Raw genomic sequence first — 107,667 nt, 5'->3', positions numbered from 1 at the left:
GTCGGTGGTGATGGCCCTCTTCAACATCGACAAGCTCTGGCGATTGTTCAGGGGCCGGGTGCCCGACCAGGAGCTGATCCAGATCATGGAATCCGAAGAACAGGTGCTCGACGCCGCCGCACACGGGAAGGTGGCGCAATGACCGTCACGATCTTCATCGTCTCCCTGCTCGGCGCCATGGCACTGGGCATTCCGATCTCGTATTCGTTGCTGGTGTGCGGTGTCTCGCTGATGGGCTGGCTGGCCTACACCGGCGGGCTGCCGGCCTTCGACAGCCAGATCATTGCGCAGCGCTTCGTCGATGGCGCCGACAACTTCCCGCTGCTCGCGGTGCCGTTCTTCCTGCTGGCCGGCGAGTTCATGAACGCGGGCGGGCTCAGCCGGCGCATCGTGAACCTGGCGATGGCCTGGGTCGGCCACTACCGCGGCGGCATGGGCTATGTGGCGGTGCTGGCCGCGATCATCATGGCCTCGCTGTCGGGTTCGGCCGTGGCCGACACGGCCGCGCTGGCCGCGCTCCTCATCCCGATGATGAAGGCCGCCGGCTACCAGATGAACCGCTCGGCCGGCCTCATTGCCGCGGGCGGCATCATCGCGCCGGTGATCCCGCCATCGATCGGGCTCATCGTGTTCGGCGTGGCGGGCAACGTGTCGATCACCAAGCTGTTCCTCGCGGGCATCGTGCCCGGCATCCTGATGGGGCTCGCAGTGGGCGTGGCCTGGTGGATCGTGGCCCGGAAGGACAACGTGAAGTCCTCGCCGCGCGTGCCCTGGGGCGAGCGGCTGAAGGTCACGGCGCAGGGCAGCCTGGCGCTGGCGCTGCCGATCATCATCATCGGTGGCATGAAGTTCGGTGTCTTCACGCCGACCGAAGCCGCCGTGGTCGCGGCCGTCTATTCGCTCGTGGTGGGCCTCTTCATCTATGGCGAACTCAAGGTCAAGGACCTGTACCGCCTCACGCTCGCGGCGGGCAAGACCACCGCGGTCGTGATGTTCCTCGTGGCCGCCGCGATGGTGAGCGCCTGGCTCATCACGGTGGCCAACATCCCGACCGAGGTGGTGTCGCTGCTGGAGCCTTTCCTGGACAACAAGACGCTGCTGATGTTCGTGATGATGGTGCTGATCGTCATCGTGGGCACCGCGCTCGACTTCACGCCCACCGTGCTCATCCTCACGCCGGTGCTGATGCCGGTGGTGCTCAAGGCCGGCATCGACCCGGTGTACTTCGGCGTGCTGTTCATCATGAACAACGCCATCGGCCTGATCACGCCGCCGGTGGGCACGGTGCTCAACGTGGTGAGCGGCGTGGCGCGCATCTCGATGGACGATGCCTTCAAGGGCGTGATGCCCTTCTTCATCGCCCATCTGGTGGTGCTGTTCACGCTGGTGTTCTTCCCGCAGCTCGTGACCGTGCCGCTCCAGTGGTGGATGGGGCGCTAGTTCTTCGTTTTTCCTGTCAGTCAGTTCGTTCAACCAACCCCTCGAATCGAAGGAGACAAGCATGTTGTTTCGCAGAACCCTGATGACCGCCGCCCTCGTGGCCGGCGGCCTGCTGGCGTCGACCGGCGCCCTCGCGCAATTTGCCGAACGCACGATCAAGTTCACCAACGGCGTGAACGAAGACCACCCCGTGGGCGTGGGCGTGAAGAAGATGCAGGAAGTGCTGGCGGCCAAGACCGGCGGCAAGATGAAGATCACGGCCTTCTGGGGTGGCGCCGCGGGCGGCGACCTGCCGGCCACGCAGGCGCTGCGCGCCGGCACGCAGGAAATGGTGTGCACCTCGAGCTCGCCGCTGGTGGGCATCGTGAAGGAACTCGGCGCCTTCGACCTGCCGTTCCTGTTCGCCAACGAGAAGGAGGCCGACGCGGTGCTCGACGGCCCCGCGGGCGAGTACTTCAACAAGAAGCTCGAAGCCGCCGGTCTCGTGAACCTGGCCTACTGGGAGAACGGCTTCCGCAACCTCACCAACAGCAAGAAGCCCGTGGCCAAGGCCGAGGATTTCGAAGGCGTGAAGCTGCGCGTGATGCAGAACAACATCTTCCTCGATTCGTTCAAGACCCTGGGTGCCAACGCCGTGCCCATGGCCTTCGGCGAGGTGTTCACCGCACTCGAGACCCGCACCATCGACGGCCAGGAGAACCCCTTCGTGACCATCGAGACCTCCAAGTTCAGCGAGGTCCAGAAGTACCTGAGCGTGACGCGCCACGCCTACACGCCCTTCCTCATCCTCTACAGCAAGAAGCTCTGGGACCAGCTCAACCCGCAGGAGCAGGCGGTGCTGCGCGAGGCCGCGAAGGAAGGCCAGAAGGTCCAGCGCGAAGCCAACCGGGCGCTCAACGAGAAGTCGCTCGCCAGCCTGCGCAAGACCATGACGGTGAACGAAGTCTCGGCGGCCGAACAGAAGCGCATGCTGGAGAAGGTCAAGCCCGTGTACGACAAGAACGTGCCCAACATCGGCACGGAAGCCGTGGGCGTGGTCACCGACGCGCTGAAGAAGGCGCGCGGGGGCTGACCGAGGTTTTCGGCCATGCGCTGAATGTGTGCAAGAGCCGCGCGGCACCCGCCGCCGCGGCTTTTTCTTTTTGCGGAATCCTTGTCATGAAAATCACGCAGCTCGAAACCATCCGCCTGGGCGAGTTTCCCAACATCCTGTGGGTGCGCCTGCACACCGACGAGGGCCTGGTCGGCCTCGGCGAGACCTTCATGGGCGCCGAAGCGGTCGAGGCCTACCTGCACGAGTGGGCGGCGCTGAAGCTGCTCGGCACCGACCCGCTGCAGATCGAGGCGCGCAACCGCGACATCACGGGCTACCTCGGCTGGCGTGGGTCGGGCGTGGAAACGCGCGGCAACTCGGCCGTCGACATCGCCCTGTGGGACCTGTTCGGCAAGGCCGCCAACATGCCGGTGCACACGGCGCTGGGCGGCAAGAGCCGCGACGCCATCCGCATCTACAACACCTGCGCGGGCTACCAGTACATCCGCAGCGCCACCAACCAGACCAGCTCGAACTGGGGCTTGGCCAACAACAACGGGCCGTACGAAGACCTGCAGGGCTTCCTGCACCATGCCGACGAGCTGGCCGAGTCGCTGCTGTCCGAAGGCATCACGGCCATGAAGATCTGGCCCTTCGACCCGGCGGCGGAGAAGAGCTACGGGCAGTACATCAGCAACGCCGATCTCGACACCGCGCTCGAGCCCTTCCGCAAGATCCGCCAGGCGGTGGGCGGCAAGATGGACATCATGGTCGAGTTCCACAGCCTGTGGCGGCTGCCGATGGCGCAGAAGATCGCGCGCGCGCTGCAGGAGTTCGACACCTTCTGGCACGAAGACGCCATCCGCATGGACAGCCTCGACCTGCTCAAGCAGTACGCCAAGGACTGCCAGGCGCTCGTCTGCGCCAGCGAGACGCTGAGCTACAAGTGGGGCTTCAAGGACTACCTGCAGACCGGCGTGGCCGGCGTCGCGATGCTCGACCTGAGCTGGTGCGGCGGCCTCACCGAGGCGCGCAAGATCGCCGCCATGGCCGACGCCTGGCAGCTGCCCGTGGCGCCGCACGATTGCACGGGGCCCGTGGTCTGGGCCGCTTCCACGCACCTGAGCCTGCACGCGCCCAACGCGCTCATCCAGGAGAGCGTGCGCGCCTTCTTCACCGGCTGGTACAAGGAGCTCGTCACCGAGTTGCCGAAGGTCGAGAACGGGATGATCAGCCTCAACGACAAGCCCGGCCTCGGCCTGGAGCTGCTGCCCGACCTGCACAAGCGCGCCGACGCGATCGTGCGGGTGTCGAAGGCGGCGTAGCGCCGTTCGTCAGCGGTTGTCGTCGGTGCGCAGCCGCAGCAGGGCGCGCACGAAGCCGTGGTCCGAGCGCGAGCGGTCGCGGCCTTCGTGCAGGTGGTCGTTGAAGTAGTCGACGCGGCGCACGTCGCCCAGGCTGTGGCGGCTGCTGGCGACGAACTCTTCGCTCACGAGGATCTGGTCGAGCACGTCCGGAAAGCCCTGGTGGATGTGCGAATAGGCCACGTCCTTCTTCAGCGCCGACTCGCCCTGCATCTCGTAGGCGTTGAACAGCGCCACGTCGCGCGCGGCCTTGTCGTAGGCCACTTCGGAGGTGGCGGCCACCAGCTGCGTGGTCACGCTGTGCGGGTTGTCGTTGAAGTCGCCCATCACCACCAGCGGCACGTTGGTGCCCTGCAGCAGGTCGATCACGATGCAGCGCAGGGCCGCGGCCTCGGCGCCGCGCATCAGCAGCGAGCGCAGCGAGGCCATGGCGCCGATCTTGCGGTCGTCGCGGTCTTCGAGGTGGTTGCCTTGCGCGTCCTGCAGGAACTTGGGGCGCTTGGACTTCAGGTGCACCGTCAGCACATGCACCTGCTGGCCGTGCTTCATGCGCACGGTGGCCAGCAGGGGCGGGCGCTCGAAGCGCGTGTGCGGGCCGATGCCCGGCACCTCGACGCCGAAGCCCGCGGGAAAGTCGACGAAGGACTGCACGCTGTCCACCTGCAGACGCGTGACGATGCCGACGCGCGGCGTGCCCTGTGCGCCCGGCCGCCCGGGCGTGCCCGGCGGGCTGCCGGGCGGCGGCGAGTTCTCGGCGCCCGGCACCGAGACGAAGTCGTAGCGCAGGCCGCTGCGCCCGATGGCGGCCTTCAGCGCAGCCTCATCCCACACCTCCTGCACCGCGAGCACGTCGGCATTGAGTGCGTGGATGCGCTCGCCGATCCAGTCGATCTTGCGTTCGTATTCGCGCTCGTTGTAGGCGTCCTGGTTCTCGTAGTACACGCGGTTGGGGTTCGCGAGGTTGAGCAGGTTGCAGGTCGCGACGAAGAGCGTGGCGTAGTTGGGCGGGATGTATGGCATGGAAACGCGATTGTGTCCCGGGTTAGGATTTCAAGCTGAGGTGCGCCCGCCATGTCGTCCATGTCATTCGATGGCGAGGCCGGCCGCAAGAAACAACAACGAAACCGGGGAGCCGCCCAGCGCGGAATGCATGAAGCTCATCCATATCACCACCTGCGCCGTGGCGGCGCTGCTCGTTGCGGGCTGCGCGTCCAGGAGCCATCCGTCGATGTCCTTCGGCGGCAGCCTTGTCGAACACAGCCTGCTGCGCGTCGAGGACCATGTGTCCTTTGCCCTGGAAGATGGGCCCGAGACGCGCAACTTCACTGTCGCGTGCAATGCGCCCCAGGCGTGGTTGCTCTACTCCGATCTGCGCACCGGCCGCAGCTATCCGGTGACCGGCCGGCGGTATGGCGTGCGCAAGGAACTGGACGAGCGCCAGGCATTGGCCCTGAAAGCGCAGCCGGCGGTCGAACGCGCATGCCGCGCGACCCCGCCCGATTGGCGCGAGGTGCAACGCCGCGCAGACGGCACATTCACGCTCATCGACATCGCAAGCGTCGAGACCTCCGAGGGCGCCTTGCTCTTCTGGGGCGCGTTCGACTATCCGCGCATGGACTTCGACCTGCCTTACCGGGCACCCTTTGGGCAGAAGCGCGAGCGCTTCAGGCTCGCGTGCCCATCGCAATCCTATGCCCAGGTGAGCGGATTCGACATCGACGAGCGCGGCCGTGTCACGGACGGCCGGGTTGAAGGCGACAGGGCGAAGTCGTACACGGTCGGCGGCGACACGAATGCGGATTACAAGGCGCTCTTCAAAGCGGCCTGCAGCGGTGCTTCGGCAGGGCAGGCGTTGCCTGCCTTCACTTCTCGCGCCAAGGCGCTGCCTGATCCCGCAGGCCTGACGCCGCCGAGCCCGGCGGTGATGAAGGCTGTTTCCCAGCTGGGGCTTCCACCGGCGCCCAAGCGCCTGAAGCGCGTCGTGCTCGAAGGCACATGGACCCGCGACGGGAAGACGACGCCGACCCGCAATGAGCTCCAGATTGCGCCGGACGCGACAGCTTCCATGTTCCGAACCCGGACGAAGACCGGCACAGGCCCCGCGGACGGCACGCGGTCGCAGACCGCTTCATTCCTGGGCCTGGTCGACTTGAGCAGCTTCGTCAACTTTCTTCCTGGCTCCGACACGATCAGCCAGGCCATGACCGATCTCACGTTGACGGGCGACTGGCAACGCATGGCCGTGGGCTCGGAGTTGCGCTATGAGACGAAGAAACTGAGCTTGTTCAGCATGATCGGCGGAGTGACCTACGACTACACGACGGTCTGCAAGGTCGTCGGCGTGGGCGCGGCTGCCGAGCTTCATCCTGCCCTGAGTGGCGACGCCAGGCGCCTGGAGTGCCGCATGCAGCCCGATTCGCTCGAACGGACCGACACCTACGTCTATCTGACCGACTACGGCTACGCCCTGCAGCTTTGGGAGGCCGCAGCCAAGCCGCCTTCAGAAGGCATCAAGAAGATCACTGCAGTCGAACAGTGAACGCAGCCGCGGCGCATCGGCGCACGCTGCTGCACGGCCTTGGTCTGGCCGTGGCCTGCGCAGGCGCGCTGGTTCCCGTGGCCCGGATGCAGGCGGCGCCGCCGCGCTGACGGCTGCTCCTGCGGGAGCTCAAAAGAAAAGGGCACCGAGGTGCCCTTTTTCAGTTTCCGGGTGGCGTGCCACCCGCGGTGTCTTGTCAGCGACCGAACGAACGGCCACCGCCGCCGCCGGAGCGGCCACCACCGCCACCGCCGTAGCCACCACCGCCACCACCCGAGCGGCCACCGCCACCCGACCGGTTGCCGCCGTAGCCGCCACCGCCACCCGGACGGCCGCCGCGACCGCGACCACCCATGTGGTCGACGCTCGTGCGCAACGGATCCGGCTGGCCGGCACCGCCGCCTGCCACGGCTTCGGCGCGCAGGTGCGCGACCTGGTTGGCCTGCGTCGGGCTGTGGCTGTTGCCGTGATGGCGCGGCTGGCGCTCTTCGTGCGGTGCGTGGTGATGCGGCTGCTGCGGCGCGCGCGGCTGGCCTTGCTGCGGGCCGCGGCCCTGTGCGGGACGGGCTGCGCCCTGGCCGCGCGGGCCCTGGCCCTGGCCTTGGCCGCCACCGTTGGCATTGCGGCCTTGACCGCCGCCGCCTTGGCCGCCACCACGGCGTTGACCGCCGCCATTGCCGCCGCCACCACCGCCGTTGCCGCCACCCTGGCCGGCTTTGTTCTCGCGGATGCGCGACATCATTTCGGTGCGGGCGGCCTTGGCGGCTGCCTGCATGACTTCGCGGCTCGGCGGACGGCCGGCGCCGCCCCAGATCGTCTGGCGACCCATGGCGATCGGCTCGGCGCGTTCGCCTTCTTCAGGACCGAAGCCCTCGACCTTCTGCACCGGGATCGTCTGCTTCGTGAAGCGTTCAATTTCCTGCATGAAGCCTTCTTCGTCCAGGCACACGAAGCTCACGGCCTCGCCGCTCGAACCGGCGCGGCCGGTGCGGCCGATGCGGTGCACGTAGTCTTCGCTGACGTTCGGGATCTCGTAGTTCACGACGTGCGGCAGCTCGTCGATGTCGATGCCGCGGGCAGCGATGTCGGTGGCCACCAGGGCGCGGATGTCGCCGCTCTTGAAGCCGGCCAGCGCCTGCGTGCGGGCGCTCTGGCTCTTGTTGCCGTGCAGCGCCATCGCCTCGATGCCGTTCTTGGTGAGGAACTCGGCCACGCTGTTGGCGCCGAACTTGGTGCGCGTGAACACGAGCACCTGGCTCCACTTGTTCTCGTTGATGATGTGCGCGAGCAGCGCCTTCTTCTTGCCGCGGCCCACGGGGTGGATCACCTGCGTGATGCGCTGCACCGTGGTGTTGCGCGGCGTGACCTGGATGCTCTGCGGGTTCTTGAGCAGCGAGCCGGCGAGGTCGCGGATCTCGTCGCTGAAGGTGGCCGAGAACAGCAGGCTCTGCTTTTCCTTGGGCACCAGGGCCAGGATCTTCTTCACGTCGTGGATGAAGCCCATGTCCAGCATGCGGTCGGCTTCGTCTAGGATCAGCATCTGGACCTGGCTCAGGTCGAGCATGCCCTGCTGTTGCAGGTCGAGCAGGCGGCCGGGGGTGGCCACGAGGATGTCGACGCCCTTCTTGAGCTTGCTGATCTGCGGGTTCATGCCCACGCCGCCGAAGATCACGGTGGAGTCGAGCTGCAGGTACTTGCCGTAGGTGCGCACCGACTCTTCGACCTGGGCCGCGAGTTCACGCGTGGGGGTCAGCACGAGGGCACGGATGCCGATGCCGCCGAACTTGTTGGTGGCGCTGCGGCTCATGGTGAGCTTGTGCAGCATCGGCAGGGTGAAGGCCGCGGTCTTGCCGGTGCCGGTCTGGGCGCCGCCCAGCAGGTCGTGGCCGTCGAGGACCACGGGAATGGCTTGCGCCTGGATGGGGGTGGGGGTGTCGTAGCCGTGCTCGTGCACAGCCTTCAAGATGGCGGGAGCCAGCTTCAGTTCGTCAAAATTCATTGTGGAAACAACAAGCGCCATACACGGCGCAGTGGCATCGGCCCGCCAGGCGTCGTTTTGGGGTGACGCCGAGCCAGTCAAGGCAGATGAAGGTCAGGGGTGGGAGCCGGAAGACCCGCGGTGATTTGGGGTTTTCTTCGTCCCCGGCAGAGAGCCGGTTTGCGGGCAACTGGACCCGGCAACGAGGACTATTGTCGCATGAGTCGATAATCATGGGTTCGCCGCGCCCGGATCACTGTCCGGACGACCGTGCTTTTACGCAAATCCCAAGCTACCCAAGGTAATCATTCACAGATGGCTCAATACGTCTATTCGATGAACCGCGTCAGCAAGACCGTGCCGCCCAAGCGGCAGCTCTTGAAGGACATTTCGCTCTCTTTCTTCCCCGGCGCCAAGATCGGCGTGCTCGGCCTGAACGGCTCGGGCAAGTCCACGCTGCTCAAGATCATGGCGGGTGTGGACAAGGAATTCGAGGGCGAGGCCCTGCCCATGCCGGGGATGACGATCGGCTACCTGGAGCAGGAACCCAAGCTCAACGCCGAGCACACGGTGCGCGAATCGGTCGAGGAGTCCATGGGCGCGGTGTTCGCGGCCAAGGCCCGCCTCGAAGAGGTCTACATCGCCTACGGTGCCGAAGATGCCGACTTCGACGCGCTGGCGGCCGAGCAGGCCCAGCTCGAAGCCATCATCGCCACCGCCGGCACCGACTCCGAGCACCAGCTCGAAATTGCCGCCGACGCGCTGCGCCTGCCGCCGTGGGACGCCAAGATCGGCCTGCTTTCGGGTGGTGAAAAGCGCCGCGTGGCGCTGTGCCGCCTGCTGCTGAGCAAGCCCGACATGCTGCTGCTCGACGAACCGACCAACCACCTGGACGCCGAATCGGTCGAGTGGCTCGAAGTGTTCCTGCAGCGCTTCACGGGCACCGTGGTGGCCATCACCCACGATCGCTACTTCCTGGACAACGCCGCCGAGTGGATCCTGGAAATGGACCGCGGTCGCGGCATTCCCTGGAAGGGCAACTACAGCACCTGGCTCGAGCAGAAGGGCGAACGCCTGGCGCAGGAGCAAAAGAGCGAAGAAGCCCACGCCAAGGCCCTGAAGAAGGAACTCGAGTGGTCGCGCCAGAACCCGAAGGCACGCCAGGCCAAGAGCAAGTCGCGCCTGGCCCGCTTCGAAGAGCTGAGCGACATGGAATACCAGAAGCGCAACGAAACGCAGGAAATCTTCATTCCTGTGGCGGAGCGGCTGGGCCAGCAGGTGTTCGAATTCCACGGCGTCAGCAAGTCCTTCGGCGACCGCATGCTGATCGACAACCTGAGCTTCACCGTGCCGCCGGGCGCGATCGTCGGCATCATCGGCCCGAACGGCGCCGGCAAGTCGACGCTCTTCAAGCTGCTCGCGGGCAAGGAAAAGCCGGACACGGGCGAGGTCGTCATCGGCCAGACCGTGAAGATGGCCTTCGTCGACCAGCACCGCGACGAGCTGGCGTCCGACAAGACCGTGTGGGAAGACATCTCCAACGGCCTGGACATCATCAACGTCGGCAAGTTCCAGATGGCCAGCCGCGCGTACGCGGGCCGCTTCAACTTCAACGGTGCCGACCAGCAGAAGAAGGTCGGCACGCTGTCGGGCGGTGAACGCGGCCGTCTGCACCTGGCCAAGACGCTGATCGCGGGCGGCAACGTGCTGCTGCTGGACGAACCGTCGAACGACCTGGACGTGGAAACCCTGCGCGCGCTGGAAGACGCGCTGCTCGAGTTCGCCGGCACCGTGATGGTCATCAGCCACGACCGCTGGTTCCTCGACCGCATCGCCACTCACATCCTGGCGGCCGAAGGCGACAGCCAGTGGACCTTCTTCGATGGCAACTACCAGGAGTACGAAGCCGACAAGAAGAAGCGCCTGGGCGAAGAAGGCGCCAAGCCCAAGCGCATGCGCTACAAGGCACTCAAGTAAGACGAGACGCAGGCGGCTTCGGCCGCTTCGACGACCAGAGCGCGCGGTTCCGCAAGGGGCCGCGCGCTTTGTCGTTCAGGGGGCGTCGTGGCCGACGAGGTCGGCGTCGAGCCAGCCGCGCAGGCTGTTGACGAAGGCGAGGGCCTCGACGCGCGGCAGGTCGTCCACGCGCACGACCGCTTCGGCCAGTTGCCCATCGCGCAGCCGGCGCGCGCGCCCGATGCCGTCGAGCAGCCCGCAATGCAGTGGCGGCGTGACCCAGAGGCCATCGAGCTGCAGCGCGATGTTGCCGCGCGTGCATTCGGTGATCTCACCATCGCGGTTCCACAGCAGCGTGTCGAACACGCCGGGCTCGGTGGGCGCGAAGGCTTCGTAGTGCGCGCGGCGCGTGGTCTTGAAGCGCGAGAACTCGCTGTCGGCCTCGTCGAAGGCGCGCGCGGCCAGTTGCACGCGCACGCGCGGTGGCGGGGCGTCCATGGCGAAGGCTTCGGCGCGCGGTTGGCCTTGTGCGTCGAGCAGCAGGCGCACGCGCCATGTGCCTGCGGCATGCGTGGTGCGTAGTTGGTCCAGGCAGGCCGTCAGGTGTGCTTCGTGCCACGGATAGCCGAAGTGCGCCGCCGCGTTGCGCATGCGGGCGAGGTGCGCGGGCGCATCGCGCAGCATGCCATCGGTCAGCGCCAGGGTTTCGAGCAGCTCGAAGGAGGTCATGGTTGCGAAGATACCGCTGCGTTGAGGAAAGCACGCTTGTGCCGCCATTCGTCCCACTCCGCATCCGCTTGCGCATCGGCCGTGATGCCGCTGCCGATGCCGCAGCGCGCGGCGCCGTCGCGCAGCGTGACGGTGCGGATCGGCACGTTGAAGGTCGCGTGCCCGCCGGGCCGCACCACGCCCACGGCGCCGCAGTACACGCCGCGCGCGTCGGGCTCCAGCGCGCGGATCATGCGCATGGCGCTCACCTTCGGCGCGCCCGTGATGGAACCGCAGGGGAACAGCGCTGCGAACAGGTCGGCCAGCGTCGTGCCTTCGCGCAGGCGGGCTTCCACGTCGGAGGTCATCTGCCACACGGTGGGCAGCGCCTCGGTGTGGAAGAGGCGCGGCACGCGCACCGAGAAGGGCTGGGCCACGCGCGAGAGGTCGTTGCGGATCAGGTCCACGATCATCACGTTTTCGGCGCGTTCCTTGGGCACGGTGCGCAGCCGCAGTGCGTGGGCCGCGTCCTCGGCGGGCGTGGCGCCGCGCGGGGCGGTGCCCTTCATGGGGCGCACGAGGATGCGGTCGCCGTCGCGGTCGAAGAACAGCTCGGGCGACACCGACAGCACCTGCTCGTCGCCGGTGTCGATGAAGGCGCCGTAGCCGTTGGGCTGTGCCTGGCGCAGCGCGTGGAACCAGGCCTGCGCGTCGCCGTCGAAGGCTGCGCGCAGCGGCGCCGTGTAGTTGAGCTGGTACAGCACGCCGTCGGCGATGGCGCGGTGGATCGTGGCCATGTGGCGGTCGAAGGCCTCGCGCGACAGGTCGGCCGTCCACGCGACGGGAGCGACAGCGGGCACCGGCGCGTCCGGCCATGGCAGCACTTCGTCATGCACGCCGAACCAGGCCAGCGGCCCGTCGGGCGCGTGCACCTCGAATGCCGCATCGAACGCCGCGGCGGCCTCGTAGCGCAGGTGGCCGACGCACCAGCGGCCTTCGCGGGCCAGCGCCTCGACGGCCTCCAGCACAGGGCGCACCTCGTGCGGCGCATGGGCGACGAGCACGCGCACCGGTGCGCCGAAGGCGGCGCGCAGCCGGGTCGCCCCGTCGGTGCGCGGGTCGGCGAAATCGATCAGCGTGGACAGCAAGCGCGCGCCCGGGCCTTTTTGTCAGGTGGCCGCGCGGACCGGCGCAGCGGCGGCTGCCCCCGCCGATCCCGCGAGTGCCCGCTTGCGCACCGCGTAGATGTTGTTGCGCAGCGCGTAGAGCTCGTCGGCGTACGACAGCGGCACGGCCACCTTGTTGACCACGCGGTCGAGGTCGTCGAGTTCTTCCAGCAGCTTGTCGCGCTCGGCCTGGCTCTGGCGCCCGTCCACCTTGGCCTCGATGTCGCGCAGCCGCGCGTACCAGCGGAACACGCGGCGGCGCACGCGGAACTGGTACAGCGGCGGGATCACGCGGCTCAGCGGCAGCATCAGCACCAGCACGCCGCCCAGCACCAGCCACATGCGCTCGACCAGGTTGCTGGCCCAGAACGGCAGGTAGCGCTGCCAGAAGGGCGGCGTGCCGTTGATCGCGCGGTCGCCCTCGGGGCTCACGGGCAGTTCGCTGGTGCGGGTGTTGGGGAAATCGCGCGCGCGATTGAACCAGCCGGCGTCGCTGTGCACGGTCTGCGCGGCCTGCGCGAACAGCTGGCGCAGGGCCGGGTGGGTCTCGTCGCGCGACAGCAGCGAGGTGGTGGCGGCCAGCAGCGACACGTCGTGCAGCGGCAGGTCTTTCGAGAGGTCGACCACGCCGCGCGGCAGCGACACGGCCGAGAGGAACGGAAAGCGCCGCGTGTAGGCCTCGGCCTGGCCGAAGTCCATGAGCTGGATGTCGCCGGCGCGCAGCAGCCGCTGTACCTGCGGCGACTGCGGTGCCGAGAACAGCACGATGGCGTCGAGCAGCCCGGCCTGCAGCGCCTCGGCGGCAGCGGCCTGCTCGAGGTTCGACAGCAGCAGGTCGTCGGGCCCGAGCCGGTTGGCCTTGAGCAGCCGCTCCATGATCTCGGGCAGCCCGCTGCCGGGCAGGTCGACGTTCACGCGCAGGCCGCGCAGCTGCGTGAGCGATGTGAGGGTGCCGGTCTTGCGGTCGATCTTCTGCGCGGTGTCGGTGCGGTAGAAGAGCCAGATCGGCTCGAAGAACAGCGCGCCCAGCGAGCGCAGGCCGGCCTCTTCGTCGGCCACCGGGTCGGCGCTGCCGCCGCGCACGAAGGCCACGTCGGCGCCGCCGGTGCGCAGCAGCTGCAGGTTCTCGGTCGAGCCCGAGGTGGCCTTGAGCTCGACGGTGATGCCGCTGTGTTTCAAGGCGTCGGCGTAGCGCTTGCCGAACTGCGCATAGGCGCTGCCCGTGGGGCCGGTGGCCAGCGTCACGTGCTTGGGCGGTTGCGGCTGCAGCCACCAGTAGGCCGCAATCAGCAGGCCGATGACGATGAACACGATCGGGCCGGCCGAGGCGATCAGGTCGCGGATCGACAGCAGGATCAGCTTCAGGGTGCGGGGAAACGCCATGGGGTGCCTCGTCGTGCAGTGCGCGGGTCAGCCGCGCGGTGCGGCCAGGTCGGCGGCGCAGGGAATGTGCAGCTCGCCCACGGTCATCGCGCGTGCGGCGCGCACCGCGCGCACGGTGGCGATGGCGGTGGCTTCGGCGGCCATGGTGCTCAGCACGGTCATGCCGGGCGCATCGCCTTCGAGCGGCACGCGGCCGGTGGCCAGCGCGAACAGCGTGTCGCCGTCGCTCATTGTGTGCACCGGGTTGATGGCGCGCGCCAGGCCGTCGTGCGCCACCATGGCCAGGCGGTTGGCCTGCACCTTGGTCAGCACCGCGTCGGTGGCGATCACGCCGATGGTGGTGTTGGTGCCCGCCAGCAGCGGCTTGGGCAGCTCGCCGCGCAGCAGCGCGCGGCGCGTGTCGAGCAGGGCGGCGCCGTCCTCGGTGCGCGCGCCGGCCACGGGCAGGGCAGTGTCGGGGTCGATCACGTCGCCCAGCGAATTGACCGCGATGAGTGCGCCCACGGTCACGCCGCCGACGGTGACCGAGGCGGTGCCGATGCCGCCCTTCATCGCGCGGTGCACGTCGAACAGCTTGCCCACCAGCGCGCCGGTGCCCGCGCCCACGTTGCCTTCGGCGGGCGCGTCGGTCGAGGCGGCTTCGCAGGCGGCGTAGCCCGCGGCCGCGTCGGGGCGGATGCGCGCGTCGCCCATCGGCAGGTCGAACAGCACGGCGGCCGGCACGATGGGCAGGGTGCCGAAGCGCACGTCCATGCCGACGCCGCGCTCTTCGAGCCAGCGCATCGCGCCCTCGGCGGCGGCCAGGCCCCAGGCGCTGCCGCCGGCGAGCATGACGGCGTGCACTTCCTGCACGAGGTTGCCGGGCGAGAGCAGGTCGGTCTCGCGCGTGCCGGGCGCGGCGCCGCGCACATCGACACCGGCCACGGCGCCGTCGCGCGCAATGATCACGGTGCAGCCGGTGGGGCGGCGGGTGTCGGAGAAATGGCCGACTTCGATGCCGGCGACGTCGGTGATGGCACCGGCGCGAGAAGAGGGGGAAGAAGACGCAGCGGACATGGCGGCCGATTATGGGACCGCGACCTTTACGATCCCCACAATGACAGTTGCAAGAAGTTTCTCCCCCGAGGGCGGCAGCCGCCACGTGGTGGTGATCGGTGCGGGCGCGGTGGGCTGCGCCACCGCCATCGAGGCCCTGCGCGCGGGCTTGCGCGTGACGCTGGTGGAGCCCGGCGAGCCGGGTGGCCCGCAGGCCACGAGCTACGGCAACGCCGGCTGGCTGTCATCGCACTCCGTGGTGCCGCCCGCGCTGCCGGGGGCCTGGCGCAAGGTGCCGGGCTGGCTGGCCGACCCGCTCGGGCCGCTGGCGTTGCGCTGGCGCCACCTGCCGCGCGCGCTGCCGTGGCTGTTGCGCTACCTGGCCTCGGGCTGGACCGAGGCGCGCGTGCAGCGCACCGCCGACGCATTGCGCACGCTGCTGGCCGATGCGCCCGCGCTGCATGCGCAACTGGCCGCCGAGGCCGGCGTGCCGCAGCTCATCGAGCGGCGCGGGCTGCTGCATGCCTACCGTTCGCACGCCGAGTTCGACGGCGATGCGCTGGGCTGGCGCGTGCGCCGGCGCGTGGGTGTCCAGTGGGAAGAATGGCCGGCGGACGAACTGCACCGCCGCGAGCCCGATCTGGCCGCGCGCTACACGCTCGGCATCTTCGTGCCCGAAGCCGGCCACTGCCGCAACCCGGGCGCCTACGTGGCGGCCCTGGCGCACCATGCGCTCGCTGCGGGCGCCGAACGCGTCGCCGCGCGGGCCACCGGCTTTCGCATCGAGGGCGGCCGGCTGCGCGCCGTGCGCACGGAGGCCGGCGAGATCGCCTGCGACGGCGCCGCCATCTGCGCCGGCGCGCGCTCGGGCCCGCTGGCCGCCGCGGCCGGCTCGGCGGTGCCGCTGGAGTCCGAGCGCGGCTACCACGTGGTGCTCGAAGGCGCCACGGCCGGCCCGCGCACGCCGACCATGGTGGCCGACGGCAAACTCATCGCGCACTGGATGGACGGCGGCCTGCGCGCGGCGGGCCAGGTGGAGATCGCGGGCCTCGAAGCGGCGCCCGACTGGCGCCGCGCCGAGATCCTGCACGCGCATCTGCAATCGATGTTTCCGTCGCTGGCGCCGCCCGCGCCCGATGCGCCTTCGGTGGCGCACTGGCTCGGACACCGCCCGAGCCTGCCCGACGGACTGCCGTGCATCGGCCCGTCGGCGGCCAGCGCCGACATCGTGCTGGCCTTCGGGCATGGCCACGTCGGCCTGTGCGGCTCGGCGCGAACAGGGCGGCTGGCGGCGCAGCTGCTGGCGGGCGTTGCGCCGGAGATACCGCTGGCGCCCTTCGATCCGGGGCGGTTCAGGTCCTGAGGTTCAGTTCGCCGGCGTGATCGACAGCACGGTGAGTGCGCCGTCGACCTTGTCGACGGTGAACTTCACCTTGTCGCCGGCCTTCACCTTGGCGAGCAGCGCCGGGTCGCTCACGCGGAACACCATGGTCATGCCGGTCATCTCGAGGTTCGGGATGTCGCCGTGGCGCAGGGTGATCTTCTTGGCGTCGGTGTCGACCTTGCGGACTTCGCCGTCGACCTGGGGCAGTGCGGCCTGCGCGAACGCCGCGGCGGCGAGCACGAGGGTGGAGAGGGCGGTGAGGACTTTTTTCATGGTCGGGGTTCCTTCCTTGTTTGGATGGGATGAAGGGTAAGAGGGGGGTCAGCGGTAGCTCTGGAAGACACGCGTGCTGCCGTCGGCCAGCACCAGCAGCACGTCGTAGGCGTCGCGCTGGTTGCCGTAGGCCGGGCCGTCCATGCCGGGCGAGCCGATGGGCATGCCGGGCACGGCCAGGCCGATGGCCTTGGGCTTTTCCTTCAGCAGGCGCTGCATCTCGCGCGCCGGCACGTGGCCCTCGATGGCGTAGCCGCCGACGCGGCCGGTGTGGCACGAACCCAGCTTGGCCGGAATGCCGAGCCGCTCGCGCGCCGGGCCGTTGCCCTCGTCGTGCACGCGCGTGGCAAAGCCGTTCTTGTTGAGGTGCTTGACCCAGTCCTGGCAGCAGCCGCAGTTCGGGTCTTTCCAGATCTCGACCATCGGTGCGGCGGCCTGCGCGGCGAGCGGCAGGGACGCGGTGGCGGCGGCGAGTTTCAGGAGGGTTCGTCGTTGCATGGTGGGGTTCCTTTCAGTGGGTCATCGTGCGGGCGCGGCAGCGGCCCGCACGCGCACGCGGCCGGCCATGCCGAGCTCGTAGTGGTCCTTCACGAGGCAGGCGAAGTCGAAGTCGCCGGCGCGGTTGAAGGTCCAGATCAGTTCGCCGGTCTTGCCCGGCTGCACATGCGCCATCCAGGGCTCGTCGTGTTCCATGCCGGGGTGCTTCTTCATCATGGCGGCGTGGTCCTCGATGACGGCGGCGGTGCCCAGCACCAGCTCGTGCAGGTCCTTGCCGCGGTTCTTCAGCCGCAGGCGGATGGTGTCGCCTTCGCGCACCTCCAAGACCGAGGGCGTGAAGGTCATGTCGTCCGCCATCGCGATGTCGATGGTGCGCTTCACGGCGCTGGCCTTGCCGGCGATGCCCCAGGCTTTCTGCTCGGGCGCGAGCGTGGCGGTGCCGGCCTTGGGTACGTGGCTTTCGTGGGCTGTGGCGAACGTGGTGACGGCAGCCAGTGCGATGCCGGCGACGAGGGGTGAGAAACGGGTGTTCATGAATGGAATCTCAAAAAGTTGGATCGATGCGATCAATGGTTGTGGGCCCCATGGCCCGAGGGCTTGCGCACGGTGGCGCTGCCGCTGTCGGGGCTCGCGGGCGCGGCGCCCGTCTTGCGCGGCGCCACCGGCGCACCGCTGGCCGACACCTCGCGCGCGACCGTGCCGGCCGGGTGCTTGAACCAGCCCGGGTCGCGGTAGTCGCCCGGCTTCTGGTCGCGCCGCACCTTGAGCAGCGTGAACATGCCGCCCATCTCGGCCGAGCCGAAGGGGCCGGTGCCGGTCATCATGGGCATCGTGTTGTCGGGAATGGGCATTTCCATCTCGCCCATGTCGGCCATGCCCTTGTCGCCCATCACCATGTAGTCGGGCACGAGCTTCTTGATCTTCTCGGCCACGCCCTTGTGGTCCACGCCGATCATGGTCGGCACGTCGTGACCCATCGGGCCCATCGTGTGGTGCGCCTTGTGGCAGTGCAGCGCCCAGTCGCCTTCTTCGTCGGCGATGAACTCCATCTGCCGCATCTGGCCCACCGCCACGTCCACCGACACCTCGGGCCAGCGCGCGGTGCGCGGCACGGGGCCGCCGTCGGTGCCCGTGACCTCGAACTCGTGGCCGTGGATGTGGATCGGGTGGTTGGTCATCGTGAGGTTGCCCGCGCGGATGCGCACGCGGTCGCCTTTGCGCACGTTGAGCGTGTCGATGGCCGGGAACACGCGGCTGTTGAAGCTCCAGATGTTGAAGTCGGTCATGGTGTTGACCTTGGGCGTGGCGCTGCCGGGCTCCACGTCGAAGCTGCCGAGCAGGAAGCAGAAGTCGCGGTCGACCTTCTCGATCAGCGGATGCTCCGCCTTCGGGTGCGTGACCCAGAAGCCCATCATCCCCATCGCCATCTGCACCATCTCGTCGGCGTGCGGGTGGTACATGAAGGTGCCGGGGCGGCGCGCCGTGAACTCGTAGACGAAGGTCTTGCCCGGCGGGATGTGCGGCTGCGTGATGCCGCCCACGCCGTCCATGCCGTTGGGCAGGCGCTGGCCGTGCCAGTGCACGGTGGTGTGCTCGGGCAGCTTGTTGGTCACGAAGATGCGCACGCGGTCGCCCTCAACCACCTCGATGGTCGGGCCGGGCGACTGGCCGTTGTAGCCCCACATGTTGACCTTGAAGCCGGGCGCCATCTCGCGCACGACGGGTTCGGCGACGAGGTGGAATTCCTTGACGCCGGCGTTCATGCGCCAGGGCAGCGTCCAGCCGTTGAGCGTGACGACGGGGTTGTAGGGGCGGCCGTTGGGCGGCACGAGCGGCGGCGCGGTGGCGGTCGATGCCTGCGTCACCGGCTCGGGCAGCGCGGCCATGCTCACGCGGCTCACGGTGGTGGCGGCCACGGCCGTGGCGGCGCCCGCAAAGAAGTTGCGACGGTTCATGTCAGTGGCCTCCCGCCGCAGGTTCGTTGGTGGCCGCGGTCTGCAGGGCCGTCATGCCGCCGGGCGAGCTGCCCGTGAGCACCAGTTGAAGGTCGGTGTCGGCCAGCCAGAAATCGCGCTGGGCCTCCATGCCGGCGTTCACGGCGAGCATGCTGGCGCGTGTTTCGCCGAGCAGCTCCCACACGCTGGCGAGCATGCCGTTGTAGCGCAGCACCATCTCCTCGTTCACCTGCTTGCGCAGCGGCAGCACCTCGTCGCGGTAGCGGCGCGCCAGGGCGTAGGCGGTGTTCCAGCCCTGCCAGGCTTCGCGCGCCTCGCTCGCGGCGAGCACGCCCACGTCGCGCACGCGCGCGGCCGACTGCAGGTACTGCGCCTCGGCGCGGCCGCTGCGGGCCTGGCCCCAGTCGAAGATCGGAATCGGCAGTTCGAGCTCGAAGCCGCGCGTGGTCGATTTCGAGCGATCGGCATCGTTCTCGAACGTGGTGTTGCGCACCACGCCCAGTTCCATCGCATTGATCATGCGGGTGGCGTGCGTGAGGCCGAGCGAGCCGGCCACGGCCGTGTTCTGCGCCTGCGCCGAGCGCACGTCGAGCCGGTCGCGCAGCGCCAGGGCCTGCACGTCGCCGAGCTCGGGCGCGGCCTTCGGCAGCGGCGGCAGGCGGTCGGGCAGGGTGTAGCCGGTGCGCGTGCCGCTCAGGCCCAGCAGGCGCGTGAGCTGTTCGCGGCTCGCCACGGCCGCCTGCTCGGCGCGTGCGAGCTGTGCGGACGCGTCGGCCAGCAGCAGCTGTTCGCGCGTGCGCTGCAGCGCGCTCCAGTTGCCGACTTTGGCCATGCGGTGCGCCAGTTCGGCGCCGGCCTCGGTGGCGTCCTTCGCGTCGCGCAGGTAGCTCACGCTCTGCTGCGCGGCCACCGCGCGCACCCAGGCACGGCGGGTGTCGGCGGCCAGCAGCAGCACGCTTTGCGCGGCCTGCAGCTTGGCGGCTTCGTGCCGCTGGCCGGCCCAGCGCGCCTGCCACGGCAGCGTGAGCAGGCCCACCACGTTGAAAGTCAGCATGCGCTCGAACTCGCGTTCGCTGCCCTGCGCCAGGCGGCTGAAAGACAGCACCGGGTTCGGCAGGCTCGCGGCCTGCACGCGGTCGGCGTCGCTCAGTTGCAGCGTGGCAAAGGCGTCCTGCACGCGCGGGCTGTTGACGAGCGCGATGCGCACGGCGGCTTCGGCGTCCAGCGGCTTGGCCAGCAGCGCGTCGACGCTTTGCTGCGAGGCGTCGTCCGGCTTGCGCTGGGCCGCGGCGCCCGCCATGAGCGGGTTGCCGTCGACCAGCGCCTGCACGTCGCCGGCGCCGCCGTCGGGCGACAGGCTGGCGCAGCCGGCGAGCACCAGCGCAGCGGTCAGCGCGGTGGCGGTTCTGAGGAATGAAAAGTGACTTTTTCGCCCGAGGGGCGGGCTATCTGTTCGATAGCAGTGGATGCCGGCATACGGCCGGCGAGCAAGGGAATTCACGAGCGATCTCCATGGGCAATACGGCGAACGCTGCGAGCCGGCAAAGGCTCACTGCGGACGGACTACGGGCAGGAAGATCAGGAAATGGGCGGCTTGAAGCCCAGGACGGGCTCGGCGCTGGCAAAGCGGGCCGCGTGTGCGGCCGGCGGCGCCTGGGGCGCCGCATGCGGGGTGTCGACCAGCGGCATGCCGCCGAGCGCCACCGTGTGGCAGACCTGGCAGGCGACGCAGGTGCCGCAGTTCGCGTGGTCGGTGCCGTGGGACTGCTGCGAATCGCCGCTGGTGCCGTGCATGGCCGCCATGTCATGGCCGGTGTCGGCCTCCATGGCGGCTTCATGGCAGTGCGTTTCGGCGATGCCGTTTGCCGCGGCCACCACCGCCTCGGCGGCGGGCAGCGAATGCCGCACCATCTCGAGCGCCATGGCGTCGCCGAGCCAGCCGCGGATGGGCAGCAGGGCGATCATGAGGGCGAGCAGCAGGGTGCGCATGGTTGGGCGCGATGATAAACCGGGGCGGGGCGCCGGCGCCTCAAGACACCAGTTGGCCGCGGGCCTTGTCGACCCACACCTGCAGGTTGTCGAGCAGGTCCTTCTGGCTGAACGAGCAGCTTTCCTCGCTGAAGAGCGCGCTCGATTCGAGGCGGTCCAGCAGGTTCAACAGCACCTCGCCGTAGCGCGGCGGCAGGACGGCGAGCAGCTCGGTGCTGGCGCGCGCGGCCGTGGAGAGCGTGGTGACGGAGCCGCCGCCGCCTTGCAGCGCGGCGATGCCCGAGGCGATGGTGTCGAGTTGCGTCACGGTGCTCATGAGGCGGCCTTCGCTGGTGGTGGCAGTGCCAGTCCGCGCTCGCGCATCAGGTCGCGCAACACGTCGGGGTAGTCGGTGATCAGGCCATCGGCGCCCGCGTCCATGAGCCGCACCATGTCGGCGCGCTGGTTCACGGTCCAGGGCACGACCTTCATGCCGAGCTTCTGCGCCTCGCGGATCGCGGGGGCGCCCAGGTCGGCGTGCGCCGGCGACCAGATCACCGGGCCGGTCGAGGCACCGGCCGCGGCCTTCACCAGTTGCGGCACCGAGGCGAAGCTGGCGGCGGCCAGGCCGGCGGTCCAGCGGCTGTCCTTCAGCGTGCGGGGCGTGGTGAGGTAGGCGCGCGACAGCTGCGGCGCGAGCTGGCCGACCAGCGCGAGCGTGCGCCAGTCGAAGCTCTGGATGGTCACGCGGTCGGCCATCTTCGCCTTGTCGATCTCGGCCAGCAGCGCGCGCACCATGGGCTCGGGCGCGGCGGTTTCGTCGGGCTTGGTCGGGTCGATCTTGGTCTCGATGTTGAAGTGCACCCGCGCGGCATCGGCGCCGCGCGCCTGCACCTGCGCGAACAGCGCGGCCAGCGTGGGAATGCGTTCGCCGTCGCGCGGCTGCTGCAGCGCGAACTGCTTGCCGTAGTTGCTCTCGGGGTTGAGACGGCCCACGTCGTAGGTCTGCAACTGCGCCAGCGTGAGCGAGCGCACGGAAGGGGCGGGCTTGGCCGTGAGCCAGGCGCCGCGCGCGTCGCGCGTGTGGTCGGCGTTGAGCGCCGTGTCGTGCGACACCACCACCACGCCGTCGGCCGTGAGCCCGATGTCGAGTTCGAGCGTGGTCACGCCCAGGTCCATCGCGTTGGAGAACGCGGCCAGCGTGTTCTCGGGCGCCAGGCCGCGTCCGCCGCGGTGGGCCTGCAGGTCGAAGTGCGGCTTCACGGTGGGGGCGATGGCGGCGCAGCCGGCGCCGAGCAGGGCGGCGGCGATCAGGAGGAAGGCGGTGCGTTGTTTCATTTGAGTTGCACTTTGATGCCGTTGTCTTGCACCGTGATGTCGCCGACCTCGTAGGTCTTGCGCCCGACCGTGAGCTCGTCGGCCGTGAAGCTGCGCAGGATCTGGCCCTGCAGCAGTTCCTGCGCGACCACCGCGCCGACCTTCTGCAGGCGCTCGGCGTCGCGGCCCTCCACGCCTTGCAGCTCGAGCCGCTCGGCCTTGGGCTGATCGAGCCGCAGGGCGCGTGCCGCCGCGTCGTAGCGCAGCGCGCTGCTCACCGACACCACGCCCTGCACCGGCGAGGCCGCCAGCAGCGGGCTGGCGATGGTCAGCGTGGCCGTGATGGCCGCCCGGTTGGCGCGCCCGTCCAGGCCCAGCTGCGGGTCGCGCAGCCCGACCATGAAGATCTCGGCATAGCGCTCGGCCACCGGAAAGCGCTTGGCGATCTGCGACTGCAGCTCCTCGCGCGTGGCGGTGTATTCGTTGGTGAAGAAGTTGAAGCCGGCCAGCGCCGCGAACGGCGCGGGCAGGGCGGCGGCGCCCAGCAGTGCGCGCAGCACCCGACGGCGGAAATGAGAGGGCGGGATTCGGTCGGTCATGGAGCTTGCGAGCTTGCCACAGGCGACGATGTTCCCGCCAGCGGCGCAAGAGCGCGCTGGCGTGTCGGAGGTTCAGCCGTTCACGCGCAGTTCGTAACGCGCAAAGGTCCCGCCGCGCAGGTCGATGCAGCTGTGCAGCGCGAAGCCGAAGCCTTCGTACAGCGTGCGCAGCGCGGTGCGGTCGGCCACGCAGTCCAGCCGCAACCAGGGGCGCCCGAGCGCGCGGGCGTGGTCGCGTGCATGGCCCAGCAGCGCGCGCGACACGCCCCGGCCGGCCCAGGCGCGGCGCACGGCCAGCTTGTGCACGAACAGCGCGCTGCCGGGCGCGATCTCGGGCCAGAACGACGGGTCTTCCAGATCGAGGCGCATCACGCCGGCCCAGTCGCCGTTCTCCTTCGCCACCACGTAGCGGCCGGCGTCGGTGTCGCGCTGGATGCGTTCGAGGCCGGTGTCGGCGGCGCTCCAGAGCGGGCGTCCGCCCTCGGCGAGCCATTGCGCGGCTTCGGCCAACACGGCCGCGACGGCGGGCGCTTCGGTGGAAAGGGCGGGTTCGATGTGCATCGGCGCGCAGCTTACCGGTGTCAGGTGTGGCGGATCACGTGGAAGCCTTCCTCGGCCGTGGGCGGCACGAAGTGGCGGGTGATCAGGTCGAACTGCGCGTCGGAGGTCTCGAAGGGGTGTTCGCCCGCCGCGTTGCGCGCCCGCAGCCGCGCCTTGCAGATGTCGTCCGGCACGTCGAGAAAGTGCAGCTGGTGCGCCGCGCCGGCCTGCTCGAAGAGGCCGCGCGCCCAGGCGCGGTGGCTCACGGTGTTGGCCGGAAAGTCGAGCACCACCGACACGCCGGCGCCCAGCAGCGCACAGACATGGTCGCCCATCGCCTGCTTGAGCCGGCCCGCGGCGCGCACGTAGTCGGGCAGTGCGTGGATTTCACCGGGGTAGAGCGCGGCCAGCCAGATGTCCTCGCTGATGCACACGGTGGCGGGCGCCTGCGCCAGGCGCCGGGTCAGCGTGGATTTTCCGGCGCCGATCTTGCCGCAGACCATGTGCAGCACGGGCGATGGGGATGGTGTCGATGTCATTCGGTCTCCTGCGGGTGGGGAAAACCTCGGGAGACGGACAAGAAAAACCCGCCTCCTGGGGCGGGTTGCATGGCGTGGTTTCGAACCGTGCGCTAGCTCACCCGCTCTCGCGAGAGCGGGCGAATGATCGATGCGGTGCGAAGGCGGGCCATGGAGGTCAAGGGTAACCCGGCCCGGGGCGTGCGGGGAAGCGGCGGCGATCACGCCTTTGCCAACTGCACCCCATTGACCGGGCAACGGCGTGAACCAGGAACCACGGTTTGAAATGCACCGGAAATTCCTGTTGGGCAGATTGCGTGCATTCGTGAATCCAATTCGATATTTTTGTTATCTATGTAATTATTTGTATTTATTCCATTTTCTATATTCTGCGTCGATGTAATTATTAAGAACTAATTTGAATTTCTTATTGAGGGCTTTCAAAAAATACGTGCTAAAGAAGCGAGCCGATTTTTTCAAGGACGAAAGCCACGGAAATCGGTGGGCCGTGAGGCTCCCTGGCCGCACTTTGGAGCGCCTCATGGACGAATTTCTGATCGCCGTCGACGCCGAAGACCGCCCCCTGCACGCGGTCGAGAAGATAAGCGCCCACCGCGAGGGCGTCCTGCACCGGGCGTTCTCGATCTTCCTGTTCGACACGCAGGGACAGGTGCTGCTGCAGCAGCGCGCGCTGGGCAAGTACCACTCGCCCGGCCTGTGGAGCAACAGCTGCTGCGGGCATCCGCGCCCCGGCGAGGCAACGGGCGCAGCCGCCGTGCGGCGGCTGCACGAAGAGCTGGGCCTGCGGTGCGCGCTGCAGCCGGTGACGGCCTTTCTCTACCGGGAGGCGGTGTCCGCGGAGCTGGTCGAGCACGAGTACGACCACGTGTTCGTCGGCATCGCGCGCGACCTGCCGCAACCCGACCCCAGCGAGGTGCGCGCATGGCGATGGCTGGCCTTGCCCGACCTGCACCGCGAGCTCGCGCGCGCCCCGGCGCACTTCACCATCTGGCTGCACCGGATCGCCGAGCGCTTCGGGCCGGAAGGCCTGGGGTCCTGGCGGGAACGCGCGTTGGCGGCGGGGTGAGGCTCGCTTCGCCACGGGCTCGCAAGGCCCACCGGTTGCCGTGGTTTTTTCGTCCCATTGCATGTAATTCCAAAGTTCTATATAAGAAAATTTCTCTTCAACGAGAACATTTATTGCACTAAATTGTCAATTCGCTCTCGGCGATGCCTTACAAGCCTGAGGGTCGGGTAATTCAAGGATTTGATGAGAAGGAATCACCTCTGTTGAATTGATTGAATCCGTGCTTTTTTGTCCGTGGTCATGGGAATTCACGCAATTAGAGTTCCCCGTTGCGTGGCCCTTTTTTGCCATTCGATGCGATTGAATTGCTTTGAAAGAAGGCAGACATGAAGCAGAAGAGCGAACAGGCCGAGGTGTCCCTGTGCCCGTCCACGACAGCCCCCGGCTGAGAGGTGACCGTGGTGTTGCGCATCACCTTCCGGCAGTTGGAGGCCTTTCACTGGGCCGCGCTGGGCTCCGTCAACGCGGCGGCCCGCCACCTCTTCGTCAGTCAGCCGGCCATCACGGCCCGCGTGAGGGAACTCGAAGGCATCCTCGGGCACGCACTGTTCGCGCGCAGCCAGCAGGGCGTGCAGTTGACCGCGGCCGGCTGCGAACTGTTCCAGCAAGTGCAGGTCGTGTTGCAGGCCGGTGAAGAGGTCGAGCGGCGCGGCGGGCGGCCGCTGCCGCCGCAGGCCGCCGGCCTGCTGTGCGGCATCGACGAATCGCAGCAGCGCCTGTAGCCCGCCAGGGCCGGGTCAGTCGTGCAGCGACGAGAGGAACTGCTTGAGCTCCGGCGTCTGCGGCGCACCGAACAGTTCTGCCGGTGGGCCCATCTCGTGCACGCGGCCCTGGTGCATGAAGATCACGCGGTCGCTGACCTTGCGCGCAAAGCTCATCTCGTGCGTGACCATCAACAGCGTCATGCCTTCGTCGGCCAGCGACTCCACCACGCGCAGCACCTCGCCCACCAGCTCGGGGTCGAGGGCCGAGGTGATCTCGTCGCACAGCAGCACGGCCGGCTCCATCGCGAGCGCGCGGGCGATGGCCACGCGCTGCTGCTGGCCGCCCGACAGCTGCTCGGGCATCGCATCGAACTTCTCGGCCAGGCCCACGCGTTCGAGCAGCTTGCGCGCCTGCGAAGCGGCCTCCGCCTGCGATCTCTTCTTCACCAGCGTGGGCGCCAGCATCACGTTCTTGCCCACCGTGAGGTGCGGGAACAGGTTGAAGCCCTGGAAGATCATGCCCACGCGCTGGCGCAGCGTGCGCATGGCCATCGCGCTCTCATGCAGGAGCGGCTTGCCGTCGACCGTGAGCGCACCTTCCTGGAACACCTCGAGCCCGTTGATGCAGCGCAGCAGCGTGCTCTTGCCCGAGCCGCTCTTGCCGATGATGGCGATCACCTCGCCGCGCTTCACGTCCAGGTCGATGCCCTTGAGCACCTCGTTCGTGCCGTAGGACTTGCGCAGCGCCGTGATGCGCACGATGGGCGCCGCGAACGGTGCGGCTTCGGGTTGTGGTGTTGGTTCAAGCACGGCGGCCATGGGTCTTCCTCTCGAGGGTCTTGGCGTACAGGCTCACGGGGAAGCACAGCACGAAGTAAAGCAGGGCCACGCAGCTGAACACCACGAAGGGCTGGAAGGTGGCGTTCGAAATCATGCTGCCGGCCTTGGTGAGTTCGACGAACCCGATCACCGACGCCAGCGCCGTGCCCTTGATCACCTGCACCAGGAAACCGACCGTGGGTGCGATGGCGATCTTCACGGCCTGCGGCAGGATCACGTGGCGCATCTGCTCGCCGAAGCTCAGCGCCAGGCTGCCCGAGGCCTCCCACTGGCCTTTCGGAATCGAGGCCACGCAGCCGCGCCAGATCTCGGTGAGAAAGGCGCTGGTGTACAGCGTGAGCGCCACGCTCGCGGCGGTCCACGCCGACACGTCGATGCCGAACAGCGCGATGCCGAAGTAGGCGAGAAACAGCTGCATCAGCAGCGGCGTGCCCTGGAACAGCTGCACGTACAGGCCCACGGCCCGCTGCGCCGCCTTGCCGCCGCGCAGCCGAGCGAACAGCAGCAGCCCGCCCACGAGCCCGCCGCCGACGAAGGCGATGAGCGAGAGCACGACGGTCCAGCGCAGCGCCATCAGCAGGTTGCGCAGGATGTCCCACAGAGAAAAATCGACCATGGTGCAAGGGCCTCGCGTTCAGCGGCCGAAGAAGAAGCGCGGCCCCGCCCACTGGAGCAGGCGGCGCAGCGCCACGGCCAGCGCCAGGTAGATGAGCGTGGCGACGATGAAGGATTCGAAGGCGCGGAAGTTGCGGCTCTGGATCAGGTTGGCCGCATAGCTCAGCTCCTCGGTCGAGATCTGCCCGCACACCGCCGAGCCCAGCATCACGATGACGATCTGGCTCACCATCGCGGGCCACACCTTCTTGAGCGCCGGCGGCAGCACCACGCGCAGGAACACCTGCGCCTTGCTGAGCGCCAGGCTCACGGCGGCCTCGATCTGCCCCTTGGGCGTGGCCTCGATGCCGGCGCGGATGATCTCGGTGGAGTACGCGCCCAGGTTCATCACCATCGCGATCACCGACGCCACCTCGGGCGAAAGCTTCACGCCCGCGGCCGGCAGCCCGAAGAAGATGAAGAACAGCTGCACGATGAAGGGCGTGTTGCGGATCAGCTCCACGTACGCACCCACGAGCGCGCGCAGCCACGCCGGCCCGCCCGAGCGGGCCCACGCGCACAGCGTGCCCACGGCCAGCCCGAGCACGGTGCCCACGGCCGTGAGGCCCAGCGTCCATGCCACGCCGCGCAGCAGCAGCGGCCACTCGGCGAGCACCGCGCCGAAGTCGAATTCAATGCCCATGGCCGCGCCCTTCGATCAAACCGGCAGGTCGCCGGCGGCCTTGCCGAGCCACTTCTTGGACATCGCGTCGAGCGTGCCGTCCTTCTTGGCGGCGGCAATGATCTCGTTGACCCGGGTCTTCAATGCGGTTTCGCCCTTGGCGATGCCGATGAAGCAGGGGCTGTCTTTCAGCAGCAGCTTGTACTCGGCACTCACCTTCGGATTCTTCGCGAGCATGTCGCCGGCCACCGCCGCGCTGGTGGCGAGGGTCTGCGTCTGGCCGGCCACGAAGGCGGCGATCGTCGCGTTGTTGTCCTCGAAGCGGCGGTAGTCGACGTTTGGCGGCGCCACCTTGTTCAGTTCCTGGTCTTCCATGGCGCCACGCGTCACGGCGACGGTCTTGCCGGCCATGTCGGCGAAGCTGGTGAGCTTCATGCTCTTGGCCGCATACACGGCCTGGAAGAAGGGCGCATAGGCCGCGCTGAAGTCGATCACCTTCTCGCGCTCGACGTTCTTGCCGAGCGTGGAGATCACGAGGTCGGCCTTGCGCGTCTGCAGGTAGGGGATGCGGTTGGCGCTGGTCACCGGCACCAGCTCGACCTTCACGCCGAGCTTGGCGGCGACGAGCTGCGCCATCTCGACGTCCAGGCCCTGCGGCTGCATGTTGCGGTCGACCGAGCCGTACGGCGGGTAGTCGGTGGGCACGGCGATCTTGATGGTCTTGGCCTTGAGCACGTTGTCGAGTGCGTTCTGCGCCTGGGCGGCGCCGGTGGCGGCCAGCAGGGCGACGCTGGCCAGCGCGAGAGCGAGGCGGCGGGTGGCGAAAGAGGTCATAGCAGGGCTCCTAGGTAGGTCGATGAATCGGTGGTGGCGTCGTCGGCGGGCGCGGCCTTGCGGCGGCGCTTCGGCGTGGGGGTGTTGTTCAGCGGTGCCAGCGCATCGCGCAGTTGCGCGAGCGGGTCGGCGGGCGCCTGCACGCGCAGCGCCGACTGCACCGTGCCGATGTGTTCGGCCATCAGCGCCTCGGCGGCGGCGTGGTCGCCGCGCTCCAGCGCTGCGACGATCTGCACGTGGTCTTCGCACGACTGCACGGCGTCGTGCGTGCTCTGGTAGAGCATGGCGATCAGCGTGGTGCGCGCGGTGAAGTCGCGCAGCGTGTCGGCCAGCAGCGTGTTGCCCAGGCATTCGGCCAGGCACACATGGAAGTCGCCCAGGAGGAAGCTGCGGTGGCCGACGTCGCTCTCTTTCAGTGCGGCTTTTTCACGTTGCAGGTGCGCCTTCAATTGGCGCAGGGCGGCCTTGTCGATCTTGTCTGTGCTGCGGATGAGACCGAGCTCGATCACGCGCCGCGCCTCGAAGGCTTCGCGCGCCTCGTCCTGCGAGGGCTCGATGACGAACCAGCCGCGCCGCGCGCTCACCGTGACGATGCCGCGCGCGGCCAGCCGCGTGAGCGCCTCGCGCACGATGGTGCGGCTGCAATCGAACAGCATCGCCAGCGGCTGCTCGCCCAGGCGCGCGCCGGGCGCGAGCTTCTGCGCCATCACCGCTTCGACGATGCGTGCACTGATTTCGGATGCGGAGATGGCCATAGGCCTGCATATCAGCAGCTTCCGTGCCAACTGGTATGCAAGCCGTGTGCACCGAAATGGGCCGGCCGGGGTGCGCCGGCGGTGCGCGCTACCGTTTGCCGAGCGCGCTGCGGGGCAGGGCCAGCAGCATGAGCAGCGCCGACAGCACCAGCGCGCCGCTCAGCACATACAGGCTGGCCGTGAAGCCGCCCGTGAGCGTCTTGAGCGCGCCCACCATCATCGGCGCCACCAGCCCCGCGCTGCCGCCGATGGTGCTGATGAGCGCAATGCCCGCCGCCGCGGCGCTCTTGGACATGAAGCTGCCGGGAATCGCCCACAGCACGGTGAAGGCGCTCGAGATGCCCATCGACGCCAGCGCCAGGCACAGCACGGCGGCCACGGGGCTGTGCATGAAGAGCGTGGTCAGCGCCAGCCCGGCCGCGCCCGCGAGCGCGCCCAGCGCGAAGTGCCAGCGGCGCTCCTGGTGCCGGTCGGAGTGGCGCCCCACGACGATGTTGGCCGCGATGCCGGCCACGGCGGGAATCACCGAATAGAAGCCGATCTGCAGCACGCTGAGCCCCATCGACTTCAGGATCGTCGGTTGCCAGAACGACAGCGCATAGATGCCCAGGATGATCAGGAAGGACATGAAGCCGATCAGCCACACGCGTCCGTCGCGCATCGCCGCGCCGAAGGTGTGGCGCCCGGCGGCGCCGTGCGCGGCCTGGTCCTCGGCCAGCAGGTGGGCCACGCGCTGCTTCTCGGCCGCCGAAAGCCACTGCGCCTGCGCCGGGCTGTTCGACAGCGTGCGAAAGGCGATCACGCCCAGCAGCACGCTCGGCAGCCCTTCGAGCAGGAACAACCACTGCCAGCCGCGCAGCGCGAGCACGCCGTCCAGGTAGGTCATCGTGAGCCCGGCGATCGGCCCCGCGACGATGGGCGCCGCGCCGAAGGCCATGAAGAAGAGCGCGGTGGCCTGCGCGCGGCGGCGCGAGGGGAACCACAGCGTCAGGTAGAACAGCACGCCCGGCGCAAAGCCGGCCTCGAACACGCCGATGAGAAAGCGCAGCACGTAGAACTGCGTGGGCGTGGTGGCGAACATCATCGCCGCCGAGGCCAGGCCCCACAGGCCCATGATGCGCAGCAGCGTGGCGCGCACGCCGATCTTCGCGAGCATCAGGTTGCTCGGGATCTCGAACACCGCATAGCCCAGAAAGAAGATGCCCGCGCCCAGGCCGAACACCGCGTCGCTGAAGCCCAGCTGGTCTTTCATCTGCAGCTGCGCGTAGCCGACGTTGGTGCGGTCCAGGTAGTTCAGCACGTAGCAGGCGCACAGCAGCGGCATCAGCCGCCAGGTGATCTTGCGAAAGAGCGCGGCGTCGTCGCGCGCATCGGCCGAAGCCGGTGCGTGCGCGCCAGCGGCGGCATCGAGGGTGGCGGTGTTCATCGGTGTGTCTCCTTTTCTTGTTGGCCGTGGTGCGTGGGCCGGCGGGTCAGGCCCGCACGAGCGCGCCGAAGCTGGTTTCGCCCCACAGGTGGCTCGTGGGCGCGCCGGGAAACAGCCAGTGCGGCGAGCACTCGGCCGACGGCACGACGTTGCTGAACCCATGCAGCGCCGAGGTGCCCGCGAGCGTCTTCTCGAGCACCATCGACAGGTACTGGTCGTTGCTGCTTTCCTGCGTGTTGCCGTTGAGGATCACCTCGGCGCCCGTGGCCTGCGCATAGCGGCGGATGCCGTTGTGGCGCGACTGCAGCGGCGCCCAGCTGTCGGCCGACACGCCGTTCTCGCTGCTCACGCGCAGGCCGTCGCCCGTGCGGTACACCAGCGAGTGGTTGCCTTCGGTGTGCCCGGGCGTGTGCACCAGCGCGACGCCGGGCCCGAGCTGCAGGCTGCCATCGAAGGCGACGATGCGCTCGGCCGGCACCCCGTCCAGGCCGTGCGGGCAGTACCACTCGGCCTGCACCGGCAGCAGGCCCTGCACGTTCGCGAGCTCCTGGCGGTGCACCAGCAGCGTCGCGTTTGGCAGCAGGCCCGGCGCACCCGCGTTGCCGAGCCAGCGGCGCACGTCCTGCGTGTGCAGGTGGTCGTAGGTGATGTGGTCGATCTGTTCGGGCGCCACGCCGCAGCCGGCGAGCGCCTGCAGCACGGTCTGGTAGACCGGCGCGATGGCCTTGTGCAGGAACTTGGGCGTCTGGTCGCTCAGGCGCTTGAAGTAGGGCGTCTCGTTGCCGGCTTCGAAGTCGGCCGGCGTGAAGAGCAGCGTGCGCAGCCGGCCTTCGAAGTCGTCGTACTGGACGAGCACGGTGCGCGCCAGCAGATGCACCATGTGCGGCTTGAGCAGCTGCTGCGAGTACACGCCGGTGAAGGCGAACCACGCGGGGTACGGAATGCGCAGCAGGTTGAAGCTGCGCGCGAAGTGCACGGGCGGTGCGTCGAGCAGCCGCTCGCGCAGGGCTTCGGCACCATGGCGGATGGCGCGCAGGCGGTCTTGCGGCAGGGCGGCGTGGCGCGTGCCGTCGAGCTCGGTGATCTGCGCGAAGCCGGTGGGGTCGGGGTCTCGGGTCATGGGGTCTCCTGTGTCTGGATGCGTGGGCTGCCTGGTTCGTCGCTCAGTACATCGAGCGCCCTCCGGAGATATCGAACACCGCCCCGGTGCTGAACGAGCACTCGTCCGACGCCAGCCATGCCGCCATCGCCGCCACCTCGTCGACGTCGACAAAGCGCCCCATCGGCACGCGCGAGAGCAGGGCGGTGCGCAGCTGTTCGCGGTGCTCGGCGGGCACGTCCGCGAAGACGGCGGTGTCGGCTGCCGACGGCGTGATGCAGTTCACCAGCACGCCCGACGAGGCCAGCTCCTTGCCGAGCGACTTGGTCAGCGCGATGAGCCCGGCCTTCGAGGCCGAGTAGGCAGCGTTGAAGCCGTTGCCTTCCTTGCCCGCGACCGAGGCGATGTTGACGATGCGCCCGCGCCGCTGCGCCAGCATCAGCGGCGCGAGGGCGCGGCAGCACAGCCAGGCGCCCGTGAGGTTGATGTCGAGCACGTGACGCCATTGCGCAGGCGTGTGCTCCCATGCGGGCACCGTCGGCCCCAGCACGCCCGCGTTGTTGACGAGGATGTCGATGCGGCCGAAGCGCTCCTGCGACTGCGCAGCCGCGCGGGCGATCTGGTCTTCGTCGCGCACGTCGACCAACGATGTGACCACGGTGCCCAGCGGCGCCAGTTGCGCCGCCGCCTCCGCCAGCGTCGCGGCCTCGACGTCCCACAGCGCGACGCTTGCGCCGTTCGCGAGGCAGCGCCGCGCGATGGCCAGGCCGATGCCGCGCGCGCCGCCGGTCACGATCGCATGGCGCCCTTCGAGTGGCCGGGCGAGCGTGCCGGTCATGCCGTGGCGGCCTCGGCCCGCGGGGCGGTTTGGCCGAGCAGCCCGGCGACCAGCCCGCCCACCATCTCCGGGGGCACGCCCACGAGCAACTGGCGCAGCATCGTCAGCGTGTCGAAGTACACGCGCTCGCACACCAGCCGGTCGCCCTCGAAGATGAAGAAGGCGTTCATGCGGCAGCGAAAGCTGTTGCCCGTCGGCGGCAGGCCCTTGAGCAGGCCGCGGTGCGTGCCGAGCAGCCAGAACTCCACGATCACCGAATCGTCGGCATGGCGCAGCTGGATGATCTCGTGGCGCTGGTCGGGGAAGGCGCGGCGCGTGTCGGTGTAGTACTGGCGCACGTCGGCGATGCCGTCGTGCACCTCGCCGCTGGGAATCAGCTCGTAGTGCGGATGCGGGAAGGTGCCGAGCACCGCGTCGAAGTCCTGGCGGGTCTCGTCGGCGAAATGGTCGAGCACGAGGCGCTCGCGGCGGGCTTGCAGGTCGGTCAGTGTGGTCATCGGGGTGTGCTCCATGCGACAGGGGTGACAGGGGACATCGGGTTGCCGCGAATGCGTCGACCCGGGTGGCCTGCGTACTATCGACAGCCCCTCGACGCCAGACTGTCCGGTGTTGGCAATCGAGGCCCCGGACAAACCCGCGATGCCACGCTCTTCCCCTTCTTCCAGCCCCGCCGGGCCGGACGCACAGCCTTCGCCCGTGCACAACAGCGACATGCGGCTGGCCGACGACGTGCAGCAGCGCCTGCTCGCGGTGGCGCACCGGCGCACGCTGGTGCGCGGCGAATCGCTGTTCCACAAGGGCTCGTCGCCCGATGCGCTGTTCGGCGTGGTCAGCGGCTCGTTGCGCGTGAGCGTGGTCGCGCCGGGCGGGCGCGAGGCGGTGATCGCGATGCTCGAGCCGGGCCACTGGTTCGGCGAGGTCTCGCTGCTGGTGGGGCGCGAGCGCGTCTACGACACCTGCGCCGTCGACACCACCGAGATGGCCGTGGTCGCGGCGGCCGACTTCCACCGGCTGGTGGCCGACCATCCCGACGTGCACATGGCCTTCACCCGGCTCGTGTGCCTGCGGCTGCGCCAGGCGCTGGCCTGGATCGACGACGTGATCCTGATGCCGCTGCCCGTGCGGTTGGCGCACCGGCTGCTCACGCTGGACGCGCGCGCGGTCGCGCCGACCGAGGAAGGGGGCGGCACGCTGCTGGGCGTGTCGCAGGAAGACCTGTCGTTCATGCTCGGCGTGTCGCGCCAGAGCGTGAACCGCCAGCTCAAGCTGTGGGAGGAAGACGGCACGCTGCGCGTGCGCTACCGCAGCATCGAGCTGCTCGACCGCGCGCAGCTGGAGCGGCACGCGGCCACGCCGCGCTGAGCGCCGTCGGGGTTCAGTCCATCCGCGCGCCCGAGGCTTTCACCGCCTTGTCCCAGCGCGGCGTTTCCGTCGCGAGGAAGCGTGCGAAGTCTTCGCTGCCCAGGTAGGCCGGGTCCGCGCCCTGGCTCACCATGCGCTCGCGCACCTCGGGGCTGGTCAGCACCTGCCTGAACGCATCGCTGAGCTTGGCGACCACGTCCTTGGGCGTGTCCTTCGGCGCCAGGAAGCCGTAGAAGCCCACCACCTCGAAGCCCTTGACGCCCGACTCGATGACGGTCGGCACGTCGGGCAGCGCGGGGTTGCGCTCGCGGCTGGTCACGGCCAGCGCGCGCACCTTGCCCTGCTTGTGATAGTTGGCGGCCTGCGGAATCGATTCGGCCATGAACTGCACCTGCCCGCCCATCAGGTCGGTGAAGGCCGGCGCGCTGCCGCGGTAGGGGATGTGCACCATGAAGAGGCCGGTCGCGGTCTTGAACATCTCGGGCACGAGGTGGCTGATGCCGCCGTTGCCCGCCGAGCCGTAGTTGACCTGGCCCGGCCGCGCCTTGGCGTAGTCGATGAACTGCTTGAGGTTCTGCACCGGCAGCTTGGGCGTGACCAGCAGCGCCAGCGGCTGCATCGCGGTGCGCGCGATCGGCACGAAGTCGCGCTGCGTGTTGTAGGGCAGCTTGCTGTAGAGCGCGCCGTTGATCACCGCCACCCCGGTGTTGGCCAGCACCAGCGTGTAGCCGTCGGCCGGGCTCTTGGCGACGAAGTCGGCACCGACCGAGCCGCCCGCGCCGGGCTTGTAGTCGACGATCAGCGGCTGGCCGAGCACGGCCTGCAGCTTGTCGGTCAACAGGCGCGCGTGCTGGTCGAGCGGGCCGCCGGCCGGAAAGCCGATGACGACCTTGATCGGCTTGTCGGGGTAGGCGGCCAGGGCCGCCGTGGTGCCTAACGCGCCAAATGCGCCGAACGCGCCGAGGGCGAAAGAAAGGACCGCCGATGCGGTCCGGGTGGGCTTGCTCATGATCCGTCTCCTTTTTTGTGGAGACGATCATAAGCAGCGCGGTCAGCTGGCCAGCGTGGCCTTCAGCGTGATTTCGGGCACGCTCGCCAGCGCCTTCGACAGCGGGCAGCCGGCCTTCGCGGCGGCCGCGATTTCCTGGAACTTCGCTTCGTCGAGGTTCGGCACGGCTGCGTCCAGTTCGAGCTGGATGCGGTCGATCTTGAAGCCGGCGCCGTCCTTGGCCAGGCGCACGGCGGCCTTGGTGTCGATGCGCGTCGCGGTCAGGCCTGCCGCTTCCAGCGCGAAGGCAAAGGCCATCGTCAGGCAGGCCGCATGGGCCGCGCCGACGATTTCCTCGGGGTTGGTGCCGCGCCGGTCGTCTTCGAAGCGGCTGGCGAAGCCGTAGGGGTAGTCTTTCAGGGCGCCGGTTTCGGTGCTGACCAGGCCCTTGCCGGTCTTGCCGGCGCCTTCCCAGTGAACGCTTGCGTGCTTGTCTGCTGCCATGGACATTCCTTCAGTCAGGGTGGAGGGTGGATCGGAGGGAGAACCGCAGGTATCGCTCCGAAATCCGCGCCTGTCTGTAGTCGCAGAGCGCATCGCATCGGGGGCCGACGTCAGCCGCCGTGCACGCCCCAGGTGCTGCGCTTGAGCTGGCCCCGGACCTCGCCGCCCGGCCAGGCCTGCGTCGACACGCTGACATACCAGAGGCCGGCCATCAGGTCGGCCATCTGGGCGGACGTCAGCCGGCTCGTGCCGGTCCGCTCGTAGCCGGCGCCGGTGCCGTCGTTGCGCGGCTCCCCCTCGCTGGGCAGCGGCAGCTGGATCGCCAGCGGGCCATTGCTGCCCGTGGCGGCGGGGCCGTAGAAGCCGACGATCGTCGCCGGGCCGCTCAGGCGTGCGGCGTTCACGCGCCATTCGAACACCCCGGTGGCCAGCGTCAGCGTGCCGGCCGCCGAGCCGCCGGCCTTGCCCTTGTGCGGCGGGACCACGTCCTCGGTCCCGAGCCAGCAGTCGGCCACGAACCAGGTCGGCGGTTCCTTGGACGGCTGCTCCGTCGCCGGGGCCGACATGCCGAACCGCGGGACCCGCGAGCAACCCGCCGCGGCCAGGGCGGCCAGTGCGGCACCGAAGAGGGCGATGCGTCGGCGCAAGGTGGGGCGGGCGGGATCGGGCATGGCAGACAGGTACGGGTGAAGCGGAGCCCGCACGATAGCCGATGCGCTGTGCCTACCCGACGTACGAAGAATGGGCGTCGCCAAGGTGACGCCCCGGGGGCTTCCCCGATGGGAGCGGCGGCCGGTGCGGCTTAGGCTGGCGCATTGCGCCTTTTCGCACCGCTTTCCTTCCCCTCTCCTTCCTCCTTCGCCTGTTCACAGACCATGCAACCACGCCCGCATTACAAGTTCTGGCCCAAGCGCCTCCCGCATTCGATCACCGTCCCCGCGACCTCGCTGTGGCACAACCTGGCCACCTCGGCGGCGCGCTACCCCGACAAGGCCGCGCTGGTCTTCTTCGGCCGCGTGCTGAGCTACCGCGACGTGGCCGACCAGGTCGAGCGGCTGGCCGGCACGCTGCATGCGCTGGGCGTGCAGCGCGGCGACCGCGTGGTGCTGAACATGCAGAACTGCCCGCAGCTGGTGATCGCGCATTTCGCCATCCTGCGCGCCAACGCCGTCGTGGTGCCGGTCAACCCGATGAACCGGGCCGAAGAGCTCAAGCACTACATCACCGACCCCGACGCCAAGGTGGCGATCACCACCGGCGACCTCGCGGCCGAGCTGGCCAAGGCCAGCGACGCACTGCCGCCCGAGCAGCGCCTGTCGCACCTCATCGTGAGCCAGTTCACCGACGCCTTCGATGCGAACGTGACCGGCGACGACGCCCCCGCGCCGGCCTGGGCCGACTGGCTCGGCACGCGCCACCCGCTGCCCGCGCTGGCCGACGGCCAGGTCATGGCGTGGACCGACGCGCTCGCGGCCGGCCACCCCGCACCTGCACACGTGGTGGGCGCCAACGACATGGCGCTGCTGCCCTACACCAGCGGTACCACCGGCCTGCCCAAGGGCTGCGTGCACCACCATTCGAGCCTCATGCACAACGCGATGGCCGGCCAGCTCTGGGGCCAGGCGACGTCGGAGGCGGTGGTGCTGGCCGTGGTGCCGATGTTCCACATCACGGGCGTGGTGAGCATGATGCACACCTCGATCCTCGCGGCGGCCACGCTGGTCATCATGCCGCGCTGGGACCGCGACGTGGCGGGCCGGCTCATCTCGCGCTGGAAGGTCACGAGCTGGACCAACATCCCGACCATGGTCATCGACCTCATGGCCAGCCCCAACTTCGCGAGCTACGACCTCACGAGCATGACCCACATCGGCGGCGGCGGCGCCGCCATGCCGCAGGCCGTGGCGCAGCGCCTGCTCGAGCAGTACGGCCTGAAGTACCAGGAAGGCTACGGCCTCACCGAGACCGCCGCGCCCTCGCACACCAACCCCTCGGACCACCCCAAGCAGCAGTGCCTGGGCATTCCGTTCATGAGCACCGACGCGCGCGTGGTCGACCCCGACACGCTGCAGGAGATGCCCATCGGCGAATCGGGCGAGATCATCATCCACGGCCCCGAGGTGTTCCAGGGCTACTGGAAGCGTCCCGACGCCACGAAGTCCGCCTTCGTCGAGTTCGAGGGCAAGCGCTTCTTCCGCTCGGGCGACATGGGCCGCATGGACGAGGAGGGCTACTTCTTCATCACCGACCGCCTCAAACGCATGATCAACGCGAGCGGCTTCAAGGTGTGGCCGGCCGAGGTCGAGCTGCTGATGTTCCGCCACCCCGCGATCCAGGAGGCCTGCGTCATCTCGACCAAGGACGACTACCGCGGCGAATCGGTCAAGGCCGTGGTGGTGCTGCGCGCCACGCACAAGGACACGACCGAGCAGCAGATCATCGACTGGTGCCGCGAGAACATGGCGGTCTACAAGATTCCGCGCAAGGTGGCGTTCGTCGATGCGCTGCCCAAGAGCGGCAGTGGCAAGGTGATGTGGCGCCTGCTGCAGGAGAAGGAAGGCACGGCGGCCTGATTGCCGCCTGCGCCGCTGCGGGCTACAGCTGGCGCGCGTAGCGCCCCGGCGCCTGGCCCACATGGCGGCTGAACGCCGTGCTGAAGGTGCTGGCCGAGCTGTAGCCGACGCGCGCGGCCACCTCCGCCGGCGCGCAGCCGCCGCGGCGCAGCAGGTCCTTGGCGAGCGCCATGCGCCACGCCAGCAGGTACTCCATCGGCGGCAGGCCCACGGCGCGCGAGAAGCGCTCGAAGAAGGCCGAGCGCGAGAGCGCGGCCTTGCCGGCGAGTTCTTCCACCGTCCATGAGCGCGCGGGGTCCGCGTGCATGTGCCGCACGGCGGCGGCCAGCCGGCTGTCCGCCAGCGCGCGCAGCAGCCCCGGCGGCGCGCCTTCGCCGGGCGCCGAGCGCAGCGCCTCGATCAGCAGTACCTCGACCAGCCGCCCGAGCACGAGGTCGCGCCCCGGCCGCTGCGCCAAGGACTCTTCGCGCACGAGCTGCACCAGCAGCGACAGCCGCGCGACGCCGCGCATGTGCAGCACCGAAGGCAGCAGTGACACCATCAGGGCCGCGTCGGGCGAATCGAAGGCGAAATAGCCGCCGAGCATGCGCACCTCGGGCGGGCCGTTCCGGTCGCCGTGGCGGACTTCGTTGTGTGCGTCCTCGCGCGCCGCCTGTTCATGCGGGTCGAGGAACACCGGCGGCGCCGGCGTGAGTCCCGACAGCGTGAAGCCGGGCGTGGCCGGCATGAGCAGGAAGTCGCCGGCGGCCAGCGCCAGCGGCGGCTGCCCATCGACTGCCAGGATGCAGTCACCCTCGAGCATCGTGCAGAAGCTGGGCTGGCCAAAGGCCGTGTAGCGCACGGCCCAGGCGCCGGCGCCCGCGATCACCTTGGAATACACGGCGCGCGGGCGAAGCAGCGCGATGACCTCGGCCAGGGGATCGGCCATGGCTGGACTCCTGCAAAAGAAATGGCGACGTTCGATGGTAGCAAGTCCGGTCTCTCGTCCCTATCGTTGGGGCTCTTCATCACCCACCACCAAGGAACCCCATTGAAAACCGCACTGATCACCGGCTGCTCGTCCGGCTACGGCCTGGCCACCGCGCGCCACTTCCACGCCCAGGGCTGGCGCGTCGTCGCCACCATGCGCACGCCGCGCGACGACCTCTTTCCCGACGCGCCGAACCTGCGCGTGCTGCCGCTCGACGTGACGCAGCCCGACAGCATCGCCGCCGCCATCGAGAACGCGGGCCCGATCGACGTGCTCGTGAACAACGCCGGCGTCGGTCTCTTCGGCGCCTTCGAGGCCACGCCCATGGCCACCGTGCGCGAGGTGTTCGAGACCAACACCTTCGGCATGATGGCCATGGCGCAGGCCGTGCTGCCGCAGTTCCGCGCGCGGCGCTCGGGGGTGCTGGTCAACGTCACCTCGACCGTCACGCTCGCGCCGATGCCGCTGGTGGCCGCGTACACCGCGAGCAAGACGGCGATCGAGGGCTTCACCGCCTCGCTCGCCTTCGAGCTGGCGGCGTTCGACGTGCGCGTGAAGCTCGTCGAGCCGGGTTACGGGCCCGGCACGCGGTTCACCGAGAACGGGGCGCAGCGCATGCAGGGCCTGATCCCGCCGGACTACGCGCCGCTGGCGCAGGGCGTCTTCGCGGCGCTGGGCAACCCCACGGCCGTGACCGCGGCCGCCGACGTGGCCGAGGCCGTCTGGCGCGCCGCGAACGACTCGGATGCGACGCTGCGCTATCCGGCGGGCGCGGACGCGGTGGCGCTCGCGGCGGCCCGGCCGGCCTGAGCCACGCTGTCCGCAATGCGGACAGGACGAGCAGGGCGGCACTGCGGCCTTTTTGCTTAAAATGAGAATAATTCTTATTTGTAGGCGGAGCCCCCGCCGCCGTGCCGCCCGCCATGTCCGCTGCCGAAGCCGCCTTCCAGCAAGTCCACACCCTCTACAGCGACCACCACGGCTGGCTGCAGTCGTGGCTGCGCAAGAAGCTCGGCAATTCGTGTGACGCGGCCGACCTGGCGCAGGACACCTTCGCGCGGCTGCTGACGGCGCGCAACCCCGAGGTCATCGTGCAGCCACGCGCCTACCTCACGAGCGTGGCCAAGAACATCCTCGTGAACTGGTACCAGCGCCAGGCGCTGGAGCGGGCCTACCTCGAGGCGCTGGCCGTGATGCCCGAGCCCGAGGCGCCGTCGCCCGAGCAGCGGCTGGTGATCCTGCAGACGCTGCACGAGATCGACGCGATGCTCGACGCCCTCAAGCCGCTCGCGCGCCGGGCCTTCCTGCTGTCGCAGCTGGACGGCATGAAGTACGAGGACATCGCGCGCGAGCTGGGCGTGTCGCTCGTCACGGTCAAGCGCTACATGCAGCAGGGCTTCCGGGGGTGCCTGGCGGTGATGGAATGAGCGCCATGAATTTCGAAACGTCGGCACTCGCCCCGCGCGTGCTCGACGAAGCCGCCGAATGGCTGATGCGGTTGCACGACAGCGCCGTCACCGACGAAGACCGCCGCGCCTGCGAGCGCTGGCGCCAGAGCGATCCCGACCACGCACGCGCCTGGGCGCGCGCCGAGCAGCTGATGAACAAGCTCGGCGGCCTGCCGCCGGCGCTGGCGATGTCGTCGCTCGCGCGGCCCGCGCGCGGCAATGCGAACAACCGCCGCGCCACCCTCGGCCGGCTGGCCGCGCTGCTGGCGGCCGTGCCCGCCGGCTGGCTCGGCTGGCAGGTGGTTGAGACGGCCGGTGAGCGCGGCTGGATGGCCGGGCACCGCACCGCCACCGGCGAGCGCCGCGAGCTGCGGCTGGCCGACGGCAGCCGCCTCACGCTCAACACCGCCAGCGCGGTCGATGTGCACTTCGACGGCACGCAGCGCCTCATCGTGCTGCATGCGGGTGAGATCTTCATCGCCACCGCGCCCGACCCCGCCGCCGCGCACCGCCCGTTCCGCGTGGCCAGCGCCGGCGGCACGCTGGAGGCCCTGGGCACGCGCTTCAGCGTGCGCAAGGAAGCGGGCGGCGCCACCCACATCGCCGTGCTCGAAGGCGCGGTGCGCATCACGCCCGAGCGCGCCGCCGCGCGCGTGCTGCCGGCGGGGCAGCAGGCCCGCTTCACCGCCGACGGCATCGACGACTTCCGTCCGGCGGACGCCTCGGTGCTGGCCTGGACGCAGGGCATGCTGCTCGCCGACGGCATGCGGCTGGCCGACTTCGCCGCCGAGCTGTCGCGCTACCGCCCCGGCCTGCTGCAGTGCGACGCGGCGGTGGCCGAGCTGCGTGTCTCGGGCGCCTTTCCGCTGGCCGACACCGACGGCGTGCTGCGCATGCTGGTGTCGACGTATCCGGTGGACGCGGCCACGCGCCTGCGCGGCTACTGGGTCACGCTGGTGCCGCGTGCGGCATCTGAAGAAGGCGCGGCGGGCGCTTCGAAAAATATTTCGATCCGGGGGTGAGACTTTTTTTCGTTTCGGCTGGCAAAGAGGGTGAAGAACCCACCGTTGCCCAACCGAAAGGCCCGTCTCCATGTCTGCACCCCGCCCGTCCGCCTTGCGCCCGTTCGCAGAGCGCCGCCTGAACACCGTCCTTCGCCATGCCCTGGTGGCGCTTGCCCTCGGCGGCCTGGCCGGCGCGGGAGGGCCGGCCTTCGCGCAGGCCTCGTCGTCCTCGCTCGACGCCGCCGCGTCCCGCGCCTACGACATTCCCTCCGGCCCGCTGGGCCGCACGCTCGCCACCTTCGCGGCGGGCAACGGCATCGCGCTGTCGTTCGACCCCGCGCTGACGCAGGGGCGCAGCAGCCCCGCGGTGGCGGGCCGCTACACCGCGCGCGAAGCCATCGAGCGCCTGCTTGCGGGCAGCGGCCTGCAGGTGGTGGCGCGCACCGACGGCAGCTACACGCTGAACCGCCGCGAGGCCGGCACGCCCGCCGCTGGGGCCGGCGGCATCGACACGCTCACGCCCGTCACCGTCACGGCCGAGGCCGACCGGAGCGGCACCACCGAAGGCACCGGCGCCTACACCACGCGCACCACGGCGGCGGCCACCGGGCTCGCGCTCTCGCCGCGCGAGACGCCGCAGTCGGTCACCGTCATCACGCGCCAGCAGATCGAGGACCAGAACCTGCTGTCGCTCGGCCAGGCCATGCAGAGCGTGCCCGGCGTGTTCTCGGTGAGCTCCGACAGCGACCGCACCGACCTGTACGCGCGCGGCTTCTACATCGACAACTACCAGTACGACGGCGTGCCGACCACGGTCACCACCGATTTCTTCGGCGCTTCCACCAACGACCCGGTGCTGTACGACCGCATCGAGGTCGTGCGCGGCTCGACGGGGCTGCTCACCGGCGCGGGCAACCCTTCGGCCTCGGTGAACCTGGTGCGCAAGCACGCCGACAGCAAGGTGTTCTCCGGCAACGCGTCGCTCGCGCTGGGTTCGTGGAACCTGCGCCGCGGCACGGTCGACCTGCAGACGCCGGTGACGAAAGACGGCCGCGTGCGCGCCCGCCTCATCGGCATGACGGAAGACCGTGATTCCTTCATCGACATGTACCACGGCCGCAAGCATGTGCTGTACGGCGTGGTCGATGCCGACCTCACGCCCAGCACCACGCTGAGCGTGGGCATCGAGTCGCAGGCCACGCGGCCCACCTCGTCGACCTGGGGCGGGCTGCCGCTGACCTTCAGCGACGGCACAGCCACGCGCTGGGACCGCTCCAAGACCGTCGGCACGCCGTGGACCCACTGGGACACGACCACCACCACCGCCTTCGCGAACCTCACGCACCAGTTCGACAACGGCTGGAAGCTCAAGGCCAACGGCTCGCACCGGCAGAGCAAGCAGAACGCCAAGCTGCTGTACCTGTACGGCGACCTCGACCGCCTCACCGGCACCGGCCTGGGCTCGCTGCCCGGCTACTTCGAGCACCAGTTCCGCCAGAACAGCCTCGACCTGCAGGCCACCGGCCCGTTCACGTTGCTGGGGCGCACGCACGAACTCGTGGTGGGCGTCAGCAACAGCCAGTCGCGCTACGTGGAGGCGAGCCATCCGCGCACCAGCCCGCTGCCCGACACCGGCAACTTCTACGACTGGAACGCCGCGTCGTACCCCGAGCCGGGCTGGGACCCGCTGAAGGTCTCGGCCATCACCAAGACGCGCCAGACCGGCACCTACGGTGCCGCGCGCCTGTCGCTGGCGGATTCGCTCAAGCTCATCGTGGGCGGGCGCCAGAACAGCTGGCGCTCCACGCGCCTGACCGCCGACGCCCCGGCCACGCGCAAGCACGAGGTGTTCACGCCCTACGCGGGCCTGGTGTACGACCTGAGCGAGAACTACTCGGTGTACGCGAGCTACACCGACATCTTCCAGCCGCAGAACTACCGCGACGCCAGCGGTTCGTACCTCGACCCGGTGACCGGCAAGAGCTACGAGATCGGTCTCAAGGGCGAGCACCTGAACGGCAAGCTCAACACCTCCATCGCCGTCTTTCGCGCCGAGCAGGAGAACGTGGCGCAGCGCGACGGCACGAAGCTCGTGCCCAACTCGAGCGAGGGCGCCTACTACGGCGCACGCGGCGTGACCAGCAAGGGCATCGAGCTGCAGGTGTCGGGCGAACTGGCCCCGGGCTGGCAGCTGAACGCGGGCATCGCGCGCACGCTGGGCCGCGAAGGCAACGGCAACCGCATCAACACCGCCATGCCGACCACGCAGGCCACGCTGTTCACCACCTACCGGCTGCCCGGCGCGTGGCACCGGCTCACGCTGGGCGGCGGCGTCAACTGGCAGAACCGCACCTCCTACGCGTACAGCGTGGGCGATGTCGACCTGCGCTACCAGCAGGGCTCGCGCGCGGTCGTGAGCCTGATGGCGCGCTACGCCTTCACGCCCAAGCTGGCGCTGCAGCTGAACATCGAGAACCTCTTCGACAAGAAGTACTACAGCAACATCGACGGGCAGGCCTACTTCGGCACGCCGCGCAATGCGGTGGCGACGCTGAGCTACGCGTTCTGACCGGGAAAGAGCGGGGGGCATGACCCTTTTTTCGTTCTCGTTTGTCATGTAGGGGAGGGGCGCATGTCCGCGCCCCGTTTTCCGGTCCCCGATGAACACCCGCACCTCCTCCTTTTCTCCCGCCCTGCGGCTGCTGTCCCGCGTCGCGGCCGCCGTGCTCGGCGGCTACGCGCTGGCCTCGGCCGCCGCCGTCTTCCTGGCCGCCGTGCTGCCGGCCGGCCCCGCCGAGGCCGCGCTCGGGGGCATGCAGTTCAGCTTCGCGGTCTACACCGTCGCCGTGATCTGGGCCTTTGCGCCCGTGTCGCTGCCGCGCGCCTGGGCCGGCCTGCTGCTGCCGGCCGTGGTGCTGGCCGGGCTCGGCCTGGCCTTGCGCGGCGCGGGAGGCGGGGCATGAGCACGAAGACAACCAAGGCGCCGTCGCAGGGCGGCTTCCGCCAGGCCCAGGCCTGGCTGCACACCTGGTGCGGCCTGTGGTTCTCGTGGCTGCTGTTCGCGGTGTTCCTCACCGGCACGCTGGCCGTGTTCGACGAGCCCATCACCCACTGGATGACGCCGGAGCACCACGCCGAGGAAGCCGCCGCTGCAGCCAGGAAAGAGAAGGGCGAGCCCACGGCCGACCGCGCGCAGCGCCTGGCCTGGGGCATGGCCTACATGGCCGAGCACCACCCGGGCGCCTCGATGTGGGAACTGTGGCCTTCGGATGCGCAAGGCGGCGGCGAGCTGCGCGTGTTCTGGTTCGACGCCAACCGCCAGTACGCGGGCGTTGCGCTCGACCCCGCCACCGGCAAGCCGCTGAAGGAAGACGGCGGCCACGCGGCGCGCGCCACGCTCGGCGGCCACCACTTCGTCGACTTCCACTACGAGCTGCACGCCGGCACCGTCGGCCTGTGGATCGTCGGCATCGCCGCGATGGCGATGCTGGTGGCGCTGGTGTCGGGCGTCATCACGCACAAGCGCATCTTCAAGGACTTCTTCACCTTCCGGCCCAAGAAAGGCCAGCGCAGCTGGCTCGACGCGCACAACGCCGTGGCGGTGCTGACCTTGCCCTTCCAGTTCATGATCGCCTACACCGGCCTCGTGATCTCGGGCACCAGCTTCATGCCGGCCCCCAAGGTCTTGCACTACGGCACGGGCCCGCAGGCGCAGGTGCGCTTCGTCTCCGAGCTGGGCGACAGCGACAAGCCCGCCGCCACCGGCCGCGCGATGCCCGTGCCCGTGCTCGAACCGTTCGCGGCACGCGGCCAGGAACGCATGGGCCAGCCGGTGCGCGCGGTCGTCATCGATCATCCGGGCGACGCGGCTGCGCGCATCGGCGTGTACGGATGGAACGGCGACGACGAATCCGCGCGCCGGCTCAGCGCCACCACCGGCATGGTGCAGTTCGCGGCCGCCAGCGGCGAGGTGCAGCGCGTGCGCCTGCCGGGCGCCGCGGACGGAGGGGCCGCCATGCTCGCGCAGTCGGCCATGGGCGGGCTGCACATGGTCACCTTCGGCGGCTGGCCGATGAAGTGGCTCTACTTCCTGTGCGGGCTCGCGGGCACCGCGATGATGGGTTCGGGCGCCGTGCTGTTCATCGTCAAGCGCCGCCAGAGGCACCTGGGCGAGTTCGGTGGCGCGACGGCGCGGGTCTACCGGCTGGTCGAAGCGCTGAACGTCGCGGCCATCGCCGGCCTGGCGATCGCCTGCGTGGGCTACCTGTGGGCCAACCGGCTGGTGCCGGTCGGCATCGGGCACCGCGCGGACCGCGAACTGCAGGTCTTCTTCGCGCTGTGGGCGCTGGCGCTGGTGCATGCCTTCGTGCGCTCGCCGGCGCGCGCGTGGCGCGAGCAGCTAGGTGCGCTGGCCGCGCTGTGCCTGCTGCTGCCGGTACTCAATTTCGTGACCACGGGTGATCACCTGCTGGCTCAGCTACTGCGCAGTGATTGGGAAAGCCTCGGCGTCGAACTGGGTGTTGTGGCCTTCGGGCTTGCGGCGCTGGGCGCGCTGCGTCATCTGCTGCGGAAGGCGGTGCGATGACGACGGCATGGGCGTCGTTGCTTGGCCTTGCGCTGGCGTATGCGGGCATGGCGTGCCTGAGCTTTGCCATGGACCGGCACCACGAGCAGCTGACGCGCGGACGCGAAGTGCCCGCGCGCCGGCGCAGGGGCTTGCGCGTGATCGGCATGGTGCTGCTGGCCGCGGCCATCGTGCCCTGCGTGATGGCGTGGGGCCCCACGGTCGGGACGGTCGCGTGGCTGGGCCTCCTGTCGGCCGGTGCGTTGCCGGTGGCCTTGCTGTTGCCGTACCGCCCGCGCGCCGTGGCGTGGGGCGCCGGTGCCGCCGCCGTGGCCGGTGGTGCGGGGCTGGTGCCGGTGCTGGCGGCGCTGCTGCGCTGAGGTCAGTCCACCTTGATGGCTGCGGCCTTGACCACCTGCTGCGCCTTCGCGGTCTCGTCGGCGATGAACTTGTTGAACTGCACGGAGGGCATGGTGAAGGGCTCGGCGCCGAGCTTCTCCAGCCGTTCCTTCAGCTCGGGCGAGACCATGATCTTCGCGACCTCGGCCTGCAGCCGCTCCACCACGGGCTGCGGCGTTTTTGCAGGCGCGAACAGGCCGACCCAGAACAGGTAGGCCGAGCCCGGCACGCTGGCCTCCACGGTGGTGGGTGCGTCGGGCAAGGCGGACGAGCGACCGGCGGTGCCCACGGCCAGCGCCTTGAGCTTGCCGCTCTTGATCAGCGGCAGCGCCGACACCATCGGCGCGAAGAACCAGTCGACGCGTCCGGCCATCACCTCGGTCATGGCTTCGGGCGTGCCGCGAAAGGGCACGTGCTGCGCATCGACGCCGGCCGCGAGGCGGAACACCTCGGCGTTCATGTGCGTGGCCGAGCCGTTGCCCGCGGAGCCGTAGTTCAGCCCGCCGGGCTTGGCCTTCGCCTTGGCCACGAGGTCTTTCACGTCGGTGAAGTGCGAAGGCGCGGTCACCAGCACGTTGGGCAGGCTGGCCATCGGCGTCACGCCCGTGAAGTCCTTCAGCGTGTCGTACGACAGGCCCTTGTAGATCCACGGGTTCACGAGGTGGCCGGCCGAATGCACCAGCAGCGTGTAGCCGTCGGCCGGCGCCTTGGCGGCGATGGCCGCGCCCAGCGTGCCGCCCGCGCCGGGGCGGTTGTCGACGATCACGCTGGTGCCCAGCGCAGGCCCCAGCTTCTCGGCGACCAGGCGCGCGACGATGTCGGTGCCGCTGCCCGCCGTGAAGGGCACGACCAGCTTGATGGGCTGCGTGCCCGGCCACGCGCCTTGTGCGTGCGCGCCGCCGAGCGTGCAGGCCGCGAGTGCCGCGGCGACCGTGAGTGCCTGTCGGCGGCTCCAGGGGAATGTCTTCTTCATGCGTCTTGTCTCCGTTGATTGGTTGGTGCGAGCGATGAATGACTGACTGGGAAAGGAGCGCGTCAGGCGGGCGGTGCGTTCGCCATCACCAGCGCCACCAGCACCGGGCGGTTGCCGCGGTTCTCGAGCTGGCGCTTCTCGCCGGGCGCGAAGCGGCAGCTGTCGTAGGGCAGCAGCACGTCTTCCTGGTGCGCGCCGTCGAGTTCGCCGACGACGTGCAGCTCGCCCTCGAGCACGAGGTAGAGTTTTTCCATCGGCGAGCCGTCCAGCCCGGTGCGGCCGCCGGGCAGGATCTGGCTCATGCCCATCCACATCTGCGTCGAGGGGCCGGCCTCCTTGCCCTGCAGGCGCAGGCAGCGCATGTCGAAGTGGTTGGGCGCCTCGTAGTGCGGCGCCTCGCTGAAACGGGTCACATGCATCGTGGGTGTCCTCGGGTGTCAGGGGCGCAGCACGACGCGGTCGGTGCTGCCCGACAGCACCAGCCGGTAGGCGTCGATCGCCTCGTCGAGCGCGAAGTGGCGTGCCACGGGAAAGGGTTTCAGCGTGCCGCGCTCGAAGCCTTCGCGCATCGCGTCGAGCTGCGCGGTGGAGGCCACGCAGTCCATCGCCAGCGAGTCGATGCCCACGTAGGTGTGCATGCCGCGGTAGAACGCGAAGATGTCGAAGGGCACCGCGCGGTCGTGCGTGGCGATGAAGATCTGCGTGGCGCCCTTGGCCATCGCCTTGTTGGCGGCCTCGAAGTAGGCGCTGCCCACGGTGTTGTAGACGATGTGCGCGCCGCGTCCGTCGGTGAGCTCGCGCACCTGCGCGCCCACGTCGGCGTGGTGGCGTGCATCGACCACGTCGACCGGCGCGCTCGCGAACCCTGCGAAGGGCCCCGGGCCGCGCTGCACCGCGATCACGCGCGCGCCGGCCTGCGCGGCCAGCTGCACCGCCGCCTGCCCGACCTTGCCGTTGGCGCCCAGCACCAGCACCGTCTGGCCCGTCTGCGGCATGCCGCAGCGCCGGAAGCCCTCGTAGGCCGTGACGAAGGGCACGCCCACCGCGCCGGCCTCGTCCATCGAGATGCCCTGGGGCTTGGCGCGCAGGGCCGCTTCGGGCAGCACGAGGTAGCGTGCATGCGAGCCGTCTCGCGTGATGCCGACATCGCCGCCCGAGCCGTAGACCTCGCGGCCGATCCATTCCGAAGGGCCGCTCACGACGGTGCCCGCGAAGTCGCGCCCCGGCGTGCGCGGCCAGGCGGCCTGCGGCATGAGGCCCAGCGCGGCCTTCACGTCGCTCGGGTTCACGGCGGCGGCGGCCACGCGCACCACGGCATGGCCGGGCGGCGCCACGGGTTCGGGCTGCGGCGCGGCCTCCAGGTGCAGCGCCTCGAGGTTGGCGGCCTTGCCGTTCACGCGCAGGGCGCGCGGTTCATGAAGGATGGCGCTCATCGTGCAGCTCCCTGAACGGCGCGGGTGTCGGCCAGCCCCAGCATCGCGCGGGCCTCGCGCGGGTTGGCGACCTCGCCGCCCAGGCTGCGCAGGATGTCGCGCGCCTTCGCCACGAGCTGCGCGTTGCTCTGGGCCAGCACGCCCTTCTCGAGGTAGATGTTGTCTTCCATGCCCACGCGCACGTGGCCGCCCAGCAGCCACGACTGCGCGACGATCGGGAACTCCGTGCGGCCGATGCCGAAGGCGCTCCAGAAGGCGCCGCGCGGCAGCAGGTTGCGCGCATAGAGCAGCGTCTCCGGCGTGGGCGCGAAGCCGTACTTCACGCCGAGCACGAAGGTCCACATGGCGGGCCCGTCGAGCGTGCCGTCGGCGATGAGGTCCAGCGCCAGGTGGATGTCGCCCGAGTCGAAGATCTCCAGCTCGGGCTTCACGCCGGCCTCGCGCATCACCTTCGCCATGCGGCGCACGTTCTTCGGCGTGTTGATCACCACGTCGGGGCCGGAGTTCATGGTGTTGAGGTCGAGCGAGCACACGTCGGGCCGGATCAGCGCGATGTGTTCCACGCGCTTTTCGGGCGGCAGCAGCGTTGTGCCGGGCGCGGCGATCTTCGGATCGTCCTCGCTGGGAATGAAGCGCCCGCCCGGCCCGGTCGTGAGGTTCACGATCAGCTCGCGGTTCTCGCGGCGGATGCGATCGACCACCTCGCGGTACAGCTCGATCTCCATCGAAGGCTTGCCCGTCTCCGGGTGGCGCACGTGGATGTGCACCTGCGCCGCGCCGGCTTCGGCGGCGGCCAGGCATTCGTCGGCAATCTGCACCGGCGTGATCGGCAGGTGCGGCGTCTGCTCGGGCTTCACGAGGTTGCCCGTGACGGCGCAGGTGATGAGCGTCTTCGCGTTGTTCACAGGTGGCGCCCTCCGTCGACCACGATGCGCGTGCCGGTGACGAAGCGCAGCGTGGTGGCCAGCGCCTCGACGGTGGCGGCCACGTCGTCGGGCTTGCCGATGCGCCCCAGCGGCGTGGTGCTGGCCATCTTGTCGGCGAACTCGGCGCCGCGCCCGGGTACGAAGCCCGACTCGACCGCGCCCGGCGACACCGACACCACGCGCACCGCCGGCGCCAGCGCCTTGGCGAGCGCGTCGCCCACCACGTCGAGCCCGGCCTTGGCCGCGACGTACGCGAGGTTGCTGCCCACGCCCGTGAAGCCGGCGATGGACGAGATGTTGACCACCAGCCCGTCGCCGGTCGCCTTGAGCATCGGCGCGAAGGCGCGGATGGTGGCGAACACGCCGCGGAAGTTGGCGCGCAGCAGGTCGTCGATGAGGTCGTCGGTCAGCGCGTCGAGGTCGCCGGCCGGCACGGGCTGCGTGTGGCCCGCGCTGTTGACCAGGATGTCGCAGCGCCCGTGCGCGGCCTTCACCTCGGCGGCGGCGGCCTGCAGGCTCGGCGTGTCGACGATGTCGGCGCGGATCGCGCCGTGGCGCTGGCCGCTGTCCGAGGGCAGGGCGGCGGCGCGCGCGGCGGCGTTGTCGTCGCCACCGCGGTGCAGCAGCACGCAGGTGGCGCCCAGCGCGGCCAGCCGCGTGGCCGTGGCGTAGCCGATGGCGCCGAGGCCGCCGGTGATGACGGCGATCTTGCCGTGGAGTCGGGATTGGGGATCGAAGCTCATGGGATGAAGGGAAGTTGCGGAATCAGGGGATCGGTGGGCGGGGGAACTTCATCTCGCCGGGTTCGAGCTGGAAGTCGTACTGCAGCGTGGCGCTACCGCCGTCGGGCGCGAGCGCGAAGCGGCCGATGAGCTGGCGCGTCACGCCGAAGGTCGGGTCGCTCTCCAGGTTCTCGTCGTCGTCGGCGAACACCTGCGTGACCAGCACCTTGTGGCCCGGCTTGCTCAGCATGAAGTGCAGGTGCGCGGGCCGGTTCGGGTGGCGCTGCTGCGCGCGCAGCAGCACGCCGCAGGGCCCGTCGGTGGGCACGGGGTAGCCGGCAGGGCGCACGCTGCGGAAATGAAAGCGGCCCTCGGCATCGGTGGTGAAGCGCCCGCGCAGGTTCATGTCGTCCTGTTCCGGGTCCTGGTTCTCGTAGAGCCCGACCGGCGAGGCCTGCCACACGTCGACCGTGACATCGGCCATCGGCTGTCCGCTCACGTCGCGCACCGTGCCCGTCACCTCCAGCGGCGTGCCGGGCGTGCCCGAGCGCGCGATGCTCTCGCCCGCCGCGCAGGCCGGCGAGTTGGCGCGCCAGAAGGGGCCCAGCAGGGCGGCCGGCGATTCGCCGTGCGGGTCCTGGTTGTTCTGCAGCGCCACCACGGTGGACACGCCCAGGATGTCGGCCGCCAGCACCACCTCGTTCTTGGTCTCGCCCGTGGCGTGGCCGATGGCGACGATGAATTCGAGCGCCTGCTCGAACTCTTCCTCGGTCAGCTTCACCTCCTGGACGAAGGCATGCAGGTGGCGCGTGAGCGCGTCCATCAGGGTGCGCAGGCGCGGGTCGGGGGTGCGTTGCATGGCGTCGAGCGCAAAGCCGAGCACCGAATCGGGGGAGGTAGCGATGTTCATCTGCAATCCTTGCAATCGTTTGCATGATCTTAAGGCAGATTCCCAAAAAGTAAAATGGCGGGTATCCGGGACGCCAGAATGGGAATTCGCCGACCATGGCGCACCGGATGACCAACAATCGTTTGCACCAATGAGCACCCATCCCCCTTCCAGCCCCGTCACCATCCGCGACGTCGCCCGTGCCGCCGGGGTGCATGTGTCGACCGTGTCGCGCGCGCTCAGCCCCGAGAAGCGCTCGCTGATCAGCGACGAGGTGCTGCGCGTGGTCGAGGAGGCCGCGCAGCGCCTGGGCTACCGGCCCAACCGCGCGGCCTCGGCGCTGCGCACAGGCCGCACCCACACCATCGGCGTGCTGGTGCCCGACATCACGAACGCGGTGTTCCCGCCGATCCTGCAGGGCATCGAGGCCAGCGCGGCCGCGCGCGGCTACTTCGTGTTCGTCACCAACGTGGTCGATCCGGCGCTCGCGCGGCCGGTGCTCGAGCGCATGCTGGCGCAGCGCGTGGACGGCGTGATCCTGGCCACCGCCACGCGCGACGACCCGCTGGTCGACTTCGTCGCCAAGGCCGGCATGACCGCGGTGCTGGTCAACCGCGCCGACGAGACCGGCCGCCTGCCCGCCGTGGTGAGCGACGACCGGCTGGCGATGAAGCTCGCGGTCGACCACCTCGTGGGCCTGGGCCACAAGCGCATCGCGCACCTGGCGGGGCCGCAGACCATCCCCACCGGCGTGGGCCGTCTGCTGGGCGTGGAGCAGGCGCTGCGCGACCACCGCATGAAGCCGGCCCGCATCGTCGAGTGCGCGAGCTACAGCCGCGAGGCGGGCGCGGCCGCGATGAAGCAGATGCTCGCGGCCGGCGCCGCGCCGCAGGCCGTGGTCTGCTGCAACGACCTCGTGGCGCTGGGCGCCTACGACGCACTGCGCGAGGCCGGCCTGCGCGTGCCGAAAGACATCTCCATCACCGGCCACAACGACATGCCGCTGGTCGACATGGTCGATCCGCCACTCACCACCATCCGGCTGCCGCACCGCGAACTCGGCTGGCGCGCGGCCGAGATGCTGTTCGAGGAGATCGACGGGCAGGCGCTCTCGGCCTCCACCGTGGTGCTGCGCCCGGAGCTGGTGGTGCGCAAGTCGACGGCCGTGCCGGCTGCGCGCTGAAGCGAAGACGAAAACAAATGCATCCGAAGGGCGGCGCGCACACTTCGCACCGAGAATCGTCGGCCATTCCCGGCCCCGTGTTCCGCTTCCTTTTCGCATGCGCTTTCGTCCCGTCTTCCTGCTTCTTTCCCTCGGCCTTTCCCTCCCGCTGCTGACCCACGCCGCGTCGCCGCGCACCTGCCTCGTCGTGGGCGTGAGCGACGGCGACACGCTCACCGCGCGCTGCGGTCGCAGCGGCGCCTACGAGCAGGTCAAGGTGCGCATCGCTGCCATCGACGCGCCCGAGAAAGCGCAGCCCTACGGCCAGCGCAGCCGCCAGGCGCTGAGCCGCCTGTGCTACGCCGAGAAGGCCGTCATCACCGAGCGCGACACCGACCGCTACGGCCGCACCGTGGCCGACGTGCGCTGCAACGGCGAAGACGCCGGCCGCCGCATGGTGGCCGAGGGCTGGGCCTGGGTGTACGACTACCACGGCATCGCGAAGAAGCGCGGCGGCGACCTGTTCCGGCTCGAGGCCGCGGCGCGCGCGCAGCACCTGGGCCTGTGGGCCGACACGGCGCCCACGCCGCCGTGGGACTGGCGGCGCGAACGGCGGGAGCAGCCACGCAACAGCAACAGCAACAGCAATCACGGTGGCTCGCAGCCCTGGGGCGACGTGCGCTTCGAACCCCTGTCATGACGGCTTCATGGGCGCGCGGGAGCATCGCAGGCTCCCACGATTCCCACGGACCTTCAGGACATGGCCAAAGACTTCGCGCGCATGGAGGACTCGAACCCCTCCGGCAATCCCACCATCCACGACGTGTCCGATCCGCAGCGGCGGGTCTTCGTGCGCGGCGGCCTGGCGGCGGCCGTGGCGGGCCTGTTCGGGCCGTTGGCCGGCTGTGCCAGCACGGGCAGCGGCAGTAGCAGCAACGCCGTGAGCGGCCTGGGCCGCGCCATCGGTTTCAAGAGCGTGCCCATGGCGGCGGTCGACCAGGTCGTCGTGCCCGAGGGCTACCGCACGCAGGTGCTGTACCGCTGGGGCGACCCCACCGGCATCGCGGGCCGCATGCCCGCCTTCAAGACCGACGCTTCCGACTCCGCCGACGACCAGGCGCTGCAGGCCGGCATGCACCACGACGGCATGGCCTTCTTCCCGCTCGATGGATCGAACCGCGGCCTGCTGGTGCTGAACCACGAGTACGTGGACGACGGCCTGCTGCACACCGACGGCATGAAGACCTGGAGCGCCGCGAAGGTGCGCAAGTCGATGCACGCGCACGGCGTGTCGGTGATCGAGCTGCAGCGCGACGGCGCGGCCTGGCAGCAGGTGCTGCCCTCGCGTTTCGCGCGCCGCATCACCGCGCTCACGCCGATGACGCTCACCGGCCCCGCGGCCGGCCACCCGATGCTGCGCACCGCGGGCGACCCCTCGGGCACGCAGGTGCTCGGCACCTTCAACAACTGCGCCAACGGCCAGACGCCGTGGGGCACCTACCTGACCTGCGAAGAAAACTTCGCCGACTACTTCGAGGGCACCGCCACGCCCGACGCGCACCAGAAGCGCTGGGGCCTCAAGAAGGGCAACGGCGCCAAGTACCGCTGGCACGAGCACGAAGAACGCTTCGATGTGGCCAAGCATCCGAACGAATCGAACCGCTACGGCTGGGTGGTCGAGATCGATCCGCAAGACCCGACTTCCACGCCGCGCAAGCGCACCGCGCTGGGCCGCGCCGCGCACGAAGGCGCCGCCGTGGCACTCACCGACGACGGCCGCGCCGTGGTCTACATGGGCGAGGACTCGCGCTTCGAATACATCTACAAGTTCGTGAGCCGCGACAAGGTCCGCCCCGGCGGCGCCGCCGCCAACCGCGACCTGCTCGACCACGGCACGCTGTACGTGGGCCGCTTCGACGTCGACGGCACGGGCGAATGGCTGCCGCTGGAGCAGGGCAAGGGCGGGCTCGTGGCCGGCAAGGGCTTCGCCACGCAGGGCGACGTGCTCATCAAGTCGCGCCAGGCCAGCGACATGCTCGGCGCCACGAAGATGGACCGCCCCGAGTGGACCACCGTCGATCCGCTGACGAAGGAGGTCTACTGCACGCTCACCAACAACAGCAACCGCGGCGCGCCGGGCCAGCCCTTCATGGACGCGGCCAACCCGCGCTCCAACAACACGATGGGCCAGATCATCCGCTGGAAGGAAAGCGGCGACCTCGACGCCACGAAGTTCGCGTGGAACCACCTCGTGCTCGCGGGCGACCCGAAGCAGACGCGCTACGAGGCGCAGGGCAACGTCAAGGGCGACGCCTTCGGCAGCCCCGACGGCCTGATGGTCGATGCGCGCGGCGTGCTGTGGATCCAGACCGACGTGTCGACCTCCACGCTCGGCAAGGGCGACTACACGAACCTGCCCAACAACCAGATGCTGGCCTGCGACCCGACGAAGGGCGAGATCCGCCGCTTCCTGCTCGGCCCGGCCGGCTGCGAGATCACCGGCCTCACGGCCACGCCCGATCTGCGCACGCTGTTCATCAACATCCAGCACCCGGGCGAGCCGGCCAACGAGCGCAGCGACCCCGAGCGCCCGCTCGCCGTGTCGAAGTGGCCCGACGGCGCGGGCCGGCCGCGCTCGGCGACCGTGGTCATCACGAAGATCGACGGCGGGGTGATCGGCAGCTGACGCAGCCAAGAGGGCGCCTCGCGAGGCGCGCTCGGGGCTTCAGCAGTGGCCCGAGTACCAGCAGCGCATCTCGGGCATGAGCAGGCCCCAGACGAAGCTGATCGCGCACACGACCAGCATCAGCAGCGCGAACATGCGCAGGCCCTCGGCGCCCCAGCGCGGCGCGAAGATGCTCACGAGAAAGCCCGAGAGAAAAGTGCCTTCGAGCCAGGCCGCGCCGCCCCAGCGCAGGATCCAGAGCCAGAACAGCGCATCGAGCGCATGAAAGACGACCCACCAGAGCAACGTCATCGCGCGGCGTGGGACGTGCTTACGACTCGCTGCGGCCCTGCACGTCGGCCACCACGCGCGCGTTGCGCTGGAAGCTCCAGTAGGCGCTGGCCCAGTCCCACATCACGACGACGCGGTTGCGGAAACCGATCAGGAAGTACGCGTGCGCGAACAACCAGAACAGCCACGCGGGCCGGCCGCTGAAGCGCAGCGGGCCGAAGGGCGTGCCCAGGTCGACCACGGCCGAGTTGCGCCCGATGGTGGCCAGGTTGCCGTAGTCGGCGTAGCGGAACGACACCGTGGGCTGGCCCGCCAGGCGGCGCAGGATGTTCGCCGCCGCCGCGCGGCCGGCCTGCTTGGCGCCGGGCGACACGCCGGGCACCGGCTTGGGCGGCTTGCCGGGCGCGTGGCTCATGGCGGCGGCCAGGTCGCCCACCACGCTGATCTCGGGGTGGCCCGCCAGGCTCAGGTCGGGCTCGACCTTGATGCGGCCTGCGCGGTCGCACTCGACGCCCGTGGCATTGCCGAGCAGCCGGCCCAGCGGCGAGGCCGCGACACCGGCTGCCCACACCACGCAGCTGCTGGGAATGCGGTAGCTCTGCAGCGGCGCGCCGTCGGGACCGCCGCCGGTCTGCACTTCGAGGCCGGCATTGTCGATGGCGGTGACGCGCGCGTTCAGCCGCACCTCCACGCCGAGCCGTTCCAGTTGTTCGAGCGCCTTCTGGCTCAGGCTCTCGGGCATGGCCTGCAGCACGCGCGGGCCGCCCTCGACCAGCAGCACCTGCGCGCTGCCGGGGTCGATGCGGCGGAACTCGCCCGCGAGCGTGTGCTTGGCGATCTCGGCCAGCGTGCCGGCCATCTCGACGCCGGTCGGCCCGGCGCCGATCACCACGAAGGTGAGCAGCGCGCGGCGGCGCTCGGGGTCGGCGGTGGTCTCGGCCGTCTCGAAGGACATCAGCACGCGGCGGCGGATCTCGAAGGCGTCGGCCAGCGTCTTCAGGCCCGGCGCGGCGGGCGCCCACTCGTCGTGCCCGAAATAGCTGTGCGTGGCGCCGGCCGCCACGATCAGGTGGTCGTAGGCCACCTGGCTGCCATCGGCCAGCTGCACCGTGCGCGCGGCCGGGTCGATGCCCGTCACCTCGGCCAGCAGTGTGGTCACGTTGGCCTGCTTGCGGAACAGGGCGCGCACCGGCGCCGCGATCGACGGCGCCGCGAGCCCGGCGGTCGCCACCTGGTAGAGCAGGGGCTGGAACAGGTGGTGGTTGGTCTTGTCGATCACCGTCACATCGACGTCGGCCCGCTGCAGCTTGCGCGCTGCCTCGAGTCCGCCGAAACCGCAGCCGATGATGACAACGTGGGGCCTGGCCGAAGGAGAGGGGGTTTGCATCGCCCGGATCATACGCAGCGGGCCGGGGCGTTCCGGGGCCGCTTGCGCGCAGGACGGGCTCCCGCGGCGGCGCGGCGGCGGCGTCTTGTCCTACGTGCTTTTGTCGCCGGTATGGGCTAAAACTTCCGGCTCACCCGACTGGAGACACCATGACGTTTTCCCGGCCGATCGCCCCCGTGGCGAGCGCCTTGCGCGAGCAATTCCGCACGGTGCGCGCCGCCAGCGTGGCGCTGGCCGCGCCGCTGTCCGCCGAGGACCAGTGCATCCAGTCGATGCCCGACGCCAGCCCGACCAAGTGGCACCTGGCGCACACGACGTGGTTCTTCGAGACCGTGCTGCTGCAGCCGCATGCGGCGGGGTACCAACCCTTCGATGCGCGGTTTCATTACCTCTTCAACTCCTACTACGAGGCGCTCGGGCCGCGCCACCCGCGGCCGCAGCGCGGCCTGCTCACGCGGCCGTCGCTCGACGAAGTGCATGCCTACCGTCGCCATGTCGACGAGGCGGTGCTCGCGCTGCTGGCGGCGCCGGAGGCGCTCGACTGGGCGGCCATCGAGGCGATCGTCGCGCTCGGGCTGAACCACGAGCAGCAGCACCAGGAGCTGCTGCTCACCGACATCCTGCATGCGCTGTCGTGCAACCCGCTGCTGCCGGCGTACAAGCCTGCGAGCGGCCCCGCGCGGCGGCTGGCTGCCGTGCCGGCCGAGGTGCGCTGGCTGGAACAGCCGGGCGGCACGGTCGAGGTCGGGCATGCGGGCGAGGGCTTCTGCTTCGACAACGAGACGCCGCGCCACGCCGCCTTGCTGCGCCCCTATGCCATCGCCGACCGGCTGGTGAACTGCGGCGACTACGCGCAGTTCATCGCCGACGGCGGCTACCGGCGGCCCGAGCTGTGGCTGTCCGACGGCTGGGCCACGGTGCAGGCCCAGGGCTGGCGCCACCCCGCCTACTGGCTCGAGGCCGACGACCCGCGCATCGCCACCCTCGGCGCCGGCGGCGGCCCTGCCGCGCCCGGCGGCTGGCAGGTGTTCGGCCTGCACGGCGTGCGGCCGATGGAGGCCGACGCGCCCGTGTCCCAGCTGAGCTTCTACGAGGCCGCCGCGTACGCCGAATGGGCCGGCGCGCGGCTGCCCACCGAGTTCGAATGGGAGGCCGCCTTCGACGCGCCCGGCATCGCGCAGATGAGTGGCCACGTCTGGCAGTGGACGCGTTCTTCGTACGACCCGTACCCGGGCTTTCGGCCGCTGCCCGGCATCGCGGCCGAATACAACGGCAAGTTCATGGTGGGCCAGCTGGTGCTGCGCGGCGGCAGCGTGGCCACGCCGGCCGGCCACACGCGGCCGAGCTACCGCAATTTCTTTCCGCCGGCGGCACGCTGGCAGTTCTCGGGGCTGCGGCTCGCGAAAGACCTTTGACCGACACCTCGATGGAGCCGAGCACCATGCGCAATCCGACCGCCCCGTTCGCCCTCGCCAGCCACCTGCAGCGACAGGAAGCAGCGACCCCGCCCGACACCGCCCCGTGGTCCGAGTTCGGCCGTGCCATGCAGGCCGGCCTGGCGCGCACGCCGCGCCACATCTCGCCCAAGTTCTTCTACGACGTGGCCGGCTCGCAGCTGTTCGACCGCATCTGCGAACTGCCCGAGTACTACCCCACGCGCACCGAACTGGGCATCCTGGGCGCCTGCGCCGGCGAGATCGCCGCGCAGATCGGGCCGAACGCCGAGATCGTCGAGTTCGGCGCGGGCTCGCTCACCAAGGTGCGGCTGCTGCTCGATGCGCTCGAATCGCCCAAGCGCTATCTGCCGATCGACATCTCGGGCGAGCACCTCGAAGCCGCGGCAGCGCGCCTGAAGGCCGACTACCCGGCGCTCGCGGTGCAGCCCATCGCGGCCGACTACACCATGCCGCTCGTGCTGCCCGCGCCCATGGCCGGGGCGGGGCGGCGCGTGGGCTTCTTTCCGGGCTCGACCATCGGCAACTTCGAGCCCGACGAGGCGCTGGCGTTCCTGCAGCTCGCGGCGCGCATGCTGCGCGGCGGCGGCCTGCTGATCGGCGTCGACCTGGTGAAAGACCCCGACCGGCTGCACGCGGCCTACAACGACGCGCAAGGCGTGACGGCGGCGTTCAATCTCAACCTGCTGCGGCGTGCGAACGCGGAGCTGTCGGCCGACTTCGACCTCGACGGCTTCTCGCACGCGGCCTTCTACAACGCACCGATGCGCCGCATCGAGATGCACCTCGTGAGCCGGCGCGCGCAGAGCGTGCAGCTGCGCGGCGAGCGCTTCTCGTTCGAGGAAGGCGAGACCCTGCACACCGAGTACTCGCACAAGTTCACCGTCGAAGGCCTGCAGGCCCTGGCGGTGCGCGCGGGCTTCCGCGTCGGGGCGGTGTGGACCGACCCCGAGCGGTTGTTCAGCGTGCACTGGCTGCTGAGCTGACGCGCTAGCTGTCCAGCCCCGCCAGGCACACGTACTTCACCTCGAGGAAGTCGTCGAGCCCGTACTTCGAGCCCTCGCGCCCCAGCCCCGACTGCTTGACGCCGCCGAACGGCGCCTCGGCCGTCGACACCAAGCCTGTGTTCACGCCCACGATGCCCGATTCGAGCGCCTCGGCCACGCGCATGATGCGGCCGATGTCGCGGCTGTAGAAGTACGCGGCCAGGCCGAACTCGGTGTCGTTGGCCGCGGCGATGGCCTCGGCCTCGGTGTCGAACGCGAAGATCGGCGCCAGCGGGCCGAAGGTTTCCTCGCGCGCGAACAGCATGTCGGGCGTGGCGCCGCCGATCACGGTCGGCTCGTAGAACAGGCCGCCCAGCGCATGGCGCTTGCCGCCCGCGAGTACCTTGCCGCCCTTGGCGACGGCGTCGGCCACGTGCTCCTCGATCTTCTCGACCGCCTTGGCGTCGATCAGCGGGCCCTGGTTGACGCCGGCCTCGGTGCCGTTGCCGACCTTCAGCGCGTTGACCTTGGCCACCAGCTTCTGCGTGAAGGCCTCGAGCACGCCGCGCTGCACGTAGAGGCGGTTCGCGCACACGCAGGTCTGGCCGGTGTTGCGGTACTTGGACACCATCGCGCCTTCGACGGCCGCATCGACATCGGCATCGTCGAACACGATGAAGGGCGCGTTGCCGCCGAGTTCGAGCGACAGCTTCTTGATGGTGTCGGCCGACTGCTTCATGAGCGTGCGGCCCACCTCGGTCGAACCCGTGAAGGTGAGCTTGCGCACGATGGGGCTGCGCGTCATCTCGCCGCCGATCTGGCTGGCCGAGCCGGTGAGCACCGACAGCAGGCCCTTGGGCACGCCCGCGCGTTCGGCCAGCACCGCAAAGGCCAGCGCCGAGAACGGCGTCTGCGTGGCCGGCTTCACGACCATGGCGCAACCGGCCGCGAGCGCGGGCCCGGCCTTGCGCGTGAGCATGGCGGTGGGGAAGTTCCAGGGCGTGATGGCGGCGGTGACGCCCACGGGCTGCTTGAGCGCCAGGATGCGGCGGTCGGCCTGCGGCGCGGGAATGGTGTCGCCGTACACGCGGCGCGCTTCTTCGGCGAACCACTCGATGAACGAGGCGGCATAGGCGATCTCGCCGCGGCTTTCGGCCAGGGGCTTGCCCTGCTCGGTGGTCATGATGAGCGCGAGGTCGTCCACGTTCGCCAGCATCAGGTCGTTGAGCTTGCGCAGGATGGCCGAGCGTTCCTTGGCGGGCACCTTGGCCCAGGCCTTCTGGGCCTTCTCGGCGGCGGCGATGGCGCGCACGGTTTCCTCGGTGCCGCACATGGGCACGGTGCCGATGTGCTCGCCGGTGGCGGGGTTGGTGACGGCGACGGTGGTGCCGTTGTCGGCATTCACCCAGGCGCCGGCGATGCAGGCCTGCTGGCGCAGCAGGGTCGGGTCTTGGAGTTTCAGTGGCATGGGTGGTTTGTCTCAGGCTTGCAATGCGGCGGCGAGGATGTCGAGGCCTTCGCCGAGCACCGCGTCTTCGATGGTCAGGGGGAACAGGAAGCGGACCACATTGGCGTGCACGCCGCAAGTCAGCAGCAGCAAACCCGCGTCGCGTGCTCGGGTTTGCACCTGCTTCGTGAACTCGGGGTCGGGCGCGCCGTCGGCGCCCGCGAACTCGACCGCCACCATCGCGCCCAGGCCGCGCACGTCCGCGATCTGCGGTACCTTGGCGCGCAGCCCTTCGAGGCGTGCCTTGAGCCGGTCGCCCAGTATTTGCGCGCGCTCGCACAGGCGTTCGTCCTCGATCACGTCGAGCACCGCATGCGCCGCCGCAATGGCCAGTGCGTTGGCGGCGTAGGTACCGCCGAGCCCGCCGGGGGCGGGCGCGTCCATGATCTCGGCGCGCCCGCACACGGCCGACAGCGGCGTGCCGCCGGCCAGGCTCTTGGCCATGGTCATGAGGTCGGGCACCACGTCGTAGTGATCCATGGCAAACCATTTGCCGGTGCGCGCGAAGCCGGTCTGGATCTCGTCGGCGATCAGCAGGATGCCGTGGCGGTCGCAGATCTCGCGCAGCGCGCGCATGAAGGCGGGCGGCGCGGCGTAGAAACCGCCTTCGCCCTGCACCGGCTCCAGGATGATCGCGGCCACCTGCTCGGGCTCGATGTCGGCCTTGAACAGCTTGTCGATGGCGCGCAGCGAATCGTCCACCGACACGCCGTGCAGCGCGATCGGCGCGGGCACGTGGAAGATGCTGCCGGGAAAGGGCCCGAAGCCGGTCTTGTACGGCACCACCTTGCCCGTGAGCGCCATGCCCATGAAGGTGCGGCCGTGAAAACCACCGCCCAGCGCGATCACGCCGGGCCGGCGCGTGGCGGCGCGCGCGATCTTGATGGCGTTCTCGACCGCCTCGGCGCCGGTCGTGAAGAAGGCGGTCTTCTTGGCGTGGGTGCCTGGCGTGAGGCGGTTCAGGCGCTCGGCCAGCGACACCACGCTCTCGTACGGCACCACCTGGTAGGCCGTGTGGGTGAAGCGATCAAGCTGCGTGCGGATCGCCTCCACCACGCGCGGATGCCGGTGGCCGGTGTTGAGCACCGCGATGCCCGAGCCGAAGTCGATGTAGCGCCGGCCTTCGACGTCCCACAGCTCGGCGTTGAGCGCGCGCTCTGCATAGATGGGAAAGCCGATGCCGACGCCGCGCGGCGTGGCGGCGATGCGGCGCGCGTCGATGGCGGCGTTGGTCTTGGATGTCATGAGATTCCTTCGTTGCTTGTGTTGGTTGGAGGCTCAGTGGCTGCCCGGCGCCACCATGCGATGGCGGATCTGGTCGGCGACCACGGCCACGATCAGCAGGGCGCCCAGCACCACCATCTGCAGGTACGAGCCGACGCTGGCCAGGTTCATGCCGTTCTGCACCAGGCCGATGAAGATGGCGCCCATCACCACGTTGGGCACGCGGCCGATGCCGCCGCGCAGGCTCACGCCGGCGATCACGCAGGCCGCGATCGATTCGAGCGCCACGGTGCCGCCGAGGTTGGCCTCGCCGGTTTCCACGCGCGCGGTGAGCAGCAGGCCGCTCACGGCCGCCAGGCCTGCGCACAGCAGGTAGGCCATGAGCAGCACGCGGCGCGTGTCGATGCCCGACAGCGCCGCGGCCTTGGCGTTGCCGCCCACCGCGAGCAGGTGCGTGCCGGTCGGCAGGCGGCCCATGAGCAGGCCCATGCCGGCCACGCACACGGCCGTGACGAGGATCGGCACCGGCACGCCGAGCACGGTGCCGAAGCCGAACAACTCGCTGAACTGCGCCGGCATGCCCGACACCGGCACGCCGCCCGTGAGGAACAGCGCGAAGCCGAAGCCGATCGACTGCACGCCCAGCGTCACGATGAAGGGCGACACGCCGATCACCGCCACGCCGAAGCCGTTGACCAGGCCCACCACCAGCCCGGCGAGCATCCCGCAGGCGCAGCCCACGAGCACCACCATCCAGGCCGCGTCGGGAAAGGCCGCGCCCAGCGCCTGCATGGCGAGCGCCGAGACCACCGAGGTGATCGCCATCACCGTGCCCACCGAGAGGTCGAAACCGCCGGTGACCAGCGCCAGCATCTGGCCCAGCGACACGAGGATCAGGTAGACCGACTGGCGCAGCAGGTTCACCAGGTTCTGCACCGTGAGGAACTGGTCGGACAGCGTGGCGAACACCACGCAGGCGATCACCAGCATGAAGGGCAGCACGCCCAGGCGCAGGAAGAGGCTGCGCAGCAGGCCGAGGGCGCGCCCGGCCAGGCCGGGCGTGGGAGCCGCGGGGGCGGCGGTGAGGGAAGGCGAAGTCATGAGGAGGGGTTCTCGCTGGGGCCGAAAAACAGGTTGAGCACGGCGGTTTCCTGGATGGCGTCGCCGTGCAGCTCGCCGGCGATCTCGCCGCGGCACATCACGTAGACGCGGTGGCTCAGGTGCAGCACCTCGGGCAGGTCGGACGAGATCACGACCACCGCGGCGCCGCCTTCGCAGAGCTTGCGGATCACCTCGTACAGCGCGCTGCGGGTGCCGACGTCGACGCCGACCGTGGGTTCGTCGAACACGTAGAGCGCGGCGTCGCGCGTCATGCCCTTGCCGAACAGCACCTTCTGCTGGTTGCCGCCCGAGAGCAGCCCCACGGGCCGTTCGAGGTTGCGCGGCGCGAGTTCGACGCGCTCGGCGGCGGTCGTGGAAAGCCGGCGCCCGAGGCGCTTGCGCAGCCAGCCGCCGCGCCCGCGCAGCGGCCCGTGCACCAGCGGCAAGGTGATGTTGGCGCGCGAGGTGAAGCCGAGCACCAGCCCTTCGCCCTTGCGGTCGGGCGGCAGGTAGAAGAGGCCCTCGTCGAGCAGCTGGCGCACCGTCGCGCCGGTGCGCGGTTGGCCCTTGAACAGCACGCGGCCTTCGCTCACGGGGTCGAGGCCGTAGATCGCGCGGAACAGCTCCGACTTGCCGCAGCCCACGAGGCCCGCGAGCCCGACCACTTCGCCGCGCCGCACCATGAGGCTGGCGTGGCGCACGCCGTTGGGCGAGGCCAGCCCTTCGACCTGCAGCACCACCTCGCCGGGGTTGGCGGCGATGCGCGGGTAGATGTTGTCGATGGCCCGACCGCTCATCAGCTCGATGAGCCGGTCGGCGCTGGTCGCATGCGCGTCCACCGTCGTCACCTTGCGGCCGTCGCGCAGCACCGTGATGCGGTCGGCGATCTGCGCGATCTCCTGCATGCGGTGCGAGATGTAGACGATGCCCACGCCGCGCGCCTTCAGCCGCGCCACCAGCTCGAACAGGCGCTGCGTCTCGGTGTCGGTGAGCGAGGCGGTGGGCTCGTCGAGGATCAGCACCGACACCTCGCCGCGCAGGCCCTTGGCGATCTCCACCATCTGCTGCTGCGCGCGCGTGAGGCCCGCCACGGGCGCGTCGACATCGATCTCGAAGCCCAGGTCGGCCAGCATCGTGCGGGCGCGTTCGCGCACCGCCGTGCGGTCGAGCAGGCCGCCCTGGCACGGCTCCTCGCCCAGGCTCAGGTTCTGCGCCACCGACAGCGTGGGGATCAGCGAGAACTCCTGGAACACCGCGCTGATGCCGTGGCGCCGCGCGTCGTGCACGTTGGCGAACTTCACCGGCGCGCCGTGCATGCGGATCTCGCCCGCCGTCGGCACGTTGGCGCCGGCCAGCAGCGAGATCAGCGTCGACTTGCCGGCGCCGTTCTCGCCGAACAGCACGTGCACCTCGCCGGCGCGCAGCTCGAAGTCCATCGCATCGAGCGCGAGCACGCCGGGGTAGCGTTTGCCCAGGCCGAGGGTCTGCAGCAGCACGGGAGCCATGGCCGGCTTACTTGACCTCGAACACCGGCTTGAAGCCGGTCGGCGGCAGGATGTCGGCCTGCTTCACGGTCTTGATGTTGCCGGCGTCGACCACGAAGATCTTCGGGCCGACGTGCTTCACCACGTCCTTGTTCTCGAGCAGGCGCACGGCCTGGTCGACCGCGATGCGGCCCTGGATCACCATCGAGTCGGCCGGCGCGGCCACGATGCGGCCCTTCTGGATGCCTTCGTACACGCCCGGCGTCATGTAGAACGAGAGCACCTGCACCTTCTTGTCGAGGTTGCGCGCGCGCAGGATGCCGGTGGCGGCCTCGGCGGTCACTGCCGTGCCGGCGACGTAGGCGAGGTCGGGGTTGCCCTGCAGCACGTCTTCGACCAGCTTGGCCTGCGCCTCCTTGCCGGTGTCGCCGTACTTGGGGTCGAGCACTGTCACGGCGCTGCCCTTGATCGCTTCCATGAAGCCCTTGTGCGCGGCCTCGACCCAGCCCGCGCCGGCCGGGCCGGGGAACCAGCCGACCTTCACCGCCGGCGAACCGGCAGGGTGCTTCTTGGCGAGGTACTCGCCGGTCGACTGGCCCATCGTGTAGAACGAAACGAGCGACTTGGCCGACAGGTCGGGCGAGCTGATGCCGTTCACCAGGTCGATCACCGGCACCTTCTTCGCGGCCGTGGCCTTGATGACGTTGTTGAGCCCGTCGCCCGAGATCGCGCCGATGACCACCGCATTGGCGCCGCGCGCCACGCAGTCCTCGATCTGCGAGACCTGCTTGCCCAGGTTGGTGTAGCCGCCCGCGTCGACCACCTGCAGCTTCACGCCCAGGCGGCGGGCCTCTTCGATCACGCCGTAGTCCACGCCGAGCCAGTAGGCGTCCTTCATGTGCGGGAACGACACGCAGATGTCCCACTTCTTCGCGGCCTTGGCCAGCGGCGTGTAGTCGATGGGTTTCTTCGTGCCCTCGGCCGAGAAGGCGGGTTCGGTGGCCTCGGCCTTGTAGGGAAACCAGTCGGCGGCCGAGGCCGGGGCGTGCCACGCCAGGGCGGCGGCGAGCGAAGCGGCGATCAATGAAACGCGCAGGGGCGAGCTGTTCATGAAGAACTCCTTGGGTGACAGCAGTGAAGAAAAAGGGGAGGACGGGCGCGCGTCAGGCCGCGAGTGCGGCCCGCAGGCGGTCGAGCCGTCGTCGGCGCTCGGCGCGGGCTTCGAGCGCCTGCGCCATGTCGACCTCGACGAAGCGCGCCTTGTGGTTGGGCTGCATCTGGGCGATGAGGTCCATGTCGGCGCTGATGACCGTGCCGACCATGGCGTAGCCGCCGCCCGACACCGCATCGCGGTGCAGGATGATCGGCTCGCGTCCGCCCGGCACCTGGATGGAGCCGTAGGGGTAGCCCGCATCGACGATGTTCGACGGGTCGTCGCCCGCGCCGAAGGGCGGCGTGCGGTCCTGGAACTTCAGCGGCGTGCCGTGCTTGTAGCGGTAGCCGATGCGGTCGGCCTCGGAACCGACGGTCCAGGTGTCGGCGAAGAAGCTCTGCACCGACACCTCCTGCAGGCGATGGAAGTAGATGCCCGGCAGCACGCGCAGGGCCACTTCCTTCTCGAGCACCGGCAGCAGCGCGGCATCGACCGTGCGGCCTGCGCGGGCGCTGGCCGAAGGCGTGCCCACGGGCAGCTTGTCGCCGGCCAGCAGCTTGCGGCCGTTGAAGCCGCCGAACGCGCCCAGGCCGTAGGTCGAGCGGCTGCCCAGCACCACCGGCACGTCGATGCCGCCGGCCACGGCGATGCACATGCGCGCGCCGAGCTTCATGAAGTCGAAGCTCAGCTTGTCGCCGGCCTGCACCGTGAAGGATTCATTGCGCGGCATCTCGTTGCCGTTGAGCTTGATCTTCGCGTCGGCGCCGGTCACGGCCACCAGCGCGGGCGCGTCGAACTGCAGCTCGGGCCCGAGCAGCGTGCTCTCGATGACGGCCGCGCCTTCGTCGTTGCCCACCAGCAGGTTCGCGAGCACCAGGCTTTGCTGGTCGAGCGCGCCCGACAGCGGAATGCCCAGGTGGTAGTAGCCGGGGCGGCCGGCGTCCTGCACGCTGGTCGCGAGGCCGGGCTTGAGGACTTCAATCGCCATGGAGCACCTTCAGCAGCTGTTGGTTGTAGCCGTCCGGGTCGGCCAAAAATTCATTGAGCGAGAACGACACGGGCGCGATGCGCAGCGCGTAGGTGCCGGCCTCGACCTGCGTAATCTGGCGGTCGTACTCGGCGCGGTCGATGGGCTTCCACTTGACGATGTCGCCGGGCTGGAAGAACACCATCAGGTCCTTGAGGTACGACAGCCGCTGCGCCGGGTCGAAGATCGGCGCGGGCGTGACGCCGAACATCTGGTAGCCGCCCGCGCCGCGCACCGAGTAGATGCAGCTGAAGCAGCCACCGTGGCCCAGCGTGAGCTTGGGCGTGTCGGTGCGCGGGCTCAGGTACTTGGGCACCTGGATCTGGCGCTGACGCTCGACCATCTGGAACAGGAAGGGCAGGCCGGCCACGAAGCCGACCATCGACACGAACCATGGCGCCGACGAGTGCGCCTCGATGAAGGCCTCGACCGAGGCGTGGCCGTTGATGCGTGCGGCGTATTCGATGTCGGTGCTCGACGGGTCCTGGTGGCGCTCGCGAAAACGCATCAGCGTCTCGTGCGTCCACGGGTCGTTGTAGAGCACGGGAATCTCGACGATGCGCGTCTGCATCTGCAGGTCGGCGTCGCCCAGGCCGGCTTCGATTTCCTTCAGCGTGGCGAGCAGCGCGTAGTGCGCGATGGCGTCGGGGTCGAAGCGCACGAGGTACGCGGCGTTGGCCGGGCAGATCTCGGTCACGCCGGGCAGGGCGCGGCGGCGCAGTTCGTTGCAGATCGCCATGCCCTTGAAGAAGGCGGGCAGCGACATCTCTTCGCTGATCTCGACGAACAGGTGCTCGTCGCCGCCGAAGCTGTAGCGGGCCTGGGCGGGGAGGGTGCTGGCAGCGGTCATGCGGTCACCTTCAAAGCAGGGGCGTCGGGCAATGGATTCGCCGCGAGCCAGGTTTCGAGAAAGCCCGTGTGGAACGCGGCCTTCGCCACGTCGGCGTCCTCGCACAGCGCGCGGTGCAGCGGGATCGTCGTGTGGATGCCTTCCACCTGCAGCTCGCCGAGCGCGCGCCGCATGCGGGCCAGCGCGCTGGCGCGGTCGGTGTCGTGCACGATGAGCTTGCCGAGCAGCGAGTCGTAGTACGCCGGCACGGTGTAGACGGGAAACAGGAAGGTGTCGAAGCGCACGCCGGGGCCGCCCGGCACCACGAGCTGCGACACGAGGCCGGGGCTCGGCATGAAGTTCTTCGCCGCGTTCTCGGCGTTGATGCGCACCTCGATGGCCGCGCCGGTCAGGCGGATGTCGTCCTGCTGCAGGCGCAGCGGCTGGCCCAGCGCGATGCGCAGCATTTCCTTCACGAGGTCGACGCCGGTGACCATCTCGGTGATCGGGTGCTCGACCTGGATGCGCGTGTTCATCTCGATGAAGAAGAACTCGCGCGTGTCGTCGTCGTACAGGTATTCGAGCGTGCCCGCGCCGCGGTAGGCCACGGCGCGTGCGAGCCGCAGTGCCGATTCGCACAGCGCGGCGCGCGTGGCCTCGCTGATGGCGGCCGAGGGCGCTTCTTCCCACACCTTCTGGCGGCGCCGCTGCAGCGAGCATTCGCGCTCGAAGCAGTGCACCACGCGCTCGCCGTCGCCCAGGATCTGCACCTCGATGTGGCGCGCCTGGCGGATGAAGCGTTCGAGGTACACCTCGCCGTTGCCGAAAGCGGCCTGCGCTTCGGCAGTGGCGGTGGCGAACTGCTGGCGCAGCTCGGCTTCGTCGTGCGCCACGCGGATGCCGCGCCCGCCGCCGCCGGCCGAGGCCTTGATCATGATCGGGTAGCCGATGTCCTTCGCGACTTCGACGGCGGTGTCGGGGTCGGTCACCACGCCCGCGCTGCCGGGCACGGTGGGCACGCCGGCGCGCAGGGCGGCGGCACGTGCCGCGGCCTTGTCGCCCATGGTGCGGATCGCATGCGGCGTCGGGCCCACGAACACCAGGCCCGCGGCCTCGACGCGCTCGGCGAACGCGGCGTTCTCCGAAAGGAAGCCGTAGCCCGGATGCACCGCGCCGGCGCCGCTGTCGGCGGCGGCCTGCAGGATCGCGTCGATGCTCAGGTAGCTCTTGGTGGCGTGCGCCGGGCCGATGCGCACGGCCTTGTCAGCCATGCGCACGGCCAGGCTCTGCGCGTCGGCGTCGCTGTAGACGGCGACGGTCTTGAGCCCCAGCTCCTTGGCGGCGCGGATGATGCGCACCGCGATCTCGCCCCGGTTGGCGACCAGCAGTGTGTCGAATGCGGCGGTCATGGGCGGGTGCCTCAAGCCGTTTCGATGACGGCCAGCAGCTGGCCCGGATCGACCGGCTCGCCGTTCTCGACGGCGAAGCGCGCCAGGCGCCCGGCCGCGTCGGCCGTGACTTCGCTGAACTGCTTCATCACCTCGACGAGGCCGAGCACGTCGCCCACGGCCACGGTGTCGCCTTCGGCCTTGAACGGCGGCGCGTCGGGCGCCGAGCGGCGGTAGAAGGTGCCCGGCAGCGGGCTCAGGACTTCATGGGTAGCGGGCATCGGGACACTCCTGGAACAGGTTCGGGTAACGAGGAAAAAACTCAGGCGGGCTTGGCTAGGCCTGCAACTTCGATGCCGTTGTCGGCAAGGGCGCGCCGTGTGGCCTGCACCAGCGCGAGCGCGCCGGGCGTGTCGCTGTGGATGCAGACCGAGTCGAAGCCGATGGCCACGTCTTCGCCTTCGACCGTGCGCACCACGCCCTCGGTGCAGGCGCGCAGCACCTTGGCGGCCACGGCCTCGGGGTCGAGCGCGCCGACGCGGCGCGTGAAGACGATGGAGCCGCTCAGGTCGTAGTCGCGGTCGGCATAGAACTCGCGCACCACGGGCTGGCCCAACTCGCGCGCCACCTGGAAGGTGACGGACGATTCCATGCAGAACAGGCGCAGCGTGGGTTCGATCTGCTGCAGTGCGGTGACGAGGGCGCGCGACAGCGCCTCGTCGCGCGCCGCATGCATGTACAGCGCGCCGTGCGGCTTGATGTGCTGCAGCGTCATGCCGGCCAGGCGCGCGAACTCGCGCAGCGCGCCGAGCTGGTAGACCATGTCGTTCACCAGCTCGTCGGCCGGCGCGGTGATGTGGCGGCGCCCGAAGCCCACGAGGTCGCGAAAGCCCGGGTGCGCGCCGATGCCCACGCCGTGTTCGCGGGCCAGCAGCACCATCCTGCGCATGATGTTCGGGTCGCCGGCATGGAAGCCGGTCGCGATGTTGGCCGAGCTGATCAGCGGCATGAGCTGCTCGTCCACGCCGTCGCCGATGGTCCAGGGGCCGAAGCCTTCGCCCATGTCGGAATTCAGATCGATCCGCGTTGTCTTCGTCACGTCGTCCCGCCTTTGTGTGGTGCGCATCGCCAAGGGGGCGGTGCAGGTTGGCGCGAAGGTTAGCCAGCAGTCGAAAGGCCGAAAAGCATTGTTTTCAGGCGGCCCGATATCTGAAAAACAGATGCTGCAAGCGGCTGGATTGGGCGCTACGCTGGAGGGAAGCGATCGCGCGGTATCGGGTTTTCGCCCGAGGCAGGCAGCGCGTATCCGTAAATACCCTAGGAAGACGGTGCCATGTCCCTGACCCTTCGCCAGCTCAAGTACTTCTCGGCGGTGGCCGAGGTGGGGCGCATCTCGCACGCGGCGCTGCAGCTGAACATCTCGCAGTCGGCCGTGACCACCGCCATCCGCGAGCTCGAGGAGCTGATGGGGCAGCAGCTCTTCGAGCGGCACCCGCACGGCGTGGAACTCACCAAGGCCGGGCGCCGCTTCCTGAGCCACGCCTACGCGGTGCTGTCGGCGGCCGACGAGGCGGTGCGCATGCCGCACGAAGGCGAGAACGTCGAGGGCTCGCTCACCATCGCGGCCAGCTACACGGTGCTGGGCTACTTCCTGCCGCACCACCTGCAGCGCTTCGAGCAGCTGCATCCGCAGGTGACGGTGAAGGTGCACGAGGTGGCGCGCGAAGCCATCGAGGAGGGCCTGATCACGCAGCGCTACGACATCGGCGTGGTACTCACGTCGAACGTGGTGCTGCGCGAGCTGTCGCTCGAAACTTTTTTCGGCTCGCAGCGCCGGCTGTGGGTGCCGGCCAAGCACCCGTTGCTGGACAAGGCCGAGGTGACGCTGGCCGACGTGGCGGCCGAGCCCTACATCATGCTCACGGTCGACGAGGCCGCGGCCACCGCGCTCAAGTACTGGAGCAAGACGCCGCACCAGCCGCAGATCCGGCTGCGCACGAGTTCGGTGGAGGCGGTGCGCAGCACGGTGGCCAACGGGCTGGGCGTGACGGTGCTGTCGGACATGGTGTACCGGCCGTGGTCGCTGGAAGGCAAGCGCATCGAGACCATCAACCTGCGCGACGCGGTGCCCACGATGAACATCGGCCTGGGGTGGAAGCAGGGCGTGGAGTTTTCGCCGGCGATGACCGCGTTCCGCAACTATTTCCGGCAGCTCTTTCTCGAGCCGGCATCGGGGCGCACGGGGCGCGGCCGCGCCTGACGCCGCCGGGGAAACCCTGCCGGCATCGGGCCGGGATGACCCGGCGCAAGGAAAGCACGTCGCGCCAGCGTCACAATAGCCGCTGTCCCGAGCGCGCAATGCGGCATCGGCACCTTGCACCTCCCCGGAGATCGATCCCATGAAAGCAACCTGGAACGGCGTCACCATCGCCGAAAGCGACGACACCGTGCTCGTCGAAGGCAACCACTACTTCCCGATGAGTTCGCTCAACCGCGACGTGGTCACCTTCAGCAACCACAAGACCACCTGCCCGTGGAAGGGCTCGGCGAACTACTACTCGCTGCTGGTCAACGGCGAGCTCCATGCCGACGCCGCCTGGTACTACCCCGACCCGAAGCCCGAAGCCGAGGAAATCCGTGACCGCGTCGCGTTCTGGAAGGACGTGAAGGTCAGCGCCCAGTGAGCACCGCCGCCTTCGCTCCCCCGTTCACGCCGCCGGCCGAACTGGCCGGTGCGCTGCGCGAACACGGCTACGCGGTGCTCAGCCCGCAGGGCGTGTGCGATTGGCTCGGCGTGCCGCTGGCGCAGCTCGAGGCGCTGCACGCCGACTGGAACGACCTGCCGCCCGACGAGTACCTGAAGGACGGTGGCCGCTACCGCACGCGGCGCCACGCCTGCTTCACGGTCGAGCCCGACGCCACGCTGGCGCAGGTGCCGCACCGCGCGCACTGGCAGCCGGTCGAATACAACGCGCTGCACGGTGGCATGCAGCGCTGGTTCGCGCCGATGCTCGAGGCCACGGTGGCGCAGCCGGTGTGGCAGCGGCTGATGCAGCAGCTGGGCCAGGTGAGCAGCGACATGCGCGGCGCACCGCAGCGCTGGTTCGTGGAAGCGCACCAGTTCCGCATCGACACCGCCGGCGGCATCGGCCGCCCGACGCCCGAAGGCGCGCACCGCGACGGTGTCGACCTGGTGGCGGTGGTGCTGATCGGGCGCCAGGGCATCAAGGGCGGCGAGACGCGCGTGTTCGAGGCCAACGGCCGGCGCGGCGAGCGCTTCACCATGATCGAACCGTGGACGCTGCTGCTGCTGGACGACGCGCGCGTGATCCACGAATCGACGCCGATCCAGCCGCTGGAAGAGGGCGGCGATGGGTGGCGCGACACGCTCGTCGTCACCTGCCGGTCTGAGGGTTTCCAGGGGGATTGAGACGCCTGCGGACTTCGCTGGTCGGAGTCCTACAGGGCGGGTTCTGCATAGCGGTTAAATTCGGGGCCCGACCCGGTGCGAACCGGGTCCGTCAGTCTGTCTGTCTGCGAACGCTAAGCGAGGTCCCGCCATGTTCAATCACATCCTGGTCCCCATCGACGGCTCCGAAACTTCCATGCTCGCGGTCAGCAAGGCCAGCGGTCTCGCCCTGGCCTTCGGCAGCCGCATCACGCTGATCCACGTGATCGACAACTACCCCTTCATCGGCGTGGGCGCGGACTATGCGCTCGGCCAGAACGAATACCTCGCGGCGGCCACCGCCAGCGCCAATGCGGCGCTCGCACGCGGCGTGGCCGCCCTGGCGGCCGAAGGCCTGCACAGCGACCAGCGCGTGATCGACGGCCACGTGGTGCACGAAGGCATCGTGGACACCGCCATCGCCATCGCGGCCGACCTGATCGTGATGGGCTCGCACGGGCGCAGCGGCATCGAGAAACTGCTGCTGGGCAGCGTGACGCAGCGCGTGCTGCAGGACGCCACCATGCCGGTGCTGGTCGTCAAGGGCCGCTGAGCACGAAGCCCGCCGCACGTTCGAAGTGCAACGGCTCCCGCGTCGCGGGATGCACGAACCCCAGTTCCCTGGCATGCAGCAGCAGGCGCGGCGCGCGTGCCTGCAGCGCGGCGTCGCCGTACAGCGCGTCGCCCAAAATCGGGTGCCCGATCGACAGCAGGTGAACGCGCAGCTGGTGTGAACGGCCGGTGAGCGGCTCCAGCAGCACATGCGTGGCCGCAGGGCCGCCGGGCGGCGACACGCTGCTCAGAGCGCGCCAGCGCGTGAGGCTGGGCTTGCCCGCAGGGTCGATCTTCTGCAGCGGCCGGCGCGGCCAGTCGGCCATCAGCGGGGCGTCGATGAGCGACCAGCCATCGCGCTGCGGCATCACGCCGTCGACCACGGCTTCGTAGCGCTTGTGCACCTCGCGGTCGGCGAAGGCCGCGCTCAGGGCGCGCTGCATCTCCAGGCCGCGCGCCATCACCACGAGGCCGCTGGTGCCCATGTCGAGCCGGTGCACGATGAGCGCATCGGGCCACTGGCGCTGGGCGCGTGCGCTCAGGCAGTCCTGCTTGTCCTCGCCGCGCCCGGGCACGCACAGCAGGCCGGCGGGCTTGTCGAGCACCAGCAGGTGGGCGTCTTCGTGAACGGGGAGCAGGTCGGGCGGCGAAGCGGTCATGGGGACAGCGAGTGTAGAGAGGCTCAGAAAGCCGGAAGAAGGCTGGGCTATCCTCGACCGATATGCCCGGCGCCGCTTCTTCTCCCTTGTCTCCCACGTTCACCGACCTGAGGCGCGAGCGCCCCTTCATGCAGCTGTGGGTGGCGCGCCTGTTCGGCACCGCCGCCTCGCAGATGATGCTCGTGGCCATCGGCTGGCACATGTACGAGCTGACCGGCAGCGCGTGGGACCTGGGCCTGGTCGGCCTGTACCAGTTCGTGCCCGCGCTGCTGCTGGCGCTGCTGGCCGGCCATGTGGTGGACCGGCACCACCGCGCCCGCATCGTGGCGGTGTGCTTCGCGGTGCAGGGCACCGTGGCACTGGCGCTGCTGTTCGCGGTGCTGCACAAGAACGACACGCGCGGGCTGCTGCTCGGGTTGTCGCTGGTGCTGGGCGCGGTGCGCGCCTTCCAGATGCCGGCGCAGCAGGCGCTCACGCCGCTGCTGGTGCCGCCGCTGCTGCTGTCGCGCGCGATGGCGTTCAGTTCGGCTGGCATGCAGGGCGCGATCATCGGCGGGCCGGCGCTCGGCGGGCTGCTGTTCGTGGCGGGCATGGCGGTGGTGTACGGCGCGAGCGTGCTGTGCTTCGCGGTGGCCTGCGTGCTGGTGCTGCGGCTGCGCTACGACCACGCGCCGGCCGCACGCGAGCCGGTCACCTTGGCCACGGTGTTCGCGGGCGTCAATTTCATCTGGCAGCGCAAGCCGGTGCTGGGCGCCGTGTCGCTCGACCTGTTCGCGGTGCTGCTGGGTGGCGCGGTGGCGCTGCTGCCGATCTATGCCAAGGACATCCTGCACACCGGCCCCTGGGGCCTGGGCCTGCTGCGCAGCGCGCCGGCCGTGGGCGCGCTGGTGATGTCGATCGCGCTCACGCGCCGGCCGGTCGAGCGCAACGTGGGGCGCACGCTGCTGCTGGCGGTCGGGGCGTTCGGGCTGTGCATGGTGGTGTTCGGACTGTCGAAGAGCTTTCTCGTCTCGCTCGTCGCGCTCGCGGTGTCGGGCGGGGCCGACATGGTCAACGTCGTGATCCGCCAGACGCTGGTGCAGCTGGAAACGCCCGACGCCATGCGCGGGCGGGTGAGCGCGGTCAACTCGATCTTCATCGGCGCGAGCAACCAGCTCGGCGAGTTCGAATCGGGTGCCACCGCGGCGCTGCTGGGGCCGGTCGGCTCGGTGGTGCTCGGCGGCGTGGGAACGATGCTGGTGGCGCTGACGTGGTTCCGCCTGTTCCCGTCGCTGGCGCAGCGCGACCGGCTGGTGGTCGCGGCGCCGGCTTCGGCGTCGGCGCGGTCCTGATCGTCAGTCGAAGAGGGCGCGCGCCTGCGGCGTGTCGAGCGTGAGGTCGCTCTGCGCCACGGCCACGCACGGAAGAATCCAGCCGTCGATCTTTTCGTCGAAGCTCAGGCCCGGCCATTCGATGAGGTGGCGGCTCTCGCCCGACAGGCGCTGACAGATGCAGGTGCGGCAGGTGCCGTTGCGGCACGAACTGGGCAGCTCGATGCCGGCCGCCTCCGCCGCATGCAGCAGCGTGACGCCCGCCTCGGCCTCGAATTCGAGGCCCGACGGTTCGAGACGGACCTTCATCGCGCGGGAGGTTCTTGCTGCTGTTGCTGTTCGCGGCGTTGCTCGCGCAGCATGAAGAGGTACAGGCTCTCGACCTTGTCGCGCGCCCAGGGCGTCTTGCGCAGGAACTTGAGGCTGGAACCCACGCTGGGCTCGCTGATGAAGCAGCGGATCGGCACCAGGTGCCCGAGCTGCTCCCAGCCGTAGTAATCGGCCAGCGCAGTGACGATGGTCTCCAGCGTGAGGCCATGCAGCGGGTTGCGCGGCTGCGCCGGCTTGGGGGCGGGCGCGGGGACGTCGGTCACTCGGTCACTTGTTCTTGAGCTTGCCGCGCGGAATCACCGCCGTGGTGACGGTGCGCACGGGCTCGATGCCGCCGGTGGGGGCCTTCGGCGGCGAGGTGTCCTTCTTCGGTTTCTTCGCTTCCTTGTTGGTGCGTTGCTGACCCTTGGCCATGTGCTTTCTCCAGTTGATACGTGCGGATGCCGGAGGAGTTTAGCGGTGCGGCGACAATAGCCGGTTCCACACGTTTTTCCGCTTTCATGTCCGATTACGAAGTTCGCCCCGCCACGATGCGCGACGCCAAGGCCGTCGCCGAAGTCCATGCCCTCTCTGCCAAGGCCGCCTACGAAGGCATCCTGTCCGAAGACGACCTGCGCGTGCTGGCCCCCGCCTCGCGCGAGGCCAAGTGGCGCGAGGCCATCGAGTTCAGCGAACCCCAGGTCCATGTGGTGACGCACGGCAGCGAGATCGTCGGTTTCGTGGGCTTCGACCGCTCGCGCGACCCCAAGACGCCGCCCACCACGGGCGAGATCTGGGCCATCTACGTCAAGCCCGAGCACTGGGGCAAGGGCGCCGGCGTGGCCCTGTGGGACGCCGCCCGCGAAGGCCTGGCCGAAGAAGGCTGCACCACGGTCACCATCTGGGTGCCGCTGCGCAACGACCGCGCCATGCGCTTCCACGAACTCGCCGGCTTCAAGCGCGAGATGAAGACCGCCAAGACCACGGCGCTGGGCACCGTGCGCGTCGAAGAGATCCGCCTGAAGCGGGCGGTGGACTGATCCACCCCCGGATGCCGCGTACGGTCTTCACCGGCGCGGCCATCGGCTGCGGATAAGCTCGCCGCTTCTTCCACAGCCTGACTTTCGCCCATGGCCACCAGCCTGCTCCTGCTGCTCGACGACATCGCCACCGTGCTCGATGACGTCTCCGTCCTCACCAAAGTTGCTGCCAAGAAGACCGCCGGGGTGCTCGGCGACGACCTCGCGCTGAACGCGCAGCAGGTCACCGGCGTGCGCACCGAGCGCGAGCTGCCGGTGGTGTGGGCCGTGTGCAAGGGCTCCCTCGTCAACAAGGCCATCCTGGTGCCGGCCGCACTGGCCATCGGCACCTGGCTGCCCTGGCTGGTGACGCCGCTGCTCATGGTGGGCGGCGCGTTCCTGTGCTTCGAGGGCGCCGAGAAGCTGGTCCACAAGTTCCTGCACAAGCAGGAGCACGAGGCCGACACCGCGCGCCACCAGAAGGCCGTGGCCGACACCACGGTGGACGTGGTCGCGGTCGAGAAGGACAAGATCAAGGGCGCGGTGCGCACCGACTTCATCCTCTCGGCCGAAATCATCGCCATCACGCTGGGCACCGTGCAGGGCCAGCCGTTCACGACGCAGCTCAGCGTGCTGGTCGGCATCGCGCTGATCATGACGGTGGGCGTCTACGGCCTCGTGGCCGGCATCGTGAAGCTGGACGACGCGGGCCTGTACCTGAGCCAGCGCAGCAGCGCGGCGGCGCGCGCTCTGGGCCGCGGCATCCTGGCGGCGGCGCCGTGGCTCATGAAGGGCCTGTCGGTGGCCGGCACGGCCGCCATGTTCCTCGTGGGCGGCGGTATCCTGGTGCACGGCGTGCCGGCGTTCGGCCATGCGGTCGAAGACTGGGCCAAGGCCACGGGCGGCGTGTTCGGCACGCTGGGCTCGATGGGCGTCAATGCCGTCGTCGGGATCGTGGCCGGCGCCGTCGTGCTGGCCGTGGTGGAACTCGTCGGCAAGCTGCGCGGCAAGAAGGCCGCGCACTGAGCGTTTGAGTAAAGGCCGGGCCTCAGCGGTCCGGCTTGCCGCGCTGGAACAGGCCGACGCCGACCAGCGCCACCCCCAGCGCGAGCGCGAACCAGCCGACGAGGTACGCGCCGGCCACCATGTCGAACCAGCGCGTGCCCTGCAGAAAGCGCGGCCCCAGCAGCACGGCGACGCCGATCAGGAGGCAGAGGATGCCGCGCTCGATGGTGCGCAGCTGTCGTTGGGGGCGTCGGGCCATGGGGGTCTTTGCAAGGGAAAACGGAAGCGGCCATTGTCCCGCGCCGCGCGGGCAGGCAGGCGGCCGCCTCAAAACGTCGCGTGCGCGCATCGCTCGGCGCGCAAAAATGCTTCCAAACGTTGCAGAATCGCAGGCCATGCCATACCGCCACCTGCCCACCGGTTCCGCCTTCTTCCTCCCGTTGCGACGCGCCTGCGTGGGCGCCTCGCTGGCCGTGATGGCCGCCACGGCCTTCGCGCAGCCGCAGCCCGACCCCGCCGGTTTTCCGCTGGACTCGGTCGGCTACCTCAACGAGGAGCTGCCGCGCATGGAAGCGGCCATTGCCGCGAAGGACCGCAGCTTCTTCCTCGGCGCGATGACGCGCATGGTGCAGTTCTCCGAGCGCTGGGGCTTCAAGGCCAAGGCCAACCCCGAGCTGGCCGCCTACCCGATGTGCACGGCGGCCGTCATGGACTATGCGGTGGTCGGCATGTGCAGGCTGAACCCCGCCGACGACGCCTGCGAGCCGGGCCTGGCGCCGCGTTTCGATGCGAACGTGAAGCGCTGCCGCGAGCTGGCCGCGCAAAAATAGGCCTCCGGCCTTTCGTCCTTCCTCTCACCGAACGAAGTCCCCGCGCCATGGCCGTGCGTGCGGGGCGGAGACACACGCATGGACTACACCCGCTACCAGACCCTCGCCCTCACGCGCCGCGGCGCGAACGGCGCGGTGCTCGACATCCAGATGCGCGCCGCCAACGGCAAGCTGCCCACGGCCGGCCATGACGGCCACCGCGAGCTGGCCGAGATCTGGCGCGACGTGGCGGCCGACGACACGGTGCGCTGCGCCGTGCTGCGCGGCGAGGGCATGGGCTTCTCGGGCGGCGGCGACCTGGGCATGGTGCAGGACATGACCACCGACGACACCGTGCGCCAGCGCGTGTGGAAGGAAGCGCGCGACCTCGTCTACAACCTCGTCAACTGCGACAAGCCCATCGTGAGCGCCATGCACGGCCCGGCCGTGGGCGCGGGGCTGGTGGCGGGGCTGCTGGCCGACATTTCCATTGCAAGCAAGAACGCGAAGATCGTCGACGGTCACACCCGCCTGGGCGTGGCGGCGGGCGACCATGCGGCCATCGTGTGGCCGCTGTTGTGCGGCATGGCCAAGGCCAAGTACCACCTGCTGCTGTGCGAGCCGGTGAGCGGCGAGGAGGCCGAGCGCATCGGCCTGGTGTCGCTGGCGGTGGACGAGGCCGACCTGCTGCCGCGCGCCTACGAGATCGCCGACCGCCTCGCGGCCGGCAGCCAGAGCGCGATCCGCTTCACCAAGTACGCGCTGAACAACTGGCTGCGCCAGGCCGGGCCGACCTTCGACGCCTCGCTGGCGCTGGAGTTCATGGGCTTCGCGGGCGCCGACGTGCGCGAGGGCGTGGCCTCGCTGCGCGAGAAGCGCGCGCCGAACTTCGGCTGAGCCGAAGTCCGCCGGGTCAGGCGCTCTTGAGGCCTTGCAGGGTCTGCAGGAGCACGACGCGCGTCTGGCCCAGCACCATGCCCTTCCACTCGTCGTTGTCGCAGTAGAACGCGTCGCGCAGGCGGCGGCGGATCTCGCGCTTCTGCGCTTCGGGCGCCTCGGGGTGGCGGCGCAGCCAGGTGTCGGCGCGCAGGCGGTCGAGCACTTCCAGGTCGGGCAGCGTGCCGAACTCCAGGCCCATGGGCGCGACGCGCGCATTCGGGCATTCGTCGTAGGCCGTCGATATCACCGGGCCCGACACGTCGGCCGAGGCCGAGTCGCCCGCGAAGGGCGCGAACACGTCGGCGCCCCACCAGGCATGGGCCAGCGCGAGGTCTTCGGGCGTGTTGCGGCCCGGGTAGATCTTTTCGCCGTGGCCGTAGGGCCCCAGGCCCGTGTGCACGTCGATCCAGCCCAGGTGCGTGGCCGAGGCCGCGTAGCCGCGCAGGATCGCGCGGATGGTGCGGTTGCTCCACGACGGCGCGGTGCCGCCGTAGAACAGGCCGTCGGGCGAGGTGTACTGCCCGCGCGTCACGGCCGCGCGGAAGGCGGTCATGCCGTGCGTGGCGATGTAGGCGGCCACCGCCGCGTCGTCGGCCGGCGTTGGCGGCCAGCTGGCGGGCAGCACCAGCGGCTCCACGTCGGCGTACTCGGCGTTCACCGGCAGCGGCGCGCTGAAGTCGATGTGGTTGCGGTTCAGGTCGATGTTGTCTTCGTTGGTGCGGTGCAGGTGCGAGAAGCCGTGCGGGTTCACCGCGTGCACCAGCAGCAGCGCGACACCCGCGCGTTCGAGGCGCGCGAGCAGGTCGGCGTCGTTCAGCGTGGCCACCTGCGCGCCCGAGCCGCAGAAGCCCTCGGGGCCGTGCGTGCCCGAGGTGACGAGCAGCACCTTCCTGGCGTCGGCCGCGCCGATCAGCGCGACGTCGGTGGCGAGTTCTTCGCCGAGCGCGCCGCGGTGCGTCGGGTGCACGAACGACTCGATGGTGGCGCCGCGCGCCGCGGCGGCCTCGAGGAACTTGGCGCGGGCTTCGACGTACGTGCCCGAGAAATGGCGGGTGGCGGCGGTGGCAGGCTGGGACATGGCGGGAAGATTCCTGTGCATGAAGGCGGGAAGGAGGAAGACGGTATCAGGCCGGCGCGTGGGCGTTGGCCGCATCGATGTCGCGGCCCGTGTGGTCGCGCAGCCAGAGCAGGCCCAGCAGCGACACCAGCGTCATCCCCACCAGGTACCAGGCCGGCGCCAGCTTGCTGCCGGTGGCGTTGACCAGCCAGGTGCTGACGAAGGGCGCAAAGCCGCCGAAGAGCGCCACGCCGACGCTGTACACCAGCGACATGCCGCTGGCGCGCACGCGCTTGGGAAACATCTCCGGCAGCATCGTGATGCCCGGCACCGTCTGCACCACCAGGCCGATGCTCAGCACGCCGAGCACGGTGAACAGCACCACGGGCGTGGGCGAGGCGTTGAGCCACAGGAAGCCCGGGTAGATCAGGATCGCCATCACGATGCGGCTCCACAGGATGAGCGTCTTGCGGCCCACGATGTCCGACCACTTGCCCACGAAGGGCGCGAGCGCGAACGACAGCAGGCCCGTGAGCGCCGCGCCGAACAGCGCCACCGAGGGCGTGAGGCCGAGCTCGCGCACGGCGTACGTCGGCATGTAGAAGGTGACCACGTAGGCCGCCGTGGTGCCGCCCACCAGCGCGAGGATGGCGGCCAGCACCGTCCTGCCGTGCTGCGTGCAGACGATCTTCAGGCTGCTCTCGCGCGGCGCCTTCGCGTCTTCGGGCGCGATGTGCAGCGATTCTTCGAGGTGGCGGCGGATGTACATGCCCACCGGCGCGATCAGCATGCCGAGCACGAAGGGCACGCGCCAGCCCCAGCTCTGCATCGCCTCGGGCGTGAGCGAGAAGGTGAGCGCGCCCACCACCACGGCGCCGAGCATCACGCCCAGGCCCTGGCTCGCGAACTGCCAGCTCGCCATGTAGCCGCGGTTGGCCGGCGTGGCGTGCTCCACCAGCAGCGTGGTCGATGCGCCCACCTCGCCGCCGGCCGAGAAGCCCTGGATCAGCCGCGCCAGGACGATCACGATCGGCGCCGCGACGCCGATGCTCGCGTAGGTCGGCGTGAAGGCGATCAGCGCGCAGCCCAGCGCCATCAGGAAGATCGTGAGCGTCATGGCCTTCTTGCGGCCCGCGCGGTCGGCGTACGCGCCGATCACGATGCCGCCCAGCGGCCGCATGATGAAACCGACGCCGAAGCTCGCCACCGTGAGCAGCAACTGGCCGTAGGAACTGAAGGTGGGGAAGAACAGCTTGCCGATCACCAGCGCGAGAAAGCCGTAGACCGTGAAGTCGAAGAATTCCAGGCCGTTGCCGATGGTGGTGGCCACGATGGTCTGGCGCCGACGGGCCGGCGAGGAAGGCGAGGGCTGGGAAGCGGGGGTGTTCATGTGTCTCCTGTGTGTATCGGGGGCGCAGGCCGCGTGGGCCCGAACCGCGGCGGATGCTAGAGACTCGACGCTGTCATGAAAAGACAATAATTGGGCGTCAACGATAACTTTTGGTTGTCACTCCAAAGATGAAGCCCAATCAGTTGCATGCCTTCGTGGCCGTGGTCGAGCAGCTCAGCATCCGCGCCGCCGCGCGCGTGCTCGGCATTTCGCAGCCGGCCGTGACCAAGATCGTGCGCGAGCTGGAGCGCGAGGTCGGCGCCCCGCTGGTGGAGCGCAGTGTGAAAGGCGTGCGGCTCACCCAGTTCGGCCTGGCCTTCGCGCCGCGCGCGCGGCTGCTGCTGGCCGACATGGAACGCGCCCGCGACGAGATTGCGCAGATCCGCGACGGCGCCACCGGCTCGGTCTCGCTGGCCGTGAGCGCCTCGTTCGCGCTCACCGTGCTGCCCGCCGCCTTCAAGGACTTCCACACCCGCCTGCCGGCGGTCGACGTGCAGTTCAGCGAGGCCGTGCTGCCGTGGATGCTCGCGCGGCTGCGCGACGGGTATCTCGACTTCGCGGTGGCGCACATCGTGCCCGGCACGCTCGATCCGCAGTTCGAGGCGCTGGAGCTGTTCCCGGTGCAGCTGGTGGTTGGGCTGCGCGAGCGCCATCCGCTGCGCAACGCGCGCTCGCTGAACGACCTTTATGCCGCCGAATGGGTCCTGCCGGGCGACGACCATGGCGGAACCAACGCCGTGGCGCCGCTGTTCACCCCGCTCGGGCTGTCGCCGCCCACGCGCGTGCTGCAGGGCCACTCGGTCACCGTGGCGCTGGCGCTGGTGGGGCACATGGATTTGATCGGCCTCTTCGTCGAGCCGCTGGCCGGGCTCAGCTTCAAGCGCCACGGCATCCGGCGCGTCGATGTGTGCGAGACGCTGCCGGTGCTGAACGTGTGCGTGGTGCGCCGGCGCGGGCAGCCGTCGACGCCGGCGGCGCAGCACTTCATCGAGTGCATTCAGCGGGCGTCGGCGGCGGCGAAGGGGGCGTAGCGAAGGCGGGGGGGACGGCTCGTGCATGCGCAACGAGACAGAGCGCCCCGGGACCTCAGTCCATCAAAGGAAGATGAGCATCAAGATTGCGGCGTAGACACCGAGGCAAACGACGGCGCTGACGCTCGCCAATAGCAACACGAAGCCGACGAAGTAGGTCACTCGTTGGCTCCAGTCCGGCGCGCTCGGCACGCAACGCCAGTAAAGCAGTGCGGCCAGGAATATCAGCACGCCCTCGATCACATGAGCCGCGGTAGCCATGGCCTCGGGAGAACGTAAGCCCGACCGGGTCAGCCCTAGGTGCAGGAGTGCCCCAAGGGGGATCAAGGCAGCCCAAGCGAATGAGCCGAGCGCAAGGCGACCCGCCGTTTTCATTGGGTGGCCTCGCGGGGCAGCGTGAACGTCGGCAGCGAATGCGCATTGGCAGTCATGAATTTCCTCCCTGATTGGCGTTTCGAAATGGAACGCTCTGAAGTCCATCCTAGGGGCGCGGGCGCCAGGAAACTGTTATCAAATGAGAACTCCTCTCATTCATAATCCCTCCCGCTTCCGCGCGCCGGAAGCGTCACCAGGCCGCCGGGAGGCGCGCCGCCAGAACATCCAAGGGATTTGAATGAAGAGAGTTTGTGTGAGCCTCGCGCTCGCCGCCGTGCAGGCGGCGCAGGCGCAATCCGTGCCTGCGTCCGCTGCTCCCGAATCGCGGGCAAGCGAGCTGAGCACCGTCAACGTCGAGGCCTCGCGCGCCAACGGCTTCCTGGCCGAGACGGTCGAGGCGGGCACGTTCCGGGGGGCGTCCGTGATGGACGTGCCGGCCACGGTCAACACCGTGACGCGCGAGGTGATCGAACTGCAGGGCGCGGCGGGCGTGTACGACGTGCTGCGCAACACGGCCGGCGTGACGCGCCAGCAGAACGGCGGCGACACCTTCGACCAGCTCGTCATCCGCGGCATTGCCGTGGAGAACCGCACCAACTACCGCCTCAACGGCGCGCTCGCGATCCCCAACGTGTCGGAAATTCCGATGGAGAACAAGGAGCGCGTCGAGGTGCTCAAGGGCGCGTCGGCGCTGTACTACGGCTTCACCACGCCGGCCGGGGTGATCAACTTCGTCACCAAGCGCGCAGGCCGTACGCCCGTGACCTCGCTCGGGATGAGCGTCGACAACCAGGGCGGGCTGCAGGGCCAGCTCGACATCGGCCGCCAGTTCGGCGAGAACGACCAGTTCGGGCTGCGGCTGAACGCGGCGGGCGGCCAGCTGGGCTCGACCATCGACGGCGTGGACGGCAAGCGCAGCTTCGTCTCGGCCGCGCTCGACTGGCGCGTGAACCGGCGGCTCACGCTGAAGGCCGACATCGAGCATTACCGCAAGCGCATCACCGAGCAGGCCGGCATCGCGCGGCTTGCGGCCGTGAACGGCGTCATCGCGCTGCCGGCGCTGCCCGACCCGCACAAGCTGATCGCACCGCCCTGGGCCGTGTTCGAGGCCGAGGTCACCAACACGCAGCTGCGTGCCGACTACGCCTTGAGCGACCACTGGGCGCTCAGCGTGGAAGCCGGCCATTCCGAGGCCGAGCGAGACCGGCGCTTGGCGCAGTTCGGCAACTACAACGTGCGCACCGGCATCGGCCGCCTCACCGGCAACGTGCAGCACTTGGAACAGCGTTCCGACCTGCTGCGCGCCGAGCTGTTCGGCACCTTCGCCACCGGCGCGCTGCAGCACGAGCTGACGCTGGGCGCGGCACGCAGCGACAAGACGCAGGCGCCCGTCTTCCAGCGCAACTACGGCGGCGCGACCACGCTGCAGAACCTGTACAACCCCGTGCCCATCGGCGCGCTGGCGCTGAGCGCGATGCCGTCGCGGCCCACTTCGGGCGCGCAGGACAGCGAGGAGCTGGGCCTGTACGCGCTCGACCGCATCACCTTCTCGCCGCAGTGGCAGCTGGTGGCCGGCCTGCGCCACACGCGCTACCAGAGCTGGCAGGGCGCGAGCGCCACGCTGCCGGCCCTGGACTACAGCGTGCGCAAGACCACGCCGCTGGCGGCGCTGAGCTACAAGTTCACGCCCGACCTCATGGCCTACGTGTCGTACTCGCAGGGCGTGGAAGAGGGCGAGGTGGCGCCGGCCGGCACCGCCAACCAGAACACCCGCATGCCGCCGGGCGTGAGCCGGCAGAAGGAAATCGGCCTGCGCTGGCTGACCGGCAGCGGCACGCTGCTGTCGGGCGCGCTGTTCGACATCGAACGGCCCGGCGCCTACACCGACAGCGCCAACACCTTCGTGGCCAGCGGGCGCCAGCGCTATCGTGGCCTCGAGGTGTCGGCGCAGGGGCGGCTCACGCCCGCGCTGGCGTGGCAGCTCTCGGGCCAGTGGCTGGACGCCGAGTTCCGCCGCATCAACGCGCAGTACGACGGCAAGCGGCCCGAGAACACGGCGCGCACCACGGCGAGTGCCTTTGTCTCGTACGACATCGCGGCGGTGCCGGGGCTGTCGGTCAACGGTGGGGCGTACTTCACGGGGCGCCGTCCTGTCGACGACCTGAACCAGGGCTTCATCGGCGGCACCACCGTCTTCGGCCTGGGCGCGCGCTACGTGGCGCAGCTCATGGGCAGGCGCACCACCTTCCAGCTGAACGTCGACAACGTGGGCGACAAGCGCTACTGGTCGGCGGCCGGCACGCGGCTGGCGGTCGGCACGCCGCGTACGATCAAGGCCCTGGTCAAGATCGATCTCTGAACCCGCGCGCCCCGCCTTGGCGGGGCTTCCTGTTTCTCGTTTTCTTCTGTTTTTCATGGCTTTGCTGCGTCGCGTCTGGTTCCAGATCCATTGGTTCATCGGCATCACGGCGGGCAGCGTGCTGGTCGTCATCGGCCTGAGCGGGGCGACGCTGTCGTTCCGTGCCGAGATCACCGACCTGCTGAACCCGATCCCGGCGGCGTCGGCCGCACCCGCATTGGCACCGCCCGCGCTCGTCGCGCGCGTGCAGGCCGAGATGCCCGGGCGACGCATCGCGACCGTCGCCGTGTCGACCGAGCCCGGGCGCGCCGCGCGCATCGGGTTCGCGCCGCCGCCGGGCGAGCGGCGCGGCGAGACGCGCTTCGCCGATCCCGCCACCGGCGCGCTGCTGCCCGACCCGGTGGGCGAGCACTTCTTCGAGTTCGTCGAGGAGCTGCACCGCTGGATGCTGCTGCCGCGCGACGACGGCAAGCCCCATCACCGGCTCGCTGGCCGGCCTGTTGCTGCTGCTCGCGCTCTCGGGCCTGTACCTGCGCTGGCCGCGCCGGCCCTTCGCGTGGCGCCAGTGGCTGCGCATCGACTTCGCGCTGCGCGGTCGCGCCTTCCTGTGGAACCTGCATGCGGTGGTCGGCACCGTCGCGCTGCTGGCCTACGTGGTGTCGACCACCACCGGCATGTACTGGGCCTTCGACGGCTTGCGCAAGGCGGTCGACAGCGCGGTCGGCGAAGGCCGCGTGGTGCGCGCCGAACGCGCGGCGGCCGATGCCCCGGTGACGCTCGACCTGGCGCGCGTCTGGCAGGCCTTCGTCGACACCACGGGCGGCGACTGGACCCAGGTGACGCTGCGGCTGCCCGCGCGCAACGGCACGCAGGTGGAGGCCGTCTACCTGCGCACGCACGCCGAGCACGAGCGCGCACGCAACCGCCTGTACCTGCAGGCCGCGACCGGCGAGACGCTGCGCCACGAACGCTATGCCGACAAGCCGCTCGCGGGCCGCCTCGTGAACAGCATCTACCCGCTGCACATGGGCACCTACTGGGGCCTGCCGGGGCGCATCGTGATGATGCTCACCAGCCTGGGGCTCGCGCTGTTCGCGATCAGCGGCTGGATGATGTACCTCGGCCGCCGCCGCACCGCGAAGGCCGTGCGCGCCGAGCGTGCGCGGCTCGATGCGGTCGCCGTGCCCGCCACGTCAGGCGATGCGGGGCAGGTGCTGGTCGCTTTTGCGAGCCAGACCGGCCATGCCGAGCGCCTCGCGCTGCAGACGGCCGGCGCGTTGCAGGCGGCCGGTGTCGCGGCCGTGGTGCGGCCCGTGTCGGCACTGAGTGCCGATGCGCTGCTGCATTTCCGGCAGGTGCTGTGGGTGGCGAGCAGCTTCGGTGAGGGCGATCCGCCCGACAGTGCGCGTGCCTTCGCCCGTGCGTTCGCGCGGCAGAGCGGCCCGGGCCTGCGCCACCTGCGCTACGGCTTGCTCGCGCTCGGCGATCGCCACTACGCGACCTTCTGCGGCTTCGGCCGCAAGCTCGACCACGACCTGCACAACCAGGGCGCGCAGCCGCTGTTCCCCATGATCGAGGTGGACGGCGAAGACCCGGCAGCGCTCGCGTGTTGGCACGATGCGCTGCGCGAAACCTTCGGGGTGCGCGATGGAGCGTGGCCTGTGTCGACCGCGCCGGCTTTCGAAGCCTGGCGGCTCGATGGCCGGCGCCTGCTCAATGCGGGCAGCCAGGGCGATCCGCTGTTCGAGATCGAGCTGCGACGCGTCAGTGGCGGCGCGATGGACTGGACGCCCGGCGCACTGGTCGAGATCGTGCCGCGCCAGATGCACGACGACGGCGCCCCGGCGCCCGCGCCGCGCAGCTACTCGGTCGCGTCGATTCCGTCCGACGGCGCCGTCCAGCTGCTGGTGCGGCAGGCACGGCACGACAACGGCCTGGGCGTGGCCTCGGGCTGGCTCACGGTCGGTGCGCCCATGGGCACGGAACTCGCGCTGCGCCTCGTCGCCAACCCGGGCTTCGCACTGCCCGACGATGCGCGGCCCTGCATCTTCATCGGCAACGGTTCGGGCTTTGCGGGCTTGCGTGCGTTGCTGCGCGAGCGTGCACGCCGCGGGCACGGGCGCAACTGGCTGGTGTTCGGCGAACGGCAGGCGGCGCACGACGGCTTCGGCGCGGACGAGGTCGCGGCATGGCAGGCCGGTGGTCTGGTCGCGCGCGCCGACTTCGTCTACTCGCGCGACCAGGCGCAGCGCGTGTACGTGCAGGACCGCCTGCGCGACGCTGCCGAAGCACTGAAGCAGTGGGTGGACGAAGAGGGCGCGATCGTTTTCGTGTGCGGCAGCCTCGAAGGCATGGCACCGGGCGTGGACGCGGCGCTCACCGAGGTGCTGGGCGAGAGCGGCATGGACGCGCTCATCGCCGAAGGCCGTTACCGCCGCGACGTCTACTGATCAGACGGGCGGAAAGCTCACGCCCGGTTCGCCCGCCTGCCACGGCGCGTACTTGGCCATGGTGCGTGCGAACATGTCCGACGCGGTCCAGCCTGCGAGCCAGGCCTGCAGGCGCGGCCACGGCTGAGCGTCGAACCAGGCCGCATCGACCATCGCGAACTGGCGCACGAAGGGCATCAGCGCCGCATCGGCCAGCGTGGCGTGCGCGCCGGCCAGTTGCGCCGACATCGCGAGCCGGTCTTCGAGCCCTTGCAGGAAGCGCGCGCCCTCGTCGCGCGCCGAGCCTTCCGATGCGGGGTAGCGCGCCGGGTACTTGTAGCGATCGAGCAGCGGCTTGAAGCCGTTGTCGCAGGCGGTGATCAGTGCGAGCAACTCGTCGAGCGTGCCGTGCTCCGGCGTCAGCCAGCGCAGCGGATCGTGGCGGCGCAGTGCCCACAGCATCACGTCCAGGCTCTGTTCCAGCACCGCCGCGCCGCCGTCGAGCACCAGCACGGGCACGGTGCCTTTGGGCGAGGCCGCGAGCATCTCGGCGGGCTTGCGCTTGAGCTCGATCTCGCGCAGTTCGCAGTGCTGCTCGCTTGCCACCAGCGCGAGCCGGGCCCGCATCGCATACGGACAGCGGCGGAACGAATAGAGCACGGGGAGGGCGGAATCGGGCATGCGAACGACAGGTGAGCAGAGGGAGCCGGCCGATTGTCGGCCCGTGCCCGCCGGGTCGCGCGGCAGCGGGTTTTTCCTCACAATCGACCGCCATGGGCGAACGCCTCTTCCTCCGGCTCCACGACGACCCGCTGCATGGGCCGGAGTCGGGCGTGCCCGACGGCACGCTGCAGGTGCTGCCGATCGCACCGGCCCTGCGGTCGCATGTCTCGCACCTGCTGATGTACCGCGAGACCTTCGCGCCCGGCCACGAGGTGCGCGAGCGCGTGCTGCCCGACGGCGCGATCCGGCTGGTCTTCAACTTCGGCGATGCACCTTCGGCCGACGACGCGCCGGGGCAGGCGGTCGAAGCCATCGGCGCTTTCGCCGCACCCGCCGTGGTGCGGATGCGCGACACGGTGGAAGGCCTGTCGGTGGCGCTGCGTCCCGGCGCGGCGGCGGCGCTGCTGGGCGTGCCGGCCGGCGAGATCGCGGGCCGCGCGGTGCACCTGGACGAACTCTGGGGCGGCGAGGGCACGACGCTGCTCGCGCGCATGGCCGAAGCGCACGGCGATGTTGCACGCGCCGATCTGTTGCAGCAGGCCCTGATGAAGCGCCTGCAGAAAGCCGGCGACGGCACGCCGCCGGCCGCCGCGATGCACGCTGCACGGCTCATCGCCGCTGCCGACGGGCGCCAGGCGCTGCGCGAGGTGGCGCAGGCGGTCGGCGTGGGCGAGCGCCGGCTGCAGCAGCTCTTTCATGCGCACGTCGGGCTGTCGCCGCGCGCCTGGGGCCGGCTCGCGCGGCTGCATGCCTGCCTGCGCGCGCTGCGCCTGCACAGCGCGCCGGCCTGGGCCGACATGGCGCTGGACCACGGGTTCTACGACCAGTCGCACCTCGTCAACGAGTTCCGCGCCCTGTGCGGCGTGACGCCCACCGAGTTCCTCGGGCGCTGGGTTTCGGTTTCTTCCAAGACGGCGCGCTGAGGCCGGCCTATCGTGGCGGCTTGTCCTGCCCAAGGACCCTCACCGAACGAAGGAGCAACGACACATGACAGCAGCCCCCTCCACCCCCGACGCCGCGCACCGTCCGCTGGCGGGCCGCGTGGCCGTGGTGACCGGCGCCAGCCGCGGCGCGGGCCGCGGCATCGCGCAGGAACTGGGCGCGGCCGGTGCCACCGTGTACGTGACCGGGCGTAGCACCCGCGCGCGGCCGGCGGACAGCTACGGGCAGCTGCTCGCCCTGTCCGAACTGGCCGCCTTGCCCGGCACCATCGACGACACCGCCGAGGAGGTCACGCAACTCGGCGGGCGCGGCATCGCCGTGGCCTGCGACCACACGAAGGAAGACGAGGTGGCGGCGCTGTTCGCGCGCGTCGAGCGCGAGCAGGGCCGGCTCGACCTGCTCGTGAATAACGCCTGGGGCGGGCACGAAAGCTTCACCGGTGTCTTCGAGGCGCCGTTCTGGGAGCACCCGCTCGCCAACTGGGATTCGATGTTCGATCGCGGCGTGCGCAACCACCTCGTGGCCAGCCGCTGCGCCGCGCCGTTCATGGTGGCGCGCAAGCAGGGCCTGATCGTCACCACCACCTTCTGGGACCGTGGCCACTACCTGCGCGGCAACCTGTTCTACGACCTCGCCAAGGCCTCGATGACGCGGCTGGCCTTCGGCATCGCGCAGGAACTGCAGCCGCACGGCGTGGCCTCGGTGGCCGTCTCGCCGGGCTGGATGCGCACCGAGTTCGTGCTCGCGGGCCACAAGACCGACGAGGCGCACTGGCAGGAGCGCCCCGCGCTGGCGCGCACCGAATCGCCGCGCTACCTGGGCCGCGCCGTGGCCGCGCTGGCGGCGGATGCGCAGGTGCTCGACAAGACCGGCCAGGTGCTGCGCGTGGCCGACCTGGCGCGTGCCTACGGCTTCACCGACATCGACGGGCGGCAGGTCGAGCCGTTCGAGCTGTAGGGCGCGTCAGCGCAGGTCGCGCACGTCGATGCGAAAGCGCAGCTCGGGCGCGCCGCCGAGCCCGGGCTCGGTGATGAACTCCTCGACCAGCACGCCGCCGTTGGCGCGGATCACGCGCTGCGAGGCGAGGTTGTCGGGGCTGGTCGTGATCTCGACGTGGTCCAGCCCGATGGCGCGCGCATCGGGCAGCAGCGCGCGCAGCGCGGCGGTGGCATAGCCCCGGCCGCTTTTCCACGGCACCACGCCGTAGCCGATGTGGCCGAGGCAGTACGAAGGCAGGGCGTTGGTGCCCGGCTGCCAGCGCAATTGGATGCTGCCGCAGAACTCGCCGTCCCACAGCCAGCGCCGGTAGCCCGGCAGCCGCGGCACGGTGCCGCCAGTGGGCAGCGCGATGGGCGGGCCCTTGGCCTCGCGGTCGACGAGGCCGGCGAGAAAGCCGTCGGGGTCGGTGCGGATCAGCGCCAGTTCTTCCAGGCCGGCTTCGGCCCGCAGGTTGTTGGGCGACCAGCCGCGCTCCAGTGCGGCGATGTAGCCGGGCAGGTGCTCGGGCGACGGCCAGACGAGCTGCAGGGCGGAAGGGGACATGGGACGCGGTCCTTGTTCTTTCGGGTTCATTCAGTACGAGCGCAGGGCGATGCCCCAGCGCCCCTCGGCCCGCACGACGATCCAGAGGTTGGCGTGCGTGCTGAGCACCGCGCCTGCCGCATCGCGCCGCGTGTAGTGCACGACGAAGTGCACCTTGTCGTGGCTCACGAGCACCGGCTCCTTCTTTTCGTACTGCGTGCGCGCCCAGCCGCCGGCCTTGAGCGTGTCGAAGAAATCGGCCGGGTGCTGGCCGGGCGCGGGCCAGTCGAGCCGCTGCGCGCCCGAAAGCATCGTGTGCGGAAAGTGCAGCTCGGCGTCCATGCCGCGCGTGTCCGAGGCGTTGAACGCGGCCGTGAAGCGGTCGAGGCAGGCCGACGCGGCCTCGACGACGGCAGCGTGCGGTGCGTCGGAGGGCGGCGGGGCGACGAAGGCAGAGAAATCGGTCATGTGCCGGATGGTAGGCGAGCGTGCGCCTGTCGGCCACGCTTGCAAGAAATGCAACTGAGTTGCGTCAATCCATATAATGCAATTCTGTTGCAACTATGGAGCCTGCCCTCATGGCCGATCGCCTTCCCGTCACCGTGCTGTCCGGCTTCCTGGGCGCCGGCAAGACCACGCTGCTCAACCACATCCTGCACAACCGCGAGGGCCGCCGCGTGGCGGTGATCGTCAACGACATGAGCGAGGTCAACATCGACGCGGCGCTGGTGCGCGAAGGCGGCGCCGCGCTGTCGCGCACCGACGAGAAGCTGGTCGAGATGAGCAACGGCTGCATCTGCTGCACGCTGCGCGAAGACCTGCTGATCGAGGTGAAGCGCCTCGCCAAGGAAGGGCGCTTCGACCAGCTCGTGATCGAGTCGACCGGCATCTCCGAGCCGCTGCCCGTGGCCGAGACCTTCACCTTCGCGGGCGAAGACGGCCAGAGCCTGGCCGACGTGGCGCGGCTGGACACCATGGTCACGGTGGTCGATGCCTTCAACTTCCTGCGCGACTACGGCTCGCCCGACAGCCTGGGCCAGCGCGGCCAGTCGCTGGGCGACGAAGACACGCGCACCGTGGTCGACCTGCTGATCGAGCAGATCGAGTTCTGCGACGTGCTCGTGGTCAACAAGACCGACCTCGTGACGGCCGAGGAGCGCGAGCGGCTGATGGCGATCCTGCGCAGCCTCAACCCGCGTGCGCGCATCGAGGAGTCGGAGTTCGGCCGCGTCGCGCTCGACCGCGTGCTCGACACGGGCCTGTTCGATTTCGAGCAGGCCGAGCAGGCACCCGGCTGGCTGGCCGAGCTGCGCGGCGAGCACGTGCCCGAGAGCGAGGCCTACGGCATCCGCAGCTTCGTCTACCGCTCGCGCCTGCCGTTCCATCCGCAGCGCTTCTGGGACCTGGTGCAGAGTGAGTGGGAGGGCGTGGTGCGCTCCAAGGGCTTCTTCTGGCTCGCGAGCCGGCCGACCCGCGCGGGTTCGTGGTCGCAGGCCGGTGGTGCCTGCCGCTACGGCGTGGCGGGCCTGTGGTGGGCGGCCGTGCCGCGCGAGCACTGGCCGACCGACCCCGACGGGCTTGAACTCATCCGCAAGAACTGGGACGACGCCACCGGCGACGCGCGCCAGGAGCTGGTGCTGATCGGCATCGGCATGGACGAAGCCGCGCTGCGCGCACGGCTCGATGCCTGCCTGCTCACGCCCAACGAGATGCGCTTCGGCCCCTCGTGGTGGCAGAACCTGCCCGATCCGTTTCCGTCGTGGAACGTGTGAGCGCGCGGGCGGTTCAGTCGCCGGCGCTGCCGGGCTGCATCGCCTGCTGCACCAGCCGCGCCATGGCCGACGCGTTCTCGCTGCCGACGGCGGCCAGGCCCTGCACGGTGCCTTGACGGTCCTGCAGGGCTTCGTCCTGGCTGGCCTTGAGCTTGCCTTCGAGGCGGTCGATGGGGATCTCGATGCCCACCACGGCGCGCGCCAGCTTGCGGATGAAGGTCTCGGGCGCGTCCGTGGTCTGCCAGGGCACGGGCTGGCCGGCCTCGTTCGCCGCGGTCAGCCGCGCGAGCAGGTCGAGCAGCCAGGCTTCGTCGTCGATGGCGCGCGCGATGCCGTGCGCATGGGCGACGGCGTAGTTCCAGGTCGGCACCACTTGGCCGTGCTCGGCCTTGCCGGGGTACCAGCCGGGCGTGATGTAGGCCTGCGGCCCCTGGAACATCACGACCGAAGGGGCCGGGGCATCGAGCTGGCGCCACACGGGATTGGCGCGCGACACGTGGCCGAGCAGCGTGCCGAACGGGCCGCGCGAGCGGTCGAGCAGAAAGGGCAGGTGGTTGGCGACCAGCCCGTCGGCGCCCTGAACGACCCAGGCGCCCAGCGGATGCGCGTCGATCAGCGCGTGGCTCGCGCCGAGGTCGGGCTGGCGGTGGTGCCGGGAGACGTACACGTGCAGCGCAATGAAACTATCGAGCGCAGTCGCCGCACATGCCGTGCAGCGTGAGCGCCGTGTGCCGCGTGTCGATGCCCTGCTTGCGCAGCGCCTTGCCGAGCCGGCCCATCACCTTGGGCAGTTCGGGGTCGGAAGGCAGGGCCAGCACCTTGTGGCACTGGTCGCATTCGAAGGTGTTGCCCGAGGCGGTGTCGACGTGCCGCGCGAAGCGGTTGACCCGGTCGGCGCCCACGCGGCGGTCGCACAGGCCGGCCTCGACCAGCCGGTCGAGCACGCGGTAGAGCGTGACGCGGTCGGGCGGCTCGCCCGTGGCGGCGGTGTAGGCGGCGGCCACTTCCTCGTGGGTCAGCGGCTGCGAGCCGTGTTCGAGCAGCTCGAGCACGGTCTGGGCGGCGCGCGTCACGCGCAGCCCGCTGCCGCGCAGCAGCGCCTCGCTGTCGAAGGCGGGGCCGGGCGACGAGGTCTTTGGGGACGGGTTCGGGGTGGTCTTCATGCGAAACGCCATTGTGTTGCATCCGGCGCTCCCTTGTGCCGGCAAGGGCGCCGGGGCGGCCCGAAGGCCCGGATGTTGCGAGGTGCAAGTCAGCCAACCGGCCGTTTCGCCGCGGCCCGGGTCGCCCGAATGCGCTAAGGTCCGGGCATTCGCATTCCTGAATACCTTCGTTGACCATGTCCCGTCCCCCCATCGAAATCGAAACCGCCCCGAACCCCACCGCCACGGTGATCCTGATGCACGGCCTGGGTGCCGACGGCAACGACTTCGTGCCGATCGCCGGCGAACTCGACCTGTCGGCCGTGGGCCCGGTGCGCTTCGTGTTCCCCAACGCGCCCGTCATTCCCGTGACCATCAACGGCGGCTACGAGATGCCCGCCTGGTACGACATCGCGGTGGCCGACCTGGTGGCGCGCGAGGACGAGGCCGGCCTGCGTCGCTCGCAGGCGAGCATCGAGGCCCTCATCGCCAACGAAAAGGCCCGCGGCATCCCCGCCCATCGCATCGTGGTGGCCGGCTTCTCGCAAGGCTGCGCGATGGCGCTGATGACGGGGCTGCGCCACGGCGAGCGGCTGGCCGGCATCGTCGGCCTTTCGGGCTACCTGCCGATCGCCGCGACCACGGCGGCCGAGCGCCACGGCGCCAACCACGACACGCCCGTGTTCCTCGCGCACGGCCGGCAGGACCCGGTGGTGCCGCTGGCGCGCGCCGAACAGTCGCGCGACGCGCTGGTGGCGCTGGGCCACCCGGTCGAGTGGCACGAATACCAGATGGCGCACTCGGTCTGCATGGAAGAGATCGCCGACCTCAACCACTTCCTGCTGCGCGTGTTCGGCTGAAGGCCCGCCACGCCGGGCCGCGCGCGCATCCATCCTGATCCTGTCACCCCGAAAGAACGCACAGAAGGAGACCCCATGATCCTGGTCATCGGACACGCGCTGGCAAAGGCCGACACCCTGCAGGCGATGCTGGCCATCAGCGTGGAACACGTGCTGCGCTCGCGCGCCGAGCCCGGCTGCATCTCGCATGACGTCACGACCGACGTGCAAGACCCGCTGCAGCTCACCTTCGTGGAGCGATGGAGCGACATGGCGGCGCTGCAGGCGCACTTTCGCGTCGACGCGTCGCGCGCTTTCGGCAAGGCGCTCGCGGCCATGGCCGACGGGGTGCCGTCGATCCATGTCTACCAGTCGGAAGAGATCGACCTCGCGGCGGGCCGCCCCAAGGCCTGAATTTCGAACCCCGCTGCGCGCCGCAAGGCCGGTGGTATTTGAGAGGGTAGCTATGAAAAAAGTAGCAAAAAACAGCATAGCCGGATGCGGGATTCCCTGCTTCAGCAGTGCCTGTCCGCCCGTGCTACCTTCCAGCCCCACAGAAGATTGATGGGTCATAAGAACATGAGCAACAGATTGCAGGAGAGGCTGGGTGCACTCCCGGCCGCGCGATTGAAGGGAATGCGTCGCGGCATCGAGAAGGAAAGCCTGCGCGCATTGCCCGACGGCAAGCTGGCCCTCACGCCGCATCCGCTGGCGCTGGGCTCGGCGCTCACGCATCCGCACATCACGACCGACTTCAGCGAATCGCAGCTCGAACTCATCACGGGCGTGCACGCGGGCGTGGAGTCGGCGCTCGAAGAGCTCACGCGGGTGCACCAGTTCACCTACCGCGTGCTCGACCAGCTCGGCGACGAGCGCCTGTGGGTGTCGAGCATGCCCTGCGGCCTGCCGACCGACGAGACCATTCCGATCGGCCGCTACGGCTCGTCGAACGTCGGCCGCGCCAAGAGCGTGTACCGCATGGGCCTGAGCCATCGCTATGGCCGCCGCATGCAGACCATTTCGGGCATTCACTACAACTGGTCGCTGCCGGAGGTGTCGAGCGAAGAGTACTTCGCGCTGATCCGCAATTTCCGCCGCCAGGCCTTCCTGCTGCTGTACCTGTTCGGCGCCTCGCCGGCCCTGTGTTCGAGCTTTGTCGCGGGCCGCCCGCACGAGCTGCAGCCGCTGGGCGACGGCAGCATGTACATGCCGCACGGCACCTCGCTGCGCATGGGCCGCCTGGGCTACCAGAGCGAGGCGCAGGCCTCGCTGGCCGTGAGCTACAACAGCCTGGAGGGCTACGGCGCCTCGCTGCAGGACGCGCTCACGCGCCCGTGGCCGGCCTACGAGGCCATCGGCATCCGCAACCTGGGCGGCGACTACAACCAGCTGGGCACCAGCCTGCTGCAGATCGAGAACGAGTTCTACGGCACCATCCGCCCCAAGCGCGTGATCCACTCCGGCGAGCGCCCGCTGCATGCGCTGCGCGAGCGCGGCGTGGAGTACGTCGAGGTGCGCCTGATGGACCTCGACCCCTTCGAGACCGTCGGCATCAATGCGCAGACCATGCGCTTCATCGACGTGTTCCTGCTGCACTGCCTGCTGAACGACAGCCCCGACGACACGCCGCAAGAAATCGCCGACCTGGCGCAGAACCAGCACCTCACGGCCGCGCGCGGCCGCGAGCCGGGGCTGAAGCTGCGCCGCGACGGGCGCGAGGTCGCGCTCACCGACTGGGGCCTGGAGCTGGTCGAGCAGTGCCTGCCGATTGCCGCCGCGCTCGATGCGGCGCAGGGCGGCACGCAGCATGTCGACGCGGTGCGCGCCGCCAAGGCCGGCCTCGAGAACCCCGACAGCCTGCCCTCGGCCCGCGTGCTCGCGGCCATCGAGCAGCAGCACGGCAACTCCTTCGTCGGCTTCGTGCGCGCCCAGTCGGAGCAGACCCGCGCCGCGCTGCTGGCGCTGCCGTTCACGGCCGCGCAGCAGGCCGGGTTCGAGCAGATGACGGCCGAGTCGATCCAGGCGCAAAAGCGCATCGAGGCGGCCGACACCATGCCCTTCGAGATCTACCGCGAGCAGTACGTCTCGCCGGCGCGCCTGGGCATGGCCCCCGGCCGCTTGCCGGTCGCGGCCTGAGAAGGTCACCCCGGCGGCGCCGGCCGGCGCATGCCGACAGCGCCGCTGGCCGATGGCCTACAGCCATTGACCTGTCCGGCTCACCGCGGCGCGGCGGCCAGCCCCGAAGATGGCGTCATGCGCTGCCCAGTTCCGGACCCGAGACACCCACCATGACGCTCCATGCCTACCTGGTCGAGGACAGTCCGGTGATCCGCGAGAACCTGGTCGACTTTCTCGAGGACGTGGTCGATGCGCACGTGATCGCCTCGGCCAGCACCGCCGACGAAGCGCTCGACTGGCTGCGCGACCACAAGAGCGATTGGGACCTGGCCATCGTCGACCTGTTCCTGCAGCGCGGCAACGGCCTGGCCGTGCTGAACGCCTGCCGCCAGCGCTCGCCGCACCAGAAGGTGGTGGTGCTCAGCAACTACGCCACCGCCGACATGCGCCTGCGCTCGCAGCAGCTGGGTGCCGACGCCTTCTTCGACAAATCGGCCGAACTCGACCAGCTGGTGGCGTACTGCGCCACCGTCCAGCCGTCGCATGGGTGACTCCCGCTGGGGGCGCCCGGCGGCAAGCAGGGCGGGGAACTGAGGTAAAACGTTGGGTTGTTGTCAATTGGCAACCCTCACCAACACCGACCCACACAGTTCAGACAGCGAGCAGAGACCTCATGAGCAACAGCACCTCCATCGACTTCCAGGGCCGCGTGGCCATCGTGACCGGCGCCGGCGGCGGCCTGGGCCGCCAGCATGCGCTGGCCTTGGCGGCGCGCGGCGCCAAGGTGGTGGTCAACGACCTGGGCGGCGCGCGCGACGGCTCGGGCGGCTCGGTCAGCGCCGCGCAGGCGGTGGTCGACGAGATCAAGGCGGCCGGCGGCGAAGCCATTGCCAACGGCGCCTCGGTGACCGACTTCGAGGCCGTGCAGGCCATGGTCAAGCAGGCGGTCGACGCCTGGGGCCGCGTCGACATCCTGGTGAACAACGCCGGCATCCTGCGCGACAAGAGCTTCGCCAAGATGGAACTGGACGACTTCAAGCTCGTGGTCGACGTGCACCTGATGGGCGCCGTGAACTGCACCAAGGCCGTCTGGGCGCTCATGAACGAGCAGAAGTACGGCCGCATCGTGATGACCACCTCGTCGTCGGGCCTGTACGGCAACTTCGGCCAGAGCAACTACGGCGCCGCCAAGCTGGCGCTGGTGGGCCTCATGCAGACGCTGAGCATCGAAGGCGCCAAGAACGACATCCGCGTGAACTGCCTGGCGCCTACCGCCGCCACGCGCATGACGGAAGACCTGTTCCCCAAGGACATGCTCGAGGCCTTCCGCCCCGAGGCCGTGGTGCCCGCAATGCTGGTGCTGGCCGCGCAGGACGCGCCCAACCGCACCATCCTCTGTGCCGGCGCCGGCACCTTCGAGGCCGCGCACATCACGCTGACGCAGGGCGCCTGGCTGGGCATTGCCGCCGACACGCCCGAGCAGCTGGCCGCGCGCCTGTCGGAAGTGACCGCGCGTGAAGGCGAGGCCGTGCCGCAAAGCGGTGCCGCCCAGGGCGCGAACGAAGTCGCCAAGGGCCAGGCGAACGCCGGCCGGGGCTGACGCGCCGTTCTTCGGTGCATGGCGCTTGACTTCGAGCGCACTCGAGCATTTCCAATGAATTCACCGGATGTCCGGTGTCTTCATTCATCCAAGGAAATCACGCCATGCACACGATCGACAACAAGGCCCTGGTCCAGCGCATCCATGCGGAGCTGGACAAGGGCAACGGCCAGGCCTTCATCGACAGCCTGGCCGACGACGCCAGCTGGACGTTGGAAGGCAGCACGCCCTGGTCGCGCACCTACCAGGGCAAGCAGGCGATCCGCGAAGAGCTGATCAAGCCGCTGTTCGGGCAGTTCGCCGGGCCCTATGTGAGCAAGACCGAATGCATCATTGCGGAAGGCGACCGCGTGGTGGTGCTGTTCAGCGGCGACGTGCCCACCAAGGCCGGCAAGCGCTACAACAACCGCTATTGCTACGTCTACCGACTCGAAGGAGGCCAGGTGAAAACATTGACCGAGTACTTCGACACCGCGCTGGTCGAGCGGGCGCTCGACGCGCCGACCGCCCATGCCGGCTGACGCCAGCGCTGCCACGCCGTCGTTCCACATCGGCGAACTGGCCGCGCGCACCGGCCGCACGGTGCACGCCATCCGCTGGTACGAATCGCAGGGCCTCGTGCCCGGCGTGGCGCGCGATGCGGGCGGGCGGCGCGTGTACGGCGAACTGCATGTGGGTTGGCTCGACCTGATGGACCGGCTGCGCCGCACCGGCATGTCGATTGCCGAGATGCGCGACTACACGGCGCTCGCATTGCAGGGCAAGGCCACGCTGCGCCAGCGACGCGACCTGCTCGAGGCGCACCGCGCGCGCGTGCACCAGACGATCGCCGACTGGCAGCAGGCGCTGTCGCTGGTCGATCGCAAGATCGATTTCTACGACGCCTGGATGGCCGACGGGCGGCGCCCGCCGCTCATTCCGGTGGAGACGCCGCAGCGCCTGCCCGCGCCGAAGCGCAAGCCGGCGCGCTGAGTGCTATTCGGCGACGAAGCCCTCGCCGTCGCGGCGGATCGAGTCGCGGGCGCGGTGGTTGTTGAGGCGGCCCAGCGTGTTGTCGAGCAGGCGCTTGAGCTTGTCGGCCGCGCCGCGGAAGGCCTCGTCGAGGCTGGTGGCATGCTGTGTCACCGCGAGCGGCTGGTGGTGCGCCAGGCGCGCTTCCATCACGCAGCACTTGTCGCCACCGCCGGCCTTGTCGTGGTTCTCGTCGCTCAGGTGCACCTCGACGCGCGTCACGTCTTCGACGAAACGGCTCAGGTGCTGCTTGATCTCGGTGTCTGCCCAGCGCTCCAGCGTGTCCTTGTTGGTGATGCCATTGCTCGTGTTGACCTGGATCTGCATTGCGTATGTCCCTGCTGGATGGTGAACGAGCCTTCACTGTGCACCCGAAAGAGTGCCCCTGTGCGTAGGTGTGTTGCCCCTTTTTGCCGGGGCATCGCAGCGTGTTCAGCTCTGGATGTAACTGGTCAGCTGCGTGATGGTCTGCTCGTGCTCGGAAATGATGTCGTCCATCAGGTCTTGAATGGAGATCATGCCGACCACCTTGTCGCCGTCGACCACGGGCAGGTGGCGGAACTTGCGCTGGCTCATGAGCGCCATGCAGGCGCGGGTGCGGGTCTGCGGGGTGACGGTCATCACGTCGGGCGTCATGATCTCGGCGACCTTCATCTCCTTGGAGTTCTTGCCCTGTAGCGCCACCTTGCGGGTGTAGTCGCGCTCGGACAAAAAGCCCACGAGCTTTTCGCCGTCCATCACCATGAGCGCGCCCACTTCGAAATGCGCCAGCGTGGCCAGCGCGTCGAACACGCTGGTGTCGGGCGAGGTGCGCCAGGCGGCGGAATCGTGGCGCTTGAGCAGTTCGGAGACGGGTTTCATCGCAGGCACTCCATTCAGGGGTTTCGATCCGGCCGACGCACGTGGCGGCGCCGTGCTTCGGACAAATCATAGGGGCGGAATCGCCCTTCGCGATGCAAAACCCTCCCGGGTGTTGCGCGTGTCATGCCGCGCACACGAACCCGGGGATGATCAAGGGTGCTCAGGGCGCGGCGGCCAGCACGCGGCTCAGCGCCACGGCATTGCCCGCGACGTCCTTCACGAGGCCCTGCGCGTCGAAGTTCACCTGGAACTCCGACCAGCTGTCGCGCCAGTAGCGCCACACCGGTGCGTCCAGGCTCGGGTTCTCGCTGGCCACCGGGTAGCCCAGCGCCATCAGCACCTGTTCGCGCGTCATGCCGGGCATCACCTTGCCCGCGAGGATGGCGGCGCCCACCGCGGGCGGGAAGCTGGCGATCTTGCGCTTGGGGTCTTCGGTGACCACATAGCGCTTGGCGAAGTCGATCAGCGTGATGTTGCGGCTGTAGTCGTTCTTGATGCGCTGGGGCTTGCCCGCGAGGTCGAGGTTGAAGAAGCGGAAGTCGTAGGCCGTGATGCGCGCCGGCGTGCCCACGGGGACGACGCTCGTGCCCTGTTCGTCGTAGTTGATGTCGCTGATCGAGTCGCCATACGTGCGCATGTTGCAGCACAGGAAACCGTCGGTCAGCGGGCCGGGCGGCGGCGACGGGCGCTGGGCGTGCACCGCGGTGGCGGACAGGATGGTGGTGGCCGCGAGCAGGGCGGCGGCGGCAAGGCGCTGGACCATGAAAAGGATCTCCCTCGGTGTGACTTTTTGAAACGGCTGCAGGCGCAGCGCGCGGATTCTAGGGGTGATCTGGCGGCCAACAAGCCAGTGAATACGCCAGTTGGTGCTATCAAAAGCGCAGCAACGAGGAATCGGTCCGTTTCCCGGTTCACAATGCGCACCCGGCCTGCGAGGCCGGTCCCCTTCCAGACAGCGCGAAAGAAAGAGCATCCATCGATGGCGATCCAGTGGTTCCCCGGTCACATGTATTCGACCCAGAAGGCCATCACCGAACGGGTGAAGGACATCGACGTGGTGATCGAACTGCTCGACGCGCGCCTGCCCGGCTCCAGCGCCAACCCGATGCTGGCCGAGCTCACGGCCGGCCGGCCCACGCTGAAGGTGCTCAACAAGCAGGACCTGGCCGACCCCGTGCGCACCGAGGCCTGGCTGGCGCACTACAACGCGCTGCCCGACACCCGCGCCATCGCGCTCGATGCCAGCCTGACCATGCCCGCGCAGCGCATCGTGCGCGCCTGCCACGAGCTGTCGCCCAACCGCGGCGGCATGGCCAAGCCGATGCGCGTGCTGATCTGCGGCATTCCCAACGTGGGCAAGTCGACCCTCATCAACACGCTCACCGGCGGGCGCAAGGCCAAGACCGGCGACGAGGCCGGCATCACCAAGCTCGAGCAGCGCATCACGCTGGCCGACGACTTCTACCTGTGGGACACGCCCGGCATGCTGTGGCCGCGCATCATCGTGCCCAAGAGCGGCTACAACCTCGCGGCCAGCGGCGCGGTGGGGCGCAACGCCTTCGATGAAGAAGAAGTGGCGCTGGAGCTGCTCGACTACCTCAAGGCGAACTACGCCGAGGGCATCGTCGCGCGCTTCAAGCTCGTCGAGCTCGACCCCGCCACCCTGGCCGGCATGAAGGACGAAGACGTCCTCGACACCATCGGCCGCAAGCGCGGCGCGCTGCTGGGCAAGGGCAAGGTCAACCTGCAGAAGGCCGCCGAGATCGTGATGCACGAGTTCCGCGCCGGCAACCTGGGGCGCATCACGCTCGAGACGCCCGAGGAGTTCGCGCAGTGGCTGGCCGCCGGCCAGCGTGCCGACGCCGAGCGCGCGGCGAAGAAGGCGGCGCGTGGCAAGAAGGGCAAGGCCAAGCCCGAGGCAGACGGCGGCCCGACGGCCGACGCGTGAAGGTCTTGCGCGCGCCGCGCTGAAGGCCGCGCGGGCCGCCCCTATCATTCAGAGATGCAACGTCTCACGCGCCAGCGCAACGCCGTTTTCTCCGCCTTCAGCGACGCCGGTCGCGTGCTGACCGCCCCCGAAATCCTCGAACACGCACGGGCCATCGTGCCCGAGATCAGCCTGTCGACGGTGTACCGCCAGGTCTCGCTGCTGCTGGCCGACGGCGAGATCGCCAAGGTCGAGCTGCCGGGCGAGCCGGCGCGCTATGAAGTGGCCTGCAAGGCCGACCCGCACGACCACCATTCGCACGGGGCCAGCGAAGGTGGCGATGCAGGGCATCACCACCATCACTACTTCCATTGCTCGCAGTGCGGCCAGGTGTTCCTGCTGCACGCGTGCCCGGGGCCGATGCACGACCTCGCACCCAAGGGCTTCCAGGTGACGCACCACGAGGTCACGCTGCATGGCCTGTGCGCGGCCTGCGTCGACGCCGGCGCGAAAGCGCCGAAGGCGCACCCGCCGCACTGAAGACGGCGGGCCCCGGGGTGCCGGGGAAAGGTCAACAAAGTTATTGAGAATGAATTCGCAATAACGTATATTCGCGTGTCCGAACGAACTCCCCGGCCACGTCCATGCAAGTCCTGTCCTCGCTCAAGGAAGCCAAGAAGCGTCACCGCGATTGCCAGGTGGTGACGCGGCGCGGCCGCACCTACGTCATCTGCAAGTCCAACCCGCGCTTCAAGGCGCGGCAAGGCGGCGCAAAGAACAAGAACAAGCCATGAAGGTGTGAGCGAACCCGCCATGCCCGCTCATCCCGCGCAGACACGCTCCCTCGGCGTTGCAAATGCTCGCCGTAGCGCAAGCTACGGCTGCGCTTTGCGCCTTGAGGGCGCGCGCCTGCGCGGGCTGCTCGGCCACGGCGGATTCACTCACACCTTCTGACGCGCGGCGGCCCAGCAGCCGCCTTTCATCCCCCTCGATGACCGCATCGGCGTGCCCACGCCGGGGGCGTGCCTGCGCGCGTCTTTCCTTTCCTCCTTCCTTCCATCGGAATCCCTCCGCCATGCTCCGAGCCTCCGGCCTCACCAAACGCTACGGCGCGCACACCGCGCTCGATCGCCTCGACCTCGACATCCGCGGCGGCGACATCTACTGCCTGCTGGGCGCCAACGGCGCGGGCAAGACGACGACCATCAACCTGTTCCTGAACTTCATCGCGCCGACCGACGGCACGGTGCAGATCAACGGCACCGACGTCACGCGCCACCCGGTCGCGACCAAGCAGGACGTGGCGTACATCCCCGAGCAGGTCACGCTGTACGGCACGCTCTCGGGCCTGGAAAACCTGCGCTTCTTCGCCGGCCTGGCGCTGGGCCACGAACTGCCGCGCGAACGCCTGCTCGCGCTGATGACCGAGGTGGGGCTCGACCACGCCGCCGCCGACAAGCGCGTCAGCATGTATTCGAAGGGCATGCGCCAGAAGGTGTGGATCGCGGTGGCGCTGGCCAAAGAGGCCAAGGCGCTGCTGCTCGACGAGCCCACCTCGGGGCTCGACCCGCATGCCGCGGCCGAGTTCTCCGACCTGCTGCGCCGCGCGGCCGATCGCGGCGTGGCCGTGCTCACCACCACGCACGACCTGTTCCATGCGCAGCAGACCGCCACGCGCGTCGGGATCATGAAGCGCGGGCGGCTGGTCGAAAGCCTCGACGGCGCGCAGATCGGCCAGACCGACCTGCAGTCCCTCTACCTGCAACACATGAGGGCCTGACCCGATGACGATGCGCTGGATCGCCCGACGCGAATTCACCGAACGCCTGCGCGACGGCCGCCTGTACTGGGCCGGCGGTCTCGTGGCCGTGCTGCTCTTCACCGCGCTCGCCGTCGGCTGGGCGCACCAGCGCGGCGCGCATGCCGAGCAGGTGGCCGCGCAGGCCATGGACTACCGCGACTGGCTGCACCAGGACAAGCGCCACCCGCACGACGCCGCGCACCAGGGCATGCACGCCTTCAAGCCCGAGCCGCCGCTGTCGATGGTCGACGCGGGCATCAACCCCTACATCGGCAGCACCGTGTGGCTGCAGGCGCACCGCCAGAGCGAGGTCAAGTTCAACGCCGCGCAGGACGCCACCGGCCTGCAGCGCTTCGGCAACCTGTCGGTGGGCTGGATCCTGCAGGTGCTCGGCCCGCTGCTGGTGATCGTGCTGGGCTTCAACGCCTTCGCGGGCGAGCGCGAGCAGGGCATCCTGCGCCAGACGCTGAGCCTGGGCGTGGCACCGCTGCGCCTGCTGGCCGGCAAGGCGCTCGCGCTGTCGGCGCTGCTCGCGGTGCTGCTGGTGCCGGCGGCCTTGGTTGCGGCCGTTGCCGTGGCGGTGGGCGCGGAGCCGGGCGGGCGCGTCGATGCGCTGCTGCGGCTGGGCGCGTGGTCGCTAGGCTACGCGGTCTACCTCGGCATCTTTGTGTGCCTGGTGCTGGGCGTGTCGGCGCTGTCGTCCACCTCGCGCATGGCGATCACCGTGCTGCTCGCGCTGTGGATCGGGCAGGCCGTGATGGCGCCGCGCGTGCTGTCCGAGCTTTCGCGCACCTGGTATCCGAGCCCGACGCGGCTCGAGTTCAACCAGGCGCTGGGCGCGGAGCTCAAGGCCGTGTCGAACCAGGTCTGGCAGCAGAACTTCGGCACCACCGAGCGCTGGGGCCGTGACGTGCCGCTGAGCAAGTGGGGCATCGCATTGCGCCTGGACGACCAGGCCTCGTACCCCGTGTACGACCGCCACTACGGCCGCCTGTGGGACACCTGGGAACAGCAGCAGAAAGTGCAGGAGTGGGGCGGCCTGCTGCTGCCGCTGCTCGCGGTGCGCAGCTTCTCGATGGGCATGGCGGGCACCGACTTCTCGCACCACCGGCGCTTCACCACGGCCGCCGAGCTGCACCGCCGCCACATCCAGGACCTGATGAGCAAGGACCTCGTGGCGCATGCCGATCCGCTCGGCGACCGCCACTTCTCCTACCAGGCCACGCCCGAGCTCTGGGCCACCGTGCCGCCTTTCGACTACCACCCGCCGGGCGCGGGGTGGGCGTTGCGGCACCAGGCGCGCAGCTTCCTCGTGCTGTGCGCCGGCCTGCTGCTCGCGGCGGCGTTCGCGGCCTTCGCCACCTTGCGCCAGCGCGCGCTCTGAGAGGGGATGCCACCCATGTCCTCCATCCATCCTCCCCAAGGCCGCCGCCTGCTGGCCGTGATGCGCCAGGAAGTCCGTTTGATGCTTGCCGAGCGCGGCCTCTGGGTCGTCGGCGCATTGTTCCTTTTGCTCGTGGCCTATGCGTTGGGCAATGGCCTGCTGCAGACCGCCCAGCGCGACCGCGCGCAGGCGGCGGTGGCGCAGGCCGACCGCGACACCCGCACCGCGCAGCGCACGCTGCTCGAAGCCATCCTGGCCGGCACCGCGCAGCCTACGCCCTTCGAGAACCCGGCCGACCCTTCGCGCATGGCCAGCAGCTACGGTGGCCAGCACGTGCTGTTGCCGACCGCGCCGCTGGGCCCGGTCGCGCTGGGGCAGAGCGACCTGTTCCCGAGCCAGTACCAGGTCACGAACCAGAGCCGCGTGGTGTTCATGAACCCGAGCGACATCGAGAACCCGTGGCACCTGCTGAGCGGGCATTTCGACCTGGCTTTCGTCATCGTCTACCTGCTGCCGCTGCTGATCTTTGCGCTCAGCTACAACCTGCTGTCGGCCGAGCGCGAGAACGGTACCTTGCGCCTGCTGCTGTCGCAACCGCTGCGGCTGCGCACGCTGCTCGCGGGCAAGCTCACGGTGCGCGCCGCGGTGCTGCTGGGGCCGGCTGTGCTGCTGCCGGTGGCGGTGCTGTGGATTGCGCGCCATGCGGGGCTCACCGCCGGCGGCGCTGGCAGCGCCACGCTGTGGTGGGCGCTGCTCGTGGGCGCCTACGCGCTGTTCTGGTTCGCGTTGGTGGTGGCGGTCAATGCCTTCGGCGCCTCGTCGGCGACGAACGCGATGGTGCTCGTCATCGCCTGGGTGCTGCTGGTGCTCGTGGCACCGGTGCTGCTCAACCTGGCCGTCACGCAGGCTAGCCCCGCGCCCTCGCGCACCGAGTTGGCCACGCGCCAGCGCGTGGTCACGGCCGAGGCGATGAAGCGCTACCAGGACCTGCTGGGGACCGAGTACCAGCACGTGGGGCAGGGCGCCATCCTCGTGCCGCGCGACGGCAAGATCGAGATCGCCGGCCGCTCGCTGGCCAACTACCGCATCCAGCGCGAGGTCGACGAAGCGATCCGCCCCGCGCTCGCGCGCTTCGACGCGCAGCAGGCGGCACAGCAGGCGCTGGTGGGCCGCTTCGGCGCCGTGTCGCCGGCGGCCGTGGCCTACGAAGGCATGACCGCGCTGGCCGGCAACGGCGCCCGCCGCCATGCGCGCTTCGACGCGCAGACCGTGGCGCACCACGAAGCCTGGAAGGCCTTCTTCTTCCCGCGCATCGACGCGCGCGATGCGCTCGCCCCAGCCGACTTCGACCGCATGCCCACCTTCGCCTGGCACGAGGAGCCCGCCGACCTCGTGCGCGGGCAGGCCGCGCTCGCTGTGCTGCAACTGCTGGTGCCGAGCCTGCTGCTGTTCGGCCTCGCGGCCTGGCGGCTGCGGCGCTTCTCGGTCGCCTGACGCTTTCTTCATTTCTTCCACGCACCGTTCCATGACCCCGTTCACCCGCACCACCGTCGCGCTGGCCGCCTTCACCGCCTTGCAAGTCGCCTCTGCACAAGACAGCCGCAACAACGCCGAACTCGGCACCGTCACCATCGAAGGCAGCCGCGACGCGAACAGCCTGCACCTCGACGACGCGAGCGGCACGGCTTCGCGCCTGGGCCTCTCGGTGCGCGAGACGCCGGCCTCGGTCGAGATCCTCTCGCAGGACGCGATCCAGCAGCGCGGCGCGCGCACCTTCAGCGAGGCGCTGCGCGGCATGGCGGGCCTGTCGGGCGGTGGCCCGCCGTCGTCGCCGACCACGCTGTCGCTGCGCGGCTTCACCAGCCTCATGTACCTGTACGACGGCGTGCGCAGCTCGGGCGCGGGCGTCACCAACCGCGTGCAGGACACCTGGAACTACGAGCGCATCGAAGTGCTCAAGGGCCCGGCCTCGGTGCTCGATGGCGAGGGCGCCATCGGCGGCATCGTCAACTTCGTGACCAAGCGACCCGACCGCAGCAACTCGCACAAGGAAGCGCTGCTCTCGTACGGCAGCTACGGTTCCACGCGCGCGGCCTTCGGCTTCGGCGGCGCGCTGGGCGAGGCCAGCGCCTACCGGCTCGACTACAGCCGCAACGACACGAAGGTGGGCACCATCGACCGCAACGGCGAGCGCATCGACCACTTCACGAGCGGCCTGCTGGTGGACCTGGGCGGCTCGGTGAAGCTCGACCTGTCGTTCGACTACCTGCGCGACGACAACGACGCCTACTGGGGCACGCCGCTCGTGCCGCGCAGCTTCGCCACGCAGCCGACGAACGTCGTCAGCACGCCCGACGGCCGCGTGATCGACCGGCGCATGGCGCGCACCAACTACAACGTGCGCGACGA

Annotated in this window: 115 protein-coding genes and 1 pseudogene (2 of these 116 only partly in view); 52 read left to right on the top strand and 64 right to left on the bottom strand. The window is 69.7% G+C overall.

Annotated elements, in window-relative coordinates; genetic code table 11:
* From FFI97_RS03530 to FFI97_RS03515, 4 genes are all read left to right on the top strand, one after another.
* Positions 1 to 142, top strand: partial view of a TRAP transporter small permease gene (locus FFI97_RS03530; RefSeq protein WP_223301408.1) — the end only. Its footprint begins 410 nt before the window's first position; 142 of the gene's 552 nt are visible here — the last part of the coding sequence; its start codon lies off the left edge, out of view; it ends in the stop codon at positions 140 to 142.
* Entirely contained in the window at positions 139 to 1,440 is a 1,302-nt protein-coding gene (locus FFI97_RS03525) for a TRAP transporter large permease (protein WP_070062487.1), read from the top strand. Before FFI97_RS03530 ends, FFI97_RS03525 begins: the two co-directional genes overlap by 4 nt.
* Positions 1,441 to 1,501: 61 nt before the next feature.
* Positions 1,502 to 2,512 (top strand): TRAP transporter substrate-binding protein, encoded by a 1,011-nt coding sequence (locus FFI97_RS03520; RefSeq protein WP_062476013.1) that lies wholly within the window; start codon positions 1,502 to 1,504, stop codon positions 2,510 to 2,512.
* An 86-nt stretch (positions 2,513 to 2,598) separates the two neighbouring features.
* Entirely contained in the window at positions 2,599 to 3,798 is a 1,200-nt protein-coding gene (locus FFI97_RS03515) for a mandelate racemase/muconate lactonizing enzyme family protein (RefSeq protein ID WP_139702866.1), read from the top strand.
* Between the two features lie 9 nt (positions 3,799 to 3,807).
* Here FFI97_RS03515 and FFI97_RS03510 read toward each other — a convergent pair whose 3' ends face one another.
* Entirely contained in the window at positions 3,808 to 4,857 is a 1,050-nt protein-coding gene (locus FFI97_RS03510; protein WP_139702865.1) for an endonuclease/exonuclease/phosphatase family protein, read from the bottom strand.
* 130 nt (positions 4,858 to 4,987) lie between these two features.
* On the opposite strand from FFI97_RS03510, the gene FFI97_RS03505 reads away from it, so the two are divergent.
* Positions 4,988 to 6,376: a hypothetical protein gene (locus FFI97_RS03505; RefSeq protein WP_139702864.1), complete on the top strand. Its 1,389-nt coding sequence runs from the start codon at positions 4,988 to 4,990 to the stop codon at positions 6,374 to 6,376.
* 196 nt (positions 6,377 to 6,572) lie between these two features.
* Here FFI97_RS03505 and FFI97_RS03500 read toward each other — a convergent pair whose 3' ends face one another.
* The gene (locus tag FFI97_RS03500) at positions 6,573 to 8,375 is read right to left on the bottom strand and encodes a DEAD/DEAH box helicase (RefSeq protein WP_062476001.1); all 1,803 of its coding nucleotides are present in this window, start codon (positions 8,373 to 8,375) and stop codon (positions 6,573 to 6,575) included.
* Positions 8,376 to 8,669: 294 nt separating this feature from the next.
* Between FFI97_RS03500 and ettA the strand changes: the two genes are divergently transcribed.
* Positions 8,670 to 10,331 carry an energy-dependent translational throttle protein EttA gene (gene ettA / locus FFI97_RS03495; protein ID WP_062475998.1) on the top strand — a complete coding sequence of 554 codons (1,662 nt, stop codon included), beginning with the start codon at positions 8,670 to 8,672 and terminating at the stop codon, positions 10,329 to 10,331.
* Between the two features lie 75 nt (positions 10,332 to 10,406).
* On the opposite strand, the gene FFI97_RS34380 is transcribed toward ettA, so the two are convergent.
* The 4 genes from FFI97_RS34380 to FFI97_RS03480 are packed head-to-tail and all read right to left on the bottom strand — an operon-like array spanning position 10,407 to position 14,623.
* Positions 10,407 to 11,039 (bottom strand): aminotransferase class IV, encoded by a 633-nt coding sequence (locus tag FFI97_RS34380; protein ID WP_409574613.1) that lies wholly within the window; start codon positions 11,037 to 11,039, stop codon positions 10,407 to 10,409.
* A complete protein-coding gene (pabB, locus tag FFI97_RS34375) occupies positions 11,036 to 12,166 on the bottom strand; it encodes an aminodeoxychorismate synthase component I (protein WP_409574612.1) in 1,131 nt (376 codons plus the stop codon). The genes FFI97_RS34380 and pabB overlap by 4 nt, the downstream gene beginning before the upstream one ends.
* A 21-nt stretch (positions 12,167 to 12,187) precedes the next feature.
* Complete coding sequence (locus tag FFI97_RS03485; protein WP_062475995.1) at positions 12,188 to 13,567, bottom strand: TAXI family TRAP transporter solute-binding subunit; 1,380 nt, start codon at positions 13,565 to 13,567, stop codon at positions 12,188 to 12,190.
* A 27-nt stretch (positions 13,568 to 13,594) separates the two neighbouring features.
* Entirely contained in the window at positions 13,595 to 14,623 is a 1,029-nt protein-coding gene (locus FFI97_RS03480; protein ID WP_144004361.1) for a P1 family peptidase, read from the bottom strand.
* Positions 14,624 to 14,663: 40 nt separating this feature from the next.
* Here FFI97_RS03480 and FFI97_RS03475 point away from each other — a divergent pair, with 40 nt between their 5' ends.
* Positions 14,664 to 15,965 carry an NAD(P)/FAD-dependent oxidoreductase gene (locus tag FFI97_RS03475; RefSeq protein WP_139702863.1) on the top strand — a complete coding sequence of 434 codons (1,302 nt, stop codon included), beginning with the start codon at positions 14,664 to 14,666 and terminating at the stop codon, positions 15,963 to 15,965.
* Positions 15,966 to 15,968: 3 nt separating this feature from the next.
* On the opposite strand, the gene FFI97_RS03470 is transcribed toward FFI97_RS03475, so the two are convergent.
* The 11 genes from FFI97_RS03470 to FFI97_RS03420 form a co-directional block, all read right to left on the bottom strand.
* The gene (locus FFI97_RS03470) at positions 15,969 to 16,259 is read right to left on the bottom strand and encodes a copper-binding protein (RefSeq protein ID WP_062475985.1); all 291 of its coding nucleotides are present in this window, start codon (positions 16,257 to 16,259) and stop codon (positions 15,969 to 15,971) included.
* Between the two features lie 48 nt (positions 16,260 to 16,307).
* Positions 16,308 to 16,757, bottom strand: a complete 450-nt coding sequence (locus FFI97_RS03465; RefSeq protein WP_139702862.1) for a DUF411 domain-containing protein — start codon at positions 16,755 to 16,757, stop codon at positions 16,308 to 16,310.
* Between the two features lie 21 nt (positions 16,758 to 16,778).
* Complete coding sequence (locus tag FFI97_RS03460; RefSeq protein ID WP_139702861.1) at positions 16,779 to 17,291, bottom strand: plastocyanin/azurin family copper-binding protein; 513 nt, start codon at positions 17,289 to 17,291, stop codon at positions 16,779 to 16,781.
* 32 nt (positions 17,292 to 17,323) lie between these two features.
* Complete coding sequence (locus FFI97_RS03455; RefSeq protein ID WP_139702860.1) at positions 17,324 to 18,712, bottom strand: multicopper oxidase family protein; 1,389 nt, start codon at positions 18,710 to 18,712, stop codon at positions 17,324 to 17,326.
* Between the two features lies 1 nt (position 18,713).
* The gene (locus FFI97_RS03450; protein ID WP_139702859.1) at positions 18,714 to 20,213 is read right to left on the bottom strand and encodes a TolC family protein; all 1,500 of its coding nucleotides are present in this window, start codon (positions 20,211 to 20,213) and stop codon (positions 18,714 to 18,716) included.
* Between the two features lie 77 nt (positions 20,214 to 20,290).
* The gene (locus tag FFI97_RS03445; protein ID WP_139702858.1) at positions 20,291 to 20,701 is read right to left on the bottom strand and encodes a hypothetical protein; all 411 of its coding nucleotides are present in this window, start codon (positions 20,699 to 20,701) and stop codon (positions 20,291 to 20,293) included.
* Between the two features lie 40 nt (positions 20,702 to 20,741).
* Positions 20,742 to 21,017, bottom strand: coding sequence for a hypothetical protein (locus FFI97_RS03440; protein WP_139702857.1), 276 nt, complete (start codon positions 21,015 to 21,017; stop codon positions 20,742 to 20,744).
* A complete protein-coding gene (locus tag FFI97_RS03435; protein ID WP_139702856.1) occupies positions 21,014 to 22,018 on the bottom strand; it encodes a glycerophosphodiester phosphodiesterase in 1,005 nt (334 codons plus the stop codon). The genes FFI97_RS03440 and FFI97_RS03435 overlap by 4 nt, the downstream gene beginning before the upstream one ends.
* Positions 22,015 to 22,596, bottom strand: a complete 582-nt coding sequence (locus tag FFI97_RS03430; protein ID WP_062475964.1) for a DUF1439 domain-containing protein — start codon at positions 22,594 to 22,596, stop codon at positions 22,015 to 22,017. Before FFI97_RS03430 ends, FFI97_RS03435 begins: the two co-directional genes overlap by 4 nt.
* 72 nt (positions 22,597 to 22,668) lie before the next feature.
* Entirely contained in the window at positions 22,669 to 23,157 is a 489-nt protein-coding gene (locus FFI97_RS03425) for a GNAT family N-acetyltransferase (protein WP_139702855.1), read from the bottom strand.
* A 20-nt stretch (positions 23,158 to 23,177) separates the two neighbouring features.
* A complete protein-coding gene (locus FFI97_RS03420; protein WP_139702854.1) occupies positions 23,178 to 23,675 on the bottom strand; it encodes an AAA family ATPase in 498 nt (165 codons plus the stop codon).
* A gap of 520 nt (positions 23,676 to 24,195) precedes the next feature.
* Between FFI97_RS03420 and idi the strand changes: the two genes are divergently transcribed.
* Both idi and FFI97_RS03410 read left to right on the top strand, forming a co-directional pair.
* On the top strand, positions 24,196 to 24,741 hold the full coding sequence (idi, locus tag FFI97_RS03415; protein WP_139702853.1) for an isopentenyl-diphosphate Delta-isomerase: 546 nt from the start codon (positions 24,196 to 24,198) through the stop codon (positions 24,739 to 24,741).
* A 398-nt stretch (positions 24,742 to 25,139) separates the two neighbouring features.
* The gene (locus tag FFI97_RS03410; RefSeq protein ID WP_260684889.1) at positions 25,140 to 25,463 is read left to right on the top strand and encodes a LysR family transcriptional regulator; all 324 of its coding nucleotides are present in this window, start codon (positions 25,140 to 25,142) and stop codon (positions 25,461 to 25,463) included.
* 15 nt (positions 25,464 to 25,478) lie between these two features.
* On the opposite strand, the gene FFI97_RS03405 is transcribed toward FFI97_RS03410, so the two are convergent.
* The 9 genes from FFI97_RS03405 to FFI97_RS03365 form a co-directional block, all read right to left on the bottom strand.
* The gene (locus FFI97_RS03405; RefSeq protein ID WP_139702852.1) at positions 25,479 to 26,264 is read right to left on the bottom strand and encodes an amino acid ABC transporter ATP-binding protein; all 786 of its coding nucleotides are present in this window, start codon (positions 26,262 to 26,264) and stop codon (positions 25,479 to 25,481) included.
* Positions 26,248 to 26,901: an amino acid ABC transporter permease gene (locus FFI97_RS03400; protein WP_062475947.1), complete on the bottom strand. Its 654-nt coding sequence runs from the start codon at positions 26,899 to 26,901 to the stop codon at positions 26,248 to 26,250. Before FFI97_RS03400 ends, FFI97_RS03405 begins: the two co-directional genes overlap by 17 nt.
* 18 nt (positions 26,902 to 26,919) lie before the next feature.
* Positions 26,920 to 27,582, bottom strand: a complete 663-nt coding sequence (locus FFI97_RS03395; RefSeq protein ID WP_062475944.1) for an amino acid ABC transporter permease — start codon at positions 27,580 to 27,582, stop codon at positions 26,920 to 26,922.
* Positions 27,583 to 27,597: 15 nt separating this feature from the next.
* Positions 27,598 to 28,395, bottom strand: a complete 798-nt coding sequence (locus FFI97_RS03390) for a transporter substrate-binding domain-containing protein (protein WP_139702851.1) — start codon at positions 28,393 to 28,395, stop codon at positions 27,598 to 27,600.
* Positions 28,392 to 29,150, bottom strand: coding sequence for a GntR family transcriptional regulator (locus FFI97_RS03385; RefSeq protein ID WP_139702850.1), 759 nt, complete (start codon positions 29,148 to 29,150; stop codon positions 28,392 to 28,394). The genes FFI97_RS03390 and FFI97_RS03385 overlap by 4 nt, the downstream gene beginning before the upstream one ends.
* An 88-nt stretch (positions 29,151 to 29,238) precedes the next feature.
* Positions 29,239 to 30,576, bottom strand: a complete 1,338-nt coding sequence (locus FFI97_RS03380) for an MFS transporter (protein ID WP_139702849.1) — start codon at positions 30,574 to 30,576, stop codon at positions 29,239 to 29,241.
* 46 nt (positions 30,577 to 30,622) lie between these two features.
* On the bottom strand, positions 30,623 to 31,696 hold the full coding sequence (locus FFI97_RS03375) for a hypothetical protein (protein WP_144004360.1): 1,074 nt from the start codon (positions 31,694 to 31,696) through the stop codon (positions 30,623 to 30,625).
* A 43-nt stretch (positions 31,697 to 31,739) separates the two neighbouring features.
* Positions 31,740 to 32,513 (bottom strand): SDR family NAD(P)-dependent oxidoreductase, encoded by a 774-nt coding sequence (locus tag FFI97_RS03370; RefSeq protein WP_144004359.1) that lies wholly within the window; start codon positions 32,511 to 32,513, stop codon positions 31,740 to 31,742.
* Positions 32,510 to 33,010 carry an ester cyclase gene (locus FFI97_RS03365; protein ID WP_260684888.1) on the bottom strand — a complete coding sequence of 167 codons (501 nt, stop codon included), beginning with the start codon at positions 33,008 to 33,010 and terminating at the stop codon, positions 32,510 to 32,512. The genes FFI97_RS03370 and FFI97_RS03365 overlap by 4 nt, the downstream gene beginning before the upstream one ends.
* 142 nt (positions 33,011 to 33,152) lie before the next feature.
* On the opposite strand from FFI97_RS03365, the gene FFI97_RS03360 reads away from it, so the two are divergent.
* A complete protein-coding gene (locus tag FFI97_RS03360; RefSeq protein WP_139705723.1) occupies positions 33,153 to 33,875 on the top strand; it encodes a Crp/Fnr family transcriptional regulator in 723 nt (240 codons plus the stop codon).
* Positions 33,876 to 33,888: 13 nt separating this feature from the next.
* Here the strand turns inward: FFI97_RS03360 and FFI97_RS03355 are convergent, their stop codons facing one another.
* The 3 genes from FFI97_RS03355 to FFI97_RS03345 all read right to left on the bottom strand — a co-directional run bounded on the left by FFI97_RS03355 (position 33,889) and on the right by FFI97_RS03345 (position 36,071).
* Complete coding sequence (locus FFI97_RS03355; protein WP_139705721.1) at positions 33,889 to 34,884, bottom strand: Bug family tripartite tricarboxylate transporter substrate binding protein; 996 nt, start codon at positions 34,882 to 34,884, stop codon at positions 33,889 to 33,891.
* A gap of 42 nt (positions 34,885 to 34,926) precedes the next feature.
* Complete coding sequence (locus FFI97_RS03350) at positions 34,927 to 35,367, bottom strand: OsmC family protein (RefSeq protein ID WP_062475918.1); 441 nt, start codon at positions 35,365 to 35,367, stop codon at positions 34,927 to 34,929.
* A gap of 110 nt (positions 35,368 to 35,477) precedes the next feature.
* Positions 35,478 to 36,071: a CHRD domain-containing protein gene (locus FFI97_RS03345; RefSeq protein WP_139705718.1), complete on the bottom strand. Its 594-nt coding sequence runs from the start codon at positions 36,069 to 36,071 to the stop codon at positions 35,478 to 35,480.
* Between the two features lie 171 nt (positions 36,072 to 36,242).
* Here FFI97_RS03345 and FFI97_RS03340 point away from each other — a divergent pair, with 171 nt between their 5' ends.
* Positions 36,243 to 37,940 (top strand): long-chain fatty acid--CoA ligase, encoded by a 1,698-nt coding sequence (locus FFI97_RS03340; protein WP_139705716.1) that lies wholly within the window; start codon positions 36,243 to 36,245, stop codon positions 37,938 to 37,940.
* A 22-nt stretch (positions 37,941 to 37,962) separates the two neighbouring features.
* Here FFI97_RS03340 and FFI97_RS03335 read toward each other — a convergent pair whose 3' ends face one another.
* On the bottom strand, positions 37,963 to 38,868 hold the full coding sequence (locus tag FFI97_RS03335) for an AraC family transcriptional regulator (RefSeq protein ID WP_139705714.1): 906 nt from the start codon (positions 38,866 to 38,868) through the stop codon (positions 37,963 to 37,965).
* A 102-nt stretch (positions 38,869 to 38,970) separates the two neighbouring features.
* On the opposite strand from FFI97_RS03335, the gene FFI97_RS03330 reads away from it, so the two are divergent.
* The 7 genes from FFI97_RS03330 (at position 38,971) to FFI97_RS03300 (ending at position 46,306) form a co-directional block, all read left to right on the top strand.
* Positions 38,971 to 39,720, top strand: coding sequence for an SDR family oxidoreductase (locus FFI97_RS03330; protein WP_144004358.1), 750 nt, complete (start codon positions 38,971 to 38,973; stop codon positions 39,718 to 39,720).
* Between the two features lie 113 nt (positions 39,721 to 39,833).
* On the top strand, positions 39,834 to 40,337 hold the full coding sequence (locus FFI97_RS03325) for a sigma-70 family RNA polymerase sigma factor (RefSeq protein WP_139705712.1): 504 nt from the start codon (positions 39,834 to 39,836) through the stop codon (positions 40,335 to 40,337).
* 5 nt (positions 40,338 to 40,342) lie between these two features.
* Complete coding sequence (locus FFI97_RS03320) at positions 40,343 to 41,380, top strand: FecR domain-containing protein (protein ID WP_185993552.1); 1,038 nt, start codon at positions 40,343 to 40,345, stop codon at positions 41,378 to 41,380.
* A 70-nt stretch (positions 41,381 to 41,450) separates the two neighbouring features.
* Entirely contained in the window at positions 41,451 to 43,931 is a 2,481-nt protein-coding gene (gene fhuE, locus FFI97_RS03315; RefSeq protein WP_139705708.1) for a ferric-rhodotorulic acid/ferric-coprogen receptor FhuE, read from the top strand.
* Between the two features lie 91 nt (positions 43,932 to 44,022).
* Positions 44,023 to 44,325 (top strand): DUF3649 domain-containing protein, encoded by a 303-nt coding sequence (locus tag FFI97_RS03310; RefSeq protein ID WP_139705706.1) that lies wholly within the window; start codon positions 44,023 to 44,025, stop codon positions 44,323 to 44,325.
* The gene (locus tag FFI97_RS03305) at positions 44,322 to 45,947 is read left to right on the top strand and encodes a PepSY-associated TM helix domain-containing protein (protein WP_139705704.1); all 1,626 of its coding nucleotides are present in this window, start codon (positions 44,322 to 44,324) and stop codon (positions 45,945 to 45,947) included. The genes FFI97_RS03310 and FFI97_RS03305 overlap by 4 nt, the downstream gene beginning before the upstream one ends.
* A complete protein-coding gene (locus FFI97_RS03300; protein ID WP_139705702.1) occupies positions 45,944 to 46,306 on the top strand; it encodes a DUF3325 domain-containing protein in 363 nt (120 codons plus the stop codon). The genes FFI97_RS03305 and FFI97_RS03300 overlap by 4 nt, the downstream gene beginning before the upstream one ends.
* A gap of 2 nt (positions 46,307 to 46,308) precedes the next feature.
* Here FFI97_RS03300 and FFI97_RS03295 read toward each other — a convergent pair whose 3' ends face one another.
* The 6 genes from FFI97_RS03295 to FFI97_RS03270 all read right to left on the bottom strand — a co-directional run bounded on the left by FFI97_RS03295 (position 46,309) and on the right by FFI97_RS03270 (position 51,289).
* Entirely contained in the window at positions 46,309 to 47,298 is a 990-nt protein-coding gene (locus tag FFI97_RS03295; RefSeq protein WP_139705700.1) for a Bug family tripartite tricarboxylate transporter substrate binding protein, read from the bottom strand.
* A gap of 62 nt (positions 47,299 to 47,360) precedes the next feature.
* On the bottom strand, positions 47,361 to 47,717 hold the full coding sequence (locus FFI97_RS03290) for a cupin domain-containing protein (RefSeq protein WP_062482150.1): 357 nt from the start codon (positions 47,715 to 47,717) through the stop codon (positions 47,361 to 47,363).
* Between the two features lie 18 nt (positions 47,718 to 47,735).
* Entirely contained in the window at positions 47,736 to 48,731 is a 996-nt protein-coding gene (locus FFI97_RS03285; RefSeq protein ID WP_139705698.1) for a zinc-binding alcohol dehydrogenase family protein, read from the bottom strand.
* Positions 48,728 to 49,636: a 3-keto-5-aminohexanoate cleavage protein gene (locus tag FFI97_RS03280; RefSeq protein WP_139705696.1), complete on the bottom strand. Its 909-nt coding sequence runs from the start codon at positions 49,634 to 49,636 to the stop codon at positions 48,728 to 48,730. Before FFI97_RS03280 ends, FFI97_RS03285 begins: the two co-directional genes overlap by 4 nt.
* The gene (locus tag FFI97_RS03275; protein WP_139705694.1) at positions 49,633 to 50,400 is read right to left on the bottom strand and encodes an SDR family NAD(P)-dependent oxidoreductase; all 768 of its coding nucleotides are present in this window, start codon (positions 50,398 to 50,400) and stop codon (positions 49,633 to 49,635) included. Before FFI97_RS03275 ends, FFI97_RS03280 begins: the two co-directional genes overlap by 4 nt.
* 22 nt (positions 50,401 to 50,422) lie before the next feature.
* Positions 50,423 to 51,289, bottom strand: coding sequence for a dioxygenase (locus tag FFI97_RS03270; RefSeq protein WP_139705692.1), 867 nt, complete (start codon positions 51,287 to 51,289; stop codon positions 50,423 to 50,425).
* Positions 51,290 to 51,419: 130 nt separating this feature from the next.
* On the opposite strand from FFI97_RS03270, the gene FFI97_RS03265 reads away from it, so the two are divergent.
* From FFI97_RS03265 to FFI97_RS03255, 3 genes are all read left to right on the top strand, one after another.
* Positions 51,420 to 52,451, top strand: a complete 1,032-nt coding sequence (locus tag FFI97_RS03265; RefSeq protein WP_139705690.1) for a LacI family DNA-binding transcriptional regulator — start codon at positions 51,420 to 51,422, stop codon at positions 52,449 to 52,451.
* Between the two features lie 97 nt (positions 52,452 to 52,548).
* A complete protein-coding gene (locus FFI97_RS03260; RefSeq protein WP_139705688.1) occupies positions 52,549 to 53,130 on the top strand; it encodes a thermonuclease family protein in 582 nt (193 codons plus the stop codon).
* Positions 53,131 to 53,190: 60 nt separating this feature from the next.
* Positions 53,191 to 55,116: a PhoX family protein gene (locus FFI97_RS03255; RefSeq protein WP_139705687.1), complete on the top strand. Its 1,926-nt coding sequence runs from the start codon at positions 53,191 to 53,193 to the stop codon at positions 55,114 to 55,116.
* A gap of 39 nt (positions 55,117 to 55,155) precedes the next feature.
* On the opposite strand, the gene FFI97_RS03250 is transcribed toward FFI97_RS03255, so the two are convergent.
* Both FFI97_RS03250 and FFI97_RS03245 read right to left on the bottom strand, forming a co-directional pair.
* Complete coding sequence (locus FFI97_RS03250) at positions 55,156 to 55,407, bottom strand: hypothetical protein (RefSeq protein ID WP_070062528.1); 252 nt, start codon at positions 55,405 to 55,407, stop codon at positions 55,156 to 55,158.
* Positions 55,408 to 55,426: 19 nt separating this feature from the next.
* Entirely contained in the window at positions 55,427 to 56,773 is a 1,347-nt protein-coding gene (locus FFI97_RS03245; protein WP_139705685.1) for an NAD(P)/FAD-dependent oxidoreductase, read from the bottom strand.
* 149 nt (positions 56,774 to 56,922) lie between these two features.
* Between FFI97_RS03245 and egtB the strand changes: the two genes are divergently transcribed.
* Together egtB and egtD are read left to right on the top strand one after the other, a co-directional pair.
* Positions 56,923 to 58,188, top strand: coding sequence for an ergothioneine biosynthesis protein EgtB (gene egtB / locus FFI97_RS03240; protein WP_139705683.1), 1,266 nt, complete (start codon positions 56,923 to 56,925; stop codon positions 58,186 to 58,188).
* Between the two features lie 26 nt (positions 58,189 to 58,214).
* Positions 58,215 to 59,213: an L-histidine N(alpha)-methyltransferase gene (gene egtD / locus FFI97_RS03235; protein ID WP_139705681.1), complete on the top strand. Its 999-nt coding sequence runs from the start codon at positions 58,215 to 58,217 to the stop codon at positions 59,211 to 59,213.
* A 4-nt stretch (positions 59,214 to 59,217) separates the two neighbouring features.
* Here the strand turns inward: egtD and FFI97_RS03230 are convergent, their stop codons facing one another.
* From FFI97_RS03230 to FFI97_RS03185, 10 genes are read right to left on the bottom strand one after another with little or no spacing between them, the layout of a single operon-like run.
* Complete coding sequence (locus FFI97_RS03230; RefSeq protein ID WP_139705679.1) at positions 59,218 to 60,681, bottom strand: NAD-dependent succinate-semialdehyde dehydrogenase; 1,464 nt, start codon at positions 60,679 to 60,681, stop codon at positions 59,218 to 59,220.
* 12 nt (positions 60,682 to 60,693) lie between these two features.
* Positions 60,694 to 61,965 (bottom strand): 4-aminobutyrate--2-oxoglutarate transaminase, encoded by a 1,272-nt coding sequence (gene gabT, locus FFI97_RS03225; protein ID WP_139705677.1) that lies wholly within the window; start codon positions 61,963 to 61,965, stop codon positions 60,694 to 60,696.
* A gap of 33 nt (positions 61,966 to 61,998) precedes the next feature.
* Positions 61,999 to 63,045 carry an ABC transporter permease gene (locus FFI97_RS03220; protein WP_139705676.1) on the bottom strand — a complete coding sequence of 349 codons (1,047 nt, stop codon included), beginning with the start codon at positions 63,043 to 63,045 and terminating at the stop codon, positions 61,999 to 62,001.
* Positions 63,042 to 64,550 (bottom strand): sugar ABC transporter ATP-binding protein, encoded by a 1,509-nt coding sequence (locus tag FFI97_RS03215; RefSeq protein WP_221937659.1) that lies wholly within the window; start codon positions 64,548 to 64,550, stop codon positions 63,042 to 63,044. The genes FFI97_RS03220 and FFI97_RS03215 overlap by 4 nt, the downstream gene beginning before the upstream one ends.
* A gap of 7 nt (positions 64,551 to 64,557) precedes the next feature.
* Positions 64,558 to 65,640: a TMAO reductase system periplasmic protein TorT gene (gene torT, locus FFI97_RS03210; protein WP_139705674.1), complete on the bottom strand. Its 1,083-nt coding sequence runs from the start codon at positions 65,638 to 65,640 to the stop codon at positions 64,558 to 64,560.
* Positions 65,641 to 65,692: 52 nt separating this feature from the next.
* The gene (locus tag FFI97_RS03205) at positions 65,693 to 66,670 is read right to left on the bottom strand and encodes a biotin-dependent carboxyltransferase family protein (protein ID WP_139705672.1); all 978 of its coding nucleotides are present in this window, start codon (positions 66,668 to 66,670) and stop codon (positions 65,693 to 65,695) included.
* Positions 66,660 to 67,559 carry a 5-oxoprolinase subunit B family protein gene (locus FFI97_RS03200; RefSeq protein WP_139705670.1) on the bottom strand — a complete coding sequence of 300 codons (900 nt, stop codon included), beginning with the start codon at positions 67,557 to 67,559 and terminating at the stop codon, positions 66,660 to 66,662. Before FFI97_RS03200 ends, FFI97_RS03205 begins: the two co-directional genes overlap by 11 nt.
* A complete protein-coding gene (locus tag FFI97_RS03195; RefSeq protein ID WP_139705668.1) occupies positions 67,556 to 68,947 on the bottom strand; it encodes an acetyl-CoA carboxylase biotin carboxylase subunit in 1,392 nt (463 codons plus the stop codon). The genes FFI97_RS03200 and FFI97_RS03195 overlap by 4 nt, the downstream gene beginning before the upstream one ends.
* A gap of 11 nt (positions 68,948 to 68,958) precedes the next feature.
* Positions 68,959 to 69,207: an acetyl-CoA carboxylase gene (locus FFI97_RS03190; protein ID WP_095746198.1), complete on the bottom strand. Its 249-nt coding sequence runs from the start codon at positions 69,205 to 69,207 to the stop codon at positions 68,959 to 68,961.
* Positions 69,208 to 69,248: 41 nt separating this feature from the next.
* On the bottom strand, positions 69,249 to 70,025 hold the full coding sequence (locus tag FFI97_RS03185) for a 5-oxoprolinase subunit PxpA (RefSeq protein WP_370681324.1): 777 nt from the start codon (positions 70,023 to 70,025) through the stop codon (positions 69,249 to 69,251).
* A gap of 234 nt (positions 70,026 to 70,259) precedes the next feature.
* On the opposite strand from FFI97_RS03185, the gene FFI97_RS03180 reads away from it, so the two are divergent.
* From FFI97_RS03180 to FFI97_RS03165, 4 genes are all read left to right on the top strand, one after another.
* Positions 70,260 to 71,186 carry a LysR family transcriptional regulator gene (locus FFI97_RS03180; RefSeq protein WP_062477611.1) on the top strand — a complete coding sequence of 309 codons (927 nt, stop codon included), beginning with the start codon at positions 70,260 to 70,262 and terminating at the stop codon, positions 71,184 to 71,186.
* Between the two features lie 139 nt (positions 71,187 to 71,325).
* Positions 71,326 to 71,610, top strand: a complete 285-nt coding sequence (locus FFI97_RS03175; RefSeq protein WP_056579293.1) for a DUF427 domain-containing protein — start codon at positions 71,326 to 71,328, stop codon at positions 71,608 to 71,610.
* On the top strand, positions 71,607 to 72,356 hold the full coding sequence (locus FFI97_RS03170; protein ID WP_139705666.1) for a 2OG-Fe dioxygenase family protein: 750 nt from the start codon (positions 71,607 to 71,609) through the stop codon (positions 72,354 to 72,356). The genes FFI97_RS03175 and FFI97_RS03170 overlap by 4 nt, the downstream gene beginning before the upstream one ends.
* A 130-nt stretch (positions 72,357 to 72,486) precedes the next feature.
* Complete coding sequence (locus FFI97_RS03165) at positions 72,487 to 72,927, top strand: universal stress protein (RefSeq protein WP_056579296.1); 441 nt, start codon at positions 72,487 to 72,489, stop codon at positions 72,925 to 72,927.
* Here FFI97_RS03165 and FFI97_RS03160 read toward each other — a convergent pair.
* Positions 72,914 to 73,585: an RluA family pseudouridine synthase gene (locus FFI97_RS03160; protein WP_139705664.1), complete on the bottom strand. Its 672-nt coding sequence runs from the start codon at positions 73,583 to 73,585 to the stop codon at positions 72,914 to 72,916. The two genes, FFI97_RS03165 and FFI97_RS03160, sit on opposite strands and share 14 nt — an antisense overlap.
* 128 nt (positions 73,586 to 73,713) lie before the next feature.
* Between FFI97_RS03160 and FFI97_RS03155 the strand changes: the two genes are divergently transcribed.
* A complete protein-coding gene (locus FFI97_RS03155; protein WP_139705729.1) occupies positions 73,714 to 74,916 on the top strand; it encodes an MFS transporter in 1,203 nt (400 codons plus the stop codon).
* Between the two features lie 3 nt (positions 74,917 to 74,919).
* Here the strand turns inward: FFI97_RS03155 and FFI97_RS03150 are convergent, their stop codons facing one another.
* Genes FFI97_RS03150 through FFI97_RS33550 form a run of 3 tightly spaced genes read right to left on the bottom strand, consistent with a single transcriptional unit; the run spans position 74,920 to position 75,639 of the window.
* Positions 74,920 to 75,204 (bottom strand): 2Fe-2S iron-sulfur cluster-binding protein, encoded by a 285-nt coding sequence (locus FFI97_RS03150; RefSeq protein WP_139705662.1) that lies wholly within the window; start codon positions 75,202 to 75,204, stop codon positions 74,920 to 74,922.
* Entirely contained in the window at positions 75,201 to 75,488 is a 288-nt protein-coding gene (locus tag FFI97_RS03145) for a VF530 family DNA-binding protein (protein WP_139705660.1), read from the bottom strand. The genes FFI97_RS03150 and FFI97_RS03145 overlap by 4 nt, the downstream gene beginning before the upstream one ends.
* A gap of 4 nt (positions 75,489 to 75,492) precedes the next feature.
* Positions 75,493 to 75,639 carry a hypothetical protein gene (locus tag FFI97_RS33550; RefSeq protein WP_167395057.1) on the bottom strand — a complete coding sequence of 49 codons (147 nt, stop codon included), beginning with the start codon at positions 75,637 to 75,639 and terminating at the stop codon, positions 75,493 to 75,495.
* Between the two features lie 86 nt (positions 75,640 to 75,725).
* On the opposite strand from FFI97_RS33550, the gene FFI97_RS03140 reads away from it, so the two are divergent.
* Positions 75,726 to 76,244: a GNAT family N-acetyltransferase gene (locus tag FFI97_RS03140; RefSeq protein WP_062477596.1), complete on the top strand. Its 519-nt coding sequence runs from the start codon at positions 75,726 to 75,728 to the stop codon at positions 76,242 to 76,244.
* A gap of 90 nt (positions 76,245 to 76,334) precedes the next feature.
* Positions 76,335 to 77,249, top strand: a complete 915-nt coding sequence (locus tag FFI97_RS03135) for a DUF808 domain-containing protein (protein ID WP_139705658.1) — start codon at positions 76,335 to 76,337, stop codon at positions 77,247 to 77,249.
* Positions 77,250 to 77,271: 22 nt separating this feature from the next.
* Here the strand turns inward: FFI97_RS03135 and FFI97_RS03130 are convergent, their stop codons facing one another.
* Positions 77,272 to 77,487 carry a hypothetical protein gene (locus tag FFI97_RS03130; protein WP_095948954.1) on the bottom strand — a complete coding sequence of 72 codons (216 nt, stop codon included), beginning with the start codon at positions 77,485 to 77,487 and terminating at the stop codon, positions 77,272 to 77,274.
* Positions 77,488 to 77,623: 136 nt separating this feature from the next.
* On the opposite strand from FFI97_RS03130, the gene FFI97_RS03125 reads away from it, so the two are divergent.
* Together FFI97_RS03125 and FFI97_RS03120 are read left to right on the top strand one after the other, a co-directional pair.
* A complete protein-coding gene (locus tag FFI97_RS03125; protein ID WP_223301410.1) occupies positions 77,624 to 78,058 on the top strand; it encodes a hypothetical protein in 435 nt (144 codons plus the stop codon).
* Positions 78,059 to 78,136: 78 nt separating this feature from the next.
* Positions 78,137 to 78,934, top strand: coding sequence for an enoyl-CoA hydratase/isomerase family protein (locus tag FFI97_RS03120; protein WP_070062549.1), 798 nt, complete (start codon positions 78,137 to 78,139; stop codon positions 78,932 to 78,934).
* A gap of 16 nt (positions 78,935 to 78,950) precedes the next feature.
* Here the strand turns inward: FFI97_RS03120 and FFI97_RS03115 are convergent, their stop codons facing one another.
* Complete coding sequence (locus FFI97_RS03115) at positions 78,951 to 80,054, bottom strand: M14 family metallopeptidase (protein ID WP_062477584.1); 1,104 nt, start codon at positions 80,052 to 80,054, stop codon at positions 78,951 to 78,953.
* A gap of 46 nt (positions 80,055 to 80,100) precedes the next feature.
* Positions 80,101 to 81,423, bottom strand: a complete 1,323-nt coding sequence (locus FFI97_RS03110) for an MFS transporter (protein ID WP_139705656.1) — start codon at positions 81,421 to 81,423, stop codon at positions 80,101 to 80,103.
* Positions 81,424 to 81,551: 128 nt separating this feature from the next.
* Between FFI97_RS03110 and FFI97_RS03105 the strand changes: the two genes are divergently transcribed.
* On the top strand, positions 81,552 to 82,454 hold the full coding sequence (locus FFI97_RS03105; protein ID WP_139705655.1) for a LysR family transcriptional regulator: 903 nt from the start codon (positions 81,552 to 81,554) through the stop codon (positions 82,452 to 82,454).
* A gap of 63 nt (positions 82,455 to 82,517) precedes the next feature.
* Here the strand turns inward: FFI97_RS03105 and FFI97_RS03100 are convergent, their stop codons facing one another.
* Positions 82,518 to 82,715 (bottom strand): hypothetical protein, encoded by a 198-nt coding sequence (locus FFI97_RS03100; protein ID WP_139705652.1) that lies wholly within the window; start codon positions 82,713 to 82,715, stop codon positions 82,518 to 82,520.
* 352 nt (positions 82,716 to 83,067) lie between these two features.
* Between FFI97_RS03100 and FFI97_RS03095 the strand changes: the two genes are divergently transcribed.
* Together FFI97_RS03095 and FFI97_RS03090 are read left to right on the top strand one after the other, a co-directional pair.
* Positions 83,068 to 85,188, top strand: a complete 2,121-nt coding sequence (locus tag FFI97_RS03095; protein ID WP_139705650.1) for a TonB-dependent siderophore receptor — start codon at positions 83,068 to 83,070, stop codon at positions 85,186 to 85,188.
* A gap of 55 nt (positions 85,189 to 85,243) precedes the next feature.
* Positions 85,244 to 87,638, top strand: a pseudogene (locus FFI97_RS03090) (PepSY domain-containing protein).
* Here the strand turns inward: FFI97_RS03090 and FFI97_RS03085 are convergent.
* Positions 87,639 to 88,298: a glutathione S-transferase gene (locus tag FFI97_RS03085; RefSeq protein ID WP_139706550.1), complete on the bottom strand. Its 660-nt coding sequence runs from the start codon at positions 88,296 to 88,298 to the stop codon at positions 87,639 to 87,641.
* Between the two features lie 92 nt (positions 88,299 to 88,390).
* Here FFI97_RS03085 and FFI97_RS03080 point away from each other — a divergent pair, with 92 nt between their 5' ends.
* Both FFI97_RS03080 and FFI97_RS03075 read left to right on the top strand, forming a co-directional pair.
* Positions 88,391 to 89,263: a helix-turn-helix transcriptional regulator gene (locus FFI97_RS03080; RefSeq protein ID WP_139706548.1), complete on the top strand. Its 873-nt coding sequence runs from the start codon at positions 88,391 to 88,393 to the stop codon at positions 89,261 to 89,263.
* 64 nt (positions 89,264 to 89,327) lie between these two features.
* A complete protein-coding gene (locus FFI97_RS03075; RefSeq protein ID WP_139706546.1) occupies positions 89,328 to 90,239 on the top strand; it encodes an SDR family oxidoreductase in 912 nt (303 codons plus the stop codon).
* 6 nt (positions 90,240 to 90,245) lie between these two features.
* On the opposite strand, the gene FFI97_RS03070 is transcribed toward FFI97_RS03075, so the two are convergent.
* Positions 90,246 to 90,824: a GNAT family N-acetyltransferase gene (locus FFI97_RS03070; RefSeq protein WP_139706543.1), complete on the bottom strand. Its 579-nt coding sequence runs from the start codon at positions 90,822 to 90,824 to the stop codon at positions 90,246 to 90,248.
* 30 nt (positions 90,825 to 90,854) lie between these two features.
* Positions 90,855 to 91,271 (bottom strand): hypothetical protein, encoded by a 417-nt coding sequence (locus FFI97_RS03065; protein WP_139706542.1) that lies wholly within the window; start codon positions 91,269 to 91,271, stop codon positions 90,855 to 90,857.
* Between the two features lie 110 nt (positions 91,272 to 91,381).
* Between FFI97_RS03065 and zigA the strand changes: the two genes are divergently transcribed.
* Positions 91,382 to 92,575: a zinc metallochaperone GTPase ZigA gene (gene zigA, locus FFI97_RS03060; protein WP_139706540.1), complete on the top strand. Its 1,194-nt coding sequence runs from the start codon at positions 91,382 to 91,384 to the stop codon at positions 92,573 to 92,575.
* Positions 92,576 to 92,588: 13 nt separating this feature from the next.
* Here the strand turns inward: zigA and FFI97_RS03055 are convergent, their stop codons facing one another.
* Positions 92,589 to 93,242, bottom strand: a complete 654-nt coding sequence (locus tag FFI97_RS03055) for an FMN-binding negative transcriptional regulator (RefSeq protein ID WP_139706538.1) — start codon at positions 93,240 to 93,242, stop codon at positions 92,589 to 92,591.
* Between the two features lie 16 nt (positions 93,243 to 93,258).
* Positions 93,259 to 93,738, bottom strand: a complete 480-nt coding sequence (locus tag FFI97_RS03050) for a Fur family transcriptional regulator (RefSeq protein WP_062477006.1) — start codon at positions 93,736 to 93,738, stop codon at positions 93,259 to 93,261.
* 176 nt (positions 93,739 to 93,914) lie between these two features.
* Here FFI97_RS03050 and FFI97_RS03045 point away from each other — a divergent pair, with 176 nt between their 5' ends.
* From FFI97_RS03045 to FFI97_RS03015, 7 genes are all read left to right on the top strand, one after another.
* Entirely contained in the window at positions 93,915 to 94,577 is a 663-nt protein-coding gene (locus FFI97_RS03045; protein WP_139706536.1) for an alpha/beta hydrolase, read from the top strand.
* A 75-nt stretch (positions 94,578 to 94,652) separates the two neighbouring features.
* Positions 94,653 to 94,970 (top strand): putative quinol monooxygenase, encoded by a 318-nt coding sequence (locus tag FFI97_RS03040; protein WP_139706534.1) that lies wholly within the window; start codon positions 94,653 to 94,655, stop codon positions 94,968 to 94,970.
* 165 nt (positions 94,971 to 95,135) lie between these two features.
* The gene (gshA, locus tag FFI97_RS03035) at positions 95,136 to 96,692 is read left to right on the top strand and encodes a glutamate--cysteine ligase (RefSeq protein ID WP_139706532.1); all 1,557 of its coding nucleotides are present in this window, start codon (positions 95,136 to 95,138) and stop codon (positions 96,690 to 96,692) included.
* Positions 96,693 to 96,844: 152 nt separating this feature from the next.
* Entirely contained in the window at positions 96,845 to 97,225 is a 381-nt protein-coding gene (locus tag FFI97_RS03030; protein ID WP_139706529.1) for a response regulator transcription factor, read from the top strand.
* 122 nt (positions 97,226 to 97,347) lie between these two features.
* A complete protein-coding gene (locus FFI97_RS03025) occupies positions 97,348 to 98,274 on the top strand; it encodes an SDR family NAD(P)-dependent oxidoreductase (protein ID WP_095948938.1) in 927 nt (308 codons plus the stop codon).
* Between the two features lie 104 nt (positions 98,275 to 98,378).
* Positions 98,379 to 98,795, top strand: coding sequence for a nuclear transport factor 2 family protein (locus FFI97_RS03020; RefSeq protein WP_095948937.1), 417 nt, complete (start codon positions 98,379 to 98,381; stop codon positions 98,793 to 98,795).
* On the top strand, positions 98,785 to 99,246 hold the full coding sequence (locus FFI97_RS03015; protein ID WP_095949034.1) for a MerR family transcriptional regulator: 462 nt from the start codon (positions 98,785 to 98,787) through the stop codon (positions 99,244 to 99,246). The genes FFI97_RS03020 and FFI97_RS03015 overlap by 11 nt, the downstream gene beginning before the upstream one ends.
* Before the next feature lie 3 nt (positions 99,247 to 99,249).
* Here the strand turns inward: FFI97_RS03015 and FFI97_RS03010 are convergent, their stop codons facing one another.
* The 3 genes from FFI97_RS03010 to bamE all read right to left on the bottom strand — a co-directional run bounded on the left by FFI97_RS03010 (position 99,250) and on the right by bamE (position 100,909).
* Positions 99,250 to 99,612, bottom strand: coding sequence for an HPF/RaiA family ribosome-associated protein (locus FFI97_RS03010; RefSeq protein ID WP_062476985.1), 363 nt, complete (start codon positions 99,610 to 99,612; stop codon positions 99,250 to 99,252).
* 105 nt (positions 99,613 to 99,717) lie between these two features.
* Positions 99,718 to 100,146, bottom strand: a complete 429-nt coding sequence (locus tag FFI97_RS03005) for a CBS domain-containing protein (protein WP_070062567.1) — start codon at positions 100,144 to 100,146, stop codon at positions 99,718 to 99,720.
* Positions 100,147 to 100,306: 160 nt separating this feature from the next.
* Positions 100,307 to 100,909: an outer membrane protein assembly factor BamE gene (gene bamE, locus FFI97_RS03000; RefSeq protein WP_139706528.1), complete on the bottom strand. Its 603-nt coding sequence runs from the start codon at positions 100,907 to 100,909 to the stop codon at positions 100,307 to 100,309.
* Between the two features lie 216 nt (positions 100,910 to 101,125).
* Here bamE and ylqF point away from each other — a divergent pair, with 216 nt between their 5' ends.
* The 7 genes from ylqF to FFI97_RS02965 all read left to right on the top strand — a co-directional run.
* Positions 101,126 to 102,094 carry a ribosome biogenesis GTPase YlqF gene (ylqF, locus tag FFI97_RS02995; protein ID WP_139706526.1) on the top strand — a complete coding sequence of 323 codons (969 nt, stop codon included), beginning with the start codon at positions 101,126 to 101,128 and terminating at the stop codon, positions 102,092 to 102,094.
* Positions 102,095 to 102,148: 54 nt separating this feature from the next.
* Positions 102,149 to 102,613: a Fur family transcriptional regulator gene (locus tag FFI97_RS02990; RefSeq protein ID WP_139706524.1), complete on the top strand. Its 465-nt coding sequence runs from the start codon at positions 102,149 to 102,151 to the stop codon at positions 102,611 to 102,613.
* A gap of 104 nt (positions 102,614 to 102,717) precedes the next feature.
* Entirely contained in the window at positions 102,718 to 102,867 is a 150-nt protein-coding gene (gene ykgO / locus FFI97_RS02985; RefSeq protein ID WP_139706522.1) for a type B 50S ribosomal protein L36, read from the top strand.
* 281 nt (positions 102,868 to 103,148) lie between these two features.
* Positions 103,149 to 103,853: an ABC transporter ATP-binding protein gene (locus FFI97_RS02980; protein ID WP_062476970.1), complete on the top strand. Its 705-nt coding sequence runs from the start codon at positions 103,149 to 103,151 to the stop codon at positions 103,851 to 103,853.
* A gap of 4 nt (positions 103,854 to 103,857) precedes the next feature.
* Entirely contained in the window at positions 103,858 to 105,258 is a 1,401-nt protein-coding gene (locus FFI97_RS02975; RefSeq protein ID WP_139706520.1) for an ABC transporter permease subunit, read from the top strand.
* A 15-nt stretch (positions 105,259 to 105,273) separates the two neighbouring features.
* Positions 105,274 to 106,752, top strand: a complete 1,479-nt coding sequence (locus tag FFI97_RS02970) for an ABC transporter permease subunit (protein WP_139706518.1) — start codon at positions 105,274 to 105,276, stop codon at positions 106,750 to 106,752.
* Positions 106,753 to 106,783: 31 nt separating this feature from the next.
* Positions 106,784 to 107,667, top strand: partial view of a TonB-dependent receptor gene (locus FFI97_RS02965; RefSeq protein ID WP_139706516.1) — the 5' portion only. It continues 1,306 nt past the right edge of the window; 884 of the gene's 2,190 nt are visible here — the first part of the coding sequence; its start codon is at positions 106,784 to 106,786; its stop codon lies off the right edge, out of view.

It is taken from the genome of Variovorax sp. KBS0712, assembly GCF_006323185.2.
Taxonomy (GTDB): Bacteria; Pseudomonadota; Gammaproteobacteria; order Burkholderiales; family Burkholderiaceae_C; genus Variovorax; species Variovorax boronicumulans.
This window is presented reverse-complemented; position numbering and strand designations above follow the sequence as displayed.

What these genes read in the sequence shown, in the direction of transcription:
- bamE (WP_139706528.1), bottom strand. Translation starts at nt 100,909, where the DNA reads ATGGTCCAGCGCCTTGCCGCCGCCGCCCTGCTCGCGGCCACCACCATC.
- FFI97_RS03475 (WP_139702863.1), top strand. Translation starts at nt 14,664, where the DNA reads ATGACAGTTGCAAGAAGTTTCTCCCCCGAGGGCGGCAGCCGCCACGTG.
- FFI97_RS03435 (WP_139702856.1), bottom strand. Translation starts at nt 22,018, where the DNA reads ATGAAACAACGCACCGCCTTCCTCCTGATCGCCGCCGCCCTGCTCGGC.
- FFI97_RS03070 (WP_139706543.1), bottom strand. Translation starts at nt 90,824, where the DNA reads ATGTCCCCTTCCGCCCTGCAGCTCGTCTGGCCGTCGCCCGAGCACCTG.
- ettA (WP_062475998.1), top strand. Translation starts at nt 8,670, where the DNA reads ATGGCTCAATACGTCTATTCGATGAACCGCGTCAGCAAGACCGTGCCG.
- FFI97_RS03065 (WP_139706542.1), bottom strand. Translation starts at nt 91,271, where the DNA reads ATGACCGATTTCTCTGCCTTCGTCGCCCCGCCGCCCTCCGACGCACCG.
- FFI97_RS03205 (WP_139705672.1), bottom strand. Translation starts at nt 66,670, where the DNA reads ATGGCGATTGAAGTCCTCAAGCCCGGCCTCGCGACCAGCGTGCAGGAC.
- FFI97_RS03195 (WP_139705668.1), bottom strand. Translation starts at nt 68,947, where the DNA reads ATGACCGCCGCATTCGACACACTGCTGGTCGCCAACCGGGGCGAGATC.
- gshA (WP_139706532.1), top strand. Translation starts at nt 95,136, where the DNA reads ATGAGCAACAGATTGCAGGAGAGGCTGGGTGCACTCCCGGCCGCGCGA.
- FFI97_RS03155 (WP_139705729.1), top strand. Translation starts at nt 73,714, where the DNA reads ATGCAGCTGTGGGTGGCGCGCCTGTTCGGCACCGCCGCCTCGCAGATG.
- FFI97_RS02970 (WP_139706518.1), top strand. Translation starts at nt 105,274, where the DNA reads ATGTCCTCCATCCATCCTCCCCAAGGCCGCCGCCTGCTGGCCGTGATG.
- FFI97_RS03460 (WP_139702861.1), bottom strand. Translation starts at nt 17,291, where the DNA reads ATGAACACCCGTTTCTCACCCCTCGTCGCCGGCATCGCACTGGCTGCC.
- FFI97_RS03255 (WP_139705687.1), top strand. Translation starts at nt 53,191, where the DNA reads ATGGCCAAAGACTTCGCGCGCATGGAGGACTCGAACCCCTCCGGCAAT.
- FFI97_RS03010 (WP_062476985.1), bottom strand. Translation starts at nt 99,612, where the DNA reads ATGCAGATCCAGGTCAACACGAGCAATGGCATCACCAACAAGGACACG.
- FFI97_RS03365 (WP_260684888.1), bottom strand. Translation starts at nt 33,010, where the DNA reads ATGACCACACTGACCGACCTGCAAGCCCGCCGCGAGCGCCTCGTGCTC.
- FFI97_RS02975 (WP_139706520.1), top strand. Translation starts at nt 103,858, where the DNA reads ATGACGATGCGCTGGATCGCCCGACGCGAATTCACCGAACGCCTGCGC.
- FFI97_RS03095 (WP_139705650.1), top strand. Translation starts at nt 83,068, where the DNA reads ATGAAGAGAGTTTGTGTGAGCCTCGCGCTCGCCGCCGTGCAGGCGGCG.
- FFI97_RS03335 (WP_139705714.1), bottom strand. Translation starts at nt 38,868, where the DNA reads ATGGCCGATCCCCTGGCCGAGGTCATCGCGCTGCTTCGCCCGCGCGCC.
- FFI97_RS03515 (WP_139702866.1), top strand. Translation starts at nt 2,599, where the DNA reads ATGAAAATCACGCAGCTCGAAACCATCCGCCTGGGCGAGTTTCCCAAC.
- FFI97_RS03245 (WP_139705685.1), bottom strand. Translation starts at nt 56,773, where the DNA reads ATGCAAACCCCCTCTCCTTCGGCCAGGCCCCACGTTGTCATCATCGGC.
- gabT (WP_139705677.1), bottom strand. Translation starts at nt 61,965, where the DNA reads ATGACATCCAAGACCAACGCCGCCATCGACGCGCGCCGCATCGCCGCC.
- zigA (WP_139706540.1), top strand. Translation starts at nt 91,382, where the DNA reads ATGGCCGATCGCCTTCCCGTCACCGTGCTGTCCGGCTTCCTGGGCGCC.
- FFI97_RS03180 (WP_062477611.1), top strand. Translation starts at nt 70,260, where the DNA reads ATGTCCCTGACCCTTCGCCAGCTCAAGTACTTCTCGGCGGTGGCCGAG.
- FFI97_RS03120 (WP_070062549.1), top strand. Translation starts at nt 78,137, where the DNA reads ATGGACTACACCCGCTACCAGACCCTCGCCCTCACGCGCCGCGGCGCG.
- egtD (WP_139705681.1), top strand. Translation starts at nt 58,215, where the DNA reads ATGCGCAATCCGACCGCCCCGTTCGCCCTCGCCAGCCACCTGCAGCGA.
- FFI97_RS03305 (WP_139705704.1), top strand. Translation starts at nt 44,322, where the DNA reads ATGAGCACGAAGACAACCAAGGCGCCGTCGCAGGGCGGCTTCCGCCAG.
- ylqF (WP_139706526.1), top strand. Translation starts at nt 101,126, where the DNA reads ATGGCGATCCAGTGGTTCCCCGGTCACATGTATTCGACCCAGAAGGCC.
- FFI97_RS03075 (WP_139706546.1), top strand. Translation starts at nt 89,328, where the DNA reads ATGACAGCAGCCCCCTCCACCCCCGACGCCGCGCACCGTCCGCTGGCG.
- idi (WP_139702853.1), top strand. Translation starts at nt 24,196, where the DNA reads ATGGACGAATTTCTGATCGCCGTCGACGCCGAAGACCGCCCCCTGCAC.
- FFI97_RS03380 (WP_139702849.1), bottom strand. Translation starts at nt 30,576, where the DNA reads ATGAACACCGCCACCCTCGATGCCGCCGCTGGCGCGCACGCACCGGCT.
- FFI97_RS03505 (WP_139702864.1), top strand. Translation starts at nt 4,988, where the DNA reads ATGAAGCTCATCCATATCACCACCTGCGCCGTGGCGGCGCTGCTCGTT.
- FFI97_RS03470 (WP_062475985.1), bottom strand. Translation starts at nt 16,259, where the DNA reads ATGAAAAAAGTCCTCACCGCCCTCTCCACCCTCGTGCTCGCCGCCGCG.
- FFI97_RS03405 (WP_139702852.1), bottom strand. Translation starts at nt 26,264, where the DNA reads ATGGCCGCCGTGCTTGAACCAACACCACAACCCGAAGCCGCACCGTTC.
- FFI97_RS03050 (WP_062477006.1), bottom strand. Translation starts at nt 93,738, where the DNA reads ATGAAGACCACCCCGAACCCGTCCCCAAAGACCTCGTCGCCCGGCCCC.
- FFI97_RS03160 (WP_139705664.1), bottom strand. Translation starts at nt 73,585, where the DNA reads ATGACCGCTTCGCCGCCCGACCTGCTCCCCGTTCACGAAGACGCCCAC.
- FFI97_RS34380 (WP_409574613.1), bottom strand. Translation starts at nt 11,039, where the DNA reads ATGACCTCCTTCGAGCTGCTCGAAACCCTGGCGCTGACCGATGGCATG.
- FFI97_RS03265 (WP_139705690.1), top strand. Translation starts at nt 51,420, where the DNA reads ATGAGCACCCATCCCCCTTCCAGCCCCGTCACCATCCGCGACGTCGCC.
- FFI97_RS03485 (WP_062475995.1), bottom strand. Translation starts at nt 13,567, where the DNA reads ATGGCGTTTCCCCGCACCCTGAAGCTGATCCTGCTGTCGATCCGCGAC.
- FFI97_RS03430 (WP_062475964.1), bottom strand. Translation starts at nt 22,596, where the DNA reads ATGACCGACCGAATCCCGCCCTCTCATTTCCGCCGTCGGGTGCTGCGC.
- FFI97_RS03085 (WP_139706550.1), bottom strand. Translation starts at nt 88,298, where the DNA reads ATGCCCGATTCCGCCCTCCCCGTGCTCTATTCGTTCCGCCGCTGTCCG.
- FFI97_RS03375 (WP_144004360.1), bottom strand. Translation starts at nt 31,696, where the DNA reads ATGACCCGAGACCCCGACCCCACCGGCTTCGCGCAGATCACCGAGCTC.
- FFI97_RS03360 (WP_139705723.1), top strand. Translation starts at nt 33,153, where the DNA reads ATGCCACGCTCTTCCCCTTCTTCCAGCCCCGCCGGGCCGGACGCACAG.
- FFI97_RS03005 (WP_070062567.1), bottom strand. Translation starts at nt 100,146, where the DNA reads ATGAAACCCGTCTCCGAACTGCTCAAGCGCCACGATTCCGCCGCCTGG.
- FFI97_RS03140 (WP_062477596.1), top strand. Translation starts at nt 75,726, where the DNA reads ATGTCCGATTACGAAGTTCGCCCCGCCACGATGCGCGACGCCAAGGCC.
- torT (WP_139705674.1), bottom strand. Translation starts at nt 65,640, where the DNA reads ATGAACAGCTCGCCCCTGCGCGTTTCATTGATCGCCGCTTCGCTCGCC.
- FFI97_RS33550 (WP_167395057.1), bottom strand. Translation starts at nt 75,639, where the DNA reads ATGGCCAAGGGTCAGCAACGCACCAACAAGGAAGCGAAGAAACCGAAG.
- FFI97_RS03045 (WP_139706536.1), top strand. Translation starts at nt 93,915, where the DNA reads ATGTCCCGTCCCCCCATCGAAATCGAAACCGCCCCGAACCCCACCGCC.
- FFI97_RS03445 (WP_139702858.1), bottom strand. Translation starts at nt 20,701, where the DNA reads ATGCGCACCCTGCTGCTCGCCCTCATGATCGCCCTGCTGCCCATCCGC.
- FFI97_RS03080 (WP_139706548.1), top strand. Translation starts at nt 88,391, where the DNA reads ATGGGCGAACGCCTCTTCCTCCGGCTCCACGACGACCCGCTGCATGGG.
- FFI97_RS03395 (WP_062475944.1), bottom strand. Translation starts at nt 27,582, where the DNA reads ATGGGCATTGAATTCGACTTCGGCGCGGTGCTCGCCGAGTGGCCGCTG.
- FFI97_RS03370 (WP_144004359.1), bottom strand. Translation starts at nt 32,513, where the DNA reads ATGACCGGCACGCTCGCCCGGCCACTCGAAGGGCGCCATGCGATCGTG.
- FFI97_RS03325 (WP_139705712.1), top strand. Translation starts at nt 39,834, where the DNA reads ATGTCCGCTGCCGAAGCCGCCTTCCAGCAAGTCCACACCCTCTACAGC.
- FFI97_RS02980 (WP_062476970.1), top strand. Translation starts at nt 103,149, where the DNA reads ATGCTCCGAGCCTCCGGCCTCACCAAACGCTACGGCGCGCACACCGCG.
- FFI97_RS03480 (WP_144004361.1), bottom strand. Translation starts at nt 14,623, where the DNA reads ATGTCCGCTGCGTCTTCTTCCCCCTCTTCTCGCGCCGGTGCCATCACC.
- FFI97_RS03465 (WP_139702862.1), bottom strand. Translation starts at nt 16,757, where the DNA reads ATGCAACGACGAACCCTCCTGAAACTCGCCGCCGCCACCGCGTCCCTG.
- FFI97_RS02990 (WP_139706524.1), top strand. Translation starts at nt 102,149, where the DNA reads ATGCAACGTCTCACGCGCCAGCGCAACGCCGTTTTCTCCGCCTTCAGC.
- FFI97_RS03200 (WP_139705670.1), bottom strand. Translation starts at nt 67,559, where the DNA reads ATGACCGCTGCCAGCACCCTCCCCGCCCAGGCCCGCTACAGCTTCGGC.
- FFI97_RS03025 (WP_095948938.1), top strand. Translation starts at nt 97,348, where the DNA reads ATGAGCAACAGCACCTCCATCGACTTCCAGGGCCGCGTGGCCATCGTG.
- egtB (WP_139705683.1), top strand. Translation starts at nt 56,923, where the DNA reads ATGACGTTTTCCCGGCCGATCGCCCCCGTGGCGAGCGCCTTGCGCGAG.
- FFI97_RS03100 (WP_139705652.1), bottom strand. Translation starts at nt 82,715, where the DNA reads ATGGCTACCGCGGCTCATGTGATCGAGGGCGTGCTGATATTCCTGGCC.
- FFI97_RS03105 (WP_139705655.1), top strand. Translation starts at nt 81,552, where the DNA reads ATGAAGCCCAATCAGTTGCATGCCTTCGTGGCCGTGGTCGAGCAGCTC.
- FFI97_RS03290 (WP_062482150.1), bottom strand. Translation starts at nt 47,717, where the DNA reads ATGCATGTGACCCGTTTCAGCGAGGCGCCGCACTACGAGGCGCCCAAC.
- FFI97_RS03220 (WP_139705676.1), bottom strand. Translation starts at nt 63,045, where the DNA reads ATGACTTCGCCTTCCCTCACCGCCGCCCCCGCGGCTCCCACGCCCGGC.
- FFI97_RS03250 (WP_070062528.1), bottom strand. Translation starts at nt 55,407, where the DNA reads ATGACGTTGCTCTGGTGGGTCGTCTTTCATGCGCTCGATGCGCTGTTC.
- FFI97_RS03385 (WP_139702850.1), bottom strand. Translation starts at nt 29,150, where the DNA reads ATGGCCATCTCCGCATCCGAAATCAGTGCACGCATCGTCGAAGCGGTG.
- FFI97_RS03525 (WP_070062487.1), top strand. Translation starts at nt 139, where the DNA reads ATGACCGTCACGATCTTCATCGTCTCCCTGCTCGGCGCCATGGCACTG.
- ykgO (WP_139706522.1), top strand. Translation starts at nt 102,718, where the DNA reads ATGCAAGTCCTGTCCTCGCTCAAGGAAGCCAAGAAGCGTCACCGCGAT.
- FFI97_RS03270 (WP_139705692.1), bottom strand. Translation starts at nt 51,289, where the DNA reads ATGAACATCGCTACCTCCCCCGATTCGGTGCTCGGCTTTGCGCTCGAC.
- FFI97_RS03300 (WP_139705702.1), top strand. Translation starts at nt 45,944, where the DNA reads ATGACGACGGCATGGGCGTCGTTGCTTGGCCTTGCGCTGGCGTATGCG.
- FFI97_RS03275 (WP_139705694.1), bottom strand. Translation starts at nt 50,400, where the DNA reads ATGAGCTTCGATCCCCAATCCCGACTCCACGGCAAGATCGCCGTCATC.
- FFI97_RS03400 (WP_062475947.1), bottom strand. Translation starts at nt 26,901, where the DNA reads ATGGTCGATTTTTCTCTGTGGGACATCCTGCGCAACCTGCTGATGGCG.
- FFI97_RS03340 (WP_139705716.1), top strand. Translation starts at nt 36,243, where the DNA reads ATGCAACCACGCCCGCATTACAAGTTCTGGCCCAAGCGCCTCCCGCAT.
- FFI97_RS03020 (WP_095948937.1), top strand. Translation starts at nt 98,379, where the DNA reads ATGCACACGATCGACAACAAGGCCCTGGTCCAGCGCATCCATGCGGAG.
- FFI97_RS03425 (WP_139702855.1), bottom strand. Translation starts at nt 23,157, where the DNA reads ATGCACATCGAACCCGCCCTTTCCACCGAAGCGCCCGCCGTCGCGGCC.
- FFI97_RS03135 (WP_139705658.1), top strand. Translation starts at nt 76,335, where the DNA reads ATGGCCACCAGCCTGCTCCTGCTGCTCGACGACATCGCCACCGTGCTC.
- FFI97_RS03440 (WP_139702857.1), bottom strand. Translation starts at nt 21,017, where the DNA reads ATGAGCACCGTGACGCAACTCGACACCATCGCCTCGGGCATCGCCGCG.
- FFI97_RS03115 (WP_062477584.1), bottom strand. Translation starts at nt 80,054, where the DNA reads ATGTCCCAGCCTGCCACCGCCGCCACCCGCCATTTCTCGGGCACGTAC.
- FFI97_RS03125 (WP_223301410.1), top strand. Translation starts at nt 77,624, where the DNA reads ATGCCATACCGCCACCTGCCCACCGGTTCCGCCTTCTTCCTCCCGTTG.
- FFI97_RS03030 (WP_139706529.1), top strand. Translation starts at nt 96,845, where the DNA reads ATGACGCTCCATGCCTACCTGGTCGAGGACAGTCCGGTGATCCGCGAG.
- FFI97_RS03355 (WP_139705721.1), bottom strand. Translation starts at nt 34,884, where the DNA reads ATGAGCAAGCCCACCCGGACCGCATCGGCGGTCCTTTCTTTCGCCCTC.
- FFI97_RS03500 (WP_062476001.1), bottom strand. Translation starts at nt 8,375, where the DNA reads ATGAATTTTGACGAACTGAAGCTGGCTCCCGCCATCTTGAAGGCTGTG.
- FFI97_RS03295 (WP_139705700.1), bottom strand. Translation starts at nt 47,298, where the DNA reads ATGAAGAAGACATTCCCCTGGAGCCGCCGACAGGCACTCACGGTCGCC.
- FFI97_RS03455 (WP_139702860.1), bottom strand. Translation starts at nt 18,712, where the DNA reads ATGAACCGTCGCAACTTCTTTGCGGGCGCCGCCACGGCCGTGGCCGCC.
- FFI97_RS03015 (WP_095949034.1), top strand. Translation starts at nt 98,785, where the DNA reads ATGCCGGCTGACGCCAGCGCTGCCACGCCGTCGTTCCACATCGGCGAA.
- FFI97_RS03190 (WP_095746198.1), bottom strand. Translation starts at nt 69,207, where the DNA reads ATGCCCGCTACCCATGAAGTCCTGAGCCCGCTGCCGGGCACCTTCTAC.
- FFI97_RS03150 (WP_139705662.1), bottom strand. Translation starts at nt 75,204, where the DNA reads ATGAAGGTCCGTCTCGAACCGTCGGGCCTCGAATTCGAGGCCGAGGCG.
- fhuE (WP_139705708.1), top strand. Translation starts at nt 41,451, where the DNA reads ATGTCTGCACCCCGCCCGTCCGCCTTGCGCCCGTTCGCAGAGCGCCGC.
- FFI97_RS03165 (WP_056579296.1), top strand. Translation starts at nt 72,487, where the DNA reads ATGTTCAATCACATCCTGGTCCCCATCGACGGCTCCGAAACTTCCATG.
- FFI97_RS03230 (WP_139705679.1), bottom strand. Translation starts at nt 60,681, where the DNA reads ATGCCACTGAAACTCCAAGACCCGACCCTGCTGCGCCAGCAGGCCTGC.
- FFI97_RS03390 (WP_139702851.1), bottom strand. Translation starts at nt 28,395, where the DNA reads ATGACCTCTTTCGCCACCCGCCGCCTCGCTCTCGCGCTGGCCAGCGTC.
- FFI97_RS03285 (WP_139705698.1), bottom strand. Translation starts at nt 48,731, where the DNA reads ATGAGCGCCATCCTTCATGAACCGCGCGCCCTGCGCGTGAACGGCAAG.
- FFI97_RS03260 (WP_139705688.1), top strand. Translation starts at nt 52,549, where the DNA reads ATGCGCTTTCGTCCCGTCTTCCTGCTTCTTTCCCTCGGCCTTTCCCTC.
- FFI97_RS03320 (WP_185993552.1), top strand. Translation starts at nt 40,343, where the DNA reads ATGAATTTCGAAACGTCGGCACTCGCCCCGCGCGTGCTCGACGAAGCC.
- FFI97_RS03420 (WP_139702854.1), bottom strand. Translation starts at nt 23,675, where the DNA reads ATGACATCGACACCATCCCCATCGCCCGTGCTGCACATGGTCTGCGGC.
- FFI97_RS03175 (WP_056579293.1), top strand. Translation starts at nt 71,326, where the DNA reads ATGAAAGCAACCTGGAACGGCGTCACCATCGCCGAAAGCGACGACACC.
- FFI97_RS03215 (WP_221937659.1), bottom strand. Translation starts at nt 64,550, where the DNA reads ATGGCTCCCGTGCTGCTGCAGACCCTCGGCCTGGGCAAACGCTACCCC.
- FFI97_RS03310 (WP_139705706.1), top strand. Translation starts at nt 44,023, where the DNA reads ATGAACACCCGCACCTCCTCCTTTTCTCCCGCCCTGCGGCTGCTGTCC.
- FFI97_RS03130 (WP_095948954.1), bottom strand. Translation starts at nt 77,487, where the DNA reads ATGGCCCGACGCCCCCAACGACAGCTGCGCACCATCGAGCGCGGCATC.
- FFI97_RS03510 (WP_139702865.1), bottom strand. Translation starts at nt 4,857, where the DNA reads ATGCCATACATCCCGCCCAACTACGCCACGCTCTTCGTCGCGACCTGC.
- FFI97_RS03520 (WP_062476013.1), top strand. Translation starts at nt 1,502, where the DNA reads ATGTTGTTTCGCAGAACCCTGATGACCGCCGCCCTCGTGGCCGGCGGC.
- FFI97_RS03350 (WP_062475918.1), bottom strand. Translation starts at nt 35,367, where the DNA reads ATGGCAGCAGACAAGCACGCAAGCGTTCACTGGGAAGGCGCCGGCAAG.
- FFI97_RS03040 (WP_139706534.1), top strand. Translation starts at nt 94,653, where the DNA reads ATGATCCTGGTCATCGGACACGCGCTGGCAAAGGCCGACACCCTGCAG.
- FFI97_RS03110 (WP_139705656.1), bottom strand. Translation starts at nt 81,423, where the DNA reads ATGAACACCCCCGCTTCCCAGCCCTCGCCTTCCTCGCCGGCCCGTCGG.